Below are 115,343 nucleotides of genomic sequence, written 5' to 3'. Positions count from 1 at the left end.
AGCAGAAAAAGTAAACACACAATTAGGCAGTAGCTCTATCGATAATATCCTAATCAACACGGTAAGCTTGTTTCTATTTGCTTACGGGAAATATACGGGACAGGCTAATTTTCAAACTAGGGCCTTTTATTTATTAGAAAGTATTGCTGCGGAGAAAAATAATATCATCTCACAATATTTGGATGCGGGCGCAATAGCCGAAAATGCTTATCAAACACAAGCCTTTCTACAGTTGCGAAAAAACTACTGCAACAATAAGAAGTGTTTAAACTGCGGTATAGGATTAAAGATTTTAAAGAAGACTTGAAATTATAGGGTATTCGGGAGTTAAAGCGCAAGTCTTAATTCCTTAATGCTTAATTAATTGATATTAAAATGCATAATTGTTCGTTAGAACTAAACCAAAAATTAATAATTATGTTGTTTATCTATTATTTTTGTAAATTAGATTAAAATCAACTTAGAAAATGTTCCAACGCATAGTTACTTTTTTTGAACAACGTAGTTTTGGCGTGTCAGCATATTTGGCAAATAAGTTGGATATGAGCACAGCTAAAGTGCGTCTGTTTTTTATCTATTCGTCATTTTTAGCTGTCGGATTTCCTATTCTATTTTACATCTTAGCTGCTGTTGTGTTAGATATAAGAAGCTATATGAAACGTGTAAGATCGAAAGTTTGGGAATAAACTGAATTACGATTTGCTGTAGTTGACTTTATAATTCGAACTCCAGCTTTTTACTTTCTACTTTTGCCTTTTAACTTTATTTAGTCGTCGTCTCTCAAGATCTCTGCAATCTCAGCAAAACCTTTTTCGGCCGCCAAATCTGCCGGTAGTTTGCCGCCTTCCATGCGTAACGTTACTTCAGCACCATGTTCTAGCAATAAAATAATCATTTCGATATTGCCTAATTGTGCAGCACTATGCAAAGGAGCCACACCAGATTTTTGGCAAACATTTGGGTAAGCACCTGCATCTAGTAACATTTTAACAATGCCGTAATTATTGTTAGCTACTGCCGAGTGAATTGGAAATACGTTAAATCCGTTTTTGCTTGGCAAGTTTACCTCAGCACCTTTCAGTACCAAAAAGCGAGCAATTTCTTCGTGACCAAAATAGCAAGCTAAGCCTAACGGTGTAAAACCATCGGCAGAATATTCGTTAACAGCACGGGGATCTTTGAAAACTAAAAGCGTCACTTCATCAAATTTGCCGATAGCACAAGCATCGAAAATGGTCAGTTCGGGCATAAATTCGGCAATGGCATTGGCAATATCCATCTTTTTATAATAGCATGCCAACAACATGGGCGAAATTTGATGTGATGTTGTTTGTGTAGCTAATTGCGGTTTTTGCGACAATAAAGCTACTATTTCATCTAACTGATTATTCTCTATGAGCGTTTCTAGCTGCGTAATATCCATTTTTAAATTAGTTTTCGCTAATAGGTTAAATTAACGAAATTAAATTAACATTTAGAAAATACCTAACAAATAAGGCTTAGCCACAGATGCACAGATTTTTGCTATTAAGCCAATCAATTAAATTTTAATCAAAATCTGTGCATCTGCGGCTAATCATAATAGAAATAAAAAATCCTGCACAGTTGTCACTACGCAGGATTAAACTAAAATAAAAAACCTATACAATAATTAATTGCTTGTGTAGTTTCAGACTATAAGGCTTGCAAAAGGTTTAATGTCAAATCAAATAAGAGTAGCTAAATGAATAGTGCAGTAAAAGAATTTAAACAGTTTCTTATATTTGTTCATTAAAATTTAAACGATACGATGTCGGTAAGGGGAAATTCATTCAAATCCAATTCTTTCAAACAAAATGCGGAGCCAACAAAAGGTGGGCAGAAGGCCAGCCCTAGAGAACCTCGCATAAAAGCCGAGTATCTGCCGACATTTAATCTTCAAGATGGACGACTGGTAAAAATTATTGGTCTGTTTTTCGTTATTCTTTCCATTTACTTTTTGGTTGCTTTTACTTCCTACATCTTTACCTGGGAAGAAGACCAAAGTTATGTTATCGATGCTAATGGTGGTTGGAGTAACCTTTTCAAAAGTATCGAAGAATTAAAGCAAAGTGGAGTTGAAGACCCAGTTGTACAAAACTGGTTAGGTAAAATTGGTGCTTTGTTGTCGCATCAATTTATTTATGAATGGTTTGGTGTTGCTTCATTCTTGTTTGTATTTGTATTTTTTGTAATCGGATACAGAATGCTTTTCAAGGTGAAGATTTTTCCAGTAGAAAAAGTGTTGGCTTACAGTTTCTTTTTTCTGCTATTTATCTCGCTTGCTTTCGGTTTCGGACATTCATTTTTCGCTAAAACACCTCATTTTTTAGAAGGCGAGTTTGGTTATTGGACCAATAAGTTGTTAGAAGTACAAATAGGTAGAACAGGAGTGGGCGGATTGTTAATTTTCTTAGGTTTGTCGGTGCTTATCGTAGCTTATAACATCGACTTTAAATTTCCAGAGAAACAGCCTGCGCCAAATCCAAGAAGAATTGTAGATCCAGAAACACCTGAAAATAATGAACTTGAGGAAGAAGAGGAAGAGGTTTCTGGTCCTGTAGATTTTAGTATAAATGATAGGTATAAAAATCAGCAGAAGCAAGAGCAGAATATTGTTTTAACGCCAAGCAGATTTGAAAAAACCGAGCCCGAAGAAGAAAAAACATCACTTCCTTTAGGAACAAATATTTTGTTGACACCTACGGTTGCAGCTCCAGTAGCTGCGGCAACGGTTGCGGAAACTTTAGCTCCAGTAATGCCAATGGAAATTACTCCATCGCCAAAAGTGGAAGAAAGAGTAGCGGAGAAGGTAGAAGAGCCAGCGTTTACTATCGAAAAAACTGAAGAGGAAGTAAAATCTGATGAATTAGTAGAGCAGTTCGGTAATTACGATCCGACTTTAGATTTGTCAGGTTATAAATATCCTCATTTAGATCTAATGGAAAATTATGGAACTAACAAGATTTCTGTAAATTCTGAAGAACTAGAAGCGAATAAAAATAAAATTGTAGAGACCTTAAATCACTACAATATCGAAATTGATAAAATTAAGGCTACTATTGGTCCAACGGTAACGCTTTATGAGATTATCCCTGCGCCAGGTGTTCGTATTTCTAAAATCAAAAACTTAGAAGATGATATTGCTTTAAGTTTGGCGGCACTAGGTATTCGTATCATTGCACCAATGCCTGGTAAAGGTACTATTGGTATCGAGGTTCCAAATTCTCATCCAGAAATGGTAGCTATGCGAAGCGTATTGAATACCGATAAATGGGCACAAAATACGATGGATTTGCCTATTGCGCTGGGTAAAACGATTAGCAACGAGGTTTACATCGCCGATTTGGCAAAAATGCCGCACTTATTAGTAGCTGGTGCAACTGGTCAAGGTAAATCGGTGGGTATTAACTCGATTTTGGTATCACTACTTTATAAAAAACATCCTTCTCAATTAAAGTTTGTTTTGGTCGATCCTAAAAAGGTAGAGTTAACTTTATTCAACAAAATTGAGCGTCACTTCTTAGCCAAATTGCCGGGCGGAGAAGACGCCATCATTACCGATACCAAAAAGGTAGTTCATACTTTGAATTCACTTTGTATAGAAATGGATCAGCGTTACGATCTGTTGAAAGATGCAATGGTGAGGAATTTAAAGGAATACAATGAAAAGTTCATCAAACGTAAGCTAAATCCTAATAATGGCCACCGTTTCTTGCCTTATATCGTTTTAGTGGTAGATGAGTTTGCCGATTTGATTATGACGGCAGGTAAAGAGGTAGAAACGCCAATTGCTCGTTTAGCACAATTAGCTCGTGCTATTGGTATTCACTTGGTTTTGGCTACACAACGTCCATCGGTAAACGTAATTACAGGTACTATTAAAGCCAATTTTCCTGCCAGATTGGCGTTTAGGGTATTGTCTAAAATAGATTCACGTACCATTTTAGACAGTGGTGGCGCAGATCAGTTAATTGGTAGAGGGGATATGCTCTTGGCAACTGGTAGTGACTTGATTAGGCTACAGTGTGCGTTCGTAGATACACCAGAAGTGGATAGAATTTCTGATTTCATAGGTAACCAACGTGGCTATCCAGATGCGTATTTACTGCCAGAATACATCGATGAAAATGGTGAAGGAAGCACTAAAGATTTTGATCCAGATGATAAAGATGCTTTGTTTGAAGACGCTGCAAGGCTGATTGTAATGCATCAACAGGGTTCAACTTCGCTTATCCAACGTAAAATGAAATTGGGTTACAATCGAGCTGGTAGAATCATCGATCAATTGGAAGGTGCGGGAATTGTTGGTCCTTTTGAAGGTAGTAAGGCTCGTGAAGTTTTAATTCCTGACGAATATGCTTTGGAACAATTCTTGAGTAACCTTAACAACAAATAGAAAGAATTTAGAAATGAAGAAATTAATAGTAGCGTTTTTAGCCCTAGGTATTTTTGGTTCGGTAGCTTCGGCACAAACAGACCCTAAAGCAAAAGCAATTTTAGCAGAGGTTAGCAAAAAATACCGTTCTTACGATGTAGTGAAAACAGATTTCACTTTCACTTTAGATAACAAACAAGCGAAAGTTAAGGAAACGCAGCAAGGGACTTTATATGTAAAAGCAAACGCGAATAAGTACAAAGTAGCCATGACCAACCAAGAGTTAATTAGTGATGGTAAAGTACAGTGGACTTATTTAAAGAATGATAAAGAAGTGCAGGTGAATAATGTAGATCCAAGTGGTGAAGCATTAAACCCGGCAAAGATTTTTACCATTTACGAAAAAGGCTTCAAATATATTTATACAGGCGAGCAAAAAGTTGGAAATAAGGTTTATCAAATGATTGATTTATCACCTACAGATGCTAAAAAAAATGTATTTAAAGTGCGTTTAAGTGTAGATAAAGCAGCAAAACAAATTGCTAATATCGTAGTGTTCGAGAAAAACGGAAATACATATACCTACAATGTAAAAACGTTTTCACCTAACGTAAAAGTTTCAGACGCGACGTTTGCTTTTGATGCGAAGAAATACCCAGGTGTAGAAGTAGTTGACTTACGTTAATAACAATAAATAAATTATTATACTTCAAAAAGGGTTTACGCTATTAGCTTAAACCCTTTTTTATTAGATTTGGAATTCATCAAATTCATACGTTTTGAAAGTAACTTTTTTAGGTACGGGTACATCGCAGGGCATTCCAGTAATTGGATGTGGTTGTGTAGTATGCAAGTCTGCCGATAAAAAGGATAAACGATTAAGGGTGTCGGTATGGGTTCAAACTGATGATAAAAGTATCGTGATAGATAGCGGTCCAGATTTTCGTTACCAAATGTTAAGAGCAGGAGTAAACGATTTGGATGCCATTCTATATACCCACGAACATAAAGATCATGTGGCAGGTTTAGATGATATTCGCCCGTTTAATTACATCCTTAAAAAACGCATAGATATTTATGCCACAGAACGGGTTCAGGAGGCTTTAAGGCGAGAGTTTCAGTATATTTTTGCCGAAACAAAATACCATGGTTTACCACAAATTAACCTTCACACCATTACAGATCAGGACTTTAAAGTAGGTGAAACCAAAGTTGTACCTTTTGAAGTGATGCATTATAAGTTGCCAATTTTAGGTTACCGAATTGACGATTTTACCTATATCACCGATGCCAAAACCATTAGTGAAGCTTCTTTAGAGAAAATTAAAGGAACAAAGGTGTTGGTTTTAAATGCGCTGCAAAAGGAAAGTCATATTTCTCATTTAACTTTTGATGAGGCAATCGCTATGGCAGAAAAAATAGGTGCCGAAACAACTTATTTTACGCATATCAGCCATAATTTAGGTTTACATGCCGAAGTAAGTAAAGAGCTGCCGTCAAAGATAAAGCTCGCTTACGATGGTTTAACGATTGACCTAAATTCAATTGATTATTAGAAAAGCAGGGACATTGTAATTATTAAGGTTAGTCCCGTTATTTGCTTTACTCGGTTCGTACCTCACCTTCGTGTTCGCTACTACCGGGTTTATTCTACACAATCCTATGCTTTCTAGTAAATAAGCACTATCAAGCGCATCCGCATAAAAAATGAATGACAAGTAAAACTTTACAATTCAAATGATATATTTGCAGCACAAAATACCCGGGTGGCGAAATTGGTAGACGCACCATCTTGAGGGGGTGGCGCTGGCAACGGCGTGGCAGTTCGAATCTGCTTCCGGGTACTCACAATATTATTGTTCAAATTTTTAAGGGGTTGCTTGTTTGAAAGCAATCCTTTTTTATTTTCAGTAGTTATCGTGAAGTATCCTCTCAATAAATTTTGTTCTAAATGAAACCTGATCCCATACCAGATTATCTTTGAATATCCCTTGATGAAGGTATACTTTTAGATAACGTTTGCTTTTTCATAAATGGAAAGTAGGCCTTTGAGGTTTTTTTACTTTCTATCCATCACTATCAAAACATCTCGTAGATACGCTTGTCTCTAATGCCAAAAAAATCCTCTGCGAGCTTCCATGAGGTCATGATCTTTTTGATGAAGGGCAGACCTGAAATTGCCGCCGCAATTGCCGGTGCGGCGTACTGACTGACTCCCATCCAGATTAGGATAGCCAGTGTGGCCAGCATACCGATGTTGAAGATCAAAATATCACCTATTTTAAAGAACGTCCCGATATTCCTTTGTGCCAGATAGGGTAGAAGGGCCAAGGAGTTAATCATCACTCCTATGAAGCATCCCAGAATCAGCTTGTCTGTAAATGAAATGACTGCAGAATAGGATTTATCGAATACAATAAGGTTGACGGGCAATACCATAAGGATGAACGAAGAGGCAATGATCCTAGAAAAAAATACGCTGAACATCTTTTTTCTTGACGGTTGCGCTGCCCGGTTGATCCTCCATAACCTATAGTCCTGATAGATGACCACCAATTGCATCAGCAGTACAAAAATCCAGATCTTGGTCAAAAAGTCCTTGTCGGATTGTAGTCTAGATACTGGGAACATCAAGTCGAAATCTGCACTGGGATTGGTTTTCAGGATCGTGGTGCGGAAATGGTAGCGGTAGAAGGTTTCCACAACTGGGTCGATGGCAAATAGAACCGAAATGACGAACACGAGAAAAATAACATTGGGTAGTGAAAATTTAACCATCATATCTATACAATTTACAAAGGAACAGCAAAGCCGTCCCTCTTGTTTCTCAAATTGGGCGGAACTGCTCAAACCATTTGTACATTTGCTTTATTTGTCCGTTTCAAGTTGATAAGAGATTTACCTGCCTGTTGGTCCGCTTTTTAAATTTATAATCGGTCTTCAAGATTCACAAAGTGGTCGCCTTAATAAAGATTAGACGACCACTTTTCTAATATCATTTAGAATCTTTTATTTTAGACTATCTATACAGACGGTGCACTTCCATTGAGATAAAATGCTAGTCAAAATCGAACATATCGGATAAAAATGATTTTTTCTTCTTTTTGTGACCGTATTGGTGGTTATCATACCTATCATCGCGACGATCTTCGTATCTATAATCACTTTTGTCGGATGAATAACGATTACCATTATCACTATTATTCGAGTGGTCTTGATAAGTAGGATTACCACCGTTGTTTGCTTCTGCAAATTGCAATAGCTTATCTAGCTCCCCTCGGTCTAACCAGACCCCACGACAACTTGGACAATAGTCTATTTCCACTTTGTGACGCTCGGTAATTAGCAGTGTTTCATTGCAATTAGGACATTTCATATTGATGATATTTAAGTTTAAATAATAACGTTTCTTTTAAATTGATGTTTTGTACTTACCCACCCAAAGCTCTAAATAGTCCAATGATGGAATTGTACGAAGCTTTTTTGAGGTCTACCTGTTCCATTTCTGCATTAAGTACACTTGCTTGAGCCACAATTACTTCAAGATATGATGCATAGCCAGCCAAATAGAGATCATTTGCAGATGCTACAGCCTGTTTTAGCTCTGCAACTTCCTGCGATTTGAGTTGGTAGGCCTGTTGAAAATTGTGCATAGCTGATAACTGTGTAGAAACCTCTTCATAGCCTTTAATGATGCTATTTTGATAATTGTAGAATGCTGAAAGTTGTCCAGCATTTGCTACCAAGCTGTTATTCTTTAGTTCGGCTCGGTTAAATATGGGTGCGGTAAGTCCGCCGAGGAAACCTGTAGCGAGCGAACCTGGAGAGAACAATAGCGGTAACCTAAAAGCATGATAGCCAGCATAGGCATTGATACTAAGTGAGGGCAGAAAGGCTTTTCTTGCTGCGGCTACATCTGCTTTGGCAGCCTTAAGCTCTAATTCTGCTTCCTGTATATCTGGTCTGGCCAATAGTTTTGTTACTGGTATTGTCGAAATAAATTTTTGCGGAAGTGCCTTATTGATCACACTTGTGTCTCTTTCCAAAGAAGTTGGAAATTGACCTAATAAGGTGTTGATCCCATTTTCAACAGCGGTTATTGCTTGTTTAATTTCGAACTGTTTCCCTTTGGTGTCCATTAGTTGTGCTTTGAATTGGCTCACCGCTAATGCGGTAGCCCTACCACCAGCTAATTGGGCCTCGATAATCTCTAATCCTTTTTCTTGCAGGGTAATATTCCTTTTGAGTATCTCCAGTTTTTTGTCCAATGCAACCATTTCGTAATACATCTCGGCAATTTGGCTCACCAGTTGCGTTTTGTACCATTGTAGTCCTTGGCGACTAGCTAGATAACGTTGGTAAGCTGCTTGCTTTCTTTTAGATAGTTTGCCCCAGATATCAATTTCCCAAGAACTACGGAAACCAGCAAAAAAATCTGGTGTAGGGTTGGGGATCATCTGATCATTATTAATATTGGGAGAGAAATTGGTATCATAATTACCTACACCATTCATGGTATAGTCACCAAACTTGTCTAAGCCTCCCGAAACATGGGCATTCAGGCTAGGCATTAACTGCACACGGGTCAATTTGAGGTGGGCATTGGCCATTAGTACACGTTGTACGCCTGTTTTCAGATCTAAATTATTCTGAAGTGCCGTATCTATCAATTTTTTTAAATCTTCTTGTACAAAGAGATTTTCCCAATCAATAGGTTTGACAAGACTATCTTGTGCATTGGATGCTGCTTCCGGTAGGTTTTTAAGCACTGGAAGCGGCTCGGGCTTGGTGATCCCGCATGAATGGAACAACAGTGCCGAGAAAATACTGGCAATGATAATCTTGGATGTCATATTAAGTGTTTGCATCTGTTTCGTAACTTTCTTTAACGGTTGAAATTGGAGTTTTGCTTTTGCTAGAGCGGGCGAAGATGGCATATAAACCAGGAATGATGATAACACCAAAAAGGGTACCCAATAACATTCCGCCTACGGCGGTCATCCCTATGGAGCGATTACCTACTGCACCTGCTCCCGAGGCCACGCAAAGTGGGATTAGGCCTGCTACAAAAGCAAAGGAAGTCATCAGGATTGGACGTAGCCTTGCTTTTGCGCCTTCTAAAGCAGCCTTAGCTACAGGTAATCCAGCTTTTCGTTTTTGTTCCGCAAATTCAATAATCAGGATAGCATTTTTTCCTAGTAAACCGATGAGCATTACCAGCGCTACTTGTGCATAGATGTTGTTTTCTAACCCTGCCAGTTTTAAGGTGAAAAAAGCCCCTGCAATTCCTGCTGGTAATGATAAAAGTACAGGTAGTGGCAGTAGGAAACTTTCATATTGGGCTGCTAAAAGCAAGTAAACAAATACTAGGCAGACCAAGAAAATATAGATGGCTTGATTTCCAGAAAGGATCTGTTCACGGGTCATGCCAGACCATTCGATACTAAACCCTCTAGGGAGTTTTTCTTCGGCTACCTTTTCTACGGCAAGTATAGCATCACTGCTACTGAAACCAGCTTTTGCCTCACCGTTAATCATCGCTGAGGGATACATGTTGTATCTATTGATTTGTTCTGGGCCGTAAACTCTTTCTAATGAAATAAAGGTAGAATAGGGGATCATCTCTCCACGATCATTCTTTACGTATAGTCTCAGCAGGTCGTCCGGCTGACCTCGGTAAGATGGATAAGCCTGTAGCATCACTTTGTACATCTGCCCGAAACGGATGAAATTTGTTGCGTAGTAACTGCCGATTAGCGTTTGAAGGTTAGATAGCGCATTATCAATAGTGACGCCTTTTTGTGCAGCCATATCTTGGTCCACGTGGATCATGTACTGTGGAAAGTTCGGATCAAAACTGGTAAAAGCTCCTGCAATTGCCTTGTCTGTTCTCAGTGCAGCGAGAAAGTCATCGGTGATTTTAGCGGTCTTGCTCATATCCTCACTTTTGTTCTTATCCAATAAACGAAGCTCAAAGCCACTTGCATTTCCGAAACCTGGAACCGTTGGGGGAGAGAAAAATTCGATGGAGGCATCGCTGATATTTTTAGTCTTTTCTTGGAATTGCGCAATCAACTGGTCTACAGTTTCTTCACGGTCGTCCCAACCTGCAAGATTGATCATGGCCATTCCATAGGACGCACCTGAAATATCACTCATCAAACTATAACCTGCAAGGGTAGTAATATTTTCTACTGGTTTAAAGTCTTTACTGATGGCAGATAATTGGTCCAATACTTTCTCAGTACGTTCAACTGTTGAGCCCGGAGGCGTGGTTACATTCACATAGATCATACCCTGATCTTCCGTTGGGATAAAGCCTGATGGAAGGATGTAGCCACCCAACCACGTAGCTGCAGCAAAGAAAAGCAACAATACTAGTGTTACCGGTTTTCTGCCGATGATCTTACCGATTAAGGATGCATATTTCTTTTCGGTTTTATCATAGCCCTTATTGAAACGGCCAAAGAATTTTGTTAACCATCCCTTTTTGGTAGAGTTAGGGTCTTGGTGTTTGAGCATCAATGCGCATAGGGCGGGAGTGAGGGTAAGGGCATTAACACCAGAAATAACAATTGATATTGCCAAAGTAAGGGAGAACTGCCTATAGAATACACCTACAGGTCCTGATAGGAATGCTACTGGTACAAATACTGCAGACATTACCAGCGTAATCGCTACAATGGCTCCCGAAATCTCTTTCATGGCAGAAATAGTCGCTTCCATTGGTGGGAGATGTTCTTCTGTCATCTTCACATGCACCGCTTCCACAACTACGATCGCATTATCCACCACAATACCGATGGCGAGCACAAGGGCAAACAGTGTAAGGATATTAATGGAGAAACCCATCGCCAATAAAAAAGCCATGGTACTTACAAGTGCCACTGGCACGGCTAGAGCTGGGATCAACGTGCTGCGGAAATCCTGTAAAAACAAGAATACTACGAGGAATACCAAGATAAAAGCTTCTATCAATGTCCTAACTACTTCGCTAATACTTGCATCTAAGAAACGGGAAACATCATAAGCATAATTGTATTCCATTCCTGGCGGAAAACTATCGCTTTTCAATTCAGCCATTTTAGCTTTGATGTTATCAATAACCTGACTGGCATTAGAACCAGGGCGTTGTTTGATCATGATTGACGCAGAAGGCATACCGTCAGTTTTGGATACCATGTCATAACTCACTGTTCCAAATTCAATATCTGCAATGTCTTTCAATTTAACCAAAGCACCATCTTTCGAGGCTTTAAGTACCAGGTTATCATATTGTTCCTTGCTGTTAAATTTACCAGTGTAACGGAGTACATATTGTTTGTCCTCTTTACCCTTGCCAGAATTCTCTCCTGCTACACCAGGAGCAGCTTCAATATTCTGCTTGCGCATCATGGCAATAACCTCTTCGGTAGAAATGTTATAGGAAAGCATGCGGTCTGGTTTTAGCCATACCCTCATAGAATAATCACGTGCACCCATAATGTCTACGAAACCTACACCATCTATACGCTTCAGTTCTTGAAGAACATTGATATCGGCGAAATTGTAGATGAACTCTTCGTTCATATCCTTGTCGGTACTGGTAATGTTGAGGTAAAGCAACATACTATTGACTTCCTTTTCGGTAGTCACACCAGCCTTAATAACTTCTTCGGGGAGTTCGTCTAATACGGTGGTTACCCGGTTTTGAACGTTAACGGCGGCTTGGTCGGGGTCGGTACCCACTGCAAAAAACACTTGAATTAGCGTTACACCATTATTGCTGCTCACGGAGTTCATATAAGTCATTCCAGGAACCCCGTTGATGGCTTTTTCTAAAGGGGTAGCAACTGCATTTGCACAAACTTCGGCATTGGCGCCATTGTAGCTGGCGGTTACTACAACCGAAGGTGGAACGATATCTGGAAATTGGGTAATTGGCAGTCTGAAAAGTGCCAATATGCCCAATAGAACTAATACTAAAGAGATGACCAGTGAAAGTACTGGCCGTCTGATAAAGGTCTCTATCATTGGAATAGCATAAAGCACAGCGTCTTCCCCCGAGGGGATACACTGCATGTGAAAAAATAAGCTTAGGGTTTAATTACGGGCCAGTAGTTCGCTTTGTTTCTGATAAACTGGTTTGATGACTGTACCATCTTTAATGTTCTGCACGCCCTCGTAAACGATGGTTTCGCCCGATGAAAGGCCTTCGCCTGCCACGTAAAAGCCAGAAAGGCTCATTGTTGGAGTGAAGCTTTTCATCTTTACAAGATTGTCCTTTCCCATCACAAAAACATAATGCTTATCCTGTATCTCAAAAACAGATTTTTGAGGGATAAGAATGCTTCCAGAAAGTTGGGAGGTGAGTTGTATCTTGCCTGAAGAACCATGCTTTAGGATACCCTTTGGATTGCTGAATAGTGCCCTAAAAGCGATTGAGCCCATGTTTTCTGAAAATGCGCTTTCATGGGTTTGTATTTTACCCTTAGATGGATAGGTTTCCCCATCAGCTAATAAAAGGGTAACTTCCTTGTTTTTGCCAAGATTGTTTTTGTTTTTGCGTGCAAATTGTAGGTATTCGTTTTCCGAAATATCGAAATAAGCATACATTTCATGGGTATCGGAAACAGTGGTCAATAAAGTGCCTTCTTCTACCAAGCTGCCTGTTTTTAGCGGTAAACGATCAATAGTTCCTGAGAAGGGAGCTCTGATCTGGGTATAAGATAGTTTTTGTTTGGCTTCATCGATCATCGCTTTGGCCGATTTTACGTGCGAATCTGCTTCAGCTACTTTGGCCTCACCTAAGCTAAGCTCCGAACTAGAAATTACTTTCTTTTGAACCAAAGTTTTGATGCGCTCAAGTTCTACCCTGGCTATTTTTGCCGCAGATTCTGCACTACCAAGGTTGGCGTTAGCTTTGTTAAGTGCAATAGAAAACTCTTTGTCTCCTAATTGAAAAAGCAATTGGCCTTTTTTAACCATTTGCCCTTCATCTACCAACATCTTTTCGATAAAACCATGTATGCGAGACCTGATCTCTACATTCTTGATGGCTTGTATTTCTGTAACATAGTCCGTATGTACCACTGTGTCTCTAGGAGATAGTTTTACCACTGGTACTTCATTAATCGTTTCTTTCTGATTTTCGCTTTCTCCACTGCATGCCTGTAACATGCCCAGCAGAAATGGAATGGCTACCCATTTTAGTTTCATTATGCTTTGCTATAAGATTAAACTTTAAAAAATTATGCATGCAATGGCATGCCCTAAAAATTTGTAAAGTCTAGAAATAGGTAAGCCGATAGAGGAAACAATGTTGTTCGAGCGGAAAAAAAGCGGGTTGGTAATACGAAGGGCGGGTGGCCGGATCGGTATGTCGAATGCTTACCCTTCGATAAGACGGTTGAAGACAAGCGCTATACTCGTTAACACTGCGGTATTTTTTGGAAAGTTTGAAGGCTTTTTGCCCAATCTTTGTATATGGCGAAAGCTTTTCGTCATCTTCCGAAAGTTGCTGGAAATTGGTTTGCTGCTTAGTCGGAACTGGGCGGGGTAACCTGTGAGCAGTTGAGGCAAACGGCTGTAGCAAAAAGAAAAACAGGACACAACACAATAGCAAAATATTGCCAAATCGTAAATTTAGTAGACGATTGATAATAAATGTGTTCTTTCGTAAATCCATGTGTCGGCTTCAAAATTAACAGTTTTGTTTGCGGATTGTTGTCAACACATTGTAACACTTGCGATGGATGTTGTGTTTTGTAGATGAACTGAGCTTTTATGGTAGTTTAAGGTGCGATCTTATTACCCAAGTCTTAAAGTAGAGTTTAAATTGCTCTCAACTTGGTTATAGCTGATTTTATGCTATCCAATAGAGGTTAATTCTATATTAACCTTTTATTAACACTTTGCTGTGCCTTTGAAAAAGTAGTGTATTTTTTCATTTTTGTACAGATGTTCAAGGTGTCTAGACGTAGAATTGCAAGAAAAACCAATGTAGCTGCTAAAAAATTAAGTTTACTGCTGGCCGCATGTTACATGCTGGTTTCAATGATAAATCTGTTTCTAATAGACAGACAGGGGCAGTGGAAAGTAACACAGCAGTTGGTAAGTAGTTCTGAGCTGATGGATGGGGATGAGACCTCGAAGATGATAAGGTTGCATAAGTGTGTGTTAGATGATCGTAGAAAGCTCACCGGACAAGATATTTTACTTCTGCTACCTATTGATCTGGTATGGTTTTTTACGCCAGAGAGATCATTTCCAATTTTGCCAGTAGTGCACCTTTCTTTAGGTGCTTTAGCCCTTTGGCCCGTATTCTTGCTGAACTGCATTTTCAGAGTGTAGAATTTCCTGTTCTGGGATTAGTTCCTAGGGCGTTCTTTATTTATCCTTTTTTATAAGTGGATTATTGTCTGATTACATAGATCAGTAGTGTTTATTATGCCCTACTGACTTATTTCTGTTATTACAGATAATGGGTATATATGCCTCCGCTTCATCTTGACCAACTTTGGTCGAAAGGAAATTGTCTTTCTTTTTAACTTCATCAATTATCTGGATATGGCCATGAACCTAGTCCAAAGACACCAAGCGATACTAGAATGTATCCATCAGAAAAAAAATGTATCTATTATGGGACTAAGCAGCGAGCTAGACGTTTCCTCGGTTACCATACGTAAAGATATTAGATTATTAGAAGCCAAGAACTTGGTATTTAGGAAACATGGCCGAGCTTACCTTAGGCCTGGTCAAGGCGCAGCAACAAATGCTAGGCAGCAAAATTTGAAGTTTGCAGAAAGGGCTAGGATTGGTCGGGCTGCTGCAGCGCTGTTAAGGGAACACGACTCCGTTATGGTGGGAGCTGGTTCTTGTCTTTGGCATTTAGCCAGATGCATCCCAACAGATCTTCCATTAAATTTAGTGACCTCCTCGCCAGAGATTTCTATCGAATTGCTGCGTTGCCCATTGATAGAGACAGTACAGCTTGCTGGGCCATTAACAAGGGGCTCTCGTTCGGTTGCTGGTCGTTATGCTGAGCTCGGTATACGTGATCTTAATTTCGATGTTTTGTTTCTAGAAGTTGCTGGTATCGACCTTTTACATGGGGTTACGATGGCACAAGCTGTTGAAGCGCAGTTGGTTAAACAGATGCTAGATCGTGCTAAAAAAATCGTGGTCTTAATAGATTCGGAAAAGATTGGTCAAGCGAGTTTTAGTAAGGTGGCAACCATCAATCAGATAGATCATATCATAACTGATAAAAGAGCTCCAATGCATTTAACAGATCAGATGAGAACTATGGGAATAGAAGTGACCAGCGTGTAGCGTTGCTTTAATTTTATTGGTAATTGATGGTGTTTCTTTTGGTTTCTATTCTAGTAGAACCTTGCTTTGCCGTATCTTTTGATTTCGATTAAACTAATTCTTTTAGTGATGTGTTTTATTGTTTTTCAGTCCATAGTCTGCAATTGTTATATATGGTAGCTTTGTTTCATTTCGAAAGTGTAGTTTCATTTTGTTTCATAATATTCCTTTGGTGATTTTTTGGTAATCTAACCTTAACACGGTGGGTCTAGTTTTGCAAGCGTTCGGAAGTACCATCAAAAGCTTCTGGATCACATTTTATGGACAAAACAAATACTAAAGATGTTCGCTTGTGTCAACAAGATAGACCCAGCGAAAATGTCTCCAGTTTTCGTTTCAAAGTTAAACGAAAGACGGGGGGACGGCGGTTTGCTGTTGCCGTAAGCACAGCAATTCTATTAACAGTTATCTTCCAATTTGTGCTAGTTCAGCGCATTTATGCCCAAAACACAACAGGCATTATAGTTAGCGGAACAGTAAGAGATAAAGGTGATAACACAGGAATTCCAGGTGTTAGTATTATCGATATGGCTGGTAAAGTATTGGCGATGACTAACGTTAATGGTGATTTCAACATCAGAACAACCAAAGGAGCTAAAATTAGCTTTACAATGATTGGTTACAAAACCACCTCCAACACCTTTACAGAAAGTAGGAGCAAAGTTGAAATTACTTTGGAGTCTGCGGTAAACGAACTTAATACTGTAGTAGTTACCGCCTTGGGAATTAAAAGGGATGAAAGAGCTTTAGGTTATGCTGTAACGAAAATCGACAGTAACCAACTTACCGATGCGGTAGCCAGTAACTGGACCGATGCACTTTCTGGTAAGGTGGCAGGTCTTAATTTGGTGCGTAACAGCGGACCTGCAGGTTCCAATAAGATCATTCTTCGTGGAGAAAATAACCTAACTGGAGAGAATGAGGCACTAATCGTAATTGATGGTGTAGTGGCCAGTAGTACTGCCCAACGTTCGTCGGCAACTGGTGGGGGCGTGTATGGTACTTCGGGCGACATCATGCCAGCAGATTTTGGAAGCGGACTGAACGATCTTAACCCCGATGATATAGAAAGTGTGACGGTTCTTAAAGGACCGGCAGCGTCGGCATTATATGGTCAGAGAGGTGCTAATGGTGCCGTGGTAATAACTACTAAAGCGGCAGGAAAGCGCAAGCGCATGGGAATAACTTTCACATCCAACAGCGCTTGGGATCAGGTTAACAGTGGGCCAGATAGACAGATGGAATTTGGAGCCGGTCTTGATGGCACAACCTTTTATCAGTTCGGTACTGGGGCAACAAGTTCAACTTTCGGACCTTCTTTTTCTGCGGGATACATGTTTTACCAATACGATCCGGTAACTAAGGCCCGAGGATTGAACAAAACACCTTGGATAGCAACGCAAGATCCAATAGATGCTTTTTTTGTAACTGGTTTCGAGTCTACCAATTCGGTAACCTTAGATGGAACTTTCAAAAATGTTGGACTACGCTTATCTGCCAACCATGGCAATAACGAGTGGATTGTACCGAATACAGGTCTAGAAAGAACAAATGTGGCATTGAATATCAATACAAACATTACCAAAAAACTTAGCCTGAACATTAAGGCTGGTTATAGCAATAGGTATAGCGATAATTTACCAGCCACTGGGTATGGCAACCAATCGCTAATGTATTGGTTCATGTTTGCTCAGCCCAATATCGATGTAGATTGGTACCGTGATTACTGGGCTCCTGGTATGGAATATCAACGCTTCCTAAACCTGACAACTTCGTACCCAGAGGGGCCGTATGCAATTACCGAGCAATATACCAATGGACAAAGGCGTAACGGTCTTTTGGGAAATATACAAGCGAACTACAAATTCACCAAAGAGCTTAGCTTAATGGTGAGAGCCTCTATTGACCAAAATAGAGATAAAAGAGAAACTAGGCGTCCATGGGATACCTCTTCTGGTGGAAGATTTGCACAAGGTTCTTATCGTGTAACCAATATTAACCATTATGAAATAAACGCTGATTTTATGTTGAAGTACGACAAGAAGTTTAACAAAGACTTCCGTATGACGGCCACTTTCGGCGGTAGCCAAATGCGTAATGAATACAATAGGCTAGAAACTAGAGCAGATGGTTTAGTAGTGCCAAATATCTACTCATTGGATAACAATCGTAATCCTTTAGTTTATGCGCCAGATACATCACGTTTTAGAATTAATAGTGTTTACACCGCCATGTCTTTTAGTTATAAAAACTATCTTTATTTAGATTTGACAGGTCGTGTAGATTGGAACAGTACCTTGGCTACACCTACTAGAACCGATAACGTTGGTTTTCCTTATCCATCGGCAAGTTTATCATTTATCGCTTCCGACTATTGGAAACTTCCAAAATTTATTAGTTATGCCAAGCTAAGAGGCTCCCTAGCTCAGGTTGGTAGTGGAAGTACTACACCATATCGTACGGCTTATAACTTTCTTATCGCTGCCAATAATATTTTTCCAGATAATGCAATGGCAGCTCCAACCGTTTTGCCTAATCCAAACTTAAAACCATTAATTACCACTGCATTAGAACTAGGTTTAGATTTGAGGTTGTTCAAAAATCGTTTGAATTTCGATTTGGCAGTTTATCAGGGCAATACCAAAAATCAGATTTTAAGCCGTGTAATTGACCGTTCTTCGGGATACAATGTAGGTATCTTTAACGTAGGCCGTGTAGATAATAAGGGGCTAGAGCTTGCTGTAAACGGTAGCCCGGTAAAAACTAAGAACTTTACTTGGACTTTAAATGGAACTTTTACAGCAAACCGCAATACCATTAAGGAATTGGCAGATAGCTCTGTAGTGCTTCGTACGGGTGGTTTCGGTAACTCGGGGCAAATTGTAGCTGTTGTAGGTGGCAGTATGGGTGATTTGTACGGTACGGGCTTTATGCGTTCGCCAGACGGACAGATCGTTTTTGATGAAAATACAGGGATACCCAAAATTGTTTCAGACGTGAAGTACCTAGGTAATACAATTCCTAAATTCAGGTTTGGTTTTGGAACAGGTTTCAGTTATAAGAAACTGAGCATGAATGTGCTATTCGATGCACAAGTAGGTGGAATTGGCCACTCATTTACCCATGCAAGAATGGCTTCGCTGGGTAAGCTTGAGATGACCATACCGGGCAGGTATAACGGTATTATAGGTGATGGGGTAGTTGCCAATGGCGATGGTACCTATAGGCAGAATGATGTTATTGCTAACGATCTTGACAACTATTATGCTGCGATGTATTATAATCAGGCAGAGGGAAGCATTTTCAAAACCGATTACCTGAAGTTTAGAGAGGCCAATTTGACCTACGCTTTCAGTAAAAATTTCTTAAACAAAATTGGTTTTAACAAGATGACTTTAGGAGTTTACGGTCGTAACCTTTTCATCTGGTCGCCGTGGCCAGCATTCGACCCTGAATTTGGAACCTTGGCTGGCTCAGATATTCAACAAGGTTTTGAAACCGGACAATTACCTTCAACTAGAACCTATGGTGTACGTTTAGTCGTGGGCATTTAAAATAATCATCATGAAAATTATTAAAGATAAAATTAAATATATGTTGCTGGCAACGGTGGCCATTAGCGCTGTTTCCTGCAAAAAAGATTTTACCAAGGTAAATACCGATCCGCTTGGTCAGGAAAAGGTGGCAGCTAACCAGCTTTTGGCGCCTACTTTGGTCAATGTGATGTCTACAAACATGTTGCGTAACCGTAATTTTAACAACGAGCTTATGCAGGTAACAGTTGATATCAACGATTCTGAAGGTAAGATATTTAGGTACGACATTAGAAGAAATTGGGCTGACTATACATGGAACAACTGGCATATTGCCCTAACCAATATCAAGTTTGTACACCAATTTGCCTCTGAGGGCGATAATCCGAATAAATCCTATCAGGGTATTTCACTCATTCTACAGAGTTGGATACACTCCATGTTGACCGATACTTATGGTGATGTGCCGTATTTCGAAGCTAATAAAGGTAAGGATGGAGTTTATCAGCCGGTCTTCAATAGGCAACGCGACATCTATCTGGATATGTTCGAAAAATTGGAACAGGCCAACGAACTGCTGAAGGAAGATCAGTCGATCGTTACATCTAGCGACCCGATTTATAACGGGGATATTGCTAAATGGCGCAGGTTTGGCAACTCGCTTTACCTAAGGTTACTTTTAAGGATATCTGGAAAATCGGAGGTAGCTGCCACAGTTACTGCCAAGATAAAAGAGATCATTGATAGCAATCCTCAGAATTATCCAATTATAGAGAACAATACACAAACCGCCGGACTGTTATGGACAGGTTCGAACAACAGTTCTGCACTGTACACTTCACCTTATATGGCAAGCGTGCGTGCCAATGATTTTTATAACCTTCCCATTGGAGATTTTTTCTTAGGTCGATTAGTGACTTGGGAAAGTCCACTGGTAAATCCGGCTTTGGGAACTGGCAATGTACCACGCTTGGGTATAGGTAGAGGCGCAGATGGCTACGTGGGTGTACCAAGCGGATATGCTCCTGGCGCTCCGGTCATCAGACAGGCGTATTTCTACGCCGATGGTGGAGCGGTAACCCTACAGACCGATAAATATACTGGGATCATTCTTAATGCAGCAGAAGTGAGCTTCATTAAGGCGGAGGCCGCTGCTAAAGGCTGGATTAATGGTTCGCCAGCAGACTTTTATTATAAAGGAATGGTGGAAGTGATTAATTATTGGATGCCGAACTATGTTTCTGGCCCTACAGATCCTGATTTCATTAATTATGTAAACAAAGCAGAATTAACCTGGGATTCTACGTTGCCTTTGGAGGATAGTTCTTTTGGTGCTAATAGCCAAATGGAGATGATTCATGTGCAGAAATATTATGCGATGTTTCTAATGGACTTTCAACAGTGGTTTGAGCACAGGCGTACGGGACATCCAGTGCTTCCAAAAGGTACAGGACTTGTTAATAGTGGCAACATGCCGTCTAGACTTTATTATCCTGTAATTACACAGTCGGCCAATCCGGCTAATTATAGGGATGCCATAAATGCGCAGGGACCAGACGATATCAATACAAAAGTGTGGTGGCAAAAACCATAATTATTGCACCATTATAGAAGATAAATACGATGAAAAATTTCTTTAGAAAACCTATACTGATGATCGTTATGGCAGCCTTGTGCTGGTCTGCCTGTAAAACCGAAACGGAATTCATCAACGGAACTCCTAGTCCTTATATCGCAAACCTAGATTTAAGGAAACTTTATAGGGGAGGCGAAGTACAATTGACCAAAGATGCCATGGCCGGTGCTGTGTACCTGCGTGGGCAGGTCATATCAGATCACTCTGGTGGTAATTTACCCGCTGGGCTGTTATTCGTGCAAAATGCTAGGAAAATCAGTTCAACAGCCGATTCTTTGAGAGGTATAGCTATTAATATAGGCCAGGCAGCAGCAGATTATATGCCTGGTGATTCTGTACAGATCAAAATAGAAGGAGGTAAGCTCGAAAGGTTAAACGGAATTTTACAAATTACTGGTCTAACAGCTTCTGCTGTAGAAAGAAAAGCAACGGGTGTTCCTCTTCGTACCACTAGTGTTTCTGCGGTAACGTTAGCGTTGGCACCAGAAAATTTCGAGAGCTGTTTGGCAATGGTTTATAATTGTAATTTCGAGCCGAATATTGGTGTGGAGAAACTGATAGGGGTGAAGACTTTTAACGAAGGATCTGGAGATATGCAGATGAACGTAGGAACGACCGCCGCCTTTAAAGATGTGTTGCTTCCATGGTCTGCGGTTATTCAGGGTATTATGATCCCAACTGCAGAATCAAATATTCCAAAAATCTGGCCAAGAATTATCAGCGATTTTACAGCTACCAGTATTGTAGTAGATCCAAGTATACCATTAGGACCCCATCCAGCTATTATTACCGGTTATTTTGCCAATCCTAGTGGCTCGGATGCAAATCACGAATACATCCAGTTTATGGCTACACAAGATTTGGATTTTAGGCAGACTCCATTTGCGGTAACTACCACAAACAATGCGGGTGCTTCTACTCCAACAGGCCCGCCCGTTAACGGTTGGGTTACAGGTGGTCTTCGTAGTTATAAGTTCAATATTACTAGAGGTACGGTGGCTAAGGGTACTTTCTTCTACGTAGGAGGCTACAAACTAATTGCCGGCGTAACCTCAACTGATATTAGTCAGGCCAATTGGGTAGTGAGCAAGTTATACAGCATTGATGAAACAGGAGATGATGGCGTTGGTGTCAAAACAGCCAATCTTTTGGCCAATAGCGGTAATGCAGCAGGAATGGCAATATTTCCTACTACCAATGTAGATAGAAATACAGTGCCGTCTGATGTGGTATTCTATGCAGGTACTGGAAACGCTTTTGCTAGTGGCTATGGTTACGCCATTTGTGATAACGACTTTTATAATCTTTATAACGGTAGCACGTTCCAACCTTTCTATAGACAGGGCACTAATACTGGAAAAGTTGCAGCTAACCCAACTGATGCAAGGTTCACTTATCTAGGTGGAGAGTACGACGCTACTTTGAAAAAATGGACGGTAAAACGTTCTAATAAAACAGTGGCAGTGGCTAAGGCTGCACAGCTTCCTGTTATCGAAGAAATGTCAGATGCAACAAGCGTAGTTAATTAATACGGATAAATTTTATGCTTAAAAAAGTGGCTGGTAAAACCAGCCACTTTTTCTATATGATAATGTTCCCAATCGGCTATTGCTACTTTTATATAGTATACCCAATGCAAATTAAGGTTTCTCCTTTGTTAACCGGAGGGGTACCTACCTTATAGAGTATAATCCCAGTCTCTGGTGCAGTTATTGTTTGGAGCTTGTTGCCGAAAATGTCTGTGATGTAACCTATCTCGGCACCCTTGTTTACATGATCACCCGCCCTTAGCGTACTATAGAAAACTCCCTGTTGGGCTACGCTGATATAAGCTTGTTGGTTGTATCTGGCTTTAACTGGTTTGGCGGATCCAACTTTATCATTTTTATATATCCCAAGTTCTTGCATCATACGATATATGGCATCCTTAGAAATATCAACTTCGGATCTTTGCCAATTACCTAACTTGCCTATTTCGATGCTTAACGCTGGGATACCTTGGCGAACAGCTTGCTTAAAAGCATACATCGCAGGCTTGTCAGCGGGAAGGATATAAGGATAGGAAACTATCGTTTCAAAACCACTGATTTCACTTAAACGTGCCACAAGTTTGGTCTGCTTTGTAAATGTTTGATTATCGTAATAACAAATGAAGGGAATAAGATCTTCGCCAACATCGCCACCGTGTAGATCAAGAAGTATATCGGTAGCAGAAAAAACCTCTCTGGTCAGGAAATCAGCCATCACTTCAGAGATACTGCCATCGGGATTTCCAGGAAAAATCCTATTAAGGTTGAGCTGGTCTACTGGATTTACAAAAGGTACTCGCTTAAAAAAAGGTTTTGTATTAACAACTGGGATAACTATCAGGTTACCCATCAGTTTTTTAGGATCTATTTCCCTGCGTAGTTCCATAAGTGATAGTATGGTTGGGTATTCCATGCCATGTATTCCTGCAATAAGTGTAAATGTTGGCCCATCTTTAGCACCGCTGATCAACGTAATGGGTATCTCCTGATGTATACCGTCATTAGTACTTATTTTAAATGCGGTATCGGTGACGCTTGATCTCTTTGATCGCAAGATATCTTTAATACCAGATTGTTGTGCACTTACAGTCATAAAATTAAAGGATAATAGTGCAAGGAGTAATAAGTGTTTCATGTTAATGCAATTTTGTTGCGAAAATAAACTGATCTGGCACTACTCGCAAATTGGAGGGTCATGCTATTGACATGAAATTGTTATTTTTCCGATACAAGAATGTAATAATGTAAGTATTCATTTAAGCTTGTCATTCGTTGTTAAAGCCGCAAGCGGTATTTTTTTCGACTAATTATGTTAGCGACGACGCAGGTATTAATATCATTTTTTGAATTTAAAGGTTACAATGATTTAATAAAAACATAACCTATAGCTAACCTGTGCTTTGGTTAACTTTGGGGCGTCGATATGACGATCTTATAATGAAAGTGCAGAACATAGACAGGTATATCCAACAATGGCTTTCCGGAGACGAAATGGTCTTCGGGGTACTTCTGGATTATTACCATCCACGGTTGTTTTCTCTTTCCTTGAAAATGGTTGGTAGCCGCGAAGATGCCGAAGAATTGGTGATGAATGTCCTTTTAAAGGTTTGGCAATATCGCCAGCGCATGTCAGAAGTACAGCAGTTCGATTCTTATCTGTTTGGAATATTGAGAAGGGAAGTAGCGGGACTACTACGAAAAAGAGTGCTAGCTACCGAAACAATCGAGGGACTGCCATTACCGCAGCTGGGCAGTGTAGAGCATCCAGAACTTTCATTTAAGGAACTTCAGGAACGATATATTATTGCATTAGAAAAACTGACACCAAAGCAGAGAGAGGTCTTTTTAGCAGTACGTGAGGAGGATTTAAGTAGGGGCGAAGTTGCTCAAAGGACAGGCATGTCGCTCAATACAGTCAATAGTCATATGAACTCAGCTTTGCAGGTATTACGCAAGGAAATGCAAGAATATCCAGATTTATTGCTATTCATTACCATCGCTAGTTCAGCGCTACCTTATTCATAAATATTCTCTAATATGCTGATAAAAATGCATTTTTTGTTAAGCCCTTGTTAGCGTTTAGGGTTTAATATTAAGATATTATTAAATCTCATTTTCGGTCTAACCATTAATACATTCTTCTGCATTCTTCATAGTAAAGGGCATATTTCCCAATTAAATGAAACACTATGGAGCGACCATCGAAAAGTACACTGATCAACTATTTTAGGGGAAATGTGCCTGCACATGAACTTGAGCCGATTAGATTGTACATAGCCATGGGTATAGATAAGGAACTGATTGAAGAATGCCTTAAAGAAGCTTGGTTCTTAGACTATGGAGATCGATATTCTGGAGATATTGAGGAAATAGAACGTTTCAAGACAACTTTCTATACCCGTCAAAGCCAATTGGTTCAAATGGCTCCTGTTGAAAGTAAGGACACATCAACCACTAAAAGACTATTGCAGTTTCCTATCTGGACCAAGGTTGCCGCGGCTATCTTAATGATAGGCACTTTTTCTTACCTGATGTTTGGTGACATAAGCCCAGAAGAAAAATTAGCAACTGTGAAGCAAGCGGATATCCTTCCAGGAAAGGAAAAAGCATTACTAACACTATCTGATGGAACTGCCATAGCTCTAGATGAAGCTCCAAATGGACAGCTTACCTTAAAAGAAGGTCTGCAGGTGAATAAAACTGCCGATGGTGAGATCAGTTATACCGATGCAGAAAACAATGCAAGTACCCATACCCATCATACTGTTTCTACACCCAGAGGCGGACACTATAGTGTAACCCTTCCCGACGGTTCAAAGGCTTGGCTAAATGCGGCCTCTTCGTTAAGCTATCCCGTAAATTTTGACCACAAGACAAGGAAGGTTAAAATTACTGGCGAAGTATATTTTGAGATCGTAAAACAACTTCGTGGCGGTAACCGTGTACCCTTTTATGTAGAAACAGCCCGACAAACTGTACAGGTACTTGGTACCCACTTCAATATCAATGCTTACGAAGATGAGCCTTACGTGGCAACTACTCTTTTGGAGGGCAGTGTTCGTGTTACTGCATCAGCTAATGGTAAATCTGTGCTGCTAGTTCCTGGGCAACAGGCACTGCTTTCGGATAAGTTCGTAGTAAAACAGGCAGATAAAGAACAGGCTATGGCATGGAAAAACGGAGATTTTATATTCGTTGATGAACAACTTGAAGAACTGCTTAGGCGCATCGCTAGATGGTATGATGTAACCATAGATTGCCCTGATGATTTGGGTAAACTAAGGCTTACGGGAATGATTTCAAGAAATCAGCCTTTATCGGCAGTGGTAAGGAGCATTTCAACTATAGGTAAAGCAAAACTGACCATTAAGGAAAGGAGGATCATAGTGGAACAATAGCTACCCGAATGAAAAATAGGAGAGTTTAAACAAAAAGCGGAGGTGCTGAGAACACCTTCCGCCGATATAGTTAGGTCTTTTAAAAAATGTGGGAACAAATTTTATCATTACAATAACTACAGAACAAAAATATGGATTTTTATCAAATCATGCGCATTATGAAAATCAGCATGGTATTAATTACTTGTTTTTTTGTTCAGGTAAGTGCGGCTACGTATGCCCAGCGTCTGAACATTAACAAACAAGATACTACTATTCCCGATATTTTAAAGGAAATCAGGCGTCAGGCTGATTACGACTTTGTATACGATGCACATCTGTTTGATGGTGCTTCCAATGTGAGAGTTGATGTTAGAGACGCCAGCATAGAGCAGGTATTAACGGCATGTTTCGCCCGACTTCCCTTTACTTTCAGCATTAGCGATCGAATTGTTACCATCAGAAAGACCGATGGTCAGACAAGGAATTCGAATGGCTCGCAACAGATGAGGGTGCAGGGAAAGATCGTAGACGCCATAGACAAAAAGGGAATTCCAGGTGCTTCAGTAAGGATTAAGGGAGGAAGTCAGGGCACCAGTGCCGACAATGACGGAAATTTTTCCATCGTGATACCAGCAAAAGGTACTGTTTTGATATTCAGTTACCTAGGTTATCAGAATAAAGAAATCACCATTAATGAAAATAAGGGCAATATGACCGTAGCACTATCGCAGTCGTCTACAACTTTGGGCGAAGTGACTGTGCAGGCCAGAAGAAAAGCTAATACGAGTATTGCGGTTTTAGATGAACGTAAAAATGCGGCCATTGTGCAGGATGCAATTTCTGCAGAATTAATTCAAAAAACTGGAAGTATTACCACTACGCAGGCCTTACAACGTGTTTCGGGCGTAACAGTTACCGATGATAAATATGTAGCTATCCGCGGATTGGGAGATAGGAGTGTAATCGGTCAGTTGAATGGTGTGCGTTTGGCATCATCAGATCCAGATCGCAGTACCATTCCTTTAGATTTAGTGCCGGCATCGTTGTTAGATAACGTAACCATCTATAAAACCGTTACACCAGATAAACCAGCCGACGCTGCTGCGGGTATTGTAGAATTGAAAACGAAATCAGTTCCAGAAAAGGAAACTTTCGAGATTATTGCCCAAACTGGTCTGAACTCAAACGTAGGTATGGGTGGCCAATACAATAGTTTCTGGAATAGTGATATGGGCGTTTTTGGTACAAAAATCAATAATAAAAACCTGTCCGAAGATTTCAAAAATCTGTCAAAGCAATATCCTGCTGGCCTGAGTTCTATCCAAACAATGATTGCCAATAGTAATTACAGTCCTACAGCTTATCAAGAGGTTAACCGTATCAATGGTATTATGCATGCGCTTGATCCTGCAATGACTACGCAATATAAAAAGGCGCCACTTAATCAGTTGTATTCTGCCACCTACGGAAATAATTTCGATTTGTTCAAAAAGCACAAATTGGGATTGATTTTGGGAGGAAATTATTATAGCCGCATTACTGATGTTAACGGTGGAGATTTAACGCAGTATAGCATCTATCAAGGTGTGGTTACTGGTAACCCAGATGTGTATAGTCCACGTAATATTCCAAATTATATTACACCGAACAGTTTATTTATGGGTAAATATCAAACCTATAAAGAAAATACCGGTATACAAACGATTAACTACGGTGCGCTAGCTGGCTTAACCTATAGGTTTAACTCAAGAAATGAGATCAGCATGCAATATTTAGGTAGCTGGGGCGGAGAAAACAAGGCAACCAATTTGTATGGACGTTATGAATATACAGGTCTTCCCGGCGATGTAAATGCCACAACCCATTCGCTTAAGCAAACCTTCCGTAACTTAAATACTTTTAATTTACAGGGTGAGCATAAGTTGTTCGATAAAGAACTCTCACCACGCATTAGCTATAACGCGGCTAATTCAAGATCTAAGCAGAACGATCCAGATTTTCGTTTTGCAAGCTTGGCAGATTATATGCCAAGAGGGGGAGGATGGTATAACAGACCAGGTGTTGGCGCTGGAAATGTGCCACCTGCACCAACTTATAGTAAGCACTTGTACGCGTTAACTTCTGGCTATGTAAATGGTTTTGGGCCATTTGGTATTATGCAGGCCGAACCTAATGGGCGTAGATGGAGAAATTTGGATGAAGAGAACTATAATTTTAAAGGTGATTTAATCATTCCATTTAAATTGTTTGGACAATCCCAACAGTTCAAAACAGGGGTAAACTACCTTTTTAGAGAACGTAGTTTTACCGAGAACCAATTATTCCTTCCAGGATCAAACTTTACCACCAACAGGGCAGTGCCATTGTATGATGTAGAAGGTAATTTGGATCGTTTGGTAAGTAGCGAAATTATTGGAATAAAAGCTCCTGGTGCCAATCAGGGAGAGGGAATGATGCCTGTGGGCGGATTTTTATACAATACCCAGAAATCGCCAAATAACTACAAGGGTTATTTTGAAACCAATGCCTTTTACGGAATGGTGGATTTAAAGTTAACCGAAAAGTTGCGTTTAGCAGGGGGTGTACGTTTTGAAATGACAGATATCGGGTCATCTGTAGATACTGCAGGAGTGTTTCTTGATCCATCACTTACGGTTGGAAACAGCAGTGTTCCGTTAAATCCAATCAATCCGAATTCTGTATATAAAACAGGTTATAAGCCATTCTATTCTGTAAATGCAACCTATACGCTTAACAAGAATATGAATTTCCGAGCAGCTTATAATACTACACTTGCCAGACCCGAATTACGGGAAATTACAAACGTGTTTGAATTCGATGCCTTTCAGATGGGTTTAGTGGTAGGTAATCCAAACTTGAAAAATCAGCAAACGCAAAACCTCGATTTCAGGTGGGAATGGTTTCCTGAAAAAGGAGAAGTATTCGCCGTGTCGGCATTTGGAAAACGTATAGAAAACCAATTGGTAAAAGTATTCAGTTTACAAACAGCAGGTTTGGCAGCCACTTATCCAGAGTTTCCAACCATCCAATTCCAGAATGATCCCAACGTTGGTAAAGTGTGGGGATTGGAGTTGGAGATTGTGAAAAACTTGGGACTGATGTGGGATCCATTGAAGAATTTCTACTTCGGTTCAAATCTACTGTTGGCACAAAGTGAGATTAAGAAAACACCGGCAAGGTATGAGGCTATTCGATCGTTAGATCGTTTTACACCTAAAAACAGCCCATTATTTGAGCAGGCACCTTACTCCGTTAATGCTTGGTTAAACTATGAAAACCCAAAATCGGGCTCTGACTTTACGGTAACCTTTAATATGGTGGGCGAACGTTTGGTACAAATTAACCTAACGGGCGAACCAGATCTATATACGATGCCAGTACCTAGCCTTGATTTCGTTTTCACCCAACGATTGACCAAAAGCATAAAATTTAAGGGCTATGCAAAAAATATCCTCAATCCAAATATCAAAACTGTTTATGCAAACCCTCAAACAGGCGGTAAATGGCATGGTAACGAATATATCAACAGGAGTTTTACACGTGGTGCCGAAATCATGATGGGTTTCACCTACAATCTTTTTAACTAATGGATAAGATAAAATATAAATGCTTTAGTCTGTTTTTTCTTACGCTACTGATATTACAGAGCTGCAAAAAAGAAAAGACCGATTTTGAAACGGATAACCGAGCGGTAACGGTTAACCGGGCAAGTTCTAATACCAGGATCGTTAACATTGCAGACTATGGTACAGTGATAGCTAATGGAGTTACGCTGTCCGGTTCTACGGTAATTGATCCCAATTTTCCCAATATTATCAAGTTTTCGGGATCAGAGTATTTTCCTACAGAAGGGCGTATGGGCAGAACTTGGTCCATTCCCCGCGATCTTTTTAATGAGCAAGATAAATTAAAGCTCGAAGTAGTCATCATTGATAATCAGTTGCCTGGCGCAAGATTGAGTTTCGACGTAGAAAACAGCCATGCGACACCGAAGGATTATTTTTTACTACCTACGTGGCAAATGGAAAATCAGCCCGATGTAGTTACATTGGAACGCGGTGTAGTCGCACCTTCAAAACCTGATCATTTCAAGATACGTATCGTAAATCTATCCGGTCGGATCAAAAATCAAGTCTCTACTCCGAGTGGAAGGATGGAAGATTTAACGGGAGAAATTTCTTTGGCCTATTCGGACGGTACGTTAGTCAATCCTAAAACAACGGATTTGAGTTCAGCTGAGCGTGCATCCGAATATATAGAACTGCCTTATGGAACCTATCAGTTCAAAATGCTTCTGAACGATGGCAGACAGATACCGGCGAAGGGCAGCGAAACCTATGAACTGTCATTGCTAGATCCACCAACATCTACACTTCCGGAAACTATGATGAAATCTACAGGGTTAACTTATGCGCCCATCCAGACCTATCAGCCTGGCGGTATCTATACCATCGTAGTTGCACCACAAAATTTCCGTGTCATTACTGGCGCAAATGGAGATGATGTATCGATATACCAAAATTCTTTTCAGGTAATTAGAGACAATTCTGCTTCGGTAAATCATACTTATTTCAGAATTCAAGGAGCAAATGCCTTTTCGGAGCAAAATATCAGTTTTCGTGTAAACGGAAAGAGCCTTGGAGAGGCATTACCTTTCGGAAAAGCAGGTGAGTACGGTACTTTTATCCATGGTGATTACACGGTGGAAGCAGTAGATGCTTCTGGCAAAGTAATCGCTACGGCTAAACATGTAATGAGGGCTGAACAAAACTATACGGCTTGGTTACATCCAGATGCTGCTGGTGCAATGAAAATGCTCATAGTGGCAAATGACCTAAGTGGTGCTTTTCCGAAAGCTACACCTCAAGACGATGCGACGTACAATCGTCACCAGTATCGCTATTTCTTTAACTATAGGTTCCTCAATCTCTCGGTAGGAAATCCGTACATCACTTTTACTACAGATAATGGGCAGGCTAATGGCGGTATAACTTTCAATCCTGCAGCGGGTATCAATCTACAGCCTGGAGTTCCGCTAATGACGCAGCCTTATGTGAATGTGCTACTCAGGACGGCTCCCTATAAAATTATGGCTTACCGTTCTAAGCCAAATGTAGTTCCTGGTATTTGGGCCGAAGATATTGAAACGTTGAAGAGTGATGCTTTCATTGCCAGACCTGAACTCTATACAAAACCTAGCAGGGTATTGCCAGTACACGAACCAGGTATTTTCACCACTGCACTAATTGGTCACTCGGGTACGGGAGTTAATCCATCTTTAAAAGCTAAAATGATCATCATTAAACACAACAAATAATGAAGAAACAATTATTAACGATCAGTTTGGGGCTATTGTATCTCTTTATGACTGGTTGTGTGAAGGTAGAATACAGTAAAATTGATGATCCCGCTTACTTGAGGGTGTTCAATAACTTAAATTATGTACAAACAATGGGCAGTAAGGATAGTAAGGTGCCATTTTTCTGTATGCTCATCAACCCTGTTGTAGATGCGAGCGGAATGCCGGTAAGTGCAGAAATTGTTGGCGATTTTCTTGATAAGAGAGATGCCTATGCTCCACCTTATCCTTCCCATATTGGTACCAGTACTTCTGTAAACAATCCAGAATATCCTGGTAAGGAAAATGTACTGGTTGCACCTGTGCTCAATGGTTTTGACTTAAGTAGCTGGGCTCAAGTGCCTGCTGGAAAAGTAAGGGTAATGTTTGCCTATCGTCCTAAAAATACAGTACCGTTTTTTCAGTTAGAAGCCAAGTTAAAGAAAGATATTTTAGTGGATACCACCATAGATCTTTCGAGCAAAGAGGTGTATACGCTACATTTATTGCAACGCGACTTTGTGAATAATAAATCTGGTGTACTGCTACGTGAGGAGAATTTCCATAAACTATCCCTGTCCGATTCTTTAGCCTATGTAAATTTTTACAATATGAGTGCTAAGGGGTACTGGGAAGCAGCTAAAGACTTAAAAGAGTATGATCATAGGCTTAAGAGTTTTCAAGATGGGATTAAGGACGAGATGAATGTGTACCTATCTCTTTATGAAAGCCAGACATTGCTAAGACACGATGGAGCTACTATACAGGGTTACAAAGGAAAATACCTATCTAGTGTAAAACGAAACACTGCCACAGGTACGGTTAGCCCGTATGCAAGCTTTCCAATATGGGCAAGTACTAAAACAAATGGTATCACCACCAATATGTGGCAGCGCTTCGATTTCTTTTCGCCCGGAATGGACATCCGTAATAATCCTTTTTATGACAGTGCACAAAGCACAGGGTCAAATTGGGCTTCGGTAAACTGCTTGCTGAACGGGAACACCACCCTCACCAGTAATGATAACGGAGCAACCTTGCCCAATCTACTGGTAAACATCCATTCTGGGGTACATAATCCTAAAACTTTCGCAACGGTAAATACAATAGAGGTGGTTAACGGTAAAGTTTACCTCACCACCATTCAGCGAAAATATGCACCGCCGGTTTACTAATTAAAATAAGAAAAGATGAACAGAAAAATATATTTGTGGGCGCTGTTAATGCCTATTCTGCTCTGGACTTCCTGTAAACATGAGGATCTCACTGTAGCTACGCCTAATGAGAACCTTAGACCTGGAGCAGATTTTATAAAGAATAATTACGAAATGAGTTTATTCGCTGCGGCGCTTCAAAAGCTTGACTATATGCAAGAGTTGAATGGTGCAGGACCATTTACTTTCCTGGTGCCAACTGATGCGGCATTTAATGAGTTGGGTATATACCGACCTTCGGATTTCGATAAGTTAAATCGCGATAGCTTAAAAAAGGTAATATCCTACCATATTCTTCCAATACAGCTTAGGCTTAGTGATATTCCTACAAATGGCGTAGATCTTCGTTACCCCACATTAGAAGGTACGCAATTGTATGCTTCTATTGGTTCTCATGGGCCTACCGGTGGAACTAGACGTAATCAACTGTATTTCAGTGGAGCTGAAGCTGCCCGTAAAGACGTTACAGTGTCTAATGGGGTATTGCATGTAATTGACCAAGTAATGAAACCTCAGTTTGAGCTTACAACGCAGCAATGGCTGGCAAACAATGCTAATTATAGCGTATTTGTTGCGGGGCTTAAGAAGTTCAACCTTTGGGAGCAGCTTTCGCAGCCTGGGCCATTTACCATTTTTGCGCCCGATAACAAAGCGTTAGAAGACGTGGGGATTACACTGGAGGTTTTGAATACTATGGATGCAAATCTATATAACGGAAACTTACTTTTTGGGGCTTATTTCTTATACGATAGGCATTTCTTTATCTCCGATTCTCCAGTTTTTGGTATTATCAACTCAGAGAACCGTTTCTTTTACTTCCTGAAAAATGATACACATTATATGGAATTCGTAGCAGCCAAAATTTTTCCGAGTGTTAAACTGGCTTACACGTTAAGACTCAAAACGGGTAAAACCATATATGATTCGTTAGTGGCTACCGTAAGTAGCGACCTACGTGGGAAAAACGACAATTTATGCAGCAATGGTTTAGTTCATCACCTTGTAAAGGGGCTGGTTCGTCCAGAGCAAGCCTTAAAGAAATAACATATCAATTATGAATTGGAAAAAATTAACATCCATAGCCGCAATAACATTTTTATGTGGTTTGTTTTTGTTGCCAGCCTGTAAGCAAACTGAATATCTACCCGATCCAGAAGGAGAACAAATTCCGTTTAAACCTGCTGGAAATAAAACCGTAGAGGAATTGCTGGCATCATCGGCCAAATTATTCCATTCGGCATGGGAGAAAAGCAATATTAAAACAATATTAAAGGACAAAGGGCCAAAGTTTGTTATCACCGTATTAGCTCCTAACGATGCAGCCATGATTGCTGCTGGGCTAAACGAGAGTGCAATTAATCAAATGACTACCCAACAGCTTAATGAGTTGGTGATGTTCTATACCGTAATGGGAAATGTTACCACGCAAGACATAGAGCTGAGACAGGACAATTTAATTGCAAGGAGTATGCTCGTCCATCCAGAACTTTATATGAAAAAATACGAAGGTGATGCAGGTAATTTCGACCGTTACTACTATAGCCATTATTTAGGTATAGAGGACGGGCAGCTTTTGGCAAACGGGAAAAAATTAGGCGTACTTAATTATCAAGCTACCATTAATGGTGGGTTGTATGTGATAGAAAAGCCTATTGAAAAGGCCAGCAAAACCATGATGCAGGTTTTACAAGACGATAAGCGATTTACGATGTTTCTGGAAGTAATGCGGTTAACAGATGAAATGTACATCAAAAAAGTTGCTTCAGACATCGAAACCTTATTTGGATACAGTCCTAGTCCAGAGGAAGTTAAAAGTGATTTCGCCTATATGCGCAAGTATTATGAAAAAGACATAACCATTGCTCCTTACCAAGGTTACCCAAATCTAAATATCACCATATCCACCATGTTTGCACCTACAAATGAAGCATTTCATAAAGCGGGATTTCAAACAGTACAGGATGTTATGCAATACAATATTGATAAAGGCGGAGTGAGGTTTGATGAGAACAGTTTTATGGTTGTTGGTGGGTTTCCTACTGACACGATTTTTAGCTATCACAAAGACTGGGGAAGAGTTCATGCACCCATAGAGCCTGGTTACAATGCTGCGGGCAATAATATAACCATATTTCACTCCAATGTACTGAAGCCTGCACTGAACAATTACGCAGTCAGTATAGGTGGTGGACCATCGCCAGAATATGCCCATATCATGCCTTTTGATTTCTCGAAAAACGGGAATGTTTTACAAATGCAAATAAGAGGAGCGGAGCAGCCACCAGTTAGCTTGGTAGAAACAGATATCAATACCCTTAATGGACCGCTTCACGTGGTAGATCAATTATTTATTCCAAAGGGATTTAAAATCAAATAATTATAATGAAGCGTACTTTTTTATATCAGATTTTGTTGCTCGTTTTGCTAGGTACATCTTGTAGTAAGGACGAACAGCAACCTACTGATTTCGATAATAATAAGGTTAATCTGGTAGTGGCAGATAACTTCAATCTTTCGGCATTTAATACCGTGCTAAAACGTAGTCAGCTAGACAAGGAATTACAGAAAGGAAATGGACCGTATACTACATTGGCACCGTCTGATGTAGCCTTTGTTAATGCAGGTTACAATGGCACGTTAGGGGTGTTGGCAGCAGATTTAGCGGTAATATCACGTATCGCAAACTACCATACCTTAGACGGTAAATATGAACTTAACAAATTGCCCTACCAGTTTAATCAGGAACTGAGCTCTAGGGGAGGAAAGCTTTATGCCACCCGTTGGGTTAAAGGTGTAGATACCATTCTTACACTTAACGGCGCAAGGGTAATCGCTAATAACATTCCTGCTTCTAATGGGATTGTTCAGGTACTCGATCGCGTACTTACCCCGCTTCTACATGAGGTGTTGGCAGATGCACTAGCAGCTGAAGCCAGCTTATCACTATTTACTCAAGCTGTTAAAACTGCAGGATTAATGGAAACGCTTAAGGAAGATGGGCCGTACACTGTTTTTGCGCCAAATAATGCTGCTATGCAAGCCCTGGGATATTTAACGGTAGAGCAGATTGCTGCTACTGACCCAACGGTATTAAAAACCATGGTAAGCTACCATATAATAAGTAACCGTCGTTTTGTGTACGATTACATTTTAAGTACGGGCAGTACTAATGTTAGCCAGCAGAAAACGCTAGGAGGAAATTCGATTAATGTTAAGTTAACTCCAGATGCGGGCAGGCCTGGGAGCTTTAGTGGGATTACGCTTCGTGGTGTCGGAAATACTGTCGATGTTAAACTAGACACGAAAAAGCAGGATATCTTAAGTGGCAACGGTGTATTACACATCATTGAAAGTGGTTTACGATTGACACAGTAGTAGGACAAACATAAAACGGCTTATGGTAGCGCTTTACGGTATTAAAAAGTATCCGTAGGGATTGCCCTTTGCCTCAGCAAAAAATAAAATGAAGAAAATAAGAAATACAAAGCGTGATATCGTTGCTTCATTACAATCGTTTTGTAAGCAGCATAACTTACGTTTTCTGATAGTTTGTTGCAGTTTAATGTGGGCGATAAGCTTTAATGCATCAGCCCAGGAGACCAGCGGCTCAATTACGGGGCAGGTAAAGGATTCGGGGAACCAGCCATTGCCGGGAGCTTCGGTGGTGGCGGTACACACGCCATCGGGCACCAGGTACGGTGCGGCGGCAGATGCCGATGGCCGTTTCGTACTCACCAACCTGCGCATCGGTTCACCCTACACGGTTACCGTTTCCCTAACGGGGATGAAGAGCGAGGTGCTGGAGAACATCAGCGTAAGGTTGGGCGGCGCACAGCAGTTCAACATCGTACTGAAGGACAATGCACAGCAACTTGGCACGGTTACCGTTTCGGGAAGAGCTTCAAGGGGGCAACGTGCAGGTACCGATGGAGCGGGCAAGAACATCAGTGCCGAGCAGGTAAAGAACATGCCGACCATCAATAGGAGCATTACCGATGTAACCAGGCTTACGCCACAGGGCAGCCGCGACAACAGTTTTGGTGGTACCAACTTCCGCTACAACAATGTGACCATCGATGGGGCCATCAACAACGACGCCATTGGTTTCAGCCCGTCACTGGGCGGGCAGACGGGAACTTCGGGCATGGCCGGGAGCAGTACCAGGACCAACCCACTCTCACTGGATGCCATCGAGGACATGCAGGTGTACCTTGCACCCTTCGATGTGAAGATCGGAAACTTTACGGGCGGTTCGGTAAATGCCGTAACCCGTAGCGGTACCAACAAGGTAAGCGGCTCGGTGTATGGCTACGGCCGCAACGCAAGCCTTACCGGTAACGACAGGGTAGGAACATTGGGCAGTATGGACAGCGATTTCCAGGACTATCAGGCAGGTTTCCGTCTGGGATTTCCGATCATCAGGAACAAACTGTTCTTCTTTACCAACGAAGAGATCACGCACCGCAAGGACCCTACGCAGCTGTTGGTGGGCACGGCAGAAACTGGCCATATCATGAGCGTGGCCGATGCTGGCACTATCGCCGGCACGGCACAGAACAGGTACGGCAACATTTTCAACGTAGGGACCGCGGGTGTGTACACCAATTGGAGCAAATCGCAGAAATTCTTTAACAGAATTGACTGGAACATCAGCGACAAACACCAGCTGGCGGTACGTAACAATACCATTTTCAGTAAGGCCACGCACATGGACCGCGACCAACAGGATTTCCGTTTCAGCAGCATGGCCTTTGAACAAAAGAACAACCAGACCAGCACGGTGGCAGAGCTGAAGAGCCGTTTCAACAACGAGCTTTCGGGAAATATCGTAGTGGGCTACACCCAGGTAAATGATAGCCGTAACCCATTGGGCGATCCAAGCCTGCCGCAGGTACAGATCATGGGACGTACACCCGGAAGTACCATCTATCTGGGTACGGACAGGGAAGCGAGCATCTTCAACATGAAACAGAAGACCTGGGAGTTTACGGCCAACCTGAACTACATCAAAGGTCGCCATAAGTTTCTGTTGGGTACGCACAACGAGCTCTATAGCATCGATTATGGCTTTGTGAACGGATGGAACGGCCGTGTGGACTACCAGAGCATTGAAGATTTTGTGGCCAACAATCCATACAGGGTAAGGGGCAGCTACAACTACACCAACAATACAAGGGATTACATCCTTAACAACCCCGCTGCACAATTCGATGTGAACATGTACAGCCTTTACCTACAGGACGAGATCAGGATCAGTGACAGGCTAAAGGTAACACCGGGCCTGAGGGCGGATATGGTACACCTGCCGACCATGCCGACTTTGAGCGAAAAGGTAAGGGAGATACAGGCAGATAGCTATTTCGGGTCTACCTACCATTATACCCCACTTGACCGTATCGAGAACAAATTCCTGAACAGGGTACAGCTGTCGCCCCGTGTAGGTTTCAGGTATGATGCCCTTGGCGACCAGAAACTGATCTTCAGGGGAGGTGTGGGCATATTCACGGGCCGTATCCCTTTTGCCTGGCTGGCCTATGCCTACTACAATACGGGCGATAGCTATGGTGCCTTCGACCAGCGTGCCGACCAGAAGCCCTTTGTTCCGGGAAGCGATGCCATCAGGCCCAGTCCAAATGGGATTGGTAGTTTTATCGAGCAGAACGGTGCGGTGATCAACAATCCCAACAGTGGCCGTACGCAGGTAGACCTTGTGGACAATGGTTTTACCATGCCAAAGGTACTGAGGGGAAGCCTGGGCATCGATTACGAGACCGCAGGTGAGTGGAAGTTTACCCTGGAGGGGATGTACACCAAGAACATCAGGGACATCCTTTTCCAACAGTTGAACACGGTGGATAATCCAACCTACAACGGTTACGATACACAAAAACAGCAACCAATCTATAGCGGTTCGGTAGACAACCGTTTCTCCAATATCTACCTGTTGAGCAACACCAGCGAGGGTTACCGCTACAGCATTACCGGTACGGTGGCCAAGAACTTCTTCCAGAAACTGAACACCAGTGTTTCCTATACCTACGGACAGTCGAGGGACCTGAGCAATGGTGTACGTAACTCGATGGAGAGCAACTGGCAGCTGAACCAATCTTTGGTACCTAATAACCCAAGTTTGGCCTACAGTAACTTCGATATCCGCAACCGTATCGTGGCCACCATCGGCTACCAGAAAGAGTGGAAGAGGGCCGGCAGGACCAACGTAAACCTGTTCTTCAGTGCACAGTCTGGCAGTCCGTTCAGTTACGGTATCGTGAACAACAGTATCCAGGGTCTGCCGCAACAGGTATCATTGGCCTATATCCCCCAGAGAAATGAGGCGGTAAGGTATTTCAAGGATGTTAACGGGCAGACGGCTGCACAACAGGCTGCCGCGTTCAACCAGTTTATCGATGGTAATGAATACCTGAGCTCTAGGCGTGGCCAATTTACGGAACGTAACCAGGGGCGTACGCCATGGAACATCCAGGCGGACCTCCATATCGCACATGAGCTTTTCGTAGATAAAGCGAAGGCACGTTCACTGAGCCTGACGATGGACGTGACCAACCTGACCAATCTGATCAACAAGGATTGGGGCATCCAGTACTTTTCGCCGAACACCTTCAATTCTACGAGCAGTGTGGGACTGACGCCGACGCTCTTCCCTCCGCAACAGAATGCGGGGAACTGGCCGGTGTTCACGTTCAGCAATCCGGGAAGGCCCTACAGTATCGATTATTTCGCCTCTAGGGTACAGATGCAGTTTGGGTTAAGATATACTTTTTAACAGATCAAAAAAATGAAGAACATTAAGTATTACACATGGACAATCGGCATCATGGCGATGCTGGTCCTGATTGCGGCACTGGGCTGCAAGAAGGACAAGAATGAAATTCCTCCCGTACCGTTCAAGGTCAACAGCTTTTACCCTAATAGTGGAAATGCAGGTACTTTGGTAAGTGTTGAGGGGGAGGGGTTTGGTACAGAAGTGCCTAGTTATTCAGCTAGCATATCTGGAAAATCGGTAGAAGTAATCAGTGCAACTAAAAATAAACTGGTATTACAAATGCCAGAATCTGGTAGTAGTGGAATGCTTGCTTTGAAACACAACGATCAGAATTATGAATTAGGTACTTACACCTACCAGGATTTGAGTGTTACAACAATTTCCCCGGCAAATGGCCCGCCAGGTTCTCAGGTTACAATTACTGGACAAGGTTTCAGTAGTACGAGTGGTCCTGCAGAAGTTTTTATCAATGGTAAGCCAGCATTAGTGGTAAATATAAATGATACCGAAATTGTAGTGGAAGTACCTTTAGATGCTGGTGTGGGTCCTGTAACGGTGAAAGTAAATGGTAAGGAGGCAAGAGGGCAAGATTTCATCTATCAGGCCATTACTTTGGTAAAACCTTTAACTGGGGGAAAGAATACAAGAGTGACGATCAATGGTTTTGGTTTCTCGGAACTATTGGCGGGTAATGAGGTAGATTTTAATGGAGTATTGGCAACCATAGTAGAAGCTAGTTCAACTAAATTGGTGGTGTTATTGCCAGATGGTGTAAGCTCAGGCGCCGTGTCAGTAAATGTAGGCGGAATGAAGATTGTTGGTCCACAATTTACAGTTGTACCACCTCCAGTTATTCAATCTGTAACTCCATTAAGTGGACCAAAAGGTACGGAGATGGTAATTTCAGGAACAGATTTTAGCGCAATATTGGATGAAAATAAGGTGTTCCTTAATGATGTTGCTGTGCCCGTAACTGCTGCAACATCAACGCAATTAAAGCTGATTATCCCTGGAGGTACAGGAAGCGGCGCTATCCGTTTATCTGTTAACGATCAACAGGTAACAGGTCCACAGTTTAAGGATCAGACTTTGGGTATTTTATCGATAACACCAGATAATGGTTTTGCAGGTACAAGAGTAACCATTCGTGGTTTTGGATTTAGCGCTGTAGCCGCCAATAATACAGTATATTTTAACGGTGTGCCTACAAATGTAATTTCAGCTACAACAACTAGTATAGTGGTAAACTCGCCAGTTGGTGTAACTACTGGAGCGGTTAAAGTTGTGGTAGGTAGCCTAGAAGCTCTTTCGCCTGTTCCGTTCCGTAGAGCTGGTGTATTAACTTTGGCTGGCGGCCCTACTAGCACAGTATTTGGAAGTGGTATGACAGGGATGGACATTGATGCAGATGGAAATATCTACGTTACCGATAAAGCCAACAAGGTAGTTAAAAAAATAACTGCCAACGGAACGGTAAGTACGTTGAAGTCAAATGGTGCTGACATCATTTTCAATAACCCTTACGGTATCGCTATCGACAAACAGAACAATATTTTTGTATCTGATATTGGAGCAAATCAGATTCGTAAAATAACGCCTAGTGGAGAAAATACGCTGTTTGTAAGCGGTTTTGCACCTGGTTTAATGGCCTTCGATAATAGTGGAAATCTCTATGTGAACAATAATTCCTATAACGGTGGTATGAATAAAATTACCCCAGCTGGAGTTATCACAAAGGTGGCTAGAGCTTTATGGCCTACGGCTAGACCTGTGCTAGATGCAACTGGTAACCTTTATTTCGTAGATGCTACGGCAAACAGTAATAATGGTATTTCTAGACTTGCTACTGACGATAGTTTTGTCAACTTATGGGCAGGTAGTTCTGAGGGTAGCTATTTGGATGCGATTGGTTCAAGAGCGAGATTTAACAGTATCTCTGGCGGATTGGCCTTGTACGGCAATGGAAAAATGATTGCTGGGGATCATTATAATTATGCAATTAGAGAAATCGATATTGCAACTGCTAATGTAACTACGTTAATTAAGTTAAGGAATGGGTTTGAAGATGGACCGTTCTCTACCGCTAAGATCTCAAGTATGGCAAGTATGGTTGCTGACAAGGATGGAAATATCTATGTGCTGGATGCAAACAACAAGGCCGTAAGAAAAATATTTTTGAAATAGGATTGTTTACAGTTGTTTTCTTAAAATAAATTGGCAATAGGGATAGATAGAACAATACACAGACGGCTAATAGCTGGCATTGATCAGCTTTCGAAAGGGAGCGATCAGGCCAGGTATTGGCAAACTGTACTGGAAGATTTGCAGAAAGCTTACGATGAGGCACAAAAAATGCTTCGTCTGGCAGAACTTACCGCCTTAACTTACAATGAGGTACAAGCTTCGGTGCGTACTCAGGTGGCCATCGAGTTAAGAAATAGGAAAAAACGAGATAGAATTGCTGCCGAAGGAAACTTGTAGAATGCGATAACCTCAATTGCGCTCTTATTTATAAAAATGATGAAGCTCCTTCTATTTTGGAAGGAGTTTTTTTGTGTAGTAAGATTTTAACAAAAAATAATTTGTGTTTCCTTCATTGAAACTATTGATAAGATTAACCTCATTTTAATCTTTTGTTTACACGATATGCTGATGTTTGTACCGACATCACATGGAAATTCAGCAAACAACGGATAGTTATATCGAAGAAGTGCAGGAAGCAGGTTCTTTAGACTTCAATACGCTGTTTAAGAACTTCAGCGAGATGCTTTATAACTATGCCTATTATTATCTGAATGATATGGAGGCTGCGAAAAGTGTGGTGAATGATACTTTTTTACGCCTTTGGGATGGACAGCGTAGGCCAATGTATATTAAGCCTTACTTATATCGATCGGTTAAAAATGCTTGTTTAAATTATCTTTCACAACGCAAGAATGATATCGTGCTTAAAGATTTCTCAGAATTAGAAATCCTTTCTGATGGTACTAAGACTTTTGAGCATAGCGATGATGCGAGTGATAAATTACTGTTCTTAGAGCAGGTAATTTCTAATCTGCCAGCAAAAAGACAACTCGTATTTAAAATGTTCCGTTTCGAGGAATTGAGTTATGCTGAGATTGCTGAATTATTAAATATTTCCGTTAGAACTGTAGAAGATCACCTATCTAAGAGTATGCAGTTTATCCATGCGCAAGCAAAACATTTAATTGATGGAAAGTTAACGAATACTTAACTTTTGTCGACCCGTATTTCCAGCTGGTTTCTTGTCTTTAAGAGTAAGAAATCTGTTCATGGAAGATCAAATTTGGAATAATATTATAAAAAGGCTAACTGATGTAGAAACAAAAGAAAGTAAACTGTTTTTAGATCAATGGCTAAATGCTAGCAAAGAAAATATAAAGCTTTACGAAGAGGCCGAGCAACTTTGGAAATGGACTGGTATGCTGCCAGCGGCAAAAATAGAAACCGAAGAAAAGATCTTAGTTCATCCGGCAGTAGAGCAAAATAAACGCAAATCTTTAAAGGGGATAATTAGGTATGGTATTGCCGCTTCGTTAGCAGTTGTTACTTCACTTTCAGTTTACTATTTATCAAAATCAAAATCGGAAATAGCAGAGACGGAAACTGTATACACTGTTCATAAAGCCCTTAACGGTAAGGTGATGAAAGTTACATTGCCCGATAGTTCTACCATTTGGCTTAATGCAGGTAGCGAGGTAAGTTATCCAAGAGATTTTCATACGCAAAAAACAAGGGCAGTTCAATTAAATGGTGAAGCTTTTTTTGAGGTTACCCATAACGAAAAGCAACCTTTTGTAGTAGAAAGTGGTAATCTGAAAACGATTGTTTACGGTACAAGTTTCAACGTAAGTTCTTATAAAGATAGCCGGCAGAGTTCTGTAACTGTTAAAACCGGGAAAGTAGGCGTGTTACTTAGAGAAGATAGCTTAAGTAAGCCTACCATGCTATTGCCAGGAAATAGACTGGTTTATCATCGTGATAACGGAAAACTAGAAACAATGAACATTTATGCCAATGATGTAGCTACATGGATCGATGGAGAGTTAACGTTTGATCAGGCTACGCCAAAAGAAGTATTTGCAACACTAGAGAGGAAGTTCGACGTAGAATTTAACTTCAATAATGCAGATTTCGACGGTTGTAAGCTTACCGCAAAATTTCCAAATCAATCATTAAAGGCAATACTAACAGCTTTAACCGCCTCACTTCATATCAAAGTTAATGAACATGGTAAAACAATTGAAATAATAGGAGGACAGCCATGTAAGTAAAAAAACAAAGCCACTTCTGCGCTAACAGAAATGGCTTCAAAATCTTATTGCCAACGGTCTGCAAACCATGGCAATTATTAACAATTATTAAGGTAATAATCAGTAACAAACAAATTTATGAAAAAAAACAATGGGTTATTTAACCCAAAAGGAATTTTTATGCGAATTAGCTTAATTTTCTGCGTACTTTCTACCTTGTGCTTAACATTAAGTAGCGCAGCCGTAGTTAAAGCACAATACGGTCTTGATAAAAAGATCGACATCAACCTAAAAGATTCTTCTTTTCCAGAATTACTTAAAGAAATAGAGCGTAAAACAGGCGTGAGCTTTGTTTATACGAATAAAGAAACTGTGGCAGCTAAAGTTTCGGTAAGTAATCAATCTAAAACAGCCAGAGCTATACTTACGCCTTTATTGAAGCAACACGATTTACAAGCAGTAGAAAACGGTTTATTGGTGGTTTTACGTAGGGTAGAGGTTAAGAATTTGATACAAGATAAGCCAGGAAGCATTGTAGGTTATGTAAAAGATGGAGCCAATAATCAGATACTTCCTTATGCAACTGTTACAGTTAAAGGAACAAACCAAAAAGCAATAGCCGATATGAATGGTTATTTTGTGTTGAATAACGTTAGCGCTGGTAAAGCAATATTGAAGGTAAGTTATTTGGGGTTTAAGACCTTTGAAACGACAGTTACTGTAGCCAGTGGTAAAGTGAATAATGCTGATCTGAGGTTAACTAGCGAAAGTAACGATATGAAAGGAATTACTGTTACGGGTATTCGTAGAGGAGAGAGTGTGGCGTTAAACAATATGCAAAATGCAGATAACGTAAAATATGTACTTTCTGAAGAGCAAATTGAACGTTTCCCAGATGCAACAGTAGGTGAAGCTATGCAAAGAGTTCCAGGTATTGCTATGGATTACAGCTACGGATTGCCAAGAAATATCATTATTAGAGGTTTAGATCAAAGCATGGGTTCGGTTACTTTAAACGGAAACAGGTTGCCATCTACCCAAACAAACTCTCGTGATATCGATTTAAATGGTATTCTTTCTTCAACGGTAGAGGCGATTGAGGTAAACAAAACGCTTACGCCAGATATGGAGGCCGATGGTACTTCTGGTTCGGTGAATATCATTTCTAAAACGCCTAAAATTGGTTCTAAACAATTCCAAGTTAAAGGGTCGTTTGGTAACAACTTCCTTTTAGGTAAACAGAATTTTGATGGTGCTTTTAACTACGGTGAGCGTAAAAATAAAATCGCTTATTTAATTGGCGTAAATTATAGCAACACTAACCGTGGTGAAGACAGGGTACAAAAAGATTATGATACTTACGAAATCAACGGTGTTGAGAAGTTAAAGCTCTCAAATTTAGAATTGGAAGGTTCTGATTTGAACAGGGAAAATATTGGCGTACAGGGTGAATTGAGTTTCTTCCCGACAGAAAAAAGCCAGATTTATGTACGAGGAAACTACAACAAATTCTACGAGCTTCAAACTAGAGGAACAAAAAGCTACAGCATTGGCGATTATACCAGTGAAACTACCGTAACAGGTGTAAATATTGGTTCTAGCGGTACACCAAGAGATTACAACAGAGATTTGTTTAGCGTATCTGCGGGTGCTAAAACAAACGTAAACAACTGGATTGGAAATATCGATATAACTTATGCAAGCGGTCTTTATGATCAGCCAACGTATTACGACGGTTTCTTCAATTATGGCGGTTTAACTGCAAACATGGATATTTCTAACCCAAGAGCGCCGCAATTCGGTTTTACCAATGGTAACCCTAACGATGCAAGTAAATACGTGACTTCTAACTATGTAAACAGACATCAAATTGCTAACGATAAAGATATTCAAGGTTCATTAAACATTGAGCGTACTTTCGATTTGAGCGATAAAAACAAGTTCAAATTTAAGTTTGGTGGTAGAATGAAGTATAAAGAAGATGATCACACCAGAAGTTACTATCAATACTCGTTAAAAACAGGTACGTTATCAATGTCTAACTTCCTTTCAGATTATTCTAGAGAGAAATATTTTAACGGCCACTATAATTTATCGGGAGCAATTGCCAATGGTTATTTAATGGAGGAATATTATCAAAACAACCTAGATTTATTTAGAAACAACGATAATTACATTAGACAAAATACAGATCCTGATTCTTATAACGGTAAAGAAAATATGCAGGCAGGTTATGTAATGGGTAAATTGACTTTAGATAAGTTAGATATCATTACAGGTGTGAGATATGAAAATACTGGTTTTGAATATAATGGTAACATTGTGAATTTCGATAACGCTGGAAATTACGTATCTACCAATAAAGTAGCAGTAAAATCTAGCTTTAACGGATTTTTTCCTAGCTTAAACTTGAAGTATGCACTTTCATCTCGCACAAATCTTAGGGCCGCGGTAACCAAATCATTATCTAGACCAGGTTACTACGATCTAGTGCCTTGGGAAGAAGTAGAGCCACGTAGAAAGCGTATGAAAAAAGGAAATCCAGATTTAGATCAGGCTACTTCTGTAAACTACGATTTCTTATTTGAGCATTACCTAAAATCTCTTGGTCTAATTTCTGGAGGTATATTCTACAAAAACGTAGATAACTACCTTTACGAAAGTGTTTATTTGCAGCAAGGCGGCACTTACGACCAGTGGCAGGTGACACAAACTGTAAATGGTGCAAATGCACACGTTTATGGTTATGAAGTAGCTTGGCAACAACAGTTAACTTTCTTGCCAGGCTTCTGGAACGGATTTGGTATCTATGCCAACTACACTCAAATTCAATCTAAATTTAAAGTACCTGGTATAGTTAGTGAGCGTACAGTTCGTTTACCATCTATGCGTCCAAAAGTGGGTAATGCTTCATTATCTTATGAGAAATACGGCTTCTCTGGTCGTTTATCATTAAACTTCTACGATACTTTTATTGATGAATTAGCAGATGTACAAGCAAATGATTTGATGGAGAAAGGAAGAGTACAGTTAGACTTTTCTGCTTCTCAAAAAATAAACAAACAGTTTACCATTTTCATGGGAATTAGTAACATCAACAATGCACAAACCATCCTTGATTTTGGCGACGGCAGACCTAACGACCACAAATACTACTCTAGATGGGCAAATCTAGGTTTCAAATACAATCCATTTTATAAATAAACATGATTACAACTTTTAAGAAAAAGATGACCTTTTTGGTAGCACTAGTTTTAGTGCTGCCAACTTTGGTAAAAGCACAGGAATTTAAAGCTGGCAAATTTCCAGATCGAATTATTCTGACTTGGTCGGCAGATCCGAAAACTACGCAAGCTGTTACTTGGCGTACTGATAGCACGGTTAACAATAGCTTTGCTCAAATTTTGGTAGAAGAAAGCTCTCCTAAATTGGATAAGCCAGAAGCTAAAGAGTATAAAGCTAAAACAGAAGTGCTAAAAGGTAAAGCTTACGAAACGGCAAACTACCATAGTGTAAATTTCGAAGGTTTAACTCCAAACAAAATGTATACTTACAGAGTAGGAGACGGTACCAATTGGAGCGAGTGGTTTCAGTTTAAAACTGCACCAGAAAAGGAACAAGCTTTTTCTTTCATTTATTTGGGCGATGCGCAAAACGATATCCGTTCAAAGTGGTCAAGGGTAATTAGAAAAGCATTTGCTACACACGGTGATGCTCGTTTTATTGTTCATGCAGGAGATTTGATTAACCGCTCTAACAATGACAACGAGTGGGGCGAGTGGCACTTTGGTGGAGGTTTCATCAACGGAATGATCCCTAGCATTCCTTCATCGGGTAACCACGAATATTTCCGTGATGAGCAAAGAACTTTAACTTTAGATCCACACTGGAGAGCACAATATACGTTGCCAGAAAATGGACCAAAAGGTTTGGAAGAATCTGTTTATTATGTTGATTATGCTAACGTTCGTATAATTTCATTGAACTCGCAAATGATTGTGTTGGATTCTGCTTCTCTAAAAGCACAAGCGGTTTGGTTAGAGGAAGTTTTAAAGAACAACCCGAAACGTTGGACAATGATTACTTATCACCATCCAATTTATTCTACTGCAAAAGGTAGAGACAATAAAGAGTTTAGAGAATTGTTTAAACCACTTTTCGATAAATATCACGTAGACTTATTGATGCAAGGTCACGACCATACTTACAGCCGCGGTCAGAATTTACCTACCGGAGTTTCTGGTAAAGTTGGTGGGCCAATGTATGTGGTTTCTGTAGCTGGACCGAAAATGTACAAGGTAGATGTAAATCCAAAATGGATGGACGTTTTTGCCGAAAACACACAGTTGTTCCAAATCATTAACGTAGATGGCGAGAACTTAACTTATACTGCTTACAAAGCATCGGGAGAGGTTTTCGATAGTTTCAAACTGAAAAAAGCTAGCAAAGACAAAGCTGCTGTATTTACAGATTTGAACAAGAGTAAAAAGTAAATACCCTAGTTTCTAATATGGGCCGTTCGACGTAAGTTGAGCGGCTTTTTTGCTATTAGTAGTTGTGCTTTTAGCACATGTACATCGACATTATACAGGGTGATCTTTTATCTATTTAGCAATGATTTATTGTTCAGATGCCTTAAAATTATGTGCGAGAATAGAAATATCGGTATCATTGATTAGGTTGGGGTCTTCTAATTGCATTTGCAGAAAGTGCTCTGGAATAATAATGCTGCCCTTTTCCGTAGATAAAACGAAACTTTCGTTATGATCGGTATGGGACTGGTAACGACCGATTTTTGGATTGACCTGATGTAGCCTAATAACTAGTTCATGGAAGATGAAAATGGGAAATTTCATGCTGCAAAAATAGCTTAAAGTAAATATAGCGTTAAATTATTGTTTTGTTAATGTTAATTGATTGCTTTACCTAAAATTAACATTGGGATTTGATTTTTTCTTAATCCTAAATCAATCTCTGGTTAAAGTGAGATATGTTTTTTTGCGGTTAAAGAATTAAATACTATATATGAAAAAGGCAACTGCAGATCTGCAACGTTTTATCGATAAATTCCAACCGAATAAATTCAAGCTGATTCCTAGTGGGATAGAAATTAGGGGAGCAATTGACCTTCCTGGGGCTATTAACGAGGCCCGTGTGCTGATCGAGCGTCTGCAACTTTCACTTTACATCAACCACAATGCCGAAATGTTGAGCTACAGAGCTTTTGAGGTGAATTTATTGTCGGAGGCTTCTTAATTTGACAGATATTGTTGTAACAGCGAAAAACAAGGCTGAACAGCTGGATCGGCTGCGGAAATCTGTTGAGCCTTTGGTACATTTTACCGACAGCGAATGGGCAGTAGTAACAGATGCTTTCTCTTTTTTACAAGTGCCAGCAAAAACGGTACTAACGGATATTGGGCACTTAGAAAAGAAGCTATATTTTTTGGTAAAGGGAATTGCCAGACTTTACTGTAGTGATGCAAAAGGAGATCCGGTAACGATCTTTATTTTCAGCGAAGGGCATTTTGCTTCCTGTTATGATAGTTTTCTGAGTAGAACGCCTTCGGTACAGGTGTTAGAGACTTTGGAAGACTGCCATTTCTTGGTAATAGATAAAGACGGTTTTGAGAGTTTGCATCTTCAGGTGCCAAAAATGAATATCCTGACAAGGTTCATCGCCGACCAGCGCTTTATCAATGCCCAGCGTATCTTCACTTCACATATCATGTACTCGCCAGAGCAGCGCTATCTTGCTTTTGAACGGGAGCACGGAGAATTGTTACTCCGAGTACCACACCAAATCATCGCTTCTTTTTTGGGCATCACACCTGTGAGCCTCAGCAGAATCCGTAAAAGAATTTTGAATAAATAGTTTTCTTATCTTTTGTTAATTAGGTTGCGCAGTTGTTCCCTTAGTTTTGGAAACATGAGAACATTTACATTGCGGCTAACGTTACTGATCACTACAGTTTTTGTTTTTTTAGCGATTGCAGCCAGCGCCCAAAAAAACGGTCGAATGGTTGTAGAAGTAGAGGCAGATCCAATTGCTTATCTGCTCAAGGGCTATTCATTGCATGTGGGCGTAAACCATGGGGCTTGGCGTCATAGCATTGGTACTTTCGGTATTGAGCAGCCGGGTTTCTTTTTGCCTAATGATGCTTTTAATGTATTTTCCAGAGGGATAGATGTGAAGACAGACTATTTGCTGAGCAAGAGAAAAAATGGCTTGTTGATTGGGTTTCAGGCGAATTATACCTGGGATCGCGTAAGCTATGGTAGCTCATTTTCAAGCGTAAACAGCGGACTTAATATCGGGCCTAGAATAGGTTATCGTTTCTTTTTCAATAATAAGGATGAAGAGATCAAAGGATTTTACCTGATGCCTTGGGCGGCCTATTCCTATTCTACCAATACCAAAGTAATCCGTTATGATGGTCAAGAGTACAAACCCTCTGCTTGGTTCCTGTTTCCTACCATCCATCTGGGTTGGCGGTTCTAATTATCGATTTTTATTAACAGCAAAGAAGCCTCCCATAGGATAGCTTCTCCACTATTTTGCAGCTGATTTTTAGTTTTCGGCTGCTTTTTTTAATAAATCCAGCCCCTCCTGGTTAGTTTGAGCCATTTCTTTTTTAACACCGAAAAGCCAAAGAAAAAAGGCATCAATTAGACCCGAGCTAAGCTTAAATACCTGTTTCACTTCTGTACCATTAGCGGATTCTCTTAGGCTATAATTGAAAATGGGTTTCGCCTCAAACGGTTTTTGGATATGGCAACTGATGCTGATGCTGCTATCTGGAGATAGGCTGGTGATCTCCTGGTAACCGAGATCTTTTCCCTTGTTCCCATTCCAGTGAAATTGGCCCCCAACCTGTCCATCGTTACCTTTGATATGGTATTGTTGTTCCGGATCTTGCGCCAAAAAGGGCGACCACTTAGGGTAATTTTCCATTCTACTGATCAATGGGTATATCTTTGCTTTCGTAGCAGAGATATGAACCGTGCTTATAATTTCGATGTGCTGAAGTTTACTAGCCCTGAATAGTCCGAAGGCCAATAGGAGTACGATAACTCCTAATATTGCTAAAGTAGGATAAACTCACGGAATAATCGGGTTTTAGAAAAATAAGCGAACAAAAAAGTGGCAAAGGGAACGGTAGTTAGTAGTAGTACCACTGGCGGGAAGAATGTAATGTTAAAAAGTCCTGCGTAGCCCATCAGCAGCACATAAATGGCGTAGCAGAGTAGAAAACCAATGCTATTGCTGAAAATGGTTGAGCGTCTGCTACCTTTAAAGGCAGATTTGATCAATAGACTACTTAATACAATAGGAGCTGGAATGGAGATTAAAAACAATAGTTTTAGCCACAATGGAACGGGATAAGTGATCAGTGTTTCCATGGCACGGTTATACTTTATGTCTGTTCTTAGCCATCTCTTTCCTAATCCTACTCAATGAAGTATCGGCAATGCCGAGATAAGTAGCGATGTGTTTAAGTGCTACCTGCTGCAAAATTTCCGGTTTGTCCTTCAGTAGCGCCTCGTACCGCTGACCAGCGGTTGAGGTAATGGCCGACAGGCTGTGGTTCTTTAGCTCAAAATAGTTTTTGATCAGTCTGGTTCTGCCCACCTCACGGAAAGCTTCTATTTTAAAAAGTTTCATAAAATCACTGAATGAGATCTTCCAGGCAACCACGGATGTTAAAGCTTGGATAGGTTCTTGGCAGGGAGTTTTAAGAAAGTAAGACTGCCAGTCGATAACGATGTCGCCACTGCCGAAGAACTTGGTTGTGATTTCTACGCCCCGCAGATCAATTGCATAAGAACGGGCAAAACCTATTTCCATAAAGTAATAGTAATTACCAGATTGTCCCTGTTCGAAAAGATAATCGTTCTTTTTGAACTCCAACCGTTGGTATTGAGCAAGAACCAGCTCAAGTTCTTCATTGCTGAAGTTATGCTGCCTGAATATGGTCTTTAAAAAATGTGGTGCTTCCAAGTATACTTTTTGTAGATGTTCGAAGTGTAAAAAACAAAGGTCCGTGGTATCCGCCAGGGACCTTCGTATCAACTAACCTAAACTGTATGAATAAATACTAACCAAATATTTATAGCACAAAGCTAAGCCCCGCTTGTTAAGTGGGTGTTAAGCTTTTCAGTTTGCGTGTTAAGTTTACACTAACCGATATAAGTCTCAAAAGAATAGCAGGGCGATGGTAAAATTGTCGATGATGGCCTTTAATTTTCAAACGGTTAGTGATTTTCACCACAAATAGCCGTCAAGCACTGTTGGCTATAGTGATACCAATATTTCTGTCCGAAATATCTTTAAGTCCTTTTTATTTAAGATATAGCTTAAAACGGTTTCATAATCTTTTTATAATTTCTGCGGCTTTTTGTTTATAATCAATCTAAATAAGAGTATATTTGTCAAAAATCACTGTAGTTTGCCAACCGAAATAGATCGTATTTTTGCCATAAATCGAAAGACATTTGAGGATGTTTACCATCGCTATTGGGAGAAAGTTTACGCTGTTTGCTACAATAACATTCGTGATGTTGAGGTTGCTAAAGAAATGGTTCAGGACATTTTTAAATCCCTTTGGGAACGCCGAGAAAGTTTAGAACTAGAGAATGTAGGGCATTACCTTATCCGCTCTGCGAAGTTTAAGACCTTCGAATTTATTAGAAACAAAACTACCCGCCAGAAAATAGATGAGTTTAACTACCAAGGTTGTGTTAATTCTAGTAATTGTACGGAAGAACAAGTGTTGTTTAACGAATTGAAGGATAATGTAGATTTGTTAGTAGATAACTTGCCTTGCCAATGTAAACGGGTTTACAAAATGAGCCGAGAGGAAGGGTTTACTAATAGAGAAATTGCAGAAAAACTGGTGATTTCTGAAAGGGCTGTAGAATATCATATCACTAAAGCTATGACTACCTTAAAGGAGAAATTGGCTATCTTCAATAAAAAGTAAAATGCACTTACGGAAAATTAATGTTAGCGCTACTTCTCTTTAAAAGCATCAGAAATATTAGTTTTGTGTTATAAATTAGGTTGATGAAAGTAAACGCCGATCTTTTAGAGAAATATCATAACGGTTTATGTACGCCCCAGGAGCGTGCAGCGGTAGAAGATTGGCTGATGAATAGTGAGGTAGAGGAGTTAGAATTTCACTCTGAACAGGATAAAGATTTAATTAAAGGTACAATTTGGAAAGATTTATCAACTGTTTTACCTTCAGAGGATGAACCGAAAGTAAAAGCACTAAAACCTGCATCTTACTACATGTGGAAAGGAGCTATTGCCGCAACTTTATTCATTGCTGCCTTAGGTTCTGCATTTTATTATCTCGGAAGAAATGATGATAAGGCTGTAGAATTTGTGGCCTTTCATAACAAATCTGCATTAAAAGTCAATCATATCAGTTCTAAAGAATACAGCTTGGCCGTTGGGCCAGAAACTTCTGCAGAGATTAATGAGCGTAATGGTGTGATAGATCTTACAGGAAGTATTTTGATCTCCCCAAAAAAAGACATCGAACTAAAGTTTGATGGTGTAAAAAACAAGATCAATTTGAAGAAGGGGCAAACTTATATCATCCTTAATAGTAAATCTGGAAATCATGGGCTAATTATCGTAAATGAAAGAAATTTGATTAGTTTACCTCCAGTTATTCAGAAAAAGTTAATTCAAGAATTTGATATTTAACAATAGTTCATCTTCTTTACGACCCTATACACTCCATGAAAACAAGCATTGCCAAACAGTTAAACTTTATTAATGTATTGTTCGGCATTCTTTGTTTTGTAGCTTGTAAAAATTCATCTTCAACAAGTCATCCAGAAAAATATAGTATTCATATTATGGATACAGATATGAAGGAATATATTGTTACTACCGACGATTTGGAAACAGGTTTAATTAAGCCTGAAGAAATAACCGAAGCTTTACCCGACACTATATCTAGGAATATCATCGTTAAAGATGGATATTATTACTCCTTGCAAAGAAAATCAGATATTTTAACTAAATACATCTTAAAAGATCGCAAGCTTTCTCCAATGGCGCATTTGCGATTGCAAGATTATAATGAAGAGAATTTTTTATGGATTGGAAAAGATACTTTATTGTTAAGCGGTTTGAATAATCAATCTAATGATGCAAAATATTATCTGATTGATACCAAAGGGATGAAAACGATCACTACCGGATCATTAGACATAGAGAAGCCAAAAGGCAAATATGCATCTACTTCTATCGGTTTTGTGCAAAAAAGAAAAGATACACTTTTTGTAGGTTATACTTTTCACCCACCTATACAAGGAGCTAACTACACAACTAGCGATACCACCTACATTTCTAGCTTAGCTTATCCAACAATGAAAAATATTGGCCTTCAGAAAGATATAAGGTCAACTTATCCGGCAGGTGTAAACAATGTGCAGCACAACGAATTTACAGACGAGAATGGCGATTTTTACTATATGTCTTGTCCAGGCATTGCAATGGGTAACCGAAGCGACTTGCCAACGGCTATTTTTAGAATTAAAGCCAAAAGTTCAAAAGTAGATCCAACTTACTTTTTCAACCTTTCTTCGTCGGTAATTAAAAATCATGCTTATGGTTTATGGTATATTGGCAACGGAAAAGCAATTGTTCGCTCAGAGCGCAAGGATTTGTATAAAGGTCTTGCTGATCATTACAGTACGCCACATTTCGAGTTTTACTTATTGGATATTATCAATCAAAAAGTGATAAAAAAGCTTGATTTGCCTTTAGATAAAGGAACAAGAAAGGAATGTGTTTTGGTTAGTGGTGATATTGTTTACATCGCCATAAACTCTTCTGCAGATGGTAACTACATCTGGAAATACGACCTAAAAACTGACAGCCTAACCAAGGGTTTACAGTTGGGAGGTGTTTCGGCTTTTATCGTTCGTATAGATCGTCTGTTAAATTAATTTAGACTAATTTTAAATTTTTTCGTTTTTCACCTTCGGGAAGAGGTGACTTGTGCTACTTACATTAAAAACACCCTTTAAAGTGAAATCTGTAAGTAAATTATTTTTCTGCCTGTCCTTATTTTTCCTTTCTTCTTTCGCATTTGCGCAATCATCATCCATTAGTGGTGTAGTAAAGGATGCCAACAATACGGTTGTTGGAGCCAATGTATCTATCAAATCGCTGAACCGAGGTGCCATCACCGACAATTCTGGGAATTTTGTAATCGAAAAACTACCGCAGGGAACATTTATCCTGCAAGTATCTTATATCGGGATGATTAGCCAAACTAAAAGCATTACCGTGGGATCTAATGAAAAACTTGTTATCAACTTTGTTTTGAAACAAGATGCGAGGCAGCTAAAAGACGTTCAAATAACAGGAAAAACAAAAGTTCGTGAGCAGAAAGAATCCGAATTTAATGTTAATTCGATTAATACACGTCAGTATGCAAATACTACCTCAGACCTAAATCAGGTATTGAACCGTACCACTGGTATTAGAATTAGAGAAGAAGGGGGAATGGGCTCCAACTTCAATTTCTCGCTTAACGGATTATCAGGAAGATCAATCAGGTATTTTATTGATGGTGTTCCTGCTGACGTAATGGGCAGCACCATGAGTTTGAACAATATTCCAGTAAATCTAGCCGAGCAAATTGATATTTACAAAGGCGTGGTTCCGGTTGCACTTGGAGCTGATGCTTTGGGAGGAGCAATTAACGTCATTACCAATCAGTCGGTTACTGATTATTTAGATGCAAGTTATAGCATTGGTTCTTGGAATACCAATAGAGCCGCTTTAACCGGGCAATACAAACACAAAACTTCTGGACTTATTATTAAAGCAAGTGGTTTTTACAATTATTCTGATAACAACTATCGAATGAAAGGTGTAGAAGTTTGGAATCCAACTGTAGAAGAATACTTAAAAGAAGATCACAGGAGATTTAACGATCAATACAGTGCTCGTATGGCTCAAGTAGAATTAGGAGTAGCAGGTAAAAAATGGGCTGATGTATTCTTTATTGGTGCTTCTTACAGTGATTTAGACCAACAAGTACAAACTGGTATTAGACAAGACGAAGTATTTGGTAAAATGAAGCGAACAGGAAATGCTTTTAATACTTCGGTACGTTATCGCAAAGATAATCTATTTACAAAAGGACTTAACTTGAGCTTGTTCGGTTCACATGCAGAAGATAAACAACTTACAACCGATACGGCAAACAGATTATATTCTTGGAACGGAACTTATATCCCCAAATCGGGTTCGGAAACGGGTGGAGCAAAAAGGTTGTTAAATATTTCAAGACCAAGAACCTATGCCCGTGGTAATTTAACTTATGAATTAAACCCTATCCACTCTTTTAACCTAAACTATACCTTCGATCATATCCAAAACAAGTCGTATAACGAATTGCTTCAAGATCGAGATGATATTCCTAGTACACTCGAAAAGCAAATTGCGGGATTGTCTTATCAACAAACGCTAATTGATAGCCGTTTAACAAATACTTTCTTTGGTAAGTATTTCGGTCTTAGAACGGCACAAAGTCAGGCGCTAAGTTTTGATAATAATGGTGCAATGACTTATAGCGATAAAAGTAATTTTTCTAATTACTATGGCTATGGTATTGCATCGAGATTTAAAATATCGAATAATTTAGGTGTAAAAGCTTCATATGAGCATGCTTACCGATTACAGGAAGCCACAGAAATGTTTGGGAATGGTGTTCCTACGGTGCCAAACCTAGATCTTCAGCCAGAGAAAAGTGATAACATCAATTTTGGAGCCTACTACGGAAAAACAATTAACTCCCATCGTCTATTTTTTGAAGGAGCATTTTTTTTGAGAGATGTTAGAGATTATATATTTTTTGTGATTAACGAAAGGCGATATGCAAATAAGGGTAATGTTAAAGTAAATGGAATTGATGGTGAGGTAAGGTATAATTATAAAAATTTTCTATCTGTAGGAGTAAACGCAAGCTATCAAAACTCAATTAATCACACCAGATTTTCTAAACCCAATTCTACAACGCCAGACATCACTTATTTAGATCCAGTTCCTAACCTTCCAAATTTCTATGGAAACGCAGATATCACGCTTCAGAAAAATAATTTTTTGAGTAAAGATGCTTCTATCCAATTTAATTGGTACACACAATACGTTCAGTGGTTTTACTTATACTGGAAATCACAAGGTAATTTAGAGGGAAACTCTACTATTCCAACGCAATACGTTCATAACGCTGTAATTACCTACTCACGCGAAAAAGGTAAATATAACATCTCTTTAGAGCTTAAAAACCTAACTGATAACCTAGCTTATGATAATTACATGCTACAAAAACCTGGACGTTCGATAGCTGTGAAATTAAGATACTTCATTAAATAATTTATAAACCTTAAATAATCATGTTAAACAAATTTAGAAACACATTAGTTGTTACCATGGCTTTTTTTGCGGCAGCAGCTATTTCTGCTTGTAGCAAAAGCAAAGATGAAACAACAGCACCAGAAGACAGCGAAAAAAAATACGGCATAATGATGCAAGCTGGAGCATGGCCAAACACTACCTACTACATCACTAGTATATCTAATTTAAAATCGGGTACAATTGATCTTAAAGGTAAGGGTGTTAATGTTTCGAATACGATGCGAGATCAAGGTGTGATCCATAAAAACGGAATTTACTACAGTTTTAATCCTAACAATAGTAAACTGGGGAAATATCGTGTTGAAAATGATTTGTTGGTAATTGATAGAGAGGTTCAATACGCTGGAATGTCAAGCTTTTCATCACATGTTTGGGCTGATGATAATACCATCGTTGTATTCGGCACCAATGGCGATCAATCTAAAATTAATTATTCTATCATCAATGCAACCACATTGTCTGCTACTAACGGGAGTTTAGCTCTTCCAGCTTCGCCAGATGCAACTTTTAGTAAATTCGGTGTAGGCTTTGCAGAATATCGTGCAGGAAAGATATATTTAGGTTATGGTCATTTAGGTACTTGGCCAAATCCGGCTTATGCAAAAGTATTGGTGGCAGCAATCAGCTATCCTACAATGGCAATTAATAAAGTTAGCGAAGATTCTAAATCAAAATGGCCAGGTGGACCAACTATATTTACGCCATATTCTTTTAAGGATGAAAACAACGACATTTATTTCACAACTGTTCCAGAAGGTGGTTGGGATTATGATGCAGGTTCTCTAGTTTATCGTATCAAAAATGGCTCAGATGATATTGACGCTACCTATAGCTTTGATTTCTCTTCTAAATCTAACGGACACTCGATCCAAGCATTATGGTACTTAGGTAATGGCCAAGCAATTGCTCGTGTTAGAATACCAGCAGATCGTTCTAAACCAGATTTTTACTACAAATGGGACAGCTATTTTTCTGTAATTAACGTAAGAACTGGTACTGTAATTAAAAAACTAGACCTTCCAACAGATAATGGAGATATCTATATCCAAGCTGTGGTAGTGGAAGATGGCAAGGGATACATCATGTTAAATGCTGGTAATGGTGCTAGTGCAATTTGGGAATATGACCCTACAACAGCTGCTTTAAGTAAGGGAGCCACATTTGGAGCTGGATATGATTTTCTGCTTCGCTTAGATAAGTGGAAGTAAGCCTGTTCATCGTATGTTTAAAAAAATAAATGCATGGATACACCTGTGGTTCGGCTTAGTGTCTGGAATTGTGGTGTTTGTGATGGGGATTACTGGTTGTGTGCTAGTTTTTAAAGTAGAAATCAACAAGTTTTTATCGCCTTTTACACGTGTAGAGTATACCGATGGAGCTAAAACCTTACCTCCGTCTATGCTATACAAAGCTGTTGAGAAAGCGGTGCCAAATAGGGAAATAGAATCTGTTTGGTATTATGGAGAAGGTATGTCGGCACGTTTCCGAATACACGAAATGGATTCTACAGTGTTCGTTAATCCTTACACGGCCGAAGTTGTTGCAATTGGACAATTACATGATTTTATTCATTTTTTTGAGGATGGCCACTACAATATGTGGCTACCTCAAAAAATTGGACGCCAAGTTACAGGATGGGCTACAGCCATTTTCTTCTTTTTATTAATTAGTGGATTGATTTTATGGTGGCCAAAAAACTTTAAAAAATCCAATTTTAATAAAAGCTTTAAAATAAAATGGGATGCCAAGTTTAAACGTGTTAATTACGATTTACATAATGTTCTAGGCTTTTACGCCATTATTGTTTCTATCATATTCGCATTTACTGGCTTAATGATGAGTTTTGCTTGGTTTAATAATAGTGTAGTTTGGTTAGCAGGAGGCGAGGGAAAATGGGAAAGAATAGCGGCGGTATCTGATACTACAACTAATTTAAAAACTAATATGTTGGAACAGGTAGACAAAGCTTGGTACAAAGGTGTTACAGAAATTGGTGAGCATAATAACGATCAAATTATCGTAAACTTTCCAGAAGCAGCTTCTGATGCCATTTATTTGTGCGTAGATATGTATCAAGGCACTTGGAGAGATGTTTATTTAGATCAGTACACACTTAAAGAATTACCCGCCTCAACTAAACGTCTTCGAGATGAAAACCTGTCATCGTGGATTAGAAGATCTAACTACGGATTACACGTCGGCGAAATTGGCGGTTTAACAACTAAAATTATCTATTTCGTTGCCAGCTTAATTTGTGCTAGCTTACCAGTCACAGGATTCTATATTTGGTGGGGTAAAAAGAAGAAATCGAAAAAGAAAAAAACAGCGTCAGCCTAAATAATACTCATCATCAAATAATTAAAATCAATTATATGGAAAGTACTTGCGTTGCAGCCAAACTGGCTGTTAAGAAAATCTCTTTGCGAAAAATTTTAAGCCTTGTTATTTGTTCACTTCTCGCTCAAACAGCCTTTGCACAACATAAAGGCAATGTTTCTGGTATAGTGAAAACGAGTTCGGGTAAAGCAATAGAATATGCATCAGTAGCTTTAAAACAAAGCGATGAGAAAATTTTTAAAGGCGTACTTACAGATTCAGTTGGACGATTTTTATTCACCAATGTACCTGTTGGAACTTACAAATTGGTGGTTTCTAGCATGGGGTATATCAATTACACAGCGCCTGCTTTTCACATTAACGAGGCTAAACACATTCATGAGTTTGCTAAAATTCAACTGGCGGATGATGCTAAACAGCTAAACACTGTAACAGTAAGCGGTCAGAAAAAAGTGATTGAGCAAAGCATGGATAAGATGACTTTAAATGTAGAAAATAGCATCTTAGCAGAAGGGAATACTGCACTCGAATTATTGGAAAGAGCACCAGGTGTGAAGATTGATAGTGATGGTAAAATTTCCTTGAAAGGGAGAACGGGCGTAACCGTAATGATGAACGGCAAGTTGACTTACCTGAGCGCAACAGAACTTGCTGTGCTGTTAAAGGCAACTAACTCCTCGTCAATTTCGAAGATAGAAATTATTAACAGTCCTTCTTCTAAATACGATGCTGCTGGAAATGCAGGGATCATTAATATTGTGATGAAGAAAAACCAAGTGAAGGGTTTAAACGGTTCTGTGACTGCTAATGGCGGTGCTGGTCGTAATGCTAGATATGGTAGTGGTTTTAACTTAAATTATCGTAGTTCCAATTTCAATATTTACGGAAATTATAACTATGCATATCGTGGCGAAACGGAGTATCTAGATTTTATTAGACGTTTTGCAGATGGTCAGGTGGCTACTTCAAGAACTTCAACACAACGTACTGAAACCAATGAGCCTTTAAATACGCACAACTTTCGTGTAGGTATCGACTACGAGATTGATAGCAATAATGTCATCGGACTTTTAGTGAACGGGAATTTAGGTAAATATATCCACGACAGTGAGACGAGTAACCTCATTAGAAATAGCCAAGGAACCTTGTTAAGCGAGATGTTCACTCAAAATTACGATAAGCAGAGTTGGGAAAGTTTAACCTATAATTTAAACTACTTACATCGCTTTGCAAAAAAAGGTAGAGAGTTTTCTGCAGACATAGATTTTGCGCCTAATCGTTTCAGTTCTAATCTTAATTTAGATACTTATACCCGTCCAAATGCTGATTTTCCAAATGGAGATTTAGCAAGAAGGCGAGGAACTGTACCAGCAAAAACAGATGTTTATGTGGCTAAAATAGATTATACCGATGTGCTAAACGAGCAGATTAAATTAGAAGCTGGTGCAAAAAGTTCTTTCATTGCGGCAGATAATAATCTGGTTTATCATCAGTTTACGAATAATGATTGGCAATTTGATGCAACTTCGAGTAACCATTTCAGATATAAAGAGCAAATTCATGCGGCTTACTTAAATTTAATGGCAGAGCTTGGTAAAACTTCAATTCAAGCTGGTTTGCGTGGCGAATATACCAACACTAACGGAAATCAAATCACTACAAATACGGTATTCACCAGAGATTATTTTCAGTTGTTTCCAAATGTGGCAGTTAATCAAAATTTGAATACGAATAATCAAGTACAGCTTTCGTATAGCCGTAGAATAGAGCGACCAAATTACAGTGCCTTAAATCCTTTCCGTATGTTCAGAGATCCATCTTTGTACTACGAAGGAAATCCATATTTGAAGCCAGAGCTAACGCAGAACATTGTATTTAGCCACGTATTTAAAAGCAAGTTTACTACATCTTTAAATTATAGTAGAACAAATGACGTAATTACTTGGGTAACGGGGCAGAATGACGCGACAAACACTACTTTTGAAGCTCCGCAAAACTTACCAAGTTTAATGAACTATGGTGTCAGTTTTACTGCACAAATGGAATATTTTAAATGGTGGGCGGGAACCAACTTTGCCAATGTTTTTCGAAACGAATATGATTTGGCCGATGAGCAGAAAAAGCAGACTAGTTTTAACGTAAATACACAAAACTCCTTCAAAATTGCCAAAGGTTTTGGGGCAGAGTTAAATGCTTTCTACAATTCTGCATCTGTGTACGGAATTATTACCGAGAGGTCTTATTGGGCAGTTTCGGCAGCTTTTCAAAAAAGTGTATTGAACGATAAAGGAAGCATTAAATTAGCCATCAACGATATTTTTCAAACCAATAATTACAGAAACGACACCCGCTATCAAAATATTAACATGTATAGCAGAATTTGGATTGATAGTAGAAGGGCAATCCTTTCATTTACCTACAGATTTGGAAAGCAATTTGAAAGTAGAACTCGTAAAACTGGTAGTGAGGATATTCAAAACAGGATAAAATAGAGTCTGTTATGGAAATCCTCATCGATCATAGTTGAGTATGATATTCTAAGTACGTAAACTGTGCAGCGAAGTAAACATTCGGCAGTCTTTTTCACGTAAATGTTTTTTTCCTGAACTACCTGAAACAAAATTTATACTGCCGTGTTCTATTGGTCGAAATCCTATAATTAAAAGGGTTAATAACCAATTTTTTTGAACTTAAAAGTATAAATACATGTCAAATACAAATCAAGTACTTAACGAGCTGATAGAGATTAACAACGATAGAATTGCTGGCTTTGAAAAGGCATTAGCAGATATTAACGATGAAAATATCGACCTAAAAGCACTATTTCAAGAATACGCTACGCAGAGTCGCAAGTTTAGTCAAGAACTTACTGCCATAGTAGCCGTAAGAGCGGGCGAACCAGAAACCGGAAACAGTGTTGCTGGAACTTTACACAGAGCTTGGATTGATGTAAAAGCATTGTTCGGTGGTTCCGACAGAGAGAGTATTCTTTCGGAAGCAGAAAGAGGAGAGGATGCTATTAAAAAAGCCTACAAAACTGCATTAACAGATGGAGGCTTACAAGGCGAGGCTTTGGAAACTGTATCTAAGCAATCGCAAGATATTTTAGCCGCTCACGATAGCATCAAAGCTTTAAGAGACGCAGCTAAATTGTAGTGGAAAATAAGCAAAAAAGAAACCACCTCATTTGGGGTGGTTTCTTTTTGCAATAACGCTTTAATAATAAGTTATGATCGAGGATGCAAAGAAAGCGCATGAGGTAGCCATTATAGGTGGCGGTCCGAGTGGTCTATTTATGTTAAAAAAATTGATCGACGGAGGAGGTAATCAGCTCGGCGTACATATTTTCGAAAAGGGGCAGCAACTGGGCGCTGGCATGCCTTATAGTAGTCAAGGCGCTAATGAGGAACACGTAACTAACGTTTCAGGGAACGAAATTCCGAGACTGGAGCAATCAATTAACGAATGGATTGTAAAAGTACATCCAGATACGCTTGCTCGCTTCAATATTGATTTAGATCGCTTCCACGAATATCAGGTTTTACCTAGGTTGCTTTTCGGACAATACCTTTCTGATCAGTTTCGCCTACTACAAAAAAAAGCAATTGAAGCAGGTATTGCACTACAGGTAACTTACGGTGCAGAAGTGGTCGATATCCTAGATATGCCTTCGATTGAGCATATAGAACTCAAGTTTGCTGATGGAAAAAAAATGAGATTTGAAAGTGTTATTCTTTGCACCGGACATTTTTGGCCTAAGCAGCATGAAGGTAAAATCTCTGGCTATTTCGATTCTCCCTATCCGCCAGTAAAACTGAAACAGATATTTAATCATCCTGTAGCAATACGTGGCGCTTCGTTAACTGCAATTGATGCGCTGCGCACTTTGGCCAGACAGCATGGGCATTATGAGCGCTCTGCTGAGGGCGTGCTTCAGTACTTACTTAATGAAGAAAATGCCAATTTTAGTATCGTTATGCACTCAAGAGAGGGGCTGCTTCCAGGTATACGCTTCCATTTGGATGAACCCATTTTAGGTAAGGATAGTTTATTTGACATAGAAGAAATTCGTCAGATAAGAGAAAAAAACAACGGTTTTGTACCACTTGACCTTGTTTTCGAAGAAAAATTTAAAAAGCCGTTGGCAGAGGCAGATCCAGAGTTTTACAATAAAATTGCTTCGTTAAATATTGAAGAATTTATTGATAGGATGATGTCTTTAAGGGAAAGGTTAGACCCGTTTCAGCTTTTCAGGGCCGAATATAAGGAAGCCGCAAAATCCATTCGTCAGCATAAGTCGGTGCACTGGAAAGAAATGCTGTGTGGTTTAAGTTACACCTTAAATTATCCTGCCAAATATTTTTCTGCTGAAGATATGATTAGGCTGAAACAAACATTGATGCCGCTAATTTCGCTAATCATAGCATTTGTGCCACAAAGTTCTGCCGAAGAATTGTTGGCGTTACATGATGCTGGCATCTTAAAATTGGTAGCCGTTGGCAAAAATAGCGAAGTAAGGCCACTTGAAGAAGGCGGTGTTGAATATGAAATTGAGGGTAAAACCACGCGTTACCTTACATTTATTGATTGCATTGGCCAACCTCACCTGTCTTTCGATGAAATACCTTATTTAAGTTTAAAGGAAAACGATACAGTTGCTCCGGCGAGACTTTCCTTCCGCAATCAAGAAATGGCTGTTAAAATGGCTTCCGAAAATCAAGATATTGAATTAGACCACCAAGGTAACTACTATTTAAGGGTGCCAGGGTTGGCTATTAACGATTATTTTCAAGTGGTAGACAAGTATTTTGCGCTTAACCCAAGAATTTATATAATGGCTGTACCATTTATTGGAGGTTACAATCCAGACTACTCTGGCTTAGATTTCTGTGAAACTGCGGCTGCCAGAATTACAGCAGCACTAATGGCAGCAAATGTTAATTAAAATTAGGTAATGGAAGTAATTGAAAAAGAAAACACTACTACGCTGAAATTGTATATGCTACTCTTGGGTTCAAAAGCTGAGGGAAGGAATGTAGAACAGCACGATTTTTTCTTTGGAGTGGCAAATTCTTTGGCCGAGCTTGTTCCTCAGTTACATGCCTTTTGGCCCGAGGCTGGCAAAAGCCTGCATATTGATGGTTGGCGAGAGGTTACAGCTGTTGAAGGTTATAAGGTGGAGGTTTACCCAAAAAACGGTGATGAACAGGTCTCTGCACATAGGTTATTTTTCATCAACTTGGGCGGCTATACTGCTGGCAGGTTAGAGGAGCAACATTACACTTTGCTATCGGTATGTGCCGATAAAGCCGAAGCAACACAGCGAGCTAAAAAAGCTGCTTTTTTTAAGCAAGCGTCTGTTGTTGGTGTAAAAGGAGCCAATGCACACATTGATGAGAAATATGGCATCGATGTAGATGAGATCCACCGCATCGAGGATATTTGGCATCCTCAGCTAGTCCAAAAATATGGCATCAGATTACTGCCTACAGAAAATTTAGTAGCAGATGAAATCCATTTAGGATACTTCCGCTTAGATAGACTTTGAAATTAAGCAGCTCTTATGGGCTGCTTTTGTTTTTATAAGATGATTTTTATCGGTAAGTTTTGTCAAATTTTATAGCGATTAAACAGTTTTAAGCGAAGAGTGCTATCTTAGACGTTTAACAATGAAACCTACGAAACTATGCCGCTAACCATCAGAAATATTAGAAAAGATGATAATCCTATCATTGCAGAATTAATCCGTAAAATATTTAGAGAATTTAAAATTGATAGACCAGGTACGGTATATACCGATCCCACAACTGATGCACTTTATGAATTATTTCAAGCCAAAGGAGCAGGATATTGGCTGGCGGAAGAAGATGGACAGTTGTTAGGCGGTTGTGGCATTTACCCAACAGAAGGTTTGCCCGATGGATGTGTAGAGTTAGTGAAATTTTATCTTTCTACAGAAGCCAGAGGGAAAGGTTTGGGCAGAAAACTTATGGAACAAAGCATTGCTTCTGCCCGCAAATTTGGCTATACGCAAGTTTACCTCGAATCGTTTCCTGAACTTTCTACAGCCGTAGGAATGTACGAGAAAGCTGGATTTAAAAAATTAGTGGCTCCAATGGGAAATTCGGGCCATTATGCCTGCACATTGTGGATGATTTTAGAACTGTAAGTGTCTAAAATGGACCTTCTTGTGATAAATTCCCTTCATAGACAAACATCACAGCTATAAGAAAATTTAGATTAAGACCTGATTTGTAGCGCCAACCAATTGGTTTAAACCTACGATTTCTTATTATTGTACTCTAAATATAAACTTTTACTCTGGTTAGATGCAGCTGCGGAAATTTTGTTTTCTGTTATTTTTGTTATTGAAAAGCACTTTGCTTGCTTTTTCACAGCTGTCGTTTGACCATATCACCATTTCTCAAGGTTTATCGCAAAGTACGGTGCTTTCTATTGCAAAAGATAGCCGTGGCTATATGTGGTTTGGTACCAGAGACGGAATTAACCGATATAATGGCAAAAACATTAAAGTATATCGTCACGATGATAGCAAGAGCAATTCTATCAGTGCAGATGACTATATCTACACCATTGCTAAATCGAAGGAAGAGAACCTGTGGATAGGTACCCAAAAAGGTTTAAATTACTATCAGCCAAAAATAGATGCCTTCGAAAAAATATATCACGACGAAAAAAATCCTTCTAGTTTAATTGGAAATGCGGTTTTAACTGTTCTCGAAACGAAGAATGGAAAGGTGTGGTTTGGTACCAATGCCGGTTTAAGTATGATCGCTGATGCCAAATCTCGCAAATTCAAAAATTTTCAAGTTAAAGATGGATTAGCTGGAAATGAAGTCTATGCCATTTTTGAAGATAGCAAAGGCAATATTTGGGTTGGAACTACCACTGGATTAACAGTTCTGAAACCTTTGGGAAAGGACAAATATCAATTCACCAATTTTTTTTACAAAGCAACAGTACCTAGTGGTTTAAGCGGCAACGCTATCAAGACTATTGTAGAAGATAAAAAAGGTAATATATGGATCGGAACTGAACGAAACGGAATTAGTATTTATCATCCGGAGAGAAAAATATTTACGCACCTACAGCAAAACTCTGCTGGCCAAAGCGGATTAAGCAATAATTTCATCAGAAAAATCATCATAGCAAGAGACGGAAAATTCTGGATAGGAACGATGAATGGGTTGAACATATTCGATCCAGCCACTGGGAAAATTACGGTATACAAGCACGACTCGGAAAACCGAAAAAGTCTGATAGATAATTCCATTAAAGATCTTTACGAAGATGATCAGGGATCGATATGGGTAGGTACCAATTTTGGAGGCATCAGCGTAGTTCATCAAAATGCTGTTCCGTTCGATGTTTATAAATACAGCAAGTACCGAAATAGCATCAGTAATGATATTATCAGTGTAATAGCCGGGATAGACCATCAACATATTTTAAGTGGAACAGAAGGTTCTGGTATTGATTACATGAATACGCAAACTGGAGTTTTTAGAAATTTCAGGAATGATCCTTCAAATCCATCTAGCATAAGGTCTAATAATGTAAAATCCATATTTAAAGATAATAGAGGTTTAACTTGGGTAGGTTTGTACGAAGGCGGACTGGAACTTTTTGATGTGGCTAATGGTACGTTTAAGCATTTTAAACCTGATCCAAAAGACAGTACAAGTATCAGTCATGGCTATGTGAGTAGCATTGCGCAAGATCAACGAGGACGTTTGTGGATCGGTACATCGTCAAAAGGAATTAACTTATTCAATTACGATCAACAGAATTTTACGAGAGTAACCAGTAAGTCGAAAGGTCTCAAGATCAGTAGTGATTATATTCGTGTAATGCTTGGCGACTCGAAAGGTAACCTTTGGGTTGGTGCTGCAGATGGATTGAATATTTTAAGAAAAGACAAAAATCAATTCGAACTTTTTTCAAAAGATAAACACGGCTTAAAATCTAACTATATCAATTGTATCTTAGAGGATAAAGCTCATCAAATTTGGATTGGTTCGCATCGTGGCGGTTTGTCGAAATACCTTCCAAAAGAAAATAAATTCATCAATTATACTACTAAAAATGGCTTGCCTAGCGATAATGTAGTAGGTATGGCACAAGATGATGCAGGTAATATTTGGATAAGCACGGATAGGGGACTATCTAAATTTGATACCAAGCAGGCAACGTTTAAAAACTACTATGTGAGCGATGGGCTACCAAGTAACGAGTTCAGTTACAACGCAGCCTACAAGGCACCAAACGGAACGCTTTATTTTGGTAGTTATAATGGTTTGGTTTCATTTAAACCACAAAATATTTCTAGCAATAAAACTCAGCCTGCTGTAGTGTTTACGGCATTACGTCTTTTTAATAAGGATGTAGAAGTAGGAGGTGAGGATGGAATTTTAGAAGAAGACATTTCTTTTGCCCCTAAAATAACTTTCAGTGCGAACCAGAACATTTTTACGGTTGATTTTGTGGCCTTAAATTATGTAAAGCCAGAGCGAAATAAATATGCTTATAAACTAGAAGGATTTGAGGACAACTGGAACGAGGTTGGTATTCCCTCTGCAACTTATACCAATCTTCCCGCTGGTACCTATCACTTATTGGTAAAAGGCAGTAATAATGACGGTTTATGGAATGCCAATCCTGCTAGGCTGGAGATTAAAGTATTGCCGCCAATATGGAAAACTTGGTGGGCTTATTTAATTTACGCAATAGTTTTTGTAGTGGCTTGGTATTATATCAACAGGTTTTTAAGAAGACAGGAGCGCTTAGAAACCGAACTACATTACGAGCAACTTAACTATAAACAGCAGCAAGACCTTTACCAAAGTAAGTTAGACTTCTTTACACGGATATCTCACGAAATTCGAACTCCACTTACGCTAATTTTTGCTCCTTTAGAGAAACTGATTGAAATTACTAAAGAAAATCCTTCATTAAATACGCAGCTAAACGCTATAAAAAACAATACCGACAGATTATTAAGGCTAATTAAAGAGCTGCTAGATTTCAGAAAGATAGAAACAGGAAACTTGCAATTAAAAGTTGTAGAAACTGATTTGGTTGCTTTTTGTAAAGATGTGTTCGAGGCTTTTAAAGATCAAGCGGCTAATCAAAATCTCAACTTCCAGTTTGAGGCAAAGAAACCACCGCTTAGTGCATTTGTAGATTTATCTCAAATGGAGAAAGTAGTCTTCAACCTCTTGTCAAACGCTTTTAAATATACACCTTCTGGCGGCACAGTTAAGTTAATTGTTGACGAGGTTGATAGTCATATTCAAATTAAAGTTTATGATACGGGAAAAGGAATGTCTCAAGAACATTTAGACCATATCTTTACCAATTTCTACCAAATTAAAAATCAAGACCAGCAAATAACCGGATGGGGCATTGGCTTGGCCTTGGTGAAGAATATTTTAGATCTGCACAAAGGTGAAATTACGGTGCAAAGTGAAATGGCTACCAATGAAAAGGCAGGATTTACGGAGTTTTGCGTATCTATCTTAAAAGGCACAGCGCACTTTTCACAAGAAGAATTTGCTGAAAAGATAGAGAACTTATCCGTAGAACGAATGAAGATCGATGATCTGCATTTGCCAAATGAGCCCGCTGCTGTGCCAAATTTAAATGAAGAAGGACAAATTAAAAAGCAACATGTGCTGGTAGTGGAAGATAATGATGAGCTGCGGGAGTTTATTATGCAATCTCTACAAGTACATTACGACGTAATAGGATGTGTAAATGGTGCTGAGGGTTGGGAGTATGCTGTAGAAAACATTCCAGATTTGATTGTTAGCGACGTTACCATGCCAATAATGGATGGAAATGAATTTTGCAGAAAAATTAAGGAAGAAGAAAGAACCAATCACATTCCAGTAGTGATGTTAACGGCAATGGCTTCGCATTTACACCAAATACAAGGTCTAGAATCGGGGGCAGATGTGTATATCACGAAACCATTTAGCATACAAGTTTTAGAGTTGAATGTAAGAAACCTATTAAGCTCTAAAAATGCGTTAAAAGCGAAATACAATAAGGAGTTAATGCTAACGCCTACTAAGATCGCCTCATCATCATCGCCAGAAGAAAGGTTTTTAAGTAGGTTGATGCAGATTGTAGAGGGAAAGATGGAAGATCCAGAATTTAACGTTTCTGCTTTAGTAGATGAAATTGGAATGAGCCAAACAGTACTGTATAAAAAAATTAAGGCACTTACGGACCTTTCTATTACCGATTTTATAAAGTCTATTAGGTTAAAAAGAGCAGCGCAACTGCTAATAACTGGTCATTTAAGTGTAGCCGAAGTAGCCTATTCTGTAGGTTTTAATGATAGGAAGTACTTTAGTAAGGAGTTTAAGAAACTATTTAATTTAGCTCCGTCTGATTATGTGGGAGAGGCTGGTAACAACGATAATCAATAAAAATACACCCCTATTAGATTAATTTGTACCCCCATCTGCTAGATAATTTTAAAAATCTTTGAGGGAAATCATCAAGGCTGATTAATAAATGAGGAGATATTACAAAATATTTTTGTTGCTATTGTTATTCGCTACAACTGAAACCTATTCACAACAGCGCAAGCCCAATGTTATTGTAATTGTTGTAGACGATGCTGGTTATGCAGATTTTGGCTGTTATGGTGGCAAAGAAATTCCTACTCCAAATATTAATCAAATAGCAAAAAATGGAACATTATTTACCAACGCCTATGTCACCGCTTCGGTATGTGCGCCATCTAGGGCTGCAATGCTTACGGGGTTGTATCAACAGCGATTTGGCTTTGAACACAACACTTCTTCCAAGCCTGTAAAAGGCTATAATATTTCAGATATAGGCTTAGCTGCTAATATTCCAACTATTGGTAACCAGATGAAAGCTAATGGCTATCGTACCATTGCCATTGGTAAGTGGCATCAAGGCGATACTGAGCCTTATTTTCCGCTTAATAGAGGGTTCGATGAATTTTATGGTTTTATAGGTGGCCATCGCAATTTTTTTGCTTACGATAAGGTGCCATCTCGAGAAACAATGTTGTTTGATAATCGCGAAATAGTTCCTGAAAGCCAAGTAACCTATCTTACTGATATGTTTACCGATAAGGCATCAGGTTTTATCAGTAAAAATAAGACTAATCCATTTTTTATGTATTTGGCATACAATGCTGTACATACACCTATGAACGCCAAGAAAGCATTGATGCAACAATTTGCACACCTGCCAGAAGGAAGAAGAGCTTACGCTGCAATGATGCTAGCTTTAGATGAAAACATTGGTAAGTTGATGAAGACATTGAAAGAGCAGCACCTATATGAAAATACATTGGTTTTCTTTATTAATGACAATGGTGCGGCTACCAATAACAGTGCAGATAACGGTAAGTTAAGAGGCTTAAAAGGTTCTAAATGGGAGGGAGGAATTCGTGTGGCATTTTTAATGCAGTGGCCTGGAAAAGTTCGGGAAGGTAAAGTTTACCATAATATGGTTTCATCATTGGATATTTTGCCTACCACTGTGGCAGCTTCGAATGGGACATTTGTAAAGAAATTCATTCCTGATGGTAGAAATTTGATTCCTTTTATCAATGGAAATAATTTAAAGAAGCCTCATGAAGCTTTGTTTTGGCGTAGGGGAATTGCAGCTGCGGTTAGAAAAGATAATTGGAAAGTCATCAAAGCAGGAGATAACCCTTTATTACTGTTTGACCTCAAAAAAGATACTTCAGAAACTACTAATTTAGCTTTAAAGTACCCAAAAAAAGTACAGGAACTGCTTCGAGATTTAAAAAAGTGGGAGCAAAAAATGGATAAACCGCATTGGTTTAGCGATTATGGCGATAGCAATCAACTAATGAAACATAAAATGGAAGTAGTAGGACGTGAAATGGAGCGGAAATATCCTTAAAAATTGAACTACTTAACTAATAAAAATTAACCAAATAGGCCATCAAAACATGAGAAAAATATACATAATTGTCTTTGCACTAGTAATGTCGCCAGCGCTTTTGCAAGCACAAGCAACTTATCCATTTGGTACAATTCTCAAAAAAGTATACACGGATCAAAGCAAAAAAGCCAATAATGTGGTTAAACCGGCACAAGCTGCGTTAAGTACAATAAAATCAGATGGTACTTGGGAAGATATCAAGTATGATGATAAAACGCCTACCGCTTGGAATGCCGCAGAACATTTGACCAGAGTTACAGATTTAATTCAGGCCTACAGCGCAAATGAGAGTAGTTGTCGCAGTAATGACGCAGTATATAAAGCTATTGTTAGTTCATTGAAGGTTTGGTACGAGCGAGATCCTAAAAGTAGTAACTGGTGGCACAACGAGATCAATATTCCACAAAGGTTAGGAGTGGCGTTGATATTGATGCGATATGCAAATCAACAATTGCCAGAAGAACTCGAGAACAAGCTTATTGAGCGGATGAAACGTGGCGATATGGTCAGCAAAACTGGAGCGAATAAAACCGATATCGCCATGCATTATTTTTACAGAGCCTTATTAACAGAAGATAAAGCATTACTGGCGGAATCGCTAACCGAGTTTTTTAAACCAGTAAACTTGGTAGATGGCGAAGAAGGTTTACAACATGATTTTTCTTACCTACAACATGGCCCACAATTATACATTAGTGGTTACGGCAATGTTTTCTTAACTGGAGTAGTTAAAATTGTTGGTTATGTAGCGGGCACACCTTACGCATTAAGTAAGGAGAAGCTAACTTTATTAACGGAATTCTACCAAAATACTTATTTAAAAACACTGAGATCGAGATATATAGATTTTAGCGTGGAAGGACGTGGCGTTACCAGACCTGGGATGTTGCGTAAGCCTTCAGAAAAATACACGATAAACGCAATGATAGCTATTGATGCCGAACGTACAGCACAGTGGGAAAATGAGCGTTCGAGAGTAGACAGTACAGAAAATTTTACCGTCCAGCCTTATCACAAACACTTTTGGAAGGGAGATTACACTGTACACGTAAGACCAGAATATTCTTTCAATGTGCGTATAGCAAGTAAACGTACAAAAAGGTCGGAAGCGGGCAATAATGAAAATTTGTATGGTAAATACATGTCAGATGGTGCCACTAACATACAGGTTAATGGCCCAGAATATTATAACATTATGCCTGTTTGGGAGTGGGATAAAATACCAGGCATTACATCAGCAGACCATGCTGAAGATATAAAAACGGGTGTGAACTGGGGCGAAACTGGTCATAATGAATTCGCTGGTGGGGTATCTGATGGAAGTTACGGTGCAACCGCATATCAATTAGATTATGATGGTGTAAAGGCTAAAAAAGCTTGGTTTTTCTTCGATAAGGAAATTGTTGCGCTTGGCGCAGATATTAAAGCGGCTGGGGGAGATCCTATTACTACAACCGTTAACCAAACTTGGCTACAAGGCAACGTAAATACAAATAACGGTGCTTTTAAAAAAGACGAACAAACAAAAATGAACGCTCCTGCAGCAAGTTGGGTGCAACATAATGGTGTGATCTACTACTTTCCGCTAGCAACCAATTTAGCAATTAGCACACAAACGCAAACTGGCAATTGGTATAAAATCAATCTATCTCATCCTAAAAAAGACATTACTGGAAATGTATTTAAGTTATGGATAGACCATGGTACGAAGCCAGACACGGCAAGCTATCAGTACATTGTGCTGCCTGCAGCTAAAAATATCAAAAGTTTTGATCCTAAAACCATCAACATCATTAGCAACAGCGCTAAAAATCAAGCCGTCTTTCATCAGCAATTAAAGATATTCCAAGCTGTATTTCATAGTCCTTCTACTATTACTTCAGATAGCTACGAAGTAACAAGTGATAAGCCTTGTGTATTAATGATAAAAGAAGGGAAGGGGAGCGAGAAGAAATTGTATGTAGCAGATCCGCTGCAAATAGAAAGCAGCATCCAAATCAACATTAAAAATACGAAAACCGGTAAGACCGCTTCTGTGAATGTTCAATTACCTGATGGACCATATAAAGGTTCTTCGAAAGAGGTAAAAGTAGCACTTTAGGTATCAACTTCTAACCTCACTTTATGGCATGAGATAGAAAGATTGATAAAGCGGAAAGAATAAGTTTAAATGCAATTAGAGATAGATTTTTATTGCTTACACGAATTTATACCCCTAATCAAACCATTTTCTATCCCTTCTAAAATAGGCTAAATAGGCAGATTTGTTTTTCTCTTACTGTGCTTGGTACGGTAAGCGTATATCTAACCTAAAATAAATCTATCTATGAAGCAGTACCTGTTTTTGTGCATCGCTTTACTTTTTCAAGCAACTATTGCAAAGGGACAAATACATTCCGCAAATTTCAATACGGGTATTCCATCAAACTGGTCGGTAACCAATGGTGTAATGGCTTTAAGTAACGAACATTTGAAAGGCGGCGCAAATGCTTTAAAGTGGACGCCCCAACAAAATTCAGTACTTACTGCAAGTTCATTAAATATCTGGTCTGGCACTGTGGGTGGTTTTTCTACACATACTGCAGAATTGTTTGTTTACAGCAGTCATGTAAGTACAGACGTACTTGTATTTAAATTTTACGATAACAACAACGTAGTACAGAGGGAAGGACGTATGTTGTTAAACTACAAAGGATGGCGCAGTTATCACCGTAGTTATAGGTATGACTATAATAATGGTGCAGAGTCTAATCCTTTTACCCTTAATAAAATAGAAATAGTTTACCAACCATCATCTGCTACGCTTAACACAATTTATTTAGATGAGCTAAGTTTTGTAAACAACAATACGCCTAGAGTTCCAGGTCCGCACATGGCTTTGGATATCCATCACTTTCAATTGGCTACCGAATATGATAAAGCTTATTCTGAATGGGCTAATCAGCCAGATATGCCGCTGTCTACCGCAACTGCCACTGAACAAGCTGCAATTGCTGCGCTTAGGACGGGAACTTATCAACGGACTTTAGGCACGGTAACTGCACAGCAAATAACAGATGCAAAAACCTACGTAACACAATGTGGTATTACTACCAACCCAGATGGTTCTCTAAAAGGAAGGGGAATATCAGCCATTTATAATGTTGATACCTTGCTGAAAATTTCTGGGCATGTGCAGTCCTTAGCAAGAGCTTACGGTTTAAATGGAGACAATGATGCACTAAGTAAACTGCGAACTTTTGTAAGTTTCTTAGAAGAGCAAGGCCTGGCAGAAGGGGGTGAAATTGTAATTCCTTACAATAATTACAACGGGGTTAGAAATTTTCCTGTCGGATTTTTAGAGGCCTTACCTTATATCGCTGATGCCGATTCGAAACTCGCAGTGATCAAAATGCTGAAGTGGTCGCACGAGTTTAATACTATTTATTATCCGGATGCACCCAAGTACTTAAATATAGATTTTGTTTACCTGAAATCTAGATTCTTAGCAGAATTAGCATTGCTTGGTAACTCCGATGACGAAGTTGCTAGAGATCTGAAAAGTTTTAGTCGCTATTTAGAGAAGTTTACGTATCCAAGAGCAGGAGCAGAAGGGGGTATCAAACCAGATGGAGTGGGTTTTCATCATAATTCGCAGCACATTGCCTACCTGTACAGCTATGCAGAGTGGATTAACCGAGCTTTTGAATTAAAAGGTACACCGTTTAAAATAAGCCAAGCGGGATACGACAACATGAAGGGAGCAATGAAAGCGCTTTTCGTAGAAACATCAAAGGGTGCAATTTATCCGCACTCAGCTTCTGGAAGATCGCCATTTCCAAATTCAGTTCCTGTAAATACTGTTGCCTTCGATAGGCTGGTACAAGTAGGGGGTGATCTTGTTGGCGCTGCGGTAGAACCAGATTTGGCTGCGTTTTACAACTATATTTTTCAAACAAATCGCTATGCTGTCTCAAATGTAAATGGAGATGGATTTTACCAGTTGAATTATGCCCAAACAGGAATACTGCGTAGAAATAACTGGATTGCAGTTTTGAGAGGTTTTACTAGTAAGATGTTTGGTGCCGAGATCTACTCAAATGCAAATAGATACGGTCGTTATCAAAGTTATGGCGCACTGGAAGTTTTGTACGATGGTAATTTGGCCAACTCGGGCTACATCACTGGAGGTAGTGGTTGGGATTGGAACATGATGCCAGGAACTACGTCGGTTAGACACAGCTACGATAACTTAAAACCTTCGATTTCTGGTACTTCAACAGAGTTTCAAGGAAGTGATTTTTCTGGGGCATTGGCCGATGGCAGAACAGGAATATTTGGAATGGAGCTTATACAAAGTTCTGGAACAAGATACACAAGCAGCGGCTTAAATTTTCGGAAATCTGTATTTGCCCTCGATAGCGTGATGGTGAGCTTGGGAAGTAATATCAACGCATCAAATGCTGCCGATCCGACAATTACAACGCTTTTTCAAGGCATCAACGCATCTTCAAATCCAGCTATCTATATAAATTCGGCTACGGCCACAACGGCAAACTACGATCAGACTTTAAGCGGTACGATAGCTAATTGGCTTATCAACGGACAAACTACAGGTTTTTATATTCCAGCGGGAAATCCTGATATCAGTATTTTTAGAGGAAGCCAAACTACGCCAGTACATTCAACTGATGTAACTTCTACAACAGCGACTGCGAATGCAAGTAAGGCTTGGTTTTCTCATGGCATGGCGCCATCTGCGGCAAAATATTCGTATGTAACCGTGCCAGCTACTACGCCTCAAAAAATGACGGTGCTCGCCACTAAAATAGAGAGTAACCAGTTGTTTACAGTGCTTAGTCAAACAGAAACGGTACATGCTGTGAAATATCTGCCAATTAACGCAACATATTTCAGTGCTTTTGCCGCAACTCCAGATATCAACATAGGGTATTTAAAAGGTGTATCGGGCAAAGCTCTTTTTTCTGTACGAGAAAGTGGCGATTCGCTGATTGTTAAAATCGCGTCTCCAGATTTAAAAGTTGTAAATAATCCGTTAACCGATTGGATATCTACCACCAATAACATCACGCTTTCTTTAACTGGAAATTGGACAGTGCATGCTAATCATCAAAATGCGGCTATTGTAAATGGACAAAATACATTGGATGCTACTTTTGCCTTGAAGGATGGCTTCTCGCAAACCTTAGTACTTTTAAAAGATCAGCTCACGCAGGAAGAGGCGCCAGGTGTTTGGAGCAATCAGGTTAAAAAATGGAGCTATAATTTGAGTACAGGTACCGGCTTAGCAGGATTTGGTACGCCTCCAGTATTTCAAATGGGAAGCCCAGTAGTGGTGGGTACTACGTATAGTCACTCTAGCTCTTCGGCAACAACACCAGGTTTTTTACCTTATCCGCCAGATGGCTTGTCTAGAGTACATATCGTTAACAATAATCCGCAGGGCAGCAATGGTAATTTCACCTTGCAATCGGCAGAAGGGAGCTTGTCGATGTCGGCATCTTCACTGTCTAGTATCAATAAATTTTCTGCTTTCGAAGTGACTAATGCAACGCCAGTAACTAATATGTTCTTCAGAATATCGTTTGCTAACAATGCGACTAATGGAAGTTTCATTTATGCTCTTGGAAATAAGGCTGCTGGCGGTAATTTATTTTCAAATTCAAGCGGTGTTCACACAGCTACTACAGACTTGTTCACAGCATTGCAGTGGAATTTTACAGCTTCCGGTATTTCATTTAATTTTAGAGAAAGTGCAAACACAAGTGGCGGTACTTATAAATTGATTAGCAATACTGCTTTTAATAAAGGTGGTATGTATGATGTTGAAGTTTACTGCAATAACAGTGCAGTTATGCAAAGTTATACAAGGGAAGGAGTGAATTATGATCTGGAGGCAGGCAAATTTAACATCTGGGTACGACCTGCGGGGCAATTGGTGAGGTCTTCGTTACTTAGCTACAATTCCTCTACTGCACTTTCTGCATCGGGCGAATTACCTCAAGGTACAAATATCAATAGTTTCTTGTTTCAAGGGATCAATAGTACTTCGCCAACGCCGAACGCTGCAGTTATTAAGCTGGCCAATTTAGAAATGAATTTTGCATCGCTACAAACTTTACCTGTACAAATGGTATCGTTCAATGGGCAAGCGAAAGGTAATGCAGTGTCGTTAAACTGGAAAACAGCATCAGAGACAAATACTGATAAATTCACTTTGTATCGTAGCACAGATGGTAAAAACTTCGAGCAAATTACCGAACTAAAGGCCGCTGGAAATTCATCGCAAACTGTGGATTATAATTACCGTGATACCACTTTGCCATCAAAAGCAAGTTTGGTTTATTACAGACTAAAGTTGACAGATACAGATGGAACCATCAGCTATGATAACGTAGTAGATGTGAAGTTGAGCTTAGCTATAGAAAGCATTGTTTTATATCCTAATCCAGTATCATCAACCTTAAACATTTCCTATCCAGTGAGTAAAGCGCATAATGCAGTAGTTCGCATCTCAGATATGAGTGGTAAAATAGTTCATTCATCGAGTTACTACGTTGCTGCTGGGTTACAGAAATTATCAATAGATGTTTCGGCATTGCCAAAGGGAGTATATCTGGTAAGGATAGCAGATACGGTGAATAAAATAGTGAAGCTGTAATAGAGAATAACCAATTATTATTAATAACCAATAATCAGTGCTCAATAGGCAAATGAACTAATGAGCTGATGGACCAGTGAACTAGTGAAACTAACAAAAATCAAATATTCAATAAACAATTAATTTATACATTATGAAAAGAAAACTACTATTAGGATTAGGCCTTTTATTAAGCGCAGGCTTTGCTAGTGCGCAGTGGACAAACCAAGTTAACCCATGGTCTTATGGATTTAATACTTCTACTGCCGGAACTACATCATCTTCGGGTACGGCAGCTACTTATTTATCTACTGATGCTACCCCTGTTTTAGCACCACCAAGTTCTGGTACTGCTATGGTGTATTTTGCAGCAGGAGCTGGAGCTTCGGTAACTTTAAATGGTACTAATGATTTGGTGTTGGTGCCCGTAAGTGCTGTTTCAAAAGTATCTTTTTATGGTGTAAATAACGCAACAGAATTAGCTTATTCTAAATTTACACTAACATTTGGTAGAACTGGTGCTAATGCGCCGGTTAATAATACAGCTTATATTTGGTCTATTGGTAACCGTGGAACTGCAGGAAACCTATATAGTAATTCGAATGCGGTTAACACCGCATCAACTGCAGATAATTCAATTTTTACTGCTTTAAGGTTTTTATACAATGCCACAAACGCCAATTATGTATTAGGTTACAGGTCAACAACTACAAGTTCTGGTGCAACTTATACCTCTTTAACTAACGCTGCTTTTTTACCCGATGTATCTTACACTATAGAAGTATATGCAAACAATTCTTCAGTAGCTAAAACTTATACAAAAAATGCTACTGGATATACAGTAGCTGCTGGCTCTCTTCATATTTGGGCAACTAATAACGCTTCTAGCGTAGTTACCAGACCTAGCATAGGAGCTAACTACGATATACCTAAGTCTGTAGAAACAGTAACTACTACAGGAGATAAAAGCATAGCAGCTGGTACGAGTTTAAATTCGTTTTTATTTCAAGGTAGCGCTAATGCTAATGGTTATGGTAAAGTAACCATTACTGGTAATTTAGAATTAGCTTATAATGAGACCACTTTGCCAGTTAACCTAACATCTTTCACAGGTAAAAAAGCTACTAACGGTATTGCTTTAAGCTGGTCTACAGCCTCAGAAGAAAACAACGACTATTTCACTATTGCTCGTTCAACTGATGGAAAATCTTTTACTACTATTAAGAATGTAGAAGGTAAAGGTACCACTAGCACTACAAGCAATTATTCTTTCACAGATAACCTTCCTGCATCAGGTACAAATTATTACCAATTAAGTCAAGTAGACAAAGATGGTACAAAAACGACTTTTAAAGATTTAGTTGCTATAAACTATGAAATAGGCGGTGATAAATTTAAAGTATATGCTAGCGGTAATAAACTAAATGTTTCGGCTTACGCAGAAAAAGATGGTTCGGCAACAATTTCTGTTTTCGATTTACAAGGCAAGAAAGTTTATGCTGCTACTGTTAGACTTTCGGCTGGTCAAAATGCTATTGCTTTAGATGCAAGCAAAATTGGAAGTGGGGTTTTTGTGGCGAACTTGGTAGGTTCAGAAGCTGCAAAATCTGTTAAGTTTACAAAAAAATAAAAAATTAACTTTAGTCAATTAGCTTTAAATAAGTATTTAGATAGGGGTGGAAAATAATTTTTACCCCTATTTTAACTGATTTTTACCCCAACAAATAAACGTTCGATCCTCAAATTTGAAAACCAATAAACATATATTGGAGCTAACCAAATCATAGACTAACGAAATACCTAAACAATCATTTTATGAAGAAATACTTAATTCTTCTTTTATTTTTCACGAGTAGTATCGGATTGTTTGCTCAATCAAGTAAACAAGTAACGGGTACTGTAAAAGATGCTGAAACTGGCGAAACGCTAATAGGAGTAAGTGTTGCTGTAAAAGGCAAAACCATTGGCGGTGTAACCGATTTGAACGGAAAATTTGTGATTAAACTTGCCGCAACAGAAGATCCCGTGCTAACCTTTAAATACATTGGATACACCTCGCAAGAAATTGCAGTAGGAAATAAATCTGTTGTAGATGTGCAACTTCGCAGAGACAATAAGTTGTTGAATGAAGTTGTAGTTGTTGGTTACGGCGAAGTGCAGCGTAAAGACTTAACTGGATCTGTAGGATCTGTAAAGGTAGAAGAACTGCAAAAAGCACCAGTAGGTTCCGCTATCGAAGCTTTGGCTGGTAGGGTAGCAGGGGTGCAAGTTTCATCAGAAAGTGGTAAGCCAGGTGCTGGTGTAAACATCGTTATCCGTGGTGCAAACTCCCTTACACAAGATAACTCACCGTTATATGTTATCGATGGTTTTCCGATGGAAGATGCTAATGCTAGTATTTTAAATCCGGCAGAAATTGAGGCTATCGAAGTTTTAAAAGATGCTTCTGCAACTGCTATTTATGGTGCAAGAGGTGCAAATGGTGTAATCATGATTACCACTAAACGTGGAAAAGAAGGTGCACCAACAATTAACTACAATGCTTATGGTGGTGTACAAAAAGTAATTAACAAAATCCCTTTAATGAATGGATATGAGTTTGTAAAATTACAAGCAGAAAGAGATCCAGTAGGAATATTATTAAATTATTTGGTAACCGGCCGTGATTTAGAATATTATCGCAATGCTGAAAGTACAGATTGGCAAGATAAACTTTTCGAAACAGCGCCAATGCAAAATCACTCTATTTCTGTAATGGGCGGTACTAAGGCTACTAAATACTCAGTTTCTGGTAACTTGTTCGATCAAAAAGGTGTGTTAGTTAACTCTGGATTTAATCGTAAACAGGGGAAAATTACACTAGATCAGGTATTTAGTGATAAGTTTAAGGTTGGTACTTCTATTATCTACACAAGTTCAAAAACTTACGGAGCTAACCCAGCAACGCCAGATCAATCTTTCTCAGCAATGAATTACCTGATGTACAGTGTTTGGGGTTACCGTCCTGTTTCGTTTACGGGGGCAGAGATGGAAGAGTTATTGACAGATCCAGATTTAAGTGCCGACGATGCAAGGAATGATTATCGTATCAATCCAATCTTATCAGCAAAAAACGAATTACGCCAAAATTTTGAAAATCGCTTGGTTGCCAACGGATTTGCAGAATATGCTTTCACCAAAAACTTAAAATTAAAAATTACTGGAGGCTTTAACAATGTTGCTTATAAACAAGAGAATTTTAACAATTCACTTACTCGTTACGGCTATTGGGGAAGTACCGACAAAGTAAATGGTTCATTATTATATACCAATAGCAATACTTGGCAAAACGAAAATCTATTAACCTATAACAAGAAAATTGGACAACATAACTTCAATGCAGTTGCAGGTTTAATTTTTCAAGAAAACGACTATGAAAGATATGGCTTAAGAGCAACACAATTACCAAACGAAGTACTTGGCCTAACTGGTTTAAGTCAGGGTATTGCGCAGCCAGTTACTTCAATAGACAGCGAGTGGTCATTAATGTCTTATTTAGGACGCGTGAACTACAACTATAAATCTAAATACTACATCACTGCATCTTTCAGGGCAGACGGTTCATCTAAATTTAGAGATCATAACAGATGGGGATATTTTCCATCTACCGCTATTTCGTGGAGAGTTATCAACGAAGACTTCATGAAGAAATATAAATTCGTATCTGATGCAAAATTAAGAGTAGGCTATGGCGTAACGGGTAACAACAGGGTTACCGACTATGCCAGCTATGCTAGAATGAATTTCGATAACACTAGTGGAGTGCTTAACGGTTACTATTCTTTCAACAATAGCTTAGCGCAGGGAGTTTTCTTGAGCTCACTGGCAAATACGGATCTTAAATGGGAAACAACTGCGCAATCAAACGTGGGTATCGACTTAGGTTTCTTTAAGCAACGTATCACGTTAACGGCCGACTACTATAAAAAAATTACTTCTAATCTTTTATTAAATGCACAATTACCGTATTCAACGGGATATTCATCAGCATTTAAAAATATTGGAAAAACTTCTAACCAAGGTTTGGAGTTAACGCTTACTACAGAGAATATCAGAACAAATCAGTTTAGCTGGACGAGTTCTTTTAATATCGCCTTTAACAAAAACAAAGTATTAGAATTAACCCAAAACCAAGAAAGTTTAATAAGTACTGTAGGATGGGATCAAGGTTATAGAGATTTCCCTGCCTACATCGCAAAAGTAAATCAGCCATTAGGCCAAATTTATGGTTTCATCTGGGATGGTGTATATCAGTATTCAGATTTTGACCAATTGCCTAGTGGTGCCTATCAATTAAAAAGTAACATCACTACTAACGGTAATGCAAGGTCATTAATTCAGCCAGGAGATATCAAATACAGAGATTTGAATGGTGATGGTGTGGTAGATGATTTAGACCGTACGGTAATTGGTAGATCTTATCCAATTCATCAAGGTGGTTTTAGCAATAGCTTTAAATATAAAAACTTCGATTTGAACATTTTCTTACAATGGTCTTATGGTAACGATGTTTTAAATGCTAACCGTTTATTATTCGAAGCTGGAAATAAGCCTTACTTAAATCAATACGCAACCTTCGAAAACAGATGGACACCTACCAACACAAACACTACGATGTTTAGGGTAAATGGTCAAGGGCCAACTGCTTATTCAAGTAGAATAGTAGAAGATGCTTCTTATTTGAGGCTTAAAACTATAGATATTGGCTACAGATTACCTGATGCACTTGTAAAACGCATTAAAATGAAATCTGTAAGAGTTTACGCGTCAGCACAAAATTTATTCACCATTACTAACTACTCAGGTTACGATCCAGAAGTTGCGGTATATTATTCGCCACTAACGCCAGGCTTTGATTATTCATCTTATCCACGTCCAAAAACAGTTGTATTTGGTTTAAACGTAACATTATAAACAGTCAGTCATGAAAAATTATAGAAATATATCGATAGATAAAATGTCTAGCATTAAAAGAACCCTGGTATTGGCTGTTTCGTGTGGTGCATTATTCACTATTAGCAGCTGCAAGAAGTTTTTAGAAAAAGATCCAACTTTCATCGTAAAAGAAAACTATTACAATAACGAAACCGATGTGAATATTGGTTTGGCAGGTGTTTATGATGTGTTAGGAAAGGAAGAAATGTACGGAGGAAATTATCAGCTGATGCTTAATGTAGCAGATGATGGTTTTTATTCTAGAAGTGCTTACACGGTTGGGCCGGCAGTATATAATTTCGATGCTGCAGATGTAAACGTGGCTAATGTTTGGAAGTATCTTTATGAAGGAATAGAACGTGCGAACGTATTTTTAAGTCGTATAGATGGTGTTACAAGTATGTCACAAGCTTCTAGAGATGCAGCCAAAGGCGAAGTAAAGTTTTTAAGAGCGTACTATTATTTTGTGCTAGCTAGCGATTGGGGCAATGTGCCACTTAAAACCAGCCCAACATCTTCGGTGAATGATGTTAATCTTAAAGCCACTTCACAAAAAGAGATTTACGATTTTGTAACCAAAGAAATGGAAGAAGCAGAAGGTTTGGTAAAAACTGCTACTGCAATAGGGTATGGAGGTAAGGTTTCTAAATCTACCGTAAGAGGAATTTTAGGTCGAGTATACTTGAAAATGGCAGGTGCACCTTTAAGAGACCAAACTAAATATGCAGAGGCATTGAAATGGTTGAATAAGGTAGTAAACCCGACAACAGGGGGCAAAGAACATCGTTTATTGCCAAGTTACAGACAGATTTTTACCAATTATGCTGGTGATAAGTATGATATTGGCGAATCTATTTGGGAAATTGAATTGTATGGTAATAGAGGTGGAGACTTTGAAGCAGGAAGAATAGGTAACTTCATTGGCTTGCAATGCAATGACGAAGCTCATGGTTATAGCTACGGTTTCATTAACACTACAAAAAAACTTTACGATAGCTACGAAGCGCAAGATGTGAGAAGGGATTGGACAATTGCTCCTTATCAGTATACTTATACCACTGTAGGTACTTTAATAAAGGTAGCTGATTCTACCAATTGGACAGCGGCGCAAATTTATAACAGAAACGCTGGTAAATTCCGCAGAGCTTATGAGAAGGTTTTGCCGAAAAACAAGAATTATACGCCTCAAAACTTCCCAATGTTACGTTATGCCGATGTATTATTAATGTATGCAGAAGCAGAAAATGAAGTTAACGGACCAACAGCTCTTGCTAAGCAGGCGCTGAATGAGGTACGATTGAGAGCAAATGCTACAGATAAAACAACTACTATTTCTTCTTACGATGATATGAAAACTGCTATTCGCAAAGAAAGGTTCTTAGAATTATCGTTTGAAGGTTTAAGGAAATTTGACCTAATTAGATGGGATATCTTCGTATCGGAAATGAACCAATTAGGTACAACAGTGCCAGCAGAAGCAGGTACAGTGTGGAGTTTTGCTGCATTGGCAGGTAAAAATGTTACTAGTAGAAATGCGTTATTGCCTATTCCGGTACTAGAACTTTCGCTAAACAAACAAATGTCTCAAAATACTGGCTGGTAAAAAATGATTCACATGAAAAAGATATATTTATTTTCGCTACTGCTTATTGGCTTAGGCGGTTGCAATAAAAAAGATGTGCCAGTGCTTAACTTCGATGTTAAACCAGAAAAAAGCACTTATAAAGTTGGACAGCCTGTAAATTTTTTAATTACAGGAAATCCAGAGCAAGTACAGTTTTTCTCGGGAGAGGAAGGCAAGAAATACGTTTATAAAGATAGAACACAAGCCGAAAGCGATAAAATTACCGTAGAGTTTGCTACAAACAGACGTTATGGTTTGGATGCACAGCAGCCTAATTCTTTAAAAGTATTTGCATCGCAAGCTTTTAACGGCAAATATGAAGCAGCAAGTATTAATGTTTCTCAATGGGTAGATGTTACCTCTGCTTTTACGTTATCTGGCATTCAATCTACAGATGCTGCCTATGTATCGTCTGGCGTAGTAAATCTAACAACATTATCTAGTGTGGGGCTAACACTCGACAAAGTAAAGCCTATTTATTTTGCTTTTAGATATAATGGAACTACAGGCACTACACAGCCACGTTGGTGGGTCAATAAATTTGATGTTAAAACTACAACAAGTGATGGTCAGGTATTGCCAATTGCCACTATAAGCTCTGCAACTTGGACTCCTGTTAAAGTTTTAACAACCTCACCTGTAAATTGGACCTTTGGAAGCGACAATATTTTGAAATTTCAGGGTGGTGGTGCAACAGTTGGTAGCAATGAAGTTTGGGCAATTTCTGGTGGTTTAAACCTAACGAAAGTAAAACCAGATGCCGGCGTTGCCTTAAAAAACATGAGTACCCGTATGGATAACTACAATTACACTTATACCGCTGCCGGAACATACAACGTAACTTTTGTGGCTTCGAACGCAAACATTTACGGTGAAAGTAAAACCGTTAAAGAAGTTAAAGTTGTAATAGAGCCTTAGTAGGCAAGTTACTAAAAGGGTTAAACCAAAACATCTATTTTTTGATTACTGATACATATTTAACGATCCAAAGTCGTTAGACAGAGACTTTTTTATCCAAAAAAAATGATTAAACAGATTAGTTCAAGCTTTAAAATTGTAAAAATTACGGCATTCGCATCGGTGTTTTTAGCTGCAACAGTTGCCAATGGACAAATGTTAAAGAAAGATTTTGAAGTTGCCGAGAAACAATATCAATTGATGCTAAAAACGCAAACGGATTTAACAAGTTTCCCACGTACAACAAATCCAGACGGTTCTGTAAAAGGTACCGATGTTTGGGATTGGACGCAAGGTTTTTTTCCTGGAGCATTATGGTATGTTTATGAAAATAACCAAGACCCAAAATGGAAATTGGAAGCAGAAAAATGGACAAATGCTTTAGAAAAAGCGAAAGACCTTAAGCAACATCATGATATTGGCTTTGTAATGTATTGCTCTTACGGAAATGCGGTAAGGTTAGAAAAAGATGCAAAGAAACGTGAAGAATATAATAACATCCTCATCCATTCTGCTAAAACTGCATTAACCCGTTTCGATCCAAAAGTGGGCTTAATTAAATCTTGGAATAGAAAAGCATCTTGGGATGGTAAAACCATGTGGCAATATCCAGTAATTATCGATAACATGATGAATTTGGAAATGTTATGCTACGTTTCCAAAATCACGGGAGATCCGATATATAAAAATGCAGCCATCAGCCATGCGGTAAAAACGATGGAAAATCATTTCAGGTCAGATTATAGTACTTATCATGTGGTAGATTATGATCCTCAAACTGGCAAAGTATTGCACCAACAAACTAATCAAGGTTATTCAGATAACTCAACTTGGTCTAGAGGGCAGGGCTGGGCTATCTATGCTTACACAATGATGTATCGCGAAACTGGCGATAAGCGTTTTTTAGAAACAGCAATTAAAGCAGCTAATTTTTATCTCAATCATCCAAATTTGCCAAAAGATAAAATTCCTTATTGGGATTTTAATGTTGGTCAAATAGGATATCAGCCAGATTGGAAAACTGATAATAGAATAAATTTAGCACAAATACCAAGAGATGCTTCGGCTGGGGCATTGGTAGCATCTGGTTTGTTAGAGTTAAGCACTTTCGTCAATAAAAAGCAAAAACAATTTTATTTTAAAAACGCAGAGGCGATGTTAAAATCGCTTTCTAGCGATAAATATTTAGCAAAAGCAGGTACTAACGGCGGTTTCATCCTCAAACATTCTGTAGGTAGTTTCCCGCATAATTTCGAAGTAGATGCGCCACTTGTTTATGCTGATTATTACTTTTTAGAAGCATTATTGAGATATCAGAAAGCCGTAAATTAGATTATTAGAACTTTATGAATTATAGAAAAATAGCACTATCACTCGCAACCATATTAATTGGTTTATCTTGTTTAGCTCAAGACAAAAAGATTTATAAAAAGGACTGGATAGATCTAAATAAAAACGGCAAAAAGGATATTTACGAAGATCCTTCACGTAGCACAAAAGAACGTGTAGACGATTTGCTGTCGCAGATGAATTTGAACGAGAAGACTGCTCAAATGGCTACTCTGTATGGCTATAAACGAATTTTGAAAGACTCGCTGCCTACACCGGGTTGGAAAAATGAAATTTGGAAAGATGGTATTGCCAATATTGACGAGCATTTGAATGGTTTCGTTAATTGGGGTATCGTTGAAACCAAACTTGACTTAGTGACAGATATTAAACGCCACGTTTGGGCAATGAATGAAACCCAACGTTTTTTCATCGAGCAAACCCGTTTAGGTATTCCTGTAGATTTTTCAAATGAAGGAATTAGAGGTATCGAAGCATATCAGGCAACAGGTTTTCCAACGCAGTTAAATATGGGGATGACTTGGAACTGCTCTTTGGTGAGAAAGATGGGACAAATTACCGGAAAAGAAGCGAGAGCATTAGGTTATACCAACGTTTATGCACCAATTTTAGATGTAGCCCGCGACCAACGTTGGGGGAGGTTAGAAGAAGTTTATGGCGAAGATCCTTACCATACCGCTCGTTTAGGCGTAGAAATGGCAAAAGGAATTCAGGAAATGGGCGCAGCTTCTACACCTAAACATTTTGCTGTTTATAGCGCAAACAAAGGCGCTCGTGAAGGTTTAGCTCGTACCGACCCGCAGGTTTCTCCTCGTGAGGTAGAAGACGTGTTGCTTTATCCTTTCAAAAAGGTAATTAAAGAAGCTGATATTATGGGCGTGATGAGCTCGTATAATGATTATAACGGTATACCGGTTACTGGAAGTAGCTATTGGTTAATAGATCGTTTACGTAAAGAAATGGGTTTCAAAGGTTATGTGGTAAGTGATAGTGATGCTTTAGAGTATCTGTACAACAAACATCACGTAGCAGCAAACTTGAAAGAGGCCGTCTTTCAAGCTTTTACAGCTGGATTAAATGTGCGTACTACTTTTAGAAAGCCAGACAGTATCATCATTTACTTGAGAGAGTTAGTGAGCGAAAAGCGAATTCCGATTGAAACGATTAACAGCAGGGTGGCAGATGTACTTAGCGTGAAATTTAGATTGGGACTTTTTGATAGTCCTTATGTGAAAGATGCAGAAGCAAGTAAGCAATTGGTTAATAATGCGGTAAATCAGCAAGTGGCTTTGCAATCATCACAAGAGAGTATCGTATTGTTAAAGAATGCCAAAAATGCGCTTCCATTAGCTAAAACAGGAATGAAAGTTGCAGTTATTGGCCCAAATGCTACTGATGCAGATTATGCACATGCGCATTACGGTCCGTTAATGTCGCCGAGTGTGAATGTTCTGGAAGGTGTAAAATTGAAAATTGGCGCTCAAAACGTGACTTATGCGAAAGGTTCTGAGTTAATAGATAAGAACTGGCCAAATAGCGAGATTTTCCCAGAAGATCCTAACGCAGAAGAGCAAGCAATGATTAACGAGGCTGTAGAGACAGCAAAAAAATCGGATGTAGTGGTGTTGGTAATTGGTGGAAACACTAAAACAGCCGGAGAAAATAAAAGCCGTACTTCGTTAGATTTACCAGGACATCAATTGGCATTGGTAAAAGCTATTCATAAGGCCGGAAAACCTTATGTAGTGGTGTTAATTGGTTCTCAACCTGTATCTATCAACTATGTTGATTTACATGCGCCAGCAATTATTTATGCAGGTTATCCGGGTGTTAAAGGTGGTTTGGCAGTGGCCGATGTACTTTTTGGAGATTATAACCCGGGAGGTAAATTAACGCTGACTTTCCCTAAATCAGTTGGTCAGTTACCGTTAAATTTCCCAACTAAACCTAACGCACAAACTGATGAAGGTGAAACTGCCAGAGTTAAAGGTTTATTGTATCCATTTGGTCATGGTTTAAGTTACACCACTTTTAGTTATGAAAACTTGGTGGTAAACAACAAGCTTAACGAAAATGGACAGGTAGAAGTATCATTAGATGTGAAAAACACAGGTGCTAAAGATGGTGACGAAGTGGTACAGTTGTATATCCGTGATGTATTGAGTTCTGTAACTACCTATGAAAAATTGCTGAAAGGATTTGAACGTATTAAACTTAAAGTTGGCGAGAGCAAAAAAGTAAGTTTTACGCTTGTGCCAGATGATTTGATGCTTTGGAACAGAGATATGAAGCAAGTAGTAGAGCCAGGAGATTTTAAAGTGATGATTGGTTCATCTTCAGAAGATATCAAACAAACTGCTACATTTACCGTAAAGTAATAAGATATCAATAGGATGAAAAATATCATACTAGTATTTGTACTTCTACTTATCGGGTTTGGAATTAAAGCACAAGAAATCCCTTTAATTCCCAAGCCTATTAAAGCGGTAAAGAACTCATCAGCATTTACGCTAAATCAGCATACGCAGATTGTAGCAAACAAAGAGGCATCTAAAATAGCCGAGTACTTACAAACAGAGTTGTTAAAATTTCAAGGTATTTCTTTAAGGAGTACTGATAAAGCTAATGTAAATTATATCGATTTACAGCTGAAGCCTAATGCTAAACAAGCCTTGGAGGCTTATCAACTATCAATAGGTGAAAATAAGATAGAACTGAAAGCTGCGCATCCACAAGGTTTGTTCGCAGGAGTAATGTCCCTTTTGCAACTTATCAGGCATCAACAATCAAAAAACAATCAGGTCATTATCCCATCTTGGACGATTGAAGACCAGCCTTTATATGCTTGGCGAGGAGTAATGTTAGATGAGTCGAGACACTTTTTTGGCAAGGAAAAGGTGAAGCAGATTTTAGATTGGATGGCTTTTTACAAGCTAAATAAATTCCATTGGCACTTAACAGATCAGCCTGGATGGCGTATTGAGATTAAAAAATATCCGAAGCTAACTGTAATTGGTGGCGTAGGAAGTTTTACCGACTCGTTGGCTAAGGCACAGTACTACACGCAAGAAGAAATAAAGGAAATTGTACGTTATGCAGCAGAGCGATTTATAGATGTAATTCCAGAAATTGATATGCCCGGACATGCTACCGCAGCAAACAAAGCCTATCCTGAATTTAGTGGAGGCGGATCGCCAAAATATCCCGAGTTTACTTTTAATCCGGGTAAGGAGGGTACTTATCAATACCTAACGAATATTCTTCGTGAAGTTGATGCACTTTTCCCATCTCAAATGATCCACATTGGTGCAGATGAGGTGCATTTTGGTAATCAACATTGGAATAAGGACGAAGCGGTGCAAGCTTTAATGAAGAAAAGCAATTTCAAAGATTTGCCAGCAGTTGAAGCTTATTTTGTGAAACGGATGGCAGATAGTATCAAAGCCTTAAATAACGAAGTTTTGGCTTGGGATGAAATTGTTGGAGGGGCATTATCGCCTGAGAAAACTACCGTTTTTTGGTGGAGACATGATAAACCTGAAATTTTGAAAGAAGCGTTGAATAAAGGTTACAAAGTGGTTTTATGTCCACGTATACCACTATATTTCGATTTCGTTCAGGACGGTAGCCATGTCGTTGGACGTAAATGGGCGGGTAACTTTGTGCCAGTTCAAAGTGTTTATGATTTTCCTTCTAAAGAAATTACTGATTTGCCAAACGCAAGCTCGTTAATTAGAGGTATACAAGCCAACATTTGGACTGAAGTAATTGTCGACGAGCAGCAGTTAGATTTCAAGCTTTTCCCTCGTATTGCGGCATTAGCAGAAGCAGCGTGGACAAAAAGTGAAACGAAAAATGTGACAGAATTTAATAACAGATTAAAAAGTCATTTTAAACTATACACTAATGACGGGCTTTATTTTTATAATCCGTTTAATCCTAAAGCATCACCAGATTTGCTAACGCCAGCGCAACGAAAAGGTTTGTTGCCAGATAACGAAGCGCAAACTGCACAAGAAAAGGGTGGCAAATAGTAGCCAAACACAAATAAATAAAAAAAAGCGAGGTATTTATCTCGCTTTTTTTATTGAGGTTGTCTCTTGTTTCGTGAAACTTTAAAGTCTTTTATTTTGTTTCCGAAAAACATTAGCTTTATTACGGTTTGTAAAATTTGGCCTTTACTTCTGGTATTATTGCATTTAGGTTTTTTATTCTGGTCTCATCAGATGGATGCGTAGATAAAAACGTCGGAGTTTTGGTTTTTTGCAACTGCGACATCCTTTGCCAAAAGGGCACAGCTTCATCTGGGTTATAACCGGCCATGCTCATAAAAATTAAGCCCAGTTTATCGGCTTCGCTTTCTTGCAAACGGTTATTCGGCAATGATAGCGCCAAGTTGCTGCCCACAAAGTATAAACTTAAAAAAAGCAATTGTGTCGTTTCTTTCTTTTTCTTTAGGGCTTCCTGTAATGCCATTCCTCCAACGTTTATCAATAAAGCTTCGCTCATGCGCTCGTTACCATGTCTGGCTATGGCATGTGCAATTTCGTGTCCCATTACCACTGCCAAACCCTGTTCAGATTGTGCAATAGGCAAAAGCCCGCTATACACCACCACTTTGCCACCGGGCATACACCAGGCGTTAGCAATGGGTTCATCAACTGTGTTGTACTCCCACTTAAAATTTTTGAGACCTTTTTCTAGCTTGTTTTCTATCATGTAGGTTTCTACTGCCTGTTGTATTTTTGTACCTACTTTAGTCACCAATTGTGCCAGCGCATCTGTTTGAGGCAAGGTTTTAGATTTGCTAATGATGTTGCCATATTCAGCAAAAGCCATTTCCCGCATCATCATATCTGGCACCATAATAAGTTGCTTACGACCGGTAATTGGTACGGTTTTGCAGGATAACAGTATCAAAATTACGAGCAGATAAAAGTGCTTTAAGAGGTTCATATTCGTAAAAATTTAGCATTACCATTTATCCCTTATAGATGCGGTGAGAGGAACGAATTGACCGTTTGCTGTACATACTAAGGTGCTATTGCCATGGGTTAGTGTGCCACTGGCATTGTTAAATACTATAGTTTTGGTCCCCATTTGCGGATGTAGGTTATTGTTCGCATCCCTAAATTCTAGCGTAAGCGTTATACCTTCTATCTTCCAGGCATCCAAAATAAAGTTAGGCGTATAGTTAAGTCGCAAATCAATACCTGTATTTTGTAAGGTGGTAAGTTCAAAAGCTGGGGCAGCTAAATCTTCCGACTTATCTAAACCAAATTCGGTAGTGGAATTTACCTTCAACTCGTTTCTCATATTGCTTCCCAGTTGTCGGAAAAGACTAGCTACTTTGCCTTTAGGTATCAATGATACTTCTACTTTAGAAGGGAATTCCTTATTGTCCGACCCCGTACTTATCTTAACACGTACACTCGTAAGTCGATAAACTGTTGCTGGTGTGTTTGCGTTACTGTTGGTAGCTGCTGGCGCTGGAGGTGGGGCACTAGAGCCAGAACTTGGCGGAGGCGGTGTGCCAGGTCTAATTGGAGCTACTTTAGTTGTGTTTTTAGATGGTGGCGGTGGCACAATCGTTTGTGCGCTTGCAGCCATACAAGTTAGTACAGCTATAACGGTGAATAGTGTTTTCATTTTAGTTGTTATTGTTAATTACTGTTTGCCTATTTTTTTATGAAACCAGAAGGGAGATCAATCAACGATTTATTTTCTTCACGTTGGGCATAGCTAAATTCGTGGGGTATGTTTTGGTTACTTTGGCTTCCATCTCTAGCGGTTGGTTTAGGATGTTTTAGATAGAGATAGTTCGCTTCCATCCCAGAAAGATATTTTAGTTCTAAGGTATAGCTTAGCTTTTCTAATGGATGTTGAAATGCCTTTACGCGAGTTCCCCATCCTTCGGTACTGCCGCTGCTGGCTTTTTTCCACCACTCGCCTTTGCCTTGCGTAGGTGTTAGTGTAAGCAGATTTCCGTTAAGCGCATATTTGCCAGTTTCATAAACTATTCGAATTTGCTTTATCGTAACAGACCAATCTTTTGCAATGTACTGGTAGGTTCCATCTGCTTTGAAAAGATATTCTTTCCTAAAATATCCACCAGTAAGCATTCTCGTGCCATTTACGAGGCCAGAAGCTTCTGTATCATAACTGCCCCACAAACCAATAATGCCTTTGTTTCGCATTGCGGTAGTTTGAGTTTTAGTGACATCGTCCTGCGCTAAGTTGAATTTTATGGAGCTCACAAACTGTTTGAAATCTTCGAAATAACGTTCTGCATTGGTATTATAAAGTAAACTGATGCAAATTTTTTCGTTGCTAAATACCGTTAATATCGAGGTTACATTTGCGTCCTGATATTTCCAAATTCCGCTACGACTTTTTACCGCCCATTCGTTTACTGTATCTATTTTGGTGTTTTCCTCGCTTGCCACAGCATTTAAAGCTAAAACAATAGCCTCCCATTCTTTATCTAAATCAATTTCTATATCGCCTTTGCTAATGGTGCTTTTATAAATGGCCATTTGCGCCCATTGTGTGCCGTCGGTTTTTGAGTAGGCCACATAACTATTGTCGTCAGTTTGTTTCCAGCCAACTGGCTGATGATAACTAACCACATCGAAGCTTTTAGATTGCGCAATTGCATTCGTAATCCACACCAAAAACAATATAGCCGTGAGTAATTTTTTCATTTGTGTATTATTTTTTGGAAAGTGTGAAGCCGGTAAAAATGCCCGAGCCGGGTGCTTCTGCGTCATTTAACCACAATACTCTTCCGCCTTTAATACAGCTGAAATAGGCATCGTAAGTTCTTGGTTTTCCTTCCATTTCCGGAAAATGTAACTTCCATTGGTTAATAAGTTTGAACTTTCCTTTGCCAGTAATTTTAACGAATTTTGTTCGGCCAAGCGCTGAATTTGAAGCGACTAGCTCCCAATTGTAAGATTGTGCTGGTCCAAATTGAAAGCTCTGTGCCGATGAGTAGGTACTCATGCCAGCATAGGCGCCAGTGTAGTAATCCGAATAAAAAGTATTGCTCGAAAATCGGTCGCTCCAAGTGCCTGTATTATCCAAGTCGCTTGCTGCAATGGCAAAGCGGTTATACTGTGCCATCAGTTCAAGTGGTTTCGAAATGCTGATCTCGCTGTTATGGTCAACAGCCTCTGGGTCGAATTTAAACTCCTGTATGAACGTGCTTTTATCTGGAGTTACGCATTCAATCCATCCGCCATCACTTTTAAAAAGCACTACAAAAACCTGCTTTTTAGAGCTGTTTTCGATAAGGTGGGCCATACCAAAATACTGGCGGATGTAACTTGTAATGTAGGCCGTTCTATAGTTTTTCAAGTTGCTGTATCGCGGTGCAACCAAAATGTCCCAAGCTTTGTTTGTTAACGGTGCAGGGTCTGCAGGAAAAATTGTACCTTCTTTAGGATAATGGATAAGTACCTTGACATTGCCTTTGTTTACTTCTACCCAGTCTTCTTTTTCAATGCTTGTCCATCCATTTTCGAAATTTGTAGTGTTAAACTGAAATTTGCCCGATAATTTTGCTATAGCATGGGATTGAGTTGCGGCTGTTTTGTTTCCAGTAGGTTTTTTTAAACTGATGGAAGCTATAAAATTTTCCATCTCCGTTTGGAAATCTGTGCTGTTGGCCAATGCCATTAGGTTTACCATTTTACCTGCCTGACTGCTACTTACCAATATTGCAGCACCTTTAATTCCATCTTTTTCGAAGGGTGCTGAGCCCATTTTTGTTTCCCAACCTTTATCGGTGGCACCAGGTTGCATTTGCGCTTTAGTAGTTACGCCTAAACTTTGCTGTACCAAACTTTCCCATGCTAAATCAAAATTTTGTTGTGCATTTGTGGTGGCGTCTAAAGCTTTGTAAAGTGTAATTACGCAAAAAGAATTGCCTTTTTCTATGCTGAAACTTATTGTTCCGGCCTTTTCACTTTTTGCCCAACCTTTTGGCGGGGTAAAGGTGATGATATCGAAAGTTTGTTGTTGCGCATGACCACACGAATAAAACAGCACGGTAGCAATGATAAATAACAATGGTTTCATGATTTTAGAGATGTTGAGGTACAATAATTTTAGGCTTACTCACCTTTAGCTTTCTTTTTGGCAGCGCCGCTTTTCTTTTTCCGATTGTCATTAAATAGCTGATGTTTTACGGAAGTATCCGCCGCAAGCGAGTCGGTAATTTGCTCAGTTTTGGTAGCTTTCTTAGCTCTTGCTGTGGTATCGGTAAGAATTTTTTCGGCTTTGTCGGTTGTCTTATCTATGGTTTGGTTCACCTTCTCATCAACTTTCCGATTAATTTTTTCGCTAACCTTGTCCTTAACTTTATCTGTAAGTCTTTTTAATAATTGAGCATTGGCAGTTTGCAACCAAAATAGGCCAATTGCTATTAATAGTAATTTTTTCATGATAATTTATTTTTGGTAAGTGTTTGATAATTAAATTGATCGTGTTATAAAGTTGAGGATAATGTATGCGGTATACTATCCCCTAAAAACGTGATTTTGATAGTGTTGAAGTTTGTTTAACCACTAAGGCACCAAGACCACAAAGGTTTCTCTTAAATCTGGTTTAGCAAAAGCATTGGTGTCATGTTGAGCTTGTCGAAACATTCTTCAACAAGTAGTTTGTGACAAACTCCCACTGACAATTAAAAATCAAATGAAATTCAAATTTTTCTTTGTTAAGGATATTGTCTTAGCCATTCTTTAATGAAATTGGTGGTTACCTCATTGGCATCTTTCCCAATTTTGTAAATGGCCTTCCATTTCAGGCTTTTCGCTTCATAAGACGGGTTGGCAAATTTTTTGTTTTTGCCTGTACCAGTTAATGTAGCCGAAAAGTCTACCGTAGGTGCAAGTTTTAAATACTCCTGCAATTTATTTTTTATCGCCACATTTGGATTTTCTGGATATAGAAGTAACCATCTCGTTTTATTAGGTGTTGGATCGCTTTCCGAAGCAATCTGCGCTTTCATATCCGTAATGCTTTTTTGCATTTGGTTAAGAGCGCTTGCGGGCACCATTTTATTTCCCTTTAATGCCGCGTAGTTTTTTTCGCTTTCTTTAAGCGATTGTTTCAATATCTGGATGGTATTGGCATCCATTCGGTCTGGTTCGCTGGTAGGTTTGGCATCGTTTCTGGCTTTGGTATAGGCATTTATAAACTCCTCACTTTCTACGTAAGCCCTTACGTATTCGCAAGCTTCTTTAGCAATTTGTTCCTTATTGCCACTCATTACTGCAGATAAGTTTTTGAGTACCGGCAGTTTAAACGATTTCAATTCTTTGTAAATGGCACTGCCATCTTCCATTTGCTCAGCATCATCTATCGTACCTATATCGTGCCTGCCGACAATATTTTTAAGGATATAGTTCTTCGCAGCCGTATCGGCAATGCCTAATTGCTCAATAACCGAGTTGAGGGCAACGTAACCGCATAAAATGATGCTTGCAGTTATGCCGTAAATTACTTTTTTCATAATAATATTTTTAAGGATTTATGTTTGTAGATATGGTTTATTGCTTGTCTGAAGCAAAAATCCCAGAACTTGGAAGTTTCTTGTCTAATACGCTGCTGGTAGGAAAAACGATAGTGTTTCCATCCCTAGAAATGGCTGGCCTACCTACGGCCATATTATCGGGTTGACCTAGCGCAATAGTTTCTCCGGTAAAGATGTTCTTCACCATCATGGTACTGCCCAAATTTTTAGATTTGGTAGGAAAGGCAACCCAAGTTCCATCAAATGAAATAGGGATTTTTTCGCCTTGTACGATGGGACTATCATTATCGCCAGCTATTTTTCCTTTAGTTTCACTCGCTCTAATTACTTTTCCAGTAGCTATTTCAGCTACGTAAACATGTTGAAATTGAGTTGTTTCTCCGTCAACCATATTGCTTGCAGTAGTAGCAAAAGTGACATATTTACCATTGCCAGAAATGGTTGGCGCTACAATTCTACTCATGCTTTCGTTGCTTTGGTTTCTTTCGCCGCCATTGGTAGTTAACGAAATGCGTTTCAATTGAGGATTACCTCTTTCCCAAACAAAAATGTCCCAAAGTTTATTGTTATCGCCCGCCACTAGCTTGTCAGAATAAGAATAAAAGGCGATGGTGTTACCGTCGTCAGAAATTGAAGGATGTCTGCCACCCACGCCCTTGCCAGTTTTCGGGTCTTTACTGAGCAGGATAATTTCTCCCGTTTGCATATTTTTTACATAAGCGTTAGTAACGGAAGTTCCGTCTACACCAGCGGTTAAATTACTTGCATTAGATGAAAAGGCTACGTAAATACCGTCTCTAGAAATAGAAGCGGCAGCCGAAGGAGCGTTGCCTTCGCAAGTTACACAGCTAATCTGGTTGTTCATCAGGTTCCACATAAATACATCCGAAGCATTGTTCACATCGCCCTGCACCAAATTTGTAGCATGAGATTCGAAAGCAACGCTGTAGCCCCTTGCATCAATAGCAGGTTCGTAACTGTCTTTATTCCCGCCCATGCCATCTAAACCACGGCTTATTACGGCAGTTCTTTCGTTACCACGATTATACCACACTATCTGTCTGTTTTTGCCCCCATGTTTAGGGTCTACGTTCCAACTGGTCACGTAGACCAAAAATTGTCCCTCTTTTACGCCTGTTTCTACTTCACCACCAATGCTTGGGCTATTGCTTCCATAAAATGTTCCTAATAATTTTTTATCAGTGCTGCGGCTTACTAACTCGAATTTTCTAAAAGTTCGGTAAGTGCAATCTAATTCTATGGTTAAAGGTGCGTTTGGAACAGCGCCCATTCCATTGGTTATTTTGCAAAACCTAGGCCCTTCGGTGGCAGTAAAACTATATTTGCTACCCACAGTTAGGTCTTCTAAAACTTGAGTTGTTGGTGCCGTAAACACTAATTCACGGTTGTTGATATCTTTAAATTTAAACGTTTCGCCAGGGGCGATGCCAATAACTTTTAAAGTCACTTTTGCAACCTGAGCCTGTGCAAATGTTGCAATAGAGCATAATTGACAGCAAAAGAGCATCAATAAGATCGGTTTTATCGATTTCATTAGATTAATATTTTAATGATAATTTACTGGATGTTGTAAACGTTTCGCACAGCCCTATTATCCGTAAGGTTAGCTTCAGCTACGCGGAGTTTTACTTCGATGATAAACTTGTAAGATCGGCCAGCCTCTAAATTGTAACTAACATGTCTCGAACCTTGAAGTTCCTGCCCAGGTGCTAAAGTTCCATTAATTCCAAGCATGCTTCCACCAGCGGGAGCGGTGTTATTAGTGGGGTCGGATGTTAATTGTATATAGCATTGTGTAGATAAATCATTAAAGTTTATAGTGCTTGTGCCTACATTTTTGATGGTAAAGTCGATAAAATAAATTCCGTTTCTTTTTTCGATATTTCTAATGCTGATAGTAGCATCGTTTAACTGGTTGTCCACTCCCTTTTTCAGGTTTCTTTCTTGAAAAATTTGATTTACGTTTCCCGTTTGTTGTGTGTATCCAATAATAGGAAGTTCACTAATGTTGTTGTTTTCGTTTGTTTCGGCAACTTTATTGTGGTTGTCTGCTGTTAGGCGATAGGTGTAGCTTTCGTTACTGTAGAGCTTGTTGGTACTATATCCCATCTTTCCTTTAAATTCCTGACCAGCGTTAAGTGTACCCTCGTAAAGGAGCACCATGCCCCCTCCGGCCATCACAAAGTTGCCATCTGCCTTGTAAATATTACCTTGCATGCTCACATCTTTTAGATCGATATTTACATTGCCTACATTTTTTAATGTGTAATTGATGATGTAGTTGCCTGCATTGTGATCTATACTGGTAACTTGCACTGTAAGGTCTGCTCCTTTAGTACCAATGGCATTGTTTTGTTGTAAAACGTTGATTTTGTTAATAGGCTTTGCCACAATTTGTGCTTCGGCGATAACGCTGATGCAAAGGGCGCAAATGAAAAAGAGTGATATTTTCATGTGTTATTATATTAGGTGAATAATTTTTAAAACTTTCCAATAGTTGAATTGAGCGACCTAAAATTTTTATCGATATAGCAAGACATTTTGTTGTTGGTTCCATCAAGTGTACCCACAGCGTTTGATATTTGAATTGGAACACTTGCCAAAGACGGATGGGGTTTACCAAACTGGTCACTAAATTCTAGCACCAATGTAAGGCCTTGTACTTTCCAGGCATCGAAGATAAAATTGGGCGTGTAACCAATATCGAACCTTAAACCGTTACTTTGTATTGCATTTAAGAGCAGGCTTGGGGCATTATCTGGTCGGCCTTGCATACTAAATCTTACCAACCTAAATTGCATTTCGCTATTGCTGTCAAACTGCGCATTAATTACTTGGGGGTGTTGAAAACAGATAACATTGGTGCCCGTATTATATAGGTTTAATACTACAGAAGATAATCCTTCCTTGTTATCTGCACCAGTTCTAATCTTTACCGAGGCACCACTTAAGGAGTAAACAGGTGTTGCAGCAGGGGCTGGCGGAGGAGTGGTTGAAGTGGGGGCTGGAGCTGTTGGCTGCGTGGGTGTAGGTTGCGCAGGAATTTCCAAAGGTTTGCTCATTTTTCTTATTGGTGCTGTTTTTACAGGTATTTGCGCATAGCTGTAGTAAGCTGAGCATAAAATAAATAATAGGGGAGAAATGTATTTTTTCATGACCTTAATTTTTGTTTAGTAAAGTTGATGAAGATGATACTGTTTTTCAATCCTAGAAAAAGGGGATATTTAAAAAGTTGTTGAATTAGAGTAGATTAGGTTGTTTTCTTCGCAAAAGATATTTTGTAGCTTTAATAAAAATCATGTAAAAAGGGGAGCGAAATCCAGTTGATATTTAGGTTTATTTGTATTCACGCAAAATAATAATGTATCTAAAAAAACTTGCAGTATTTGCATGCCTTTTATATGCCATCAACTTAAATGCACAACAAAACAAAGTTGATAGTATTAATAAGGTGCTTAAAGGAAAATTGATGATAGCTGAGCGAGCCAATACGATGAAGGAGTTGGCCAACGCCTATCAACTTGTCGACCAAAAAAAGGCCGTGTTGCTTTACGATCGGGCATTAACTTTTGCAAAAAAACATAAGCTCGATTATGAAACAGCATCGATTTATCAGAATAAGTATTCTGTTTACCATGCCATGGGCGAGTATAAAAAGGCTGTTGAAGTTTTACACATAGCTTTAACTATTGCAAAGAAGTCCAACCACGAAAAGAAAGACATATTAATTGCAAAAACGTATAATTCGCTTGCTGCGGGCTACCGTAATATTAGTGATTATAGAAAGGCGGTAGACTACCAATTGAAAGCCATTGCCTGTTTCGAAAAGTTGGCAGATTATTCCTCTATAGTAGACGCCTATTACAATATGGGCCTTTATTATAAAGATATGAATGATTACCAAAATCAACTTTTAAGTGGCGAAAAGGCGGTTTTTTACGCTAAAAAGTCTGGTAAAAAGGAGGCCAAGTTTGCGTCGTATGCTGCTGTGGCAATGTCTTACATTTTTTTGAGAGATATGAAAAAAGCTGGTGCAGCAAGAGACAGTGCGTTAATGAATTATGATACCAATTTTATGCCTGCCAAGCTTACTGGCTACCATTTAATTTCGGGCTTAATCCATTTGAATTTGAACGAATTCTCAAAAGCTCAAGCCGATTTTAGCAATAGCCTTAAAATTGCTGAGAAAAATAAAAGCTTGTCTGCCATTATACAATCAAAAATGCAATTGTCTAGGGTTTTAGCTATGCAGAAAAAGTTTGTAGAAGCAGAGCGAATACTTAAGTCCTTAGATGCTGATGTAGAAAAAACACAAGCTGTTAACCAGAAACTAAACTTATTAGAGTATTACGCCCGATTGTATAAAGAGTGGGGTAAGTTTGATAAGGCTTTGGAATACAATGTAAAGAATACGGAATTAGGTGACTCTATCATTTCTTTGGAACATAAAAATTACATTGCCACGCTAGAGAAAAAATACGAAACTGAGAAGAAGGACAGTCAAATTAAGTTACAAAATGCGGCTATCAAACAAAAAAACACCTTAAACTATATACTTATTGGTGGTGCGACAGTATTGGTAATTATACTGATGATGGGCTATCGTAACTATAGGCATCGCCAGAAATTACAGCAACAGCGCATTAACGAACTCGAAACTGAAAAACAATTGGCAGCTACTGAGGCGGTTTTAAAAGGAGAAGAACAAGAACGCAGCCGTTTGGCAAAAGACCTTCACGATGGTTTGGGAGGGATGTTGAGCGGAATTAAATACTCATTTCAGCACATGAAAGGAAACATGATTTTGACGCCTGATAACGCACAGGCTTTTGAACGCAGTATGGATATGCTGGACAGTTCTATTAAAGAAATGCGTAGGGTAGCACATAATATGATGCCAGAAGCCCTGGTTAAATTTGGTCTAGACACTGCATTGGAAGATTTTTGTAACGATATTAATCAATCGGGTGCTTTGAAAGTGAACTATCAATCTATCGGTTTAAAAAACGAAAAGATGGCCGACACCACTGCCATTACTATCTATCGAATTGCACAAGAACTCATCAATAATGTGATTAAACATGCTAATGCTAAACAGGCGTTGTTGCAGGTTACCAAAAATGGAAATACCTTGTTACTTACGGTTGAAGATGACGGCAAGGGTTTCAATACAAAGATTCTGGAGCAAGCCAAAGGCATCGGTTGGAACAATATTAACAATAGAGTGGAATTTTTAAAAGGGAAATTAGATGTGCAAAGCAAGCCAGAAAAAGGGACATCAGTATTAACAGAACTACATTTATGATCAGTTTATTTATAGTAGACGACCATTTGATGGTGATTGAAGGGATCCGTACTTTGCTACAAGATGAAAAGGAAATTGATTACTGTGGCCATGCCATTAATGCTAATTTTTGTATGTCTTATCTTGTTAAACATCAACCAGATGTGATTTTAATGGATATTAACCTGCCAGATAAAAGTGGGATAGAGCTTTGTAAAGAGGTGAAACAAAAATATCCTTCAACATTTATTATAGGCTTAAGCACCTTTAACCAACAAAGTTTTATCGAAAAGATGATGTTGAACGGAGCATCTGGTTATGTGCTGAAAAATGCAACAAAGGAAGAGTTAATGGAGGCAATTATCACCGTAAATAAGGGTCAGAAGTACCTTAGTCACGAAGTTGCGCAAACACTTCAGCAAAAGAAAGAAACCGAAATTCTATTGACCCGAAGAGAGCAGGAAGTTTTGGAACTCATTGCCAACGGGATGACCAATCTTGAAATTGCAGAAAAACTCTTTGTGAGCGTAAGTACAATAGATACTCACCGCAAAAACCTACTATTAAAATTTGGTACCCATAATATCGCAGCGTTGATAAAAATGGCCGTTCAAAAAGGATTGATCGAATAGAGATATTTTCAGATGAAAGGCCCAACCCATAGTAGGCTTAGCCCTTCATTTTTATTTAGTTCGCATCGTAAATCACAACCTTTTCGAAAAACACTCTAAATTCTTCTAAAAAAGCTTTATGAATTGGATGAACTTGGTATACATCATGTGCTGCTAAGTCTTCGAATAATAAGATTAAGCTGAAGGTGTAGGTTGTATCAACCACTGCACGCTCGATAGGTGCTGGTGTGCCAACGTGAAAGTTTTTTACAACTTCAATGTTTTCTAAACTTTTTAATCCTCCTAAGAAGGTTTCTTTTTGAGCTTCAGTGGTATCGGCTTTTAACCAAAATAGTACGTGGTGTGCAATCATTTTTCTTTTTTATGGCGAAGATATACAATTTGGTTAACTGTTTAAATCGATTAATTGGCTAACTGAACTAAACATACATAGACATTGTCTTTTAACAATTAACCAATTCCAACAATTAGCCGATTAACCATCATTATATAACAAACTCAAAAAATTATATAAAACACATTTAAATAATTTTGCTCATCTTTGTTGTGTAATGAAGAAACTCTTGTTAACACTTATGGCGTTTTTCTATCTGGCAGTAGCCAGTGGTGCCGGCGTGAATCTTCATTATTGCATGGGAGAACTCGTTGATTGGAGTTTAACTGATAGCGAAAAACATGCTTGCGATTTCTGCGGCATGGAAAAAAAGGAATCGTCTGAAAAATCTTGCTGCAAAGATGTCCAACACCAGGCTAAGGTAGATCAAGCTCAAAAGGCAAGTGCTCAAATTTACAAATTCGAACAATCTGTTTTTTTAATTCCGCAAGTAAAACCTTTGGAAGGTTATCTGTTGCCAGTTACCAAAATCATTTCTCAGGAAGCTAGAAGTAATGCGCCTCCATTAGGGCAACAGCTTCCCATTTTTATCAAAAACTGTACTTACAGAATATAATACCCTCTTTCTTTTCTTTATTGGGTTAGACAATCCTGCTGTCATTCTGAACTTGTTTCAGAATCAGTTCAGCTTATTTAACTGATCCCGAAATAAATTCGGGATGACGACCGCTCAGGAAATTACTCCCATACCGGCTTTTAGCCAAAACAATCCAAATCTTATTTATTTAACTCGTTGCTAGTGAAATCTGCTTTGCATGATATTTTACTACCAACAAAACTTAGAAGTTATGAAATCATTAAAAATGATTGCTGTTGTAGCATTCACTATGTTAGGTACAGCAGCTTTTGCTCAAACAAAAACTGACAAAATTAAAGTATTAGGTAACTGCGGTATGTGTAAAAAACGTATAGAAACTGGTTTAAAAAATGACACAGCCATCACTTCGGCTGAATGGGATAAAACCACAAAATTTTTGACCGTTAGCTACGATAAAAAGAAGTTAGACGAAAAAGCTGTTCATCAAAAAATAGCTGCTTTGGGTCATGATACTGATAAAGCAAAAGCTACTGATGAGGTGTATGCGAAGTTGCCAGGCTGTTGTAAATATGACCGTACTGGTAAGACTGAAAAGGCGCATTAACCCTCCGAATTATCGGAGCAAGCTCTCTCTGCCGTCGGCATCTCTCCCCTAATAGGAAGAGAATTGCATCACGCTGTCCCCCTCTTGGAGGGGGTAGGGGGAGGATTTTAATTATAATAAGCCATAAAAGAAAGAGGGTAATAATTTTCAAATGGTACATCAAATTATTGACTGGTCTATGCGCAACCGATTTATCGTGTTGGTATTGGCCATTGGGATATTTGTTTGGGGCATTTTTGCGGTAAAGAAAAATCCGATAGATGCGATACCAGACTTGTCCGAAAACCAAGTAATTGTGTTCACAGAGTGGATGGGGCGTTCGCCTCAATTGATTGAGGACCAAATAACCTACCCATTGGTAACTAATTTACAGGGTATTCCTAAAATTAAATATGTGCGTGGTTCTTCCATGTTTGGGATGAGCTTTATCTATGTCATTTTTGAGGATGATGTAGATGTGTATTGGGCTAGAGAAAGAGTGTTGGAACGAATTAGCACGATTTCGAAAACATTGCCGGATGGTGCTACACCACAACTTGGTCCAGATGGAACGGGTGTTGGTCATGTGTTGTGGTATACTTTAGATGCGCCAGATGTAGATTTGGGAGAACAACGTGCTATTCAAGATTGGTACGTGAAGTTTGCGTTGCAAAATGTACCAGGCGTAAGTGAAATTGCTTCGTTTGGTGGTTTCCAAAAACAGTATCAAATTGCAATAGACCCAAATAAACTACTGTTCTACAAACTGACGGTGCCACAAGTAATTTCAGCAGTGAGAAGCAATAACAACGAAGCTGGTGGACGGAAGTTCGAGATGAGCGATATTGGTTACATTATCAAAACTTCGGGCTATTTAAAATCGATAGACGAAATCGCAAATATTCCTGTTAAAAACCAGAATGGTACACCTATTCGCATTGCGGATGTAGCTACCGTACAAATGACTGGCGAAACTCGTTTAGGCATTTTTGACCAAGATGGCGAAGGTGAACGTGTAGGTGGAATTGTGGTAATGCGCTACGGCGAAAACGCTGCAGATGTGATTGATAAAGTGAAAGCTAAAATGGCCGAAGTGGCTAAAGGTTTACCCAAAGGAGTGAAATTCGAGATTGTTTACGACCGTGGCGAGCTGATTAAGGAGTCGGTAGATAGTATCAAAAACACGTTGATTGAAGAGATGATTGTGGTTTCATTAATCGTGATTATTTTCTTGTTCCATTGGCGTAGTGCAGTGAGCATCATTATTCAAATTCCTATTACCATTGCAGCAAGTTTTATTCTGTTAAACGCATTTGGTATTAGTTCGAATATCATGTCTTTAACGGGTATTGCACTGGCTATTGGTGTAATTGTAGATAATGGAATTATCATGAGCGAGAATGCGTATAAGCATTTATCGGAAAGGTATGAACAGGTGGTAGGGAAAAAAGAATAGCCGTAGAGACGCAAGATTTTGCGTCTAAATTGTTAGAGGCGCAAAATTTTTGTTTAGAGCGTTAGAGACGCAAAATCTTGCGTCTGTACTGTACATGCATAGACGTAGGAAAAATTGCCTAAGAAAATCGGAATTAAGTGAAATAAACCCGATTGAAACGGCAGCCCCGAGAGAGCGTAGCGAAAGAGGGCTAGAGAGGAAAGCGGGACTACAGCAACCGAAAATTGCTGAAACTGCTTTTCAAAAATTAATTATAATTTAAAAATATAAGCCGATGAAACCATCATGTTTCATGATAGCTTCATCACCATTGAAAACAAAATTTACGCCGATGAAAAATTGGTTAAAAAATAAATTTCGCAAAGAGCCCGAGTGGATTAGCGAAGAAGAACGACTGGCAATTATCACAAAATCGAGCAAGCAAGTATCGAGAGGGGTGTTTTTTGCAACTGTGATTATCATTACATCGTTTTTACCAGTGTTTATGCTGACTGGGCAGGAAGGGAAATTATTCCATCCGTTGGCCTACACCAAAACGTTTATCATGATTGTGGATGCGCTGTTGGTTATCACATTAGCGCCTGTGCTAATTTCCTTTTTTATGAAGGGGAAATTTAAGCCAGATAATGCCAATCCGGTGAATAGATTTTTGGAAAGAGTGTACGAGCCCATCATTAGAAAGGTGCTGGAATGGCGTAAAACGACTATCGCAATTAACGTGGTGGCTTTGTTAATTACCATTCCGCTACTGAAAAATTTAGGAACGGAGTTTATCCCGCCATTGGATGAACAGAGCATTTTGTTTATGCCTGTAACCTTGCCAGATGTGTCGAACGCAGAGGCGAAAAGGATTTTGCAGGTGCAGGATAAAATCATCAAATCGGTGCCCGAAGTTGATAAAGTTTTGGGAAAAGCAGGGAGGGCGAGTACGGCAACGGATAATTCGCCGATTAGTATGATTGAAACGATTATTACGCTGAAACCGAAAAGTGAGTGGCGTGAGGGCGTTACCAAGAAGGATATTATTACCGAGTTGGATGCGAAATTGCAAATTCCGGGGGTGGTAAATGGTTGGACACAGCCTATTATTAACCGTATCAATATGTTGGCTACGGGTATTCGTACCGATGTGGGGATTAAAGTTTTCGGGCAGAATTTAGATACCATTGCTGCGGTTTCGGAAAAGGTAAAAGCGGCTTTGGAGGGTACTGCTGGTGTTAGCGATTTGTTTGTGGAGCCGATTACTGGCGGAAAATATTTGGCTGTAGATATTAAAAGAGAAGAATTGGCTCGCTATGGTTTGAACATTGATGATGTAAACCAAGTGGTGGAAACTGCGCTTGGTGGTGCGAGTATTGGCAATACGATTGAAGGCAGGCAGCGATTTTCGATTAGTGTGCGTTTGGCGCAGGAGTATCGTAACAGTGTGGAGCAAATCCAGCGTATTCCTTTGCAATCGCAGGGTTTTGGAGAAATTCCTTTGTCGGCAGTGGCCGATGTGAAGTTTGAGGATGGCCCGCCAATGATTAGTTCTGACAATGCAATTTTACGTGGAGCGGTGATGTTCAACGTTCGCGATAGAGATTTGGGGAGTACGGTGAAAGAGGCGATGGAGCAGCTAAACAAAGAAGATGGCATTTTACCAGAGGGATATTTCTTGGAGTGGAGCGGCCAGTACGAGAATTTAATAAGAGGCCAGCAAACTTTAATGTGGATTGCGCCAGTGGTTTTGGTGATTATTTTTTTCTCCCTTTATTTCGCTTTCCATTCTATTAGGGAAGCTTTCTTGAGCTTAATTACCGTCCCTTTTGCGTTGATTGGCGGTGCTTATATGATTTATTTCTGGGGCGTGAACCTTTCGGTTGGTGTGGCAGTTGGTTTCATTGCGTTGTTTGGTATTGCGGTAGAAACGGGTATTGTAATGGTGATTTACTTGAACGATGCGATGCAAAATTTAATTAAACTCAAAGGAAATTCGAGGGAAACGATTACTCGGGATGATTTGCGAGAATACGTGATTTATGGCGCTGCAAAACGCTTGCGCCCGAAACTGATGACAGTTTGTGTATCTCTGTTTGGTTTGGTGCCTGTGCTATGGGCTACTGGAGTAGGTGTTGATGTGATGCAGCCTATCGTGTTACCTATGATTGGTGGTGTATTGACTTCCTCGACACATATTTTATTGGTTACGCCGCTCATCTTTTTAATGTCTAAAGAATACGAATTGAAAAAATACGGAAAATTGGAGGTGCACGATGTACAGCATTAACAAAACTTTGAAAGGTCGTCATTCCCGCATAGACGGGAACCGTAAAGCATATGAAGTTTCCTACTCAAGCATTACGATGCCCAATCGAGTTGGGCATGACGGCAAGAATAATTGGGCGTCGTTGCAAGTCGGAAGAATTGCTCTTTTGGCTGTATTAATGATTGTTTTTTCTTTCACAGCCCAAGCGCAAACCCTAGTACTTTCTCTCGATACCATTCTAAGTCGTATTGACCAGAACAATTTACAACTTAAATCTTACGGACTAAAAGCAGAAAGTTACCAGTACAACGCCAAAGCAGCTACTGCTTGGATGGCGCCAATGGTTGGTGTAGGAACGTTCATGACGCCTTATCCAGGGCAAATGATGATGGATGGTAGGGACAAAGGTTCGTTGATGTTTCAGGTAGAACAGGACATCCCGAACTATGGAAAGTTGAATGCGCAGAAGAAGTTCATCAATTCGAAAGCTAATGTTGAAAGAGCAACCAGGGCGGTGACTTTGAACGATTTTAAAACACAGGCGAAAAAGTTGTATTATGCTTGGTTGGTTGCACAGCAGAAGTTGAAAGTACTGGAGAAAAGCACCCAAATTATGCAAACCATGAAGAAGATTGAAGAAATCAGGTATCCTTTTAATCAGTCGAAATTGGGGAGTGTTTACCAGACTTCAGCAAAGCTGGAAGAAACGGAAAATATGAAACGCATGCAGGAGGGAGAGATTGGTAAGGCTAAAGCTTGGTTAAATAGCATGATGAACCAGCAAGGCAATACCGATTTTAAGATTGATAGCAATTATGTCCCCCAATTTGTTGCAGCAACGGCTTTAGATACGGCAAGTTTGGCAATGGCTCGAAAAGATGTCGCCAAGATGGACTACAATATCCAGTCGATGAATTTGAATATTGACGCGATGAAGAGACAAAGTCGTCCAGATTTTAGGGTTCGCTTTGACCATATGTCGCCTTTGGGCAGTGGAATGCCTAAAGCATTTAGCGTAATGGGAATGGTGAGTATTCCAATTGCGCCTTGGGCTTCGAAAATGTATAAATCAGAAGTGAAAGGAATGCAATATGAGGTAGAAGCGATGCAGATGGAGAAAGCTGCGATGTTGCAGGAAACGCAGGGAATGTTGTACGGAATGCAGTATCAGATTAAAACGATGGAACAGCAGATTGCAGCGATGGAACAGAAAATCATTCCAACCTTACAAAAAACACTGGATGTGAACGTGTTGGGCTATCGCGAAAATAAGCTGCAATTGCCAGAAGTAATCGCTTCATGGGAAGCTTTGAATATGATGCAGAACAATGTGTTAGATGAGAAATTGAAACTTTACTTAATGATTGCGGATTATGAAAAGGAATTGTATCGGTAGAGCCCTCCGACGTATCGGAGCAAGCCCTCTCTGCCCGTTGGTCATCTCTCCCCAAACGGGAGAGAATAGCCGCAATCGTAATTCCCGCAAAGGCGGGAACCGTAATGCGATGCAAAAGACAAATGATTTAGGTAAATCCTCCCTCTTTAATTCTCCCTCTAAAGGGAGACACGTGGCGCAGATAGCGAATTGCATATCCCCCTCTTGGAGGGGGCAGGGGGAGGAAGCCCTGAAGTATTTATTTCTATTGTTAATTACAGTTTTCCTTGCATCGTGTCAAACCAAGCCTAAAAACGACCACCACGATATTGGAAAGGTAGAAGTAGATGCTAAACTGAAAGCACTAATCGCTCCATCGAATGAGCAGGTAGTTGCAAAAGCAGCGGTGGTTAAAGCTAGTTACGAAACCAAGATTTTAACTGCGGAAGTACAAGGTATCGTAAATTATGATACCCGTGGCGAAACCAGTGTAGCCAGTAGAGTTGGTGGACGTTTGGAAAAGCTGTACATCAAATACAACTATCAGCCTGTTAAAAAAGGTCAGTTGTTATTTGAAATCTACGCTCCAGATGTGGCAGCGGCACAACAGGAGTTGATTTATCTTCAAAGTGCTGGGGACGAACGTTTGTTGGTACAGGCTAAACAACGATTGTTGCTGTTGGGTATGAGCAATCAAACCATTCAACAGGTGTTACAAAGTAAAAAGGTGAATTATCGTATTCCAGTTTACAGCCCAGCGGATGGTTATATTTTGGAAAAGCAACTTGCAAATAACAGTGCTGCTGTGACTGTACCAAGTACTGAAAGTAGTGGTGATGGTATGTCGGGAATGGGCGGCGGTGGTAATGCTACATCAAGTGCTGCGCCATCAACGCAAATAAATAATTCTCCAGTAATGATAAGGGAAGGACAATATGTAAATGCAGGGCAAAGCATCTTCACTATTTACAAAGCCGACCAGTTATTAGCGGAATTTGCATTGAAACCTAGTTTGGGTGCTTTGGTTAAAAAAGGAAGCAAAATGGCTTTTTATAAGACTGCTGATAAGGAAGATAGTTTCCAAACATCAATCATTGGGTTAATACAGCCGATGATTAAAGCGGGAGAAAATTTCACAGTAGCGAGAGTTTACCTGAGCAAAGGGAAGTTTAAAGCGGGTGAGATTTTAACGGCGAAAATTCCAATGTTGGTGCCTCAAAGTTATTGGTTGCCAGAAACTGCAGTGGTAAGTATAGGTGCTCAAAGTATGGCTTTCAAAAAGGAAAATGGCGTGTTTGTAAGTATGAATTTGAATGCCGGTTTGCGCATGAATGGAATGGTACAGGTCAAAGAGGATATTCGTGATGTCGAATTTGCTAAAAATGCTTCGTATTTAGTAGATAGTGAAAGCTTTATAAAAGTTAAAAGTAATTAGCCACAGATACACGGATATTTTCTCTTGATAATTACAGATATCTGTGCATCTGTGGCAAAAATAAATACAAATGAAAAGAATTAAACATATCATCCCGTTTCTATTTCTCCTCGTTTTGATGATTGGAGTAGGATGTAGCGGAGAGCAAAAAACGGAAGACAAATCAGCGAAAGCGAAACAGCAAACCTTCACTTGCCCGATGCATCCGCAGGTGGTTAAGCACGAAATGGGAGCTTGCCCAATTTGTGCAATGGATTTGGTGCCATTCGAGAAAAATAGTGATGATAAAAGCCTCAAGCTTGATGCACAAAGACAGTTACTGGCCAATATCAAAACTATTCGTATTGGCGATGAAGGAAATGGTGAAGGCATCTCGAACCAAAGTGTTTTGAATGGTAGGTTAGTGGTTGACCCTCAGCAAAGCAATTACATCTCAGCAAAAGTGGCGGGTAGAGTAGACGAATTGTTCGTTAGAGAAACTGGGGTTGCAATTAGCAAAGGACAGCCATTATATAAACTGTACTCGGAGCAGTTGGCGACTTTGCAGCAAGAATATCTGATGGCTTTGGCGCAACAAAAGCAATTTGCTGGAGATAAATTGGAACAACAATTGGTTTCATCGGCTAAGCAAAAATTAATATTATATGGACAGACTGAAAGTCAATTACAAAAGCTGAGCAAAACGCAACAGAAAAATCCGTACGTAACGGTGTTCGCTACGCAAAGTGGAACAGTTGCTGAATTAAGCATTACCCAAGGTCAATATGTAGCGGAAGGTAGTCCGATTATACGGTTGGAAGGTTATGGGAAATTATGGGTAGAGGCAGATGTTTATCCAAATGAAATGAAGCAGCTTAAACAAGGTCAAACTTTAAAGGTCGTGGTAAATGGTTGGGAAGACCAAGCGCAAACGATGAAAGTTGATTTCATTAATCCGTCGCTACAAGCTGGTACACAACTGACGCAAATTAGAGGAAGTATCGCTAATCCTAACGGACAATGGCAGCCCGGTTTGCAGGTAAAGGTAATGTTGGCATCGCAGGGAGTTGGCGACGGAATGAATTTGCCGGTAGATGCCGTTATTCGTGATGGTAAAGGCCCGCATGTGTGGATTAAAACAGGGAAAAATAGTTTTGAACCAATGTCAGTAAGCGTTGGTAAAGCAAATGGAAATAGCATTAACATTACTTCAGGTATTGCCACAGGCGATGAAGTAGTAGTTACAGGAGCTTATTTGTTGTACAGTGAGTTTGTGTTAAAGAGAGGGAAACATCCGTTGGATAAATCGTAAGCCTTTAATTTTAAAAACAATGAAAAAGAACATTTTATTAATAGCGATAGCAACAATCTTCGTGGCTTGCAACCAAAAAGCTGAAGAGAAAAAAGAAACTGTTGCGAAAGAAAAAGTAGCGATAGAAACTCTAAATGAAGTATCGCTAAAAAGCGACCAATTGAATGCCGTTTATCAGCAGTATCTTTTGTTAAGCGATGCATTGATTAATTCAGATTTAGCTACGGCAAAGGAGGCAAGTATGGCGTTCGAACTAGGTGCAAAATCATTGAAGGACGGTGGGCGATTAGTAAGTTTTGCATCAAAAATTACTGCTGCTTCAGATATCGAAGTGCAACGAAGCCTGTTCTCTAATTTAAGCAACGAAATGATTGCTAAGGTAAAAGCTATCGGTTTGCAATCGGGAGAAGTTTACGTAGAGCATTGTCCAATGGCCTTGAACGATAAGGGCGCTTCTTGGTTGAGTAATAAGAAAGAAATCAGAAATCCATATTATGGAGAAAGTATGATGGATTGTGGGGAGATTAAAGAGACTTTGAAATAGCTTCATTGCCGTTGGTTTAAACCAACGGCAATGATTTTACCTCCTCCACTTAAACAACCATTTCGCCAATTCATTTGTAGCCAATAGCGGAAAAGTAATGGTGTTATGGTCTAAATTCTCGTAAATAGTAAATCTAACTTTTGTATTTCCTTTCAATAGTTCAAAGAGTTTCTCGCTACCGTTAAAAGGATTTTCGTCATCTTTTCTGCCGTGAATTAACCAAATAGGTTTTTTCTTAATGTTCGGTAAGTTCGAAACATCAGGAACTCCAGCGATAGAAATTGCGGCAGCAAATAAATCTGGTTTGGCGCTTAATAGATGTTGCGCTGTAGAACCGCCCATCGAATAGCCAATTAAATAAATACGCTCCGCATCAATTTGAGGGTTTGTTATCAAGCTTTCTATCAATGAAAGTAGCGTTTTTAAATTTGCCTGTGGGTTAGCTGTGAGCACACCCAAAGTCTTATTTGCAGCATATTCAGTTGGTCTGGTTTCAAATTGCGGTGCCAAAACATAGGCAGGGAATTGAGTTCTCATTTCGTCTGTTAACCAAGTTCTGGTTAAAGGTTCTAGCTGCTTTTCATTATCGTTACCTAATCTTGTAGAGTTATGCAAAGCGATAATCAATGGATATTTTGCGCCAGTTTTTAGTTTCTTTGGAGCTGATAATCTGTACGGCAATTTGAAACCATTTGCTTCGTAGCTAAGTTTGGCGAATGGTCCAGCATCCATCGAATTCAATTCTTTTCTTATTGCTACAAAAGCAGTGCTATCGAAAGAAAGTGTGTTGCTTATAATTTTTTGAGCATATAGATTGGCGATTGTAAACCACAGTAAACAGAGGATAAATAGATGCTTTTTCATGCTTACGAATATCGTTGCTAAAATTGTAATGTGAAAGATTAATCGAACAAAACCGAATTTATATTTGTATTTTAAGGGAAACATCTAAACCATGCAGCAAGAAGAACTCAAAGAAAGGAACAGTAATCTATCCGTATTGCTCATCATTATCAATTTAGTTTTGGTGTGGATTTTCTTTAGCCTCATACCTAGTTCAGAAGACGAAGGCATTATGGGGATGTATTTTGCTGGTGTTGCATTTGTAGTTTTGCAAGGCATTTATGCTTTTGGTTATCGTTACCGTGCAGCCAAATGGTTTTTTGGAATTTCCTTAGTGGTTTTATTAATCTTCACAGGTCTTCTTTGGTATGTAGCACAGTTAGGCAAGGCTTTCCAACATTAATTTAGCGCAAATGAAACTCAATCTAGTCAATAAGATTTACATCGGCTTTGCCATAATTTTGGTGTTAGCTATTGTTTGGCGGGTTTTAAAATATAAAGCTTGGGACCGACATTACTTTTTTGCCAGTGTAAATGCGCCTTATACTCATCCAATTTATTTGAGAGATATCTATTTCATTTATCCTAATGACGATGATTTTGGCGGTGGATTTCTTTACTCCCGAGATGAAGTCAACAATTTTAACAGCAGTTGGGGTGCTGAATATTATTCGCCGAGGGTGAGTGACCCGTTGCCGTTTCCTAAGCAATTAGTCTTGCAGTATGTTTCCTATCGGGATAAAAAGTTTTATAAGGATACTTTGGATTTGCCAAGAGAAACCATCGAGAATACATTTAAAGAAGCCAAAGCCAAAAATCAGCTGCTGAGTATTTCTACAAATACCGGTCTTTCTGAAAAGCCAGGCTTAAACTTTGTTGTCGGAATTGCAAACGATGGCGATTTGATAGTTTGGTTACGTGGAATGTTTTTGGAAAAAGTGCTGCTAAAAACTAAGCTGAAGGCTAAAGAACTTAAACCTGAAGATTTATATCATGGTAAGAAAATGAATAAGGAAGAGTATTACAATACGGTATTTGAGTACATGCCAGATACGCTTAAACAATTGATTGGTAAAGGCTACGACAAGGATGCAAAATACATCGACAGCCCAACTCACTACATCGAAATGAATAAAGAATATTGGGAAGCGGAACAAAAACGGAAGGCAAATAAATAGATTTACTTCGCTCTACACTTTAGTCTTTCAGCTTTGGTCTTTAGTCTTTAAGTCTTTGTTCCTTAATCCTTGTTCCTACCGTACCTGAAACTTCTCCCTATACTGCGTTGGCGTCATTCCAACACTCTTTTTAAAGACTTTTCTAAACGCTTTTGGGTCGTTGTAACCAGAGCTGTAAATAATTTCATTCATCTGCTGACTGGTTTTCTCCAACAGTTTTTTAGCAGCTTCAATTCTGGTTTGCTGTAAATATTCAATAGGGGTGATGCCCGTAATTTGCTTAAACCTACGTACAATATTTCTGCGGCTCGATGGAATATCTTTAATCAACTCTTCAATAGTTGCTGCATCTTGGTAATTTGCTTCAATTTTGTTTTGTGCAATGGCCACCAACTCATCCGTATGGTCTTTTGAAGGTTGGAAAGTACTGAAATACGATTGGTTTTCGCGGTCCATATCAATAGCAAAAACCTTCGCAATGCGGATGGACATTTCTTTACCACAGTATTCGTGTATTAAGTGAAGCAACAAATGGAATGAAGAAGTAGCACCGCCACTGGTGTACAAACGGTCATCTTGCGTTACGGTCTTGTCAACTTTCAGTTTTACCAAAGGAAAAGCATTTGCAAAACCATTGCTGGCATCAACGTGGGTAGTCGCAATTTTGCCGTTCAGCAAACCGCTTGCACCTAATAAAAACGCACCTGTGCAAAAGCTGCCCAAACAAGCGCCCTTTTGGTATTGCGCAACCAAATGCGGAATGCAGTTCATATTTGCACCTAAAGAAGTCTGCATATCCTCGGAAGAAAAGGCAGGTATTAAAATAATTTGCATTAAGGGAGCATCCTTTAAAGAAGTCAACGGATAGCCTAGTGCTTCTTTAGTTTCCGTAATAGTTTCATCGCTGGCAAGCATAAAAATATAAAAAGGTGCAGCAATTCCATCTGCCACCGAGAATTTATTTACCGTTTGCAACACGTCTAACACTGCGGCAACGCTCAACAATCTATATCCTTTGCTCAGTAATACTCCTATTTTCTTCATGTTTATATTTTGATTAATCTAAAATAGTAAATGTCTCGAATGCACCCAAACTTTGACATTAATGGTAGTATGAAGGTAATGGAAAAGCCTGTAAATTAGTGTTATAAAATTTGAATATTATGGATTTGAAATCAGTAAGTAATAGAATGTATGGCTTTTTGG

The 115,343-nt window shown here is 39.3% G+C and carries 85 protein-coding genes, 1 tRNA gene and 1 pseudogene (2 of these 87 running past the window's edge); 64 read left to right on the top strand and 23 right to left on the bottom strand.

Annotated features, from left to right (window positions below; translation table 11 throughout):
• On the top strand, positions 1-307 hold the 3' portion of the coding sequence (locus AC23ME_RS08595; RefSeq protein WP_487727344.1) for a DUF2851 family protein. Its footprint begins 977 nt before the window's first position; 307 of the gene's 1,284 nt are visible here — the last part of the coding sequence; its start codon lies off the left edge, out of view; it ends in the stop codon at positions 305-307.
• 160 nt (positions 308-467) lie between these two features.
• Positions 468-686 carry a PspC domain-containing protein gene (locus tag AC23ME_RS08590; protein ID WP_487727343.1) on the top strand — a complete coding sequence of 73 codons (219 nt, stop codon included), beginning with the start codon at positions 468-470 and terminating at the stop codon, positions 684-686.
• Positions 687-766: 80 nt separating this feature from the next.
• On the opposite strand, the gene AC23ME_RS08585 is transcribed toward AC23ME_RS08590, so the two are convergent.
• Complete coding sequence (locus AC23ME_RS08585) at positions 767-1,423, bottom strand: ankyrin repeat domain-containing protein (protein WP_308850687.1); 657 nt, start codon at positions 1,421-1,423, stop codon at positions 767-769.
• 366 nt (positions 1,424-1,789) lie between these two features.
• Between AC23ME_RS08585 and AC23ME_RS08580 the strand changes: the two genes are divergently transcribed.
• The 4 genes from AC23ME_RS08580 to AC23ME_RS08565 all read left to right on the top strand — a co-directional run bounded on the left by AC23ME_RS08580 (position 1,790) and on the right by AC23ME_RS08565 (position 6,240).
• Positions 1,790-4,417 (top strand): FtsK/SpoIIIE family DNA translocase, encoded by a 2,628-nt coding sequence (locus AC23ME_RS08580; protein WP_487727342.1) that lies wholly within the window; start codon positions 1,790-1,792, stop codon positions 4,415-4,417.
• A gap of 13 nt (positions 4,418-4,430) precedes the next feature.
• A complete protein-coding gene (lolA1, locus tag AC23ME_RS08575) occupies positions 4,431-5,081 on the top strand; it encodes an outer membrane lipoprotein periplasmic chaperone LolA1 (RefSeq protein ID WP_487727341.1) in 651 nt (216 codons plus the stop codon).
• A gap of 94 nt (positions 5,082-5,175) precedes the next feature.
• Positions 5,176-5,952 carry an MBL fold metallo-hydrolase gene (locus tag AC23ME_RS08570; protein WP_487727340.1) on the top strand — a complete coding sequence of 259 codons (777 nt, stop codon included), beginning with the start codon at positions 5,176-5,178 and terminating at the stop codon, positions 5,950-5,952.
• A 204-nt stretch (positions 5,953-6,156) separates the two neighbouring features.
• Positions 6,157-6,240: transfer RNA gene (locus AC23ME_RS08565), tRNA-Leu, on the top strand.
• Between the two features lie 235 nt (positions 6,241-6,475).
• Here AC23ME_RS08565 and AC23ME_RS08560 read toward each other — a convergent pair.
• The 5 genes from AC23ME_RS08560 to AC23ME_RS08540 form a co-directional block, all read right to left on the bottom strand.
• Complete coding sequence (locus AC23ME_RS08560) at positions 6,476-7,177, bottom strand: hypothetical protein (RefSeq protein WP_487727339.1); 702 nt, start codon at positions 7,175-7,177, stop codon at positions 6,476-6,478.
• Between the two features lie 277 nt (positions 7,178-7,454).
• Positions 7,455-7,772 carry a TFIIB-type zinc ribbon-containing protein gene (locus AC23ME_RS08555; RefSeq protein WP_487727338.1) on the bottom strand — a complete coding sequence of 106 codons (318 nt, stop codon included), beginning with the start codon at positions 7,770-7,772 and terminating at the stop codon, positions 7,455-7,457.
• 55 nt (positions 7,773-7,827) lie between these two features.
• Positions 7,828-9,249 (bottom strand): TolC family protein, encoded by a 1,422-nt coding sequence (locus AC23ME_RS08550; protein WP_487727337.1) that lies wholly within the window; start codon positions 9,247-9,249, stop codon positions 7,828-7,830.
• Between the two features lies 1 nt (position 9,250).
• Positions 9,251-12,409, bottom strand: a complete 3,159-nt coding sequence (locus tag AC23ME_RS08545; protein ID WP_487727336.1) for an efflux RND transporter permease subunit — start codon at positions 12,407-12,409, stop codon at positions 9,251-9,253.
• A 69-nt stretch (positions 12,410-12,478) separates the two neighbouring features.
• Positions 12,479-13,594, bottom strand: a complete 1,116-nt coding sequence (locus AC23ME_RS08540; RefSeq protein WP_487727335.1) for an efflux RND transporter periplasmic adaptor subunit — start codon at positions 13,592-13,594, stop codon at positions 12,479-12,481.
• Between the two features lie 837 nt (positions 13,595-14,431).
• Here AC23ME_RS08540 and AC23ME_RS08535 point away from each other — a divergent pair.
• From AC23ME_RS08535 to AC23ME_RS08515, 5 genes are all read left to right on the top strand, one after another.
• Positions 14,432-14,728, top strand: coding sequence for a hypothetical protein (locus AC23ME_RS08535; RefSeq protein WP_487727334.1), 297 nt, complete (start codon positions 14,432-14,434; stop codon positions 14,726-14,728).
• A gap of 222 nt (positions 14,729-14,950) precedes the next feature.
• Positions 14,951-15,709, top strand: a complete 759-nt coding sequence (locus AC23ME_RS08530) for a DeoR/GlpR family DNA-binding transcription regulator (RefSeq protein ID WP_487727333.1) — start codon at positions 14,951-14,953, stop codon at positions 15,707-15,709.
• 299 nt (positions 15,710-16,008) lie between these two features.
• Entirely contained in the window at positions 16,009-19,302 is a 3,294-nt protein-coding gene (locus AC23ME_RS08525) for a SusC/RagA family TonB-linked outer membrane protein (RefSeq protein WP_487727332.1), read from the top strand.
• A 10-nt stretch (positions 19,303-19,312) separates the two neighbouring features.
• Positions 19,313-20,875 (top strand): SusD/RagB family nutrient-binding outer membrane lipoprotein, encoded by a 1,563-nt coding sequence (locus AC23ME_RS08520; protein ID WP_487727331.1) that lies wholly within the window; start codon positions 19,313-19,315, stop codon positions 20,873-20,875.
• Positions 20,876-20,904: 29 nt separating this feature from the next.
• The gene (locus AC23ME_RS08515; protein WP_487727330.1) at positions 20,905-22,446 is read left to right on the top strand and encodes a DUF5689 domain-containing protein; all 1,542 of its coding nucleotides are present in this window, start codon (positions 20,905-20,907) and stop codon (positions 22,444-22,446) included.
• Between the two features lie 88 nt (positions 22,447-22,534).
• On the opposite strand, the gene AC23ME_RS08510 is transcribed toward AC23ME_RS08515, so the two are convergent.
• Positions 22,535-23,581: a succinylglutamate desuccinylase/aspartoacylase family protein gene (locus AC23ME_RS08510; RefSeq protein WP_487727329.1), complete on the bottom strand. Its 1,047-nt coding sequence runs from the start codon at positions 23,579-23,581 to the stop codon at positions 22,535-22,537.
• A gap of 302 nt (positions 23,582-23,883) precedes the next feature.
• Here AC23ME_RS08510 and AC23ME_RS08505 point away from each other — a divergent pair, with 302 nt between their 5' ends.
• The 15 genes from AC23ME_RS08505 to AC23ME_RS08435 all read left to right on the top strand — a co-directional run bounded on the left by AC23ME_RS08505 (position 23,884) and on the right by AC23ME_RS08435 (position 47,950).
• Entirely contained in the window at positions 23,884-24,471 is a 588-nt protein-coding gene (locus AC23ME_RS08505) for an RNA polymerase sigma factor (protein WP_487727328.1), read from the top strand.
• A 164-nt stretch (positions 24,472-24,635) separates the two neighbouring features.
• Entirely contained in the window at positions 24,636-25,844 is a 1,209-nt protein-coding gene (locus AC23ME_RS08500; RefSeq protein ID WP_487727327.1) for a FecR family protein, read from the top strand.
• Between the two features lie 131 nt (positions 25,845-25,975).
• Positions 25,976-29,434 (top strand): TonB-dependent receptor, encoded by a 3,459-nt coding sequence (locus AC23ME_RS08495; RefSeq protein WP_487727326.1) that lies wholly within the window; start codon positions 25,976-25,978, stop codon positions 29,432-29,434.
• Entirely contained in the window at positions 29,434-31,164 is a 1,731-nt protein-coding gene (locus tag AC23ME_RS08490; RefSeq protein WP_487727325.1) for a DUF4397 domain-containing protein, read from the top strand. The genes AC23ME_RS08495 and AC23ME_RS08490 overlap by 1 nt, the downstream gene beginning before the upstream one ends.
• On the top strand, positions 31,164-32,360 hold the full coding sequence (locus tag AC23ME_RS08485; protein ID WP_487727324.1) for a hypothetical protein: 1,197 nt from the start codon (positions 31,164-31,166) through the stop codon (positions 32,358-32,360). The genes AC23ME_RS08490 and AC23ME_RS08485 overlap by 1 nt, the downstream gene beginning before the upstream one ends.
• 15 nt (positions 32,361-32,375) lie before the next feature.
• The gene (locus AC23ME_RS08480) at positions 32,376-33,443 is read left to right on the top strand and encodes a fasciclin domain-containing protein (RefSeq protein ID WP_487727323.1); all 1,068 of its coding nucleotides are present in this window, start codon (positions 32,376-32,378) and stop codon (positions 33,441-33,443) included.
• A 10-nt stretch (positions 33,444-33,453) separates the two neighbouring features.
• Positions 33,454-34,776, top strand: a complete 1,323-nt coding sequence (locus AC23ME_RS08475; RefSeq protein ID WP_487727322.1) for a fasciclin domain-containing protein — start codon at positions 33,454-33,456, stop codon at positions 34,774-34,776.
• A 5-nt stretch (positions 34,777-34,781) separates the two neighbouring features.
• Complete coding sequence (locus AC23ME_RS08470) at positions 34,782-35,774, top strand: fasciclin domain-containing protein (RefSeq protein ID WP_487727321.1); 993 nt, start codon at positions 34,782-34,784, stop codon at positions 35,772-35,774.
• A 187-nt stretch (positions 35,775-35,961) separates the two neighbouring features.
• A complete protein-coding gene (locus AC23ME_RS08465; RefSeq protein ID WP_487727745.1) occupies positions 35,962-39,183 on the top strand; it encodes a TonB-dependent receptor in 3,222 nt (1,073 codons plus the stop codon).
• Between the two features lie 12 nt (positions 39,184-39,195).
• Positions 39,196-41,367 carry an IPT/TIG domain-containing protein gene (locus AC23ME_RS08460; RefSeq protein ID WP_487727320.1) on the top strand — a complete coding sequence of 724 codons (2,172 nt, stop codon included), beginning with the start codon at positions 39,196-39,198 and terminating at the stop codon, positions 41,365-41,367.
• 30 nt (positions 41,368-41,397) lie between these two features.
• Complete coding sequence (locus AC23ME_RS08455; protein ID WP_487727319.1) at positions 41,398-41,664, top strand: hypothetical protein; 267 nt, start codon at positions 41,398-41,400, stop codon at positions 41,662-41,664.
• 190 nt (positions 41,665-41,854) lie between these two features.
• Positions 41,855-42,418, top strand: a complete 564-nt coding sequence (locus tag AC23ME_RS08450; RefSeq protein WP_487727318.1) for a sigma-70 family RNA polymerase sigma factor — start codon at positions 41,855-41,857, stop codon at positions 42,416-42,418.
• A gap of 58 nt (positions 42,419-42,476) precedes the next feature.
• The gene (locus AC23ME_RS08445; RefSeq protein WP_487727317.1) at positions 42,477-43,478 is read left to right on the top strand and encodes a FecR family protein; all 1,002 of its coding nucleotides are present in this window, start codon (positions 42,477-42,479) and stop codon (positions 43,476-43,478) included.
• A 117-nt stretch (positions 43,479-43,595) separates the two neighbouring features.
• On the top strand, positions 43,596-46,661 hold the full coding sequence (locus tag AC23ME_RS08440; protein WP_487727316.1) for a TonB-dependent receptor: 3,066 nt from the start codon (positions 43,596-43,598) through the stop codon (positions 46,659-46,661).
• Positions 46,662-46,663: 2 nt separating this feature from the next.
• Positions 46,664-47,950 carry a purple acid phosphatase family protein gene (locus AC23ME_RS08435; protein WP_487727315.1) on the top strand — a complete coding sequence of 429 codons (1,287 nt, stop codon included), beginning with the start codon at positions 46,664-46,666 and terminating at the stop codon, positions 47,948-47,950.
• A gap of 126 nt (positions 47,951-48,076) precedes the next feature.
• Here the strand turns inward: AC23ME_RS08435 and AC23ME_RS08430 are convergent, their stop codons facing one another.
• Positions 48,077-48,313 carry a hypothetical protein gene (locus AC23ME_RS08430; RefSeq protein WP_487727314.1) on the bottom strand — a complete coding sequence of 79 codons (237 nt, stop codon included), beginning with the start codon at positions 48,311-48,313 and terminating at the stop codon, positions 48,077-48,079.
• 169 nt (positions 48,314-48,482) lie between these two features.
• Here AC23ME_RS08430 and AC23ME_RS08425 point away from each other — a divergent pair, with 169 nt between their 5' ends.
• From AC23ME_RS08425 to AC23ME_RS08415, 3 genes are all read left to right on the top strand, one after another.
• Positions 48,483-48,713 carry a hypothetical protein gene (locus AC23ME_RS08425; RefSeq protein WP_487727313.1) on the top strand — a complete coding sequence of 77 codons (231 nt, stop codon included), beginning with the start codon at positions 48,483-48,485 and terminating at the stop codon, positions 48,711-48,713.
• Between the two features lies 1 nt (position 48,714).
• A complete protein-coding gene (locus tag AC23ME_RS08420) occupies positions 48,715-49,332 on the top strand; it encodes a Crp/Fnr family transcriptional regulator (RefSeq protein WP_487727312.1) in 618 nt (205 codons plus the stop codon).
• 144 nt (positions 49,333-49,476) lie between these two features.
• A complete protein-coding gene (locus tag AC23ME_RS08415; RefSeq protein ID WP_487727311.1) occupies positions 49,477-49,959 on the top strand; it encodes a hypothetical protein in 483 nt (160 codons plus the stop codon).
• Positions 49,960-50,028: 69 nt separating this feature from the next.
• Here the strand turns inward: AC23ME_RS08415 and AC23ME_RS08410 are convergent, their stop codons facing one another.
• Genes AC23ME_RS08410 through AC23ME_RS08400 form a run of 3 tightly spaced genes read right to left on the bottom strand, consistent with a single transcriptional unit; the run spans position 50,029 to position 51,459 of the window.
• A complete protein-coding gene (locus AC23ME_RS08410) occupies positions 50,029-50,517 on the bottom strand; it encodes an SRPBCC family protein (protein ID WP_487727310.1) in 489 nt (162 codons plus the stop codon).
• Positions 50,518-50,543: 26 nt separating this feature from the next.
• The gene (locus tag AC23ME_RS08405) at positions 50,544-50,861 is read right to left on the bottom strand and encodes a hypothetical protein (protein WP_487727309.1); all 318 of its coding nucleotides are present in this window, start codon (positions 50,859-50,861) and stop codon (positions 50,544-50,546) included.
• Positions 50,862-50,868: 7 nt separating this feature from the next.
• Positions 50,869-51,459, bottom strand: coding sequence for a Crp/Fnr family transcriptional regulator (locus AC23ME_RS08400; RefSeq protein WP_487727308.1), 591 nt, complete (start codon positions 51,457-51,459; stop codon positions 50,869-50,871).
• 448 nt (positions 51,460-51,907) lie between these two features.
• Between AC23ME_RS08400 and AC23ME_RS08395 the strand changes: the two genes are divergently transcribed.
• The 22 genes and pseudogenes from AC23ME_RS08395 to AC23ME_RS08290 all read left to right on the top strand — a co-directional run bounded on the left by AC23ME_RS08395 (position 51,908) and on the right by AC23ME_RS08290 (position 90,808).
• The gene (locus tag AC23ME_RS08395) at positions 51,908-52,441 is read left to right on the top strand and encodes an RNA polymerase sigma-70 factor (protein ID WP_487727307.1); all 534 of its coding nucleotides are present in this window, start codon (positions 51,908-51,910) and stop codon (positions 52,439-52,441) included.
• A gap of 83 nt (positions 52,442-52,524) precedes the next feature.
• Positions 52,525-53,175: a hypothetical protein gene (locus AC23ME_RS08390; protein ID WP_487727306.1), complete on the top strand. Its 651-nt coding sequence runs from the start codon at positions 52,525-52,527 to the stop codon at positions 53,173-53,175.
• A 35-nt stretch (positions 53,176-53,210) separates the two neighbouring features.
• A complete protein-coding gene (locus AC23ME_RS08385) occupies positions 53,211-54,428 on the top strand; it encodes a DUF4374 domain-containing protein (protein WP_487727305.1) in 1,218 nt (405 codons plus the stop codon).
• A gap of 52 nt (positions 54,429-54,480) precedes the next feature.
• A pseudogene (locus tag AC23ME_RS08380) lies at positions 54,481-55,173 on the top strand (carboxypeptidase-like regulatory domain-containing protein); the annotation flags it as partial.
• Positions 55,174-56,888: 1,715 nt separating this feature from the next.
• Positions 56,889-58,118, top strand: a complete 1,230-nt coding sequence (locus AC23ME_RS08375) for a DUF4374 domain-containing protein (protein ID WP_487727304.1) — start codon at positions 56,889-56,891, stop codon at positions 58,116-58,118.
• Between the two features lie 13 nt (positions 58,119-58,131).
• A complete protein-coding gene (locus AC23ME_RS08370) occupies positions 58,132-59,247 on the top strand; it encodes a PepSY-associated TM helix domain-containing protein (RefSeq protein ID WP_487727303.1) in 1,116 nt (371 codons plus the stop codon).
• 35 nt (positions 59,248-59,282) lie between these two features.
• Positions 59,283-61,739, top strand: a complete 2,457-nt coding sequence (locus tag AC23ME_RS08365) for an outer membrane beta-barrel protein (RefSeq protein WP_487727302.1) — start codon at positions 59,283-59,285, stop codon at positions 61,737-61,739.
• A gap of 214 nt (positions 61,740-61,953) precedes the next feature.
• On the top strand, positions 61,954-62,403 hold the full coding sequence (locus tag AC23ME_RS08360; RefSeq protein WP_487727301.1) for a ferritin-like domain-containing protein: 450 nt from the start codon (positions 61,954-61,956) through the stop codon (positions 62,401-62,403).
• Between the two features lie 73 nt (positions 62,404-62,476).
• Entirely contained in the window at positions 62,477-64,192 is a 1,716-nt protein-coding gene (locus AC23ME_RS08355; protein ID WP_487727300.1) for an FAD/NAD(P)-binding protein, read from the top strand.
• 9 nt (positions 64,193-64,201) lie between these two features.
• Positions 64,202-64,795, top strand: a complete 594-nt coding sequence (locus AC23ME_RS08350) for a DUF1543 domain-containing protein (protein ID WP_487727299.1) — start codon at positions 64,202-64,204, stop codon at positions 64,793-64,795.
• Between the two features lie 138 nt (positions 64,796-64,933).
• Complete coding sequence (locus tag AC23ME_RS08345) at positions 64,934-65,416, top strand: GNAT family N-acetyltransferase (RefSeq protein WP_487727298.1); 483 nt, start codon at positions 64,934-64,936, stop codon at positions 65,414-65,416.
• A 199-nt stretch (positions 65,417-65,615) separates the two neighbouring features.
• Positions 65,616-69,704, top strand: coding sequence for a hybrid sensor histidine kinase/response regulator transcription factor (locus tag AC23ME_RS08340; protein WP_487727297.1), 4,089 nt, complete (start codon positions 65,616-65,618; stop codon positions 69,702-69,704).
• An 88-nt stretch (positions 69,705-69,792) separates the two neighbouring features.
• Positions 69,793-71,187 (top strand): sulfatase-like hydrolase/transferase, encoded by a 1,395-nt coding sequence (locus AC23ME_RS08335; protein ID WP_487727296.1) that lies wholly within the window; start codon positions 69,793-69,795, stop codon positions 71,185-71,187.
• A 49-nt stretch (positions 71,188-71,236) separates the two neighbouring features.
• Positions 71,237-73,330, top strand: coding sequence for a polysaccharide lyase 8 family protein (locus tag AC23ME_RS08330; RefSeq protein WP_487727295.1), 2,094 nt, complete (start codon positions 71,237-71,239; stop codon positions 73,328-73,330).
• A 225-nt stretch (positions 73,331-73,555) separates the two neighbouring features.
• Entirely contained in the window at positions 73,556-77,890 is a 4,335-nt protein-coding gene (locus tag AC23ME_RS08325) for a polysaccharide lyase family 8 super-sandwich domain-containing protein (RefSeq protein WP_487727294.1), read from the top strand.
• Between the two features lie 133 nt (positions 77,891-78,023).
• Entirely contained in the window at positions 78,024-79,499 is a 1,476-nt protein-coding gene (locus AC23ME_RS08320) for a T9SS type A sorting domain-containing protein (RefSeq protein WP_487727293.1), read from the top strand.
• Positions 79,500-79,684: 185 nt separating this feature from the next.
• Positions 79,685-82,822 (top strand): SusC/RagA family TonB-linked outer membrane protein, encoded by a 3,138-nt coding sequence (locus AC23ME_RS08315; protein WP_487727292.1) that lies wholly within the window; start codon positions 79,685-79,687, stop codon positions 82,820-82,822.
• Between the two features lie 10 nt (positions 82,823-82,832).
• Positions 82,833-84,446: a RagB/SusD family nutrient uptake outer membrane protein gene (locus AC23ME_RS08310; RefSeq protein WP_487727291.1), complete on the top strand. Its 1,614-nt coding sequence runs from the start codon at positions 82,833-82,835 to the stop codon at positions 84,444-84,446.
• A gap of 12 nt (positions 84,447-84,458) precedes the next feature.
• Complete coding sequence (locus AC23ME_RS08305) at positions 84,459-85,385, top strand: DUF5017 domain-containing protein (RefSeq protein ID WP_487727290.1); 927 nt, start codon at positions 84,459-84,461, stop codon at positions 85,383-85,385.
• A 105-nt stretch (positions 85,386-85,490) separates the two neighbouring features.
• Entirely contained in the window at positions 85,491-86,756 is a 1,266-nt protein-coding gene (locus AC23ME_RS08300; RefSeq protein ID WP_487727289.1) for a glycoside hydrolase family 88 protein, read from the top strand.
• A 14-nt stretch (positions 86,757-86,770) separates the two neighbouring features.
• Positions 86,771-89,152 (top strand): glycoside hydrolase family 3 N-terminal domain-containing protein, encoded by a 2,382-nt coding sequence (locus tag AC23ME_RS08295; protein WP_487727288.1) that lies wholly within the window; start codon positions 86,771-86,773, stop codon positions 89,150-89,152.
• A gap of 15 nt (positions 89,153-89,167) precedes the next feature.
• Positions 89,168-90,808 (top strand): beta-N-acetylhexosaminidase, encoded by a 1,641-nt coding sequence (locus AC23ME_RS08290; protein ID WP_487727287.1) that lies wholly within the window; start codon positions 89,168-89,170, stop codon positions 90,806-90,808.
• Positions 90,809-90,929: 121 nt separating this feature from the next.
• On the opposite strand, the gene AC23ME_RS08285 is transcribed toward AC23ME_RS08290, so the two are convergent.
• The 9 genes from AC23ME_RS08285 to AC23ME_RS08245 form a co-directional block, all read right to left on the bottom strand.
• The gene (locus AC23ME_RS08285; protein ID WP_487727286.1) at positions 90,930-91,730 is read right to left on the bottom strand and encodes a M48 family metallopeptidase; all 801 of its coding nucleotides are present in this window, start codon (positions 91,728-91,730) and stop codon (positions 90,930-90,932) included.
• 18 nt (positions 91,731-91,748) lie between these two features.
• A complete protein-coding gene (locus AC23ME_RS08280) occupies positions 91,749-92,423 on the bottom strand; it encodes a hypothetical protein (protein WP_487727285.1) in 675 nt (224 codons plus the stop codon).
• 29 nt (positions 92,424-92,452) lie between these two features.
• The gene (locus AC23ME_RS08275; RefSeq protein WP_487727284.1) at positions 92,453-93,478 is read right to left on the bottom strand and encodes a hypothetical protein; all 1,026 of its coding nucleotides are present in this window, start codon (positions 93,476-93,478) and stop codon (positions 92,453-92,455) included.
• 7 nt (positions 93,479-93,485) lie between these two features.
• Positions 93,486-94,856, bottom strand: coding sequence for a hypothetical protein (locus AC23ME_RS08270; RefSeq protein WP_487727283.1), 1,371 nt, complete (start codon positions 94,854-94,856; stop codon positions 93,486-93,488).
• Between the two features lie 35 nt (positions 94,857-94,891).
• Positions 94,892-95,221 carry a hypothetical protein gene (locus tag AC23ME_RS08265; RefSeq protein ID WP_487727282.1) on the bottom strand — a complete coding sequence of 110 codons (330 nt, stop codon included), beginning with the start codon at positions 95,219-95,221 and terminating at the stop codon, positions 94,892-94,894.
• 275 nt (positions 95,222-95,496) lie between these two features.
• Positions 95,497-96,294, bottom strand: coding sequence for a hypothetical protein (locus tag AC23ME_RS08260; RefSeq protein WP_487727281.1), 798 nt, complete (start codon positions 96,292-96,294; stop codon positions 95,497-95,499).
• Positions 96,295-96,331: 37 nt separating this feature from the next.
• Entirely contained in the window at positions 96,332-97,870 is a 1,539-nt protein-coding gene (locus AC23ME_RS08255) for a TolB family protein (protein WP_487727280.1), read from the bottom strand.
• A 23-nt stretch (positions 97,871-97,893) separates the two neighbouring features.
• Positions 97,894-98,790 carry a CARDB domain-containing protein gene (locus tag AC23ME_RS08250; protein WP_487727279.1) on the bottom strand — a complete coding sequence of 299 codons (897 nt, stop codon included), beginning with the start codon at positions 98,788-98,790 and terminating at the stop codon, positions 97,894-97,896.
• Between the two features lie 26 nt (positions 98,791-98,816).
• Positions 98,817-99,491 (bottom strand): hypothetical protein, encoded by a 675-nt coding sequence (locus AC23ME_RS08245; protein ID WP_487727278.1) that lies wholly within the window; start codon positions 99,489-99,491, stop codon positions 98,817-98,819.
• Positions 99,492-99,697: 206 nt separating this feature from the next.
• Here AC23ME_RS08245 and AC23ME_RS08240 point away from each other — a divergent pair, with 206 nt between their 5' ends.
• Both AC23ME_RS08240 and AC23ME_RS08235 read left to right on the top strand, forming a co-directional pair.
• Positions 99,698-101,641, top strand: coding sequence for a tetratricopeptide repeat-containing sensor histidine kinase (locus AC23ME_RS08240; RefSeq protein ID WP_487727277.1), 1,944 nt, complete (start codon positions 99,698-99,700; stop codon positions 101,639-101,641).
• On the top strand, positions 101,638-102,252 hold the full coding sequence (locus tag AC23ME_RS08235; protein ID WP_487727276.1) for a response regulator: 615 nt from the start codon (positions 101,638-101,640) through the stop codon (positions 102,250-102,252). The genes AC23ME_RS08240 and AC23ME_RS08235 overlap by 4 nt, the downstream gene beginning before the upstream one ends.
• A 55-nt stretch (positions 102,253-102,307) precedes the next feature.
• Here the strand turns inward: AC23ME_RS08235 and AC23ME_RS08230 are convergent, their stop codons facing one another.
• Entirely contained in the window at positions 102,308-102,604 is a 297-nt protein-coding gene (locus tag AC23ME_RS08230) for a Dabb family protein (RefSeq protein WP_487727275.1), read from the bottom strand.
• A gap of 199 nt (positions 102,605-102,803) precedes the next feature.
• Here AC23ME_RS08230 and AC23ME_RS08225 point away from each other — a divergent pair, with 199 nt between their 5' ends.
• From AC23ME_RS08225 to AC23ME_RS08190, 8 genes are all read left to right on the top strand, one after another.
• Positions 102,804-103,202: an HYC_CC_PP family protein gene (locus tag AC23ME_RS08225; RefSeq protein ID WP_487727274.1), complete on the top strand. Its 399-nt coding sequence runs from the start codon at positions 102,804-102,806 to the stop codon at positions 103,200-103,202.
• Between the two features lie 232 nt (positions 103,203-103,434).
• A complete protein-coding gene (locus AC23ME_RS08220) occupies positions 103,435-103,788 on the top strand; it encodes a heavy-metal-associated domain-containing protein (protein ID WP_487727273.1) in 354 nt (117 codons plus the stop codon).
• A gap of 151 nt (positions 103,789-103,939) precedes the next feature.
• Positions 103,940-105,223 (top strand): efflux RND transporter permease subunit, encoded by a 1,284-nt coding sequence (locus tag AC23ME_RS08215; RefSeq protein ID WP_487727272.1) that lies wholly within the window; start codon positions 103,940-103,942, stop codon positions 105,221-105,223.
• A gap of 331 nt (positions 105,224-105,554) precedes the next feature.
• On the top strand, positions 105,555-107,492 hold the full coding sequence (locus AC23ME_RS08210; protein WP_487727271.1) for an efflux RND transporter permease subunit: 1,938 nt from the start codon (positions 105,555-105,557) through the stop codon (positions 107,490-107,492).
• Positions 107,479-108,867: a TolC family protein gene (locus AC23ME_RS08205; RefSeq protein ID WP_487727270.1), complete on the top strand. Its 1,389-nt coding sequence runs from the start codon at positions 107,479-107,481 to the stop codon at positions 108,865-108,867. Before AC23ME_RS08210 ends, AC23ME_RS08205 begins: the two co-directional genes overlap by 14 nt.
• The gene (locus AC23ME_RS08200) at positions 108,845-110,281 is read left to right on the top strand and encodes an efflux RND transporter periplasmic adaptor subunit (protein WP_487727269.1); all 1,437 of its coding nucleotides are present in this window, start codon (positions 108,845-108,847) and stop codon (positions 110,279-110,281) included. Before AC23ME_RS08205 ends, AC23ME_RS08200 begins: the two co-directional genes overlap by 23 nt.
• Before the next feature lie 70 nt (positions 110,282-110,351).
• Positions 110,352-111,572 carry an efflux RND transporter periplasmic adaptor subunit gene (locus AC23ME_RS08195; RefSeq protein ID WP_487727268.1) on the top strand — a complete coding sequence of 407 codons (1,221 nt, stop codon included), beginning with the start codon at positions 110,352-110,354 and terminating at the stop codon, positions 111,570-111,572.
• Positions 111,573-111,591: 19 nt separating this feature from the next.
• A complete protein-coding gene (locus AC23ME_RS08190) occupies positions 111,592-112,116 on the top strand; it encodes a DUF3347 domain-containing protein (RefSeq protein WP_487727267.1) in 525 nt (174 codons plus the stop codon).
• Positions 112,117-112,152: 36 nt separating this feature from the next.
• Here the strand turns inward: AC23ME_RS08190 and AC23ME_RS08185 are convergent, their stop codons facing one another.
• Positions 112,153-112,980 (bottom strand): carboxylesterase family protein, encoded by an 828-nt coding sequence (locus tag AC23ME_RS08185; protein ID WP_487727266.1) that lies wholly within the window; start codon positions 112,978-112,980, stop codon positions 112,153-112,155.
• A gap of 91 nt (positions 112,981-113,071) precedes the next feature.
• Here AC23ME_RS08185 and AC23ME_RS08180 point away from each other — a divergent pair, with 91 nt between their 5' ends.
• Both AC23ME_RS08180 and AC23ME_RS08175 read left to right on the top strand, forming a co-directional pair.
• Positions 113,072-113,362 (top strand): hypothetical protein, encoded by a 291-nt coding sequence (locus tag AC23ME_RS08180; protein WP_487727265.1) that lies wholly within the window; start codon positions 113,072-113,074, stop codon positions 113,360-113,362.
• A gap of 10 nt (positions 113,363-113,372) precedes the next feature.
• A complete protein-coding gene (locus tag AC23ME_RS08175; protein WP_487727264.1) occupies positions 113,373-114,137 on the top strand; it encodes a DUF2931 family protein in 765 nt (254 codons plus the stop codon).
• A 75-nt stretch (positions 114,138-114,212) separates the two neighbouring features.
• On the opposite strand, the gene AC23ME_RS08170 is transcribed toward AC23ME_RS08175, so the two are convergent.
• Positions 114,213-115,181 carry a GlxA family transcriptional regulator gene (locus tag AC23ME_RS08170; RefSeq protein WP_487727263.1) on the bottom strand — a complete coding sequence of 323 codons (969 nt, stop codon included), beginning with the start codon at positions 115,179-115,181 and terminating at the stop codon, positions 114,213-114,215.
• A 119-nt stretch (positions 115,182-115,300) separates the two neighbouring features.
• Between AC23ME_RS08170 and AC23ME_RS08165 the strand changes: the two genes are divergently transcribed.
• On the top strand, positions 115,301-115,343 hold the beginning of the coding sequence (locus AC23ME_RS08165; RefSeq protein ID WP_487727262.1) for a DinB family protein. It continues 455 nt past the right edge of the window; only the first 43 of its 498 coding nucleotides appear in the window; its start codon is at positions 115,301-115,303; its stop codon lies off the right edge, out of view.

It is taken from the genome of Pedobacter sp. T50_32 (assembly GCF_057652195.1).
Note: the sequence above shows the minus strand (reverse complement) of the source record. Positions and strands in the feature narration are given on the sequence as shown.

What these genes read in the sequence shown, in the direction of transcription:
- AC23ME_RS08590 (WP_487727343.1), top strand. Translation starts at nt 468, where the DNA reads ATGTTCCAACGCATAGTTACTTTTTTTGAACAACGTAGTTTTGGCGTG.
- AC23ME_RS08585 (WP_308850687.1), bottom strand. Translation starts at nt 1,423, where the DNA reads ATGGATATTACGCAGCTAGAAACGCTCATAGAGAATAATCAGTTAGAT.
- AC23ME_RS08580 (WP_487727342.1), top strand. Translation starts at nt 1,790, where the DNA reads ATGTCGGTAAGGGGAAATTCATTCAAATCCAATTCTTTCAAACAAAAT.
- lolA1 (WP_487727341.1), top strand. Translation starts at nt 4,431, where the DNA reads ATGAAGAAATTAATAGTAGCGTTTTTAGCCCTAGGTATTTTTGGTTCG.
- AC23ME_RS08560 (WP_487727339.1), bottom strand. Translation starts at nt 7,177, where the DNA reads ATGATGGTTAAATTTTCACTACCCAATGTTATTTTTCTCGTGTTCGTC.
- AC23ME_RS08555 (WP_487727338.1), bottom strand. Translation starts at nt 7,772, where the DNA reads ATGAAATGTCCTAATTGCAATGAAACACTGCTAATTACCGAGCGTCAC.
- AC23ME_RS08550 (WP_487727337.1), bottom strand. Translation starts at nt 9,249, where the DNA reads ATGACATCCAAGATTATCATTGCCAGTATTTTCTCGGCACTGTTGTTC.
- AC23ME_RS08545 (WP_487727336.1), bottom strand. Translation starts at nt 12,409, where the DNA reads ATGATAGAGACCTTTATCAGACGGCCAGTACTTTCACTGGTCATCTCT.
- AC23ME_RS08540 (WP_487727335.1), bottom strand. Translation starts at nt 13,594, where the DNA reads ATGAAACTAAAATGGGTAGCCATTCCATTTCTGCTGGGCATGTTACAG.
- AC23ME_RS08535 (WP_487727334.1), top strand. Translation starts at nt 14,432, where the DNA reads ATGATAAATCTGTTTCTAATAGACAGACAGGGGCAGTGGAAAGTAACA.
- AC23ME_RS08530 (WP_487727333.1), top strand. Translation starts at nt 14,951, where the DNA reads ATGAACCTAGTCCAAAGACACCAAGCGATACTAGAATGTATCCATCAG.
- AC23ME_RS08525 (WP_487727332.1), top strand. Translation starts at nt 16,009, where the DNA reads ATGGACAAAACAAATACTAAAGATGTTCGCTTGTGTCAACAAGATAGA.
- AC23ME_RS08520 (WP_487727331.1), top strand. Translation starts at nt 19,313, where the DNA reads ATGAAAATTATTAAAGATAAAATTAAATATATGTTGCTGGCAACGGTG.
- AC23ME_RS08515 (WP_487727330.1), top strand. Translation starts at nt 20,905, where the DNA reads ATGAAAAATTTCTTTAGAAAACCTATACTGATGATCGTTATGGCAGCC.
- AC23ME_RS08510 (WP_487727329.1), bottom strand. Translation starts at nt 23,581, where the DNA reads ATGAAACACTTATTACTCCTTGCACTATTATCCTTTAATTTTATGACT.
- AC23ME_RS08505 (WP_487727328.1), top strand. Translation starts at nt 23,884, where the DNA reads ATGAAAGTGCAGAACATAGACAGGTATATCCAACAATGGCTTTCCGGA.
- AC23ME_RS08500 (WP_487727327.1), top strand. Translation starts at nt 24,636, where the DNA reads ATGGAGCGACCATCGAAAAGTACACTGATCAACTATTTTAGGGGAAAT.
- AC23ME_RS08495 (WP_487727326.1), top strand. Translation starts at nt 25,976, where the DNA reads ATGGATTTTTATCAAATCATGCGCATTATGAAAATCAGCATGGTATTA.
- AC23ME_RS08490 (WP_487727325.1), top strand. Translation starts at nt 29,434, where the DNA reads ATGGATAAGATAAAATATAAATGCTTTAGTCTGTTTTTTCTTACGCTA.
- AC23ME_RS08485 (WP_487727324.1), top strand. Translation starts at nt 31,164, where the DNA reads ATGAAGAAACAATTATTAACGATCAGTTTGGGGCTATTGTATCTCTTT.
- AC23ME_RS08480 (WP_487727323.1), top strand. Translation starts at nt 32,376, where the DNA reads ATGAACAGAAAAATATATTTGTGGGCGCTGTTAATGCCTATTCTGCTC.
- AC23ME_RS08475 (WP_487727322.1), top strand. Translation starts at nt 33,454, where the DNA reads ATGAATTGGAAAAAATTAACATCCATAGCCGCAATAACATTTTTATGT.
- AC23ME_RS08470 (WP_487727321.1), top strand. Translation starts at nt 34,782, where the DNA reads ATGAAGCGTACTTTTTTATATCAGATTTTGTTGCTCGTTTTGCTAGGT.
- AC23ME_RS08465 (WP_487727745.1), top strand. Translation starts at nt 35,962, where the DNA reads ATGTGGGCGATAAGCTTTAATGCATCAGCCCAGGAGACCAGCGGCTCA.
- AC23ME_RS08460 (WP_487727320.1), top strand. Translation starts at nt 39,196, where the DNA reads ATGAAGAACATTAAGTATTACACATGGACAATCGGCATCATGGCGATG.
- AC23ME_RS08450 (WP_487727318.1), top strand. Translation starts at nt 41,855, where the DNA reads ATGGAAATTCAGCAAACAACGGATAGTTATATCGAAGAAGTGCAGGAA.
- AC23ME_RS08445 (WP_487727317.1), top strand. Translation starts at nt 42,477, where the DNA reads ATGGAAGATCAAATTTGGAATAATATTATAAAAAGGCTAACTGATGTA.
- AC23ME_RS08440 (WP_487727316.1), top strand. Translation starts at nt 43,596, where the DNA reads ATGAAAAAAAACAATGGGTTATTTAACCCAAAAGGAATTTTTATGCGA.
- AC23ME_RS08435 (WP_487727315.1), top strand. Translation starts at nt 46,664, where the DNA reads ATGATTACAACTTTTAAGAAAAAGATGACCTTTTTGGTAGCACTAGTT.
- AC23ME_RS08430 (WP_487727314.1), bottom strand. Translation starts at nt 48,313, where the DNA reads ATGAAATTTCCCATTTTCATCTTCCATGAACTAGTTATTAGGCTACAT.
- AC23ME_RS08425 (WP_487727313.1), top strand. Translation starts at nt 48,483, where the DNA reads ATGAAAAAGGCAACTGCAGATCTGCAACGTTTTATCGATAAATTCCAA.
- AC23ME_RS08415 (WP_487727311.1), top strand. Translation starts at nt 49,477, where the DNA reads ATGGTTGTAGAAGTAGAGGCAGATCCAATTGCTTATCTGCTCAAGGGC.
- AC23ME_RS08405 (WP_487727309.1), bottom strand. Translation starts at nt 50,861, where the DNA reads ATGGAAACACTGATCACTTATCCCGTTCCATTGTGGCTAAAACTATTG.
- AC23ME_RS08390 (WP_487727306.1), top strand. Translation starts at nt 52,525, where the DNA reads ATGAAAGTAAACGCCGATCTTTTAGAGAAATATCATAACGGTTTATGT.
- AC23ME_RS08385 (WP_487727305.1), top strand. Translation starts at nt 53,211, where the DNA reads ATGAAAACAAGCATTGCCAAACAGTTAAACTTTATTAATGTATTGTTC.
- AC23ME_RS08375 (WP_487727304.1), top strand. Translation starts at nt 56,889, where the DNA reads ATGTTAAACAAATTTAGAAACACATTAGTTGTTACCATGGCTTTTTTT.
- AC23ME_RS08370 (WP_487727303.1), top strand. Translation starts at nt 58,132, where the DNA reads ATGTTTAAAAAAATAAATGCATGGATACACCTGTGGTTCGGCTTAGTG.
- AC23ME_RS08365 (WP_487727302.1), top strand. Translation starts at nt 59,283, where the DNA reads ATGGAAAGTACTTGCGTTGCAGCCAAACTGGCTGTTAAGAAAATCTCT.
- AC23ME_RS08360 (WP_487727301.1), top strand. Translation starts at nt 61,954, where the DNA reads ATGTCAAATACAAATCAAGTACTTAACGAGCTGATAGAGATTAACAAC.
- AC23ME_RS08355 (WP_487727300.1), top strand. Translation starts at nt 62,477, where the DNA reads ATGATCGAGGATGCAAAGAAAGCGCATGAGGTAGCCATTATAGGTGGC.
- AC23ME_RS08350 (WP_487727299.1), top strand. Translation starts at nt 64,202, where the DNA reads ATGGAAGTAATTGAAAAAGAAAACACTACTACGCTGAAATTGTATATG.
- AC23ME_RS08345 (WP_487727298.1), top strand. Translation starts at nt 64,934, where the DNA reads ATGCCGCTAACCATCAGAAATATTAGAAAAGATGATAATCCTATCATT.
- AC23ME_RS08335 (WP_487727296.1), top strand. Translation starts at nt 69,793, where the DNA reads ATGAGGAGATATTACAAAATATTTTTGTTGCTATTGTTATTCGCTACA.
- AC23ME_RS08330 (WP_487727295.1), top strand. Translation starts at nt 71,237, where the DNA reads ATGAGAAAAATATACATAATTGTCTTTGCACTAGTAATGTCGCCAGCG.
- AC23ME_RS08325 (WP_487727294.1), top strand. Translation starts at nt 73,556, where the DNA reads ATGAAGCAGTACCTGTTTTTGTGCATCGCTTTACTTTTTCAAGCAACT.
- AC23ME_RS08320 (WP_487727293.1), top strand. Translation starts at nt 78,024, where the DNA reads ATGAAAAGAAAACTACTATTAGGATTAGGCCTTTTATTAAGCGCAGGC.
- AC23ME_RS08315 (WP_487727292.1), top strand. Translation starts at nt 79,685, where the DNA reads ATGAAGAAATACTTAATTCTTCTTTTATTTTTCACGAGTAGTATCGGA.
- AC23ME_RS08310 (WP_487727291.1), top strand. Translation starts at nt 82,833, where the DNA reads ATGAAAAATTATAGAAATATATCGATAGATAAAATGTCTAGCATTAAA.
- AC23ME_RS08305 (WP_487727290.1), top strand. Translation starts at nt 84,459, where the DNA reads ATGAAAAAGATATATTTATTTTCGCTACTGCTTATTGGCTTAGGCGGT.
- AC23ME_RS08300 (WP_487727289.1), top strand. Translation starts at nt 85,491, where the DNA reads ATGATTAAACAGATTAGTTCAAGCTTTAAAATTGTAAAAATTACGGCA.
- AC23ME_RS08295 (WP_487727288.1), top strand. Translation starts at nt 86,771, where the DNA reads ATGAATTATAGAAAAATAGCACTATCACTCGCAACCATATTAATTGGT.
- AC23ME_RS08290 (WP_487727287.1), top strand. Translation starts at nt 89,168, where the DNA reads ATGAAAAATATCATACTAGTATTTGTACTTCTACTTATCGGGTTTGGA.
- AC23ME_RS08285 (WP_487727286.1), bottom strand. Translation starts at nt 91,730, where the DNA reads ATGAACCTCTTAAAGCACTTTTATCTGCTCGTAATTTTGATACTGTTA.
- AC23ME_RS08280 (WP_487727285.1), bottom strand. Translation starts at nt 92,423, where the DNA reads ATGAAAACACTATTCACCGTTATAGCTGTACTAACTTGTATGGCTGCA.
- AC23ME_RS08275 (WP_487727284.1), bottom strand. Translation starts at nt 93,478, where the DNA reads ATGAAAAAATTACTCACGGCTATATTGTTTTTGGTGTGGATTACGAAT.
- AC23ME_RS08270 (WP_487727283.1), bottom strand. Translation starts at nt 94,856, where the DNA reads ATGAAACCATTGTTATTTATCATTGCTACCGTGCTGTTTTATTCGTGT.
- AC23ME_RS08265 (WP_487727282.1), bottom strand. Translation starts at nt 95,221, where the DNA reads ATGAAAAAATTACTATTAATAGCAATTGGCCTATTTTGGTTGCAAACT.
- AC23ME_RS08260 (WP_487727281.1), bottom strand. Translation starts at nt 96,294, where the DNA reads ATGAAAAAAGTAATTTACGGCATAACTGCAAGCATCATTTTATGCGGT.
- AC23ME_RS08255 (WP_487727280.1), bottom strand. Translation starts at nt 97,870, where the DNA reads ATGAAATCGATAAAACCGATCTTATTGATGCTCTTTTGCTGTCAATTA.
- AC23ME_RS08250 (WP_487727279.1), bottom strand. Translation starts at nt 98,790, where the DNA reads ATGAAAATATCACTCTTTTTCATTTGCGCCCTTTGCATCAGCGTTATC.
- AC23ME_RS08245 (WP_487727278.1), bottom strand. Translation starts at nt 99,491, where the DNA reads ATGAAAAAATACATTTCTCCCCTATTATTTATTTTATGCTCAGCTTAC.
- AC23ME_RS08240 (WP_487727277.1), top strand. Translation starts at nt 99,698, where the DNA reads ATGTATCTAAAAAAACTTGCAGTATTTGCATGCCTTTTATATGCCATC.
- AC23ME_RS08235 (WP_487727276.1), top strand. Translation starts at nt 101,638, where the DNA reads ATGATCAGTTTATTTATAGTAGACGACCATTTGATGGTGATTGAAGGG.
- AC23ME_RS08230 (WP_487727275.1), bottom strand. Translation starts at nt 102,604, where the DNA reads ATGATTGCACACCACGTACTATTTTGGTTAAAAGCCGATACCACTGAA.
- AC23ME_RS08225 (WP_487727274.1), top strand. Translation starts at nt 102,804, where the DNA reads ATGAAGAAACTCTTGTTAACACTTATGGCGTTTTTCTATCTGGCAGTA.
- AC23ME_RS08220 (WP_487727273.1), top strand. Translation starts at nt 103,435, where the DNA reads ATGAAATCATTAAAAATGATTGCTGTTGTAGCATTCACTATGTTAGGT.
- AC23ME_RS08215 (WP_487727272.1), top strand. Translation starts at nt 103,940, where the DNA reads ATGGTACATCAAATTATTGACTGGTCTATGCGCAACCGATTTATCGTG.
- AC23ME_RS08210 (WP_487727271.1), top strand. Translation starts at nt 105,555, where the DNA reads ATGAAAAATTGGTTAAAAAATAAATTTCGCAAAGAGCCCGAGTGGATT.
- AC23ME_RS08205 (WP_487727270.1), top strand. Translation starts at nt 107,479, where the DNA reads ATGTACAGCATTAACAAAACTTTGAAAGGTCGTCATTCCCGCATAGAC.
- AC23ME_RS08200 (WP_487727269.1), top strand. Translation starts at nt 108,845, where the DNA reads ATGAAAAGGAATTGTATCGGTAGAGCCCTCCGACGTATCGGAGCAAGC.
- AC23ME_RS08195 (WP_487727268.1), top strand. Translation starts at nt 110,352, where the DNA reads ATGAAAAGAATTAAACATATCATCCCGTTTCTATTTCTCCTCGTTTTG.
- AC23ME_RS08190 (WP_487727267.1), top strand. Translation starts at nt 111,592, where the DNA reads ATGAAAAAGAACATTTTATTAATAGCGATAGCAACAATCTTCGTGGCT.
- AC23ME_RS08185 (WP_487727266.1), bottom strand. Translation starts at nt 112,980, where the DNA reads ATGAAAAAGCATCTATTTATCCTCTGTTTACTGTGGTTTACAATCGCC.
- AC23ME_RS08180 (WP_487727265.1), top strand. Translation starts at nt 113,072, where the DNA reads ATGCAGCAAGAAGAACTCAAAGAAAGGAACAGTAATCTATCCGTATTG.
- AC23ME_RS08175 (WP_487727264.1), top strand. Translation starts at nt 113,373, where the DNA reads ATGAAACTCAATCTAGTCAATAAGATTTACATCGGCTTTGCCATAATT.
- AC23ME_RS08170 (WP_487727263.1), bottom strand. Translation starts at nt 115,181, where the DNA reads ATGAAGAAAATAGGAGTATTACTGAGCAAAGGATATAGATTGTTGAGC.